Origin of the sequence: Pseudomonas sp. B40(2017) (assembly GCF_002112855.1) — a bacterium.
GTDB lineage: Bacteria > Pseudomonadota > Gammaproteobacteria > Pseudomonadales > Pseudomonadaceae > Aquipseudomonas > Aquipseudomonas pharyngis.
This window is the reverse complement of the sequence record NZ_NEIT01000006.1, coordinates 517189-632531: the sequence shown is the minus strand read 5'-3', so window position 1 is coordinate 632531 and position 115343 is coordinate 517189. Positions and strand designations below refer to the sequence as shown.

The window sequence follows — 115343 nt, the reverse complement described above, 5'->3', positions numbered from 1 at the left end:
CAGGTTGCGACCGAAGTCCGAAGGCGCCGACAGTTGCAGAATGCCGCTGACCTGGTCCTGCCCGCTGGCCAGCAGGCGGCGCCCCTCATCCAGGTTGCTCAACGCAGCGCGGGCGTATTCGAGAAACCCTTCACCTTCGGCCGTCAGCCGCAGACTGCGGGTGGAGCGTGCCAACAGGCGCGCGCCCAGTTGCTGCTCGATCCGCTTGAGCGCGGCACTGGCCACCGCGGCGGACATGTCCATCACCCGCGCCGCCGCCGACAGGCTGCCCAGATCCGCCGCCCGGACAAACAACTGCAAGTCATCGAAACGCAGCATCCTCAGCCTCGATTATCAAAAAAACATTGAAAGAGACTGCTCTTTTAGCCGGTTTTATCTCGGGCAGAAATAGCCAATCATGCCTTCCATCGAATTCATCCCGTCCCGGAGTCGAACATGTCCCAGCCTTTCACCGCTATTGCCACCCTGATCGCCCGACCTGGCCAGCAGGACGCTCTCGAACAGCACCTGCGCGCCCTGATCGAACCGACCCGCGCCGAAGCGGGTTGCGGTCAGTACGAACTGCATCAGGACTTGGCCAATCCACTGGCCTTCTACATGATCGAACAGTGGGCCAGCGACGAAGCCTTGCAAGCCCACGATGCCAGCGCGCATATCCAGCATTTCCGCAGCCAGGCCGAGGCGTTCCTCGAACACTTCGAACTCAAGCGCCTGCGCGTCATCGCCTGAAACCTTCCTATATTCACTTTCGGAGTTCTCCATGAAAGCTATCGCCTATTACGCCTCGCTCCCGATCAGCGACGAAAAATCCCTGCAAGACATCGAACTGCCAGAACCGGTAGCCGGCCCCCGCGACCTGCTGGTGGAAGTCAAAGCGATTTCAGTCAACCCGGTCGACACCAAGGTTCGCCAGAACGTCGCGCCGGAAGGCGGCGCCGCCAAGGTACTGGGCTGGGACGTGGCCGGTGTGGTCAAGGCCGTCGGAAGTGAAGTGACCCTGTTCAAGGCCGGCGACAAGGTGTTCTACGCCGGCTCCATTGCCCGGGCCGGTGGCAACAGCGAATTGCACGTTGTCGATGAGCGGATTGTCGGCCACATGCCGAAAACCCTCGGCTTCGCCGAAGCTGCCGCCTTGCCGCTGACCGCCATTACGGCGTGGGAATTGTTGTTCGAACGTCTGCAGATTCGCGAAGGCAACACTGACGAAGGCCAGAGCCTGCTGATCGTCGGCGCGGCCGGCGGCGTCGGTTCGATCCTCACCCAACTGGCCAGCCAGTTGACCGGACTCAAGGTGATCGGCACCGCCTCCCGCCCGGAGACTCGCGACTGGGTGACCGAGCTGGGCGCCGACGTGGTGATCGATCACAGCCAGCCGTTGAGCGAAGAACTGAAACGCGCCGGTGTGGCCCACGTGACCCACGTCGCCAGCCTGACCCAGACCGAACAGCACCTGGACCAACTGGTCGAGGCTCTGGCGCCGCAAGGCAAACTGGCGCTGATCGACGATCCGAAAGCGCTGGACGTAACCAAGCTCAAGCGCAAGAGCCTGTCGCTGCACTGGGAGTTCATGTACACCCGCTCGCTGTTCGAAACGCCGGACATGATCGAGCAGCACAAACTGCTCAATCGAGTGGCCGGGCTGATCGACAGCGGCACCTTGAAAACCACGGTCGGCGAGCACTTCGGCACGATCAACGCGAGCAACCTGCGCCGCGCCCATGAATTGCTGGAAAGCGGCAAGGCCAAGGGGAAAATTGTTTTAGAAGGTTTCTAAAACCCGCAAGGCCGCAGCCTTCTCCAGCCTCCGATGTGGCTGGCTCGGGGGCTGCGGTGTTTTTTTTGCCGTCAGTCAGATGCTCGACCCTTGTCACAATTGCGATCGTATTCAGGACTACAATCGAAACCTCTGCGATGCAATCTTTTACGTACGGGAGGTCAGCAATGAAGATCCTGATAAAAGAAGTGGCAAAGTCCCAATGGCAAGTTCGTCTTGACCAGCACGCCGTGACCTTCCGCAGTGAGGCCGAAGCGCTGGCCTTCACCCGCACCCTCGAAGCGCGTCTGCACGCGCCCCATCAGATTCCCGATCCCGGCCAGCAGCGCGCTGTCGGCTGAGGCTTTCGTTTCAGTTTTCAGCCTGCGCCTTTGCCACCGCCCGGGCATTCTGGATGCGCCGGGTGAGCATCGCTGCGCACACCACCAGCAAACCACACAGGCTGATGACCATGGCCATCGGCACGGCGGTGCCATCGTGCAGGATCCCCACCAGCGCCGAGGCCCCGGCAGCGACGCTGAACTGCAGGCTACCGAGCAACGCTGAAGCACTGCCGGCGCGACCGCCCTGCCCGTTCATCGCACACGCCGCCGCATTGGGGCTGATGCAGCCAAGGCTGGCCACGCAGATGAACAAGGGAATCAGCAATGGCCACAGGGACTCGGTGTGCAAGGCGCTGACCGCGAGCAGCGTCAGCCCGGCACCCAGGTAAACCCAGACCGCCCGTGACAGCAGAAAGGCCGGACCGCGCTTGGCCAGCAGGCGCGCATTGACCTGTGCGACCAGAATGAACCCGGCCGCATTGGTGCCGAACAGCCAACCGAAATGTTCGGCCGGCACGCCGTACAGTTTGATGAATATGAAAGGGGAGCCGGCGATGTAGGCAAACATCCCGGCGATGGCGATACCGCCGGTCAGGGCATGGCCCATGTAGACCGGATCCGCCAGTAGCCGACCGTACTGACGCAGGGCGCCGGACAACGGCTGGCGCGGAACATGCGCCGGCAGACTTTCCGGCAGGCCGAGGGCCACGGCCAGTCCGGCCAGGGCACTGAATCCGGTCAGCACCAGGAAAATCGACTGCCACCCCGTGGTGTTGACCAGCAGACCGCCGAGCATCGGCGCCAGAATCGGTGCCAGCCCCATCACCAGCATCAGTTGCGAGAACACTTTCGCCGAACCCACCGCGTCGCACTTGTCGCTGACCACCGCCCGGGCAATTACCATCCCCGCACAACCGCCCAGCGCCTGCACCAGCCGTGCCGCGATGAGCCACTCCAGATTCGGCGCATAGGCGCAGGCCACTGACGCCAGCGTGAACAGCGTCAGACCGATCAGCAACGGAATCCGCCGGCCGAAGCGATCCGCCAACGGCCCGTAAGCCAGTTGACCGATGGACAGGCCGAAGAAGTAAGCCGACAGCGTCAGCTGGACGTGTTTCTCGTCGGTGCCGAACGCCAGCGCCATAGTGGGAAACGCGGGTAGATAGAAGTCGATCGCCAACGGACCGAAAGCGGTCAGGGCACCGAGAATCAGAAGGGTACGGAAGTTCATCAGGCGTCCAGGTCGGGCGGGCAGTTGAGTTGAGTGCAGCCCGACAGTCTAGCTGCGCGAGGACGCCTTGAACATTCCGGTAGCTCGCTAACTATTAAAAAGATCAGGCGAGTTTGATGGCGTAGCCTTCTTCGCTGATCGCCTCGATCACCTGCTCGGCGCTCAGCGCACTTTCGACGCCGACTTCCTTCGCCGCCAGATCGACCCGCACGCTGGCGGCCGGATCCTTGCTCTGCACCGCCTGGGTGACGGCCTTGACACAGTGACCGCAGGACATGCCTTCAACAGTGAACACTTGCATGGAATGACTCCTTTGAGTGAGGTTGCCGGCAGTTTCAGGCTTGCCACGATGGCAAGGTCAAGTTCTGCAAAAAACTGCCGGGCTGGCAATCGGCGCCGCGCTCGGCCAAGCTGCACGCATCAATGACATGAATTCAGGAGATTCAGCCATGCGCTGGTCAGCTTTCAGCCTGTTTGGCTTACTCAGCCTCTTTGCCGCGATCCCTTCGGTGCAAGCCGCCGGGGAAGATTACGGGGTGCTGATCATTTCCCGCGAGCGCCTGGAAGTGGCGACCTCCTGCGAAATCGGCGTGTACATCCAGGATCAGCTGTCGGCGCGCCTGTTTCAGGAGCAAAGCACATCGTTCAACCTGCCGCCGGGCAATGTCTCGCTGCGCCTGAAGCTGCTGCCGGGGCAAATGCCGGGTTGCAACCCGGGCATGCTCGCGCCGGGCTCGCAGGAGATCAGACTGCATGCCGGCGACATCCTGAAATTCCGCATCGCGATGAACCAGGAAGGCATGTACCTCAAGCCGACCGGTCTCGGCTACTGAGCAGTCAAAAATGTGGGAGCGAGCCTGCTCGCGATGACGGTAATACAGGCAACCTCGATGTTGACTGTAATTACCCAATCGCGAGCAGGCTCGCTCCCACAATTTTTTGGCGCTTGACCTTGCCAGCATGGCAAGGTTGATCCTGTAGACATCCACTACAGGGAGTACGACCGATGTCCGATTCCATAACGTTCGATCTGCCCATCAGCGGCATGACCTGCGCCAGTTGCGCCGGCCGTGTCGAGCGGGCGTTGAGCAAAGTCAGCGGCGCCAGTGCCGTCAGCGTCAACCTCGCCACCGAAAAGGCCCGGGTGCAGGCCCCCGGCGACAGCCTGCCGGCGCTGATGGAAGCAGTCGAACGCGCCGGTTACAGCGTGCCGCAGCAGACCCTGGAATTGAACATCGACGGCATGACCTGCGCCTCCTGCGTCGGTCGTGTCGAGCGCGCTCTGAACAAGGTTGCGGGGGTGAAAAGCGTCAGCGTCAACCTCGCCAATGAACGCGCTCATCTCGAATTGCTCGGCGCGGTCGACCCGCAAACCCTGATCGCCGCCGTGAGCAAGGCCGGTTATTCGGCCAGCCTCTTCGAACTCGAAAATCCGCAATCCGACAATCGTCAACAGCGCCTGGACCATGAGCGCTGGGCACTGATCTGCGCCATCGCCCTCGCCTTGCCGCTGGTGCTGCCGATGCTGCTGCAACCGTTCGGCATTCACTGGATGCTGCCGGCCTGGGCGCAATTCGCCCTCGCGACCCCGGTGCAATTCATTTTCGGTGCGCGGTTTTATCTGGCGGCGTGGAAAGCCGTACGCGCCGGGGCCGGCAACATGGATTTGCTGGTGGCATTGGGCACGAGCGCCGGTTATGGCTTGAGTCTCTACGAATGGGCCACCGCCGACGGAGGCATGCCGCATCTGTATTTCGAAGCCTCTGCGGTAGTCATCGCTCTGGTGCTGCTCGGCAAATACCTGGAAAGCCGCGCCAAACGCCAGACCGCCAGCGCCATCCGCGCTCTGGAAGCTTTGCGGCCAGAGCGGGCAATTCAAGTCATCGATGGCCGTGAACAGGACGTCGCCATCAGCGCCCTGCGTCTTGGCGACCGAGTTCTGGTCAAGCCCGGTGAACGCTTCCCGGTAGACGGCGAAGTGCTGGAAGGCCAGAGCCATGCCGACGAAGCGCTGATCAGCGGCGAAAGCCTGCCGGTGCCTAAACAGCCGGGCGACAAGGTCACCGGCGGTGCGATCAATGGCGAAGGCCGCTTGCTGGTGAGCACCACGGCGCTCGGTGCGGAAAGCGTGCTGGCGCGGATCATCCGTCTGGTGGAGGACGCCCAGGCTGCGAAAGCACCGATCCAGAAACTGGTGGATAAGGTCAGTCAGGTGTTCGTACCGACCGTGTTGCTGCTGGCCCTGGCCACGCTGATCGGCTGGTGGCTGTATGGCGCGCCGTTGGAAACCGCGCTGATCAACGCCGTCGCGGTGCTGGTAATCGCCTGCCCCTGCGCCCTCGGCCTGGCGACACCGACCGCGATCATGGCCGGTACTGGAGTGGCCGCCCGTCACGGGATTCTGATCAAGGACGCCGAAGCACTGGAACGTGCCCATGAAGTCAGCGCCGTGGTGTTCGACAAGACCGGCACCCTGACCTCCGGCACGCCGCGCATCGCGCATTTCAGCGCGATCGACGGTGATGAAAACGCCCTGCTGACAGCGGCCGGCGCACTGCAACGCGGCAGCGAACATCCGCTGGCCAAAGCGGTGCTGGATGCCTGTGCCGAACGCCATCTGAGCGTGCCGGATGTCAGCGACAGCCAGTCCCTGACCGGGCGCGGCATCGCCGGCAGCCTCGACGGCCGGCGCCTGGCGCTGGGCAACCGGCGCTTGCTGGAAGAAAGCGGTCTGAATGCCGGAGACCTGAGCGAGTCCGCCAAGGCTTGGGAAACCGACGGTCGAACGCTGTCCTGGCTGATCGAGCAAAGCCCGGAACCTCGCGTACTCGGGCTGTTCGCCTTCGGCGACACCCTCAAGCCCGGCGCGCTGCACGCGGTGCAACAACTGGCGGCCCAGCACATCCACAGCCACCTGCTGACCGGCGACAACCGCGGCAGCGCCCGGGTGGTGGCCGAAGCGCTGGGCATCGAAAATGTCCACGCCGAAGTGCTGCCGGCGGAAAAAGCCGCCACTGTCGCCGAGCTGAAAAAAACCGGGGTCGTGGCCATGGTCGGTGACGGCATCAACGACGCACCGGCGCTGGCCGCGGCCGACATCGGCATCGCCATGGGCGGCGGCACCGACGTGGCCATGCACGCCGCCGGCATCACCCTGATGCGCGGCGATCCGCGGCTGGTGCCGGCCGCACTGGAAATCAGCCGCAAGACCTACGCGAAGATCCGCCAGAACCTGTTCTGGGCCTTCGTCTATAACCTGATCGGCATTCCGCTGGCGGCGTTCGGCTTTCTCAATCCGGTGTTGGCCGGTGCGGCGATGGCCCTGTCGAGCGTCAGCGTGGTGAGCAATGCGCTACTGTTGAAAACCTGGAAACCCGAGGATCTGGAGGACAACCGATGAACATCGGCCAAGCGGCCCGCCACAGTGGCCTGAGCGCGAAGATGATCCGTTATTACGAGTCGATCGGTCTGCTCAAGGCCGCCCATCGCACCGACAGCGGCTATCGCGTCTACGGCGACGATGACCTGCACACACTGGCATTCATCAAGCGCTCGCGGGATCTGGGTTTTTCGCTGGAGGAAGTCGGCAAGCTGCTGACCCTCTGGCAGGATCGCCAGCGCGCCAGCGCCGATGTGAAGGCCCTGGCCCGCCAACACATCGACGAGCTGAATCAGAAGATCCGCGAACTCGGCGAACTGCGCGACACTCTGCAGGATCTGGTCGAGCACTGCCACGGCGACCATCGCCCGGACTGTCCGATCCTCAAGGAACTGGCGTCGGGCTGCTGCGCGCAACCCGCGCGCGCCTGAGCAGCAGGATTTTCATCGACAGCACTGTGGCGAGGGGAATGCCGTGGAACAGCAGCACCACGGCACCCGGCGCCCACCACGCATAGAACGGCGCGGCGATCAGCATGCCGACGCCGAACCCGGTCATCTGCAAAAGCGTCAGGAAGCTGAAGATCGGCAGGCGCAAAGGCTCCGGTTCCCGTTGCAGACGTGACATCAGGCCGACTTCCGAGAAGCCGTCACCCAGCCCGGCCGGCAGCGAAAACAGCAACAGACCGACGACGCTGTGCTGCTGGAACATCAGGATGAAGCCGCAGGACATCAGCAGCACGCCACCGAAGTAGCGGCGCTCCAGATGAATGTTGTCGGTGCCGTTCAGGCGACTGGCGATCCGCGCGCCGAGCAGTTTGCCGACGGCCCACACTGCGAGCATCAGGCCCAGCGTGGTGCTGGCCGAGTCCGGCGTCAGCAGTTTGGAGATGATCGGAAAACCGACGTTGTGCGCAGCGCTGCCAAGGGTGTCGGCCATGGTCACCGCCAGCATCGCGGCCACCACCGGGGCACTGCGCAGGCCTTGCAACAATGCCGACCACTCACCCTGTTTAGCGCTGGATTCGGCCACCGGCTCCGGTGCACTGAACCGCAGCGGCGCAATCAATACCGCCGCCAACAGATAGGTCACCGCGTTCAGCGCAAACACCGTTTCAAAACCAAACCCCGCAACCAGCAACCCGGACACCAGACTGCCGCCAACCATCGCCATGGACGAGGCGGATGTGATCCAGGCATTGGTCTTGAGCAACTGCACCGGCTCGATCAAGCGCGGCAACTGACTGTTGAGGCCGATGGCGAACATCGAATTGCCAAAGCCCAGGCCGAACGCAATCAGCGGCAGCCACAACGTTTGCTGGCTGACCGGGACGATCAGCAACAATCCAAGCACGGCAGCGCGCAGCAGATCGAAAGTAATCAACGGCAGGCGGCCACTGCATCGACGATAAAACGCGGTGCCGATCAGGCTGGCAAAAATCCCGCCGCCCACGCGACTGGCGAGAAAGATCCCCACGCTCATCGCGCTGTTGCTCAGCAGGTAGACATAAGTGGCCAGCGCAACCATGTTGAGGAACGCGCCGAAATCGGAGATCAGCCGCGCCGTGATGATCAGCCGGGCATTGCGGGAAGTGCTGACCACAATCAATCCTTGAATGTGTAAAACCCGGCCGAAGCCGGGTTTTGTTTTTCAGATGCTCACTGCATCCACGGTGGCGGAGGCGGTTCGTCGGACTTGCCCTTGGGCTCGTCGTCCGCCGCACGGATGGCTTGCTTGCGCTCCTCATCCAGACGCGCCGCTTCGATCTCGCGCAGCACCCCGCCGACATCGGCCAGGTCCTCGGGATCGTCGAACTCGCCGGTCAGCACGCTGGCCGGGTGCAACGTACCCGCTTCGTACAGCGCCCACATTTCCTTGGCGTACTTGGTCTTCTTCAACTCCGGGGCGAAGCGGCCGAAGTACGACGCCATGTTGCCGACGTCACGCTCCAGCATGCTGAACGCATGGTTGTTGCCCGCCGCGTCCACCGCTTGCGGCAGGTCGATGATGACCGGCCCCGTCGGCGTCAGCAGCACGTTGAACTCCGAGAGGTCACCGTGCACCAGACCGGTACACAACATCAGCACGATCTGCGAAATCAGGAACGCGTGATATTCGCGGGCCTGATCCGGCTCCAGCACCACGTCGTTCAGACGCGGCGCGGCATCGCCGAATTCGTCGGCCACCAGTTCCATCAACAGCACGCCGTCGAGGAAGTCGTAGGGCTTGGGCACTCGCACACCCGCGCCAGCCAGACGGAACAGCGCCGCGACCTCGGCATTCTGCCAGGCGTCTTCGGTCTCTTTGCGACCGAATTTCGACCCCTTGGCCATCGCCCGGGCCTGTCGGCTGTTGCGAACCTTGCGGCCTTCCTGATACTCGGCCGCCTGGCGGAAACTGCGTTTGTTCGCCTCCTTGTAGACCTTTGCGCAACGTAACTGATTGCCGCAGCGCACCACATAAACAGCTGCTTCTTTGCCACTCATGAGTGGACGCAGCACTTCGTCGACCAGACCGTCCTCGATCAGGGGTTCAATGCGTTTTGGAGTCTTCATCAGCTTTTATTGTGGGTCCTTTATTACCAAACACGCGAATGTCATTCGTTATACGGCAATCCTCGCATCGCGGGGAGGGGTTGCCGACCTGTGAACCTGTGGATGCACACACTGTGCCGGACAAATCAGGTCAATTCGCCTCTTTATCGACCGCTTCGAATCATAGCCGAGGCCGGCGAATTTATAGGCGCCAGGACTTGAGGGCATTTGCGACAGAATCTGACATCCAACCGAACAGGTCTCGTAAGAATTTTCTCCCAAGACCTCAATTTCCCCCTTCATCAGCCGAATTCCTCTGAGACAGAGGAACTTGTCCGACAATCGTTCCAAAAAAATCTTCGATGTCGCACCCAGGGAAACGGGTGAGAAATAGGTTTTTCGGCTGCCAATAACCGCGAGTCATCTGCACTGCGTGGGCCTACAAGAAAATCTGGAGCGCGGATGAACATCAAACAGAAGTTGACCTGGGCGTTTGCAATCATCGCCTGCTTGCCCGTGGTGCTGGTCGCCACGCTGGTGGTACTGAACCTGCGCAGCGATGCCCGGGACGATTTTGTCGACAGCAGCGGGCGCGAGATCCGTCAGGTCAGCAATGCCATGCAGCTGTTTTTCGACGGCATCAGCCAGAACGTCGATTACCTGGCGGCGCAGCCGCTGGTGCGGAACGCCGATGGCAGCGTGCGCAGCCGCATGAGCGCCAACGCCTCCGATACCTCGGATGGCGAGATCGACAAGCAACTGTTTGCACTGTTCGAGGGGCTGGCCAAATCCCACCCGGCCTACTCCTACGTCTCCTATGGATTGAACAGCGGCGGCTATGCCTTCTGGCCGGGCGATCCGAAGATGGCCAACTACGACCCGCGCACCCGCCCCTGGTACAAGACGGCCATGGCCAACCCGGGCAAGACCCTGCGCACCGAGGCCTATTACTGGGCCGGCGACGACGCGGTTCTGGTCAGCACCGTGCGCGCGGTCGCCAACCAGTTGGGTGCCCAGGGTGGGGTGGTCAACATTGACGTGTCGCTCAAACAACTGACCGAGATCGTCAAACAGATCAAGCTCGGCGAAAGCGGTTATCTGATGCTGATGGAAAACACCGGCACGGTGCTGGTCGATCCGAAGCAACCGGAGCACAACTTCAAGCGACTCGACAGCCTCGGCGACGGCTACGCGCAACTGGCCAAGGCCGGCAAAGGCCTGGTTGACATCGAGCTCAACGGCGAGCGTTACATGGCCAATGTCTGGCCCTCGGAGCAACTGGGCTGGACCTTCATCGGCCTGATCAAACAGAACGAAGTGATGAGTTCCGCCACCCAACTGACTTGGCTGATCGCGATCATTGCGGCCGTGCTGGCGGTGTTTTTCGCGGTGGTCGGTGCCAGTTTCGCCAGCCTGATCGTGCGGCCGATCCGCAGCGTGGCCAGTGGTCTGGAAGGCATCGCCCAAGGCGAAGGCGACCTGACCAAGAGCCTCGATATCCGTGGCAGCGACGAAACCGCGCAACTGGCCAACTGGTTCAACCAGTTCCTCACCGCGATCCGCAGCCTGATTCAGCATATCGGTGGCGCGGCCGGAAAAATCCTCGCCACTTCGCAGAGCTCGACCCGGGTCTCCGGCGACATGGCCGAAGCCGCCGGACGCCAGCGCGAAGCGGTGGACATGGTCTCGACCGCGTTCCACGAAATGGTCGCCACCGCCAACGAAGTCGCCCGCTCGTGCAGCCAGGCGGCGGAGTCGGCCGACAGCGGCCAGCGCCAGGCCCGCGAAGGTCAGCAGCAGATCGATGCGGCGGTGCACAGCGTCGATCAACTGAGCCAGGAACTGGAGCAGTCGGCGCAGTCGATGCAGCAACTGGAGCGCGACAGCAACGACATCCAGTCGATCCTCGGCACCATCCGCTCCATCGCCGAACAGACCAACCTGCTGGCGCTCAACGCGGCCATCGAAGCGGCGCGGGCCGGTGAGCAGGGTCGTGGTTTTGCGGTGGTGGCCGATGAGGTTCGCGCACTGGCCAAACGCACGGCGGATTCGACGGCGGAAATCGACGGGCTGCTGGGCAACCTGGCCAAACGCACCAGCGCGGTGACTCAGCAGATGCGCGCCAGCCTCGATGTTTCGCAGCAATCGGTGGCACGCATCGGCGAAGCGCGAGAAAGCTTCGGTCAGATCCGTGAGTCGGTGGATGTGATTCGCGACATGAACACGCAGATCGCCACGGCCGCTGAAGAGCAGCATCAGGTGGCTGAGGACATCAATCGGCATATCAGCCAGATTCATGGTGATGCGCAGTTGGTGGCGGAGCTGGCGAATTCGGCGCGGCTGGATTCACAGAGTCTGGCGGGGCTGTCGAATGAGCTGGATGGGTTGGTGCGCAGGTTCCGGACTTGAGATTGGCGGGCAACCTGAAAAGCGCCCTCACCCCAGCCCTCTCCCGGGGGGAGAGGGAGCCGAATCGGGGATGCTTTAGAAATCCGCCGACATGAAAGAACGTTGTTGAATCCATAATCGACACCGATCTTTCAGGTCGATGTATAACGCCAGACACCTCGGTCAGTCCCCTCTCCCTCCGGGCGGTCCGACGTTTCGGGAGGGTTAGGGTGAGGGCAAGCTTTTGCTCTTCTAGCGCTCGATGATCGCCGTCACACCCTGCCCCCCCGCCGCACAAATCGAAATCAACCCCCGCCCCTGCCCCGCCGCATCCAGCAACTTCGCCAGGTTCGCCACAATCCTCCCGCCCGTCGCGGCAAACGGATGCCCCGCCGCCAGCGAGCTGCCCTTGACGTTCAAGCGGCTGCGATCAATCGAGCCCAGCGGCGCGTCCAGCCCGAGCCGGGTCTTGCAGTAGTCCGGATCCTCCCAGGCCTTCAACGTGCACAACACTTGCGCGGCGAAGGCCTCGTGAATTTCGTAGTAGTCGAAGTCCTGCAAGGTCAAACCATTGCGCGCCAGCAAGCGCGGCACTGCATAGACCGGTGCCATCAGCAGCCCTTCGGCACCGTTGACGAAATCCACCGCCGCCGCTTCGCCGTCCCGCAGGTACGCAAGGATCGGCAGACCACGTTCCCTCGCCCACTCTTCGCTGCCCAGCAACACCACCGACGCGCCATCGGTCAGCGGCGTCGAGTTGCCGGCAGTCAGCGTGCCTTTGGCGCTTTTCTCGAAGGCCGGTTTCAGGGTCGCGAGTTTTTCCAGGGTCAGGTCCGGGCGCAGGTTGTTGTCGCGGGTCAGGCCGAGGAATGGGGTCATCAGGTCGTTGTGCCAGCCTTCGCTGTAGGACGCCGCGAGTTTGTGGTGACTTTCGAAGGCCAGTTGATCCTGTTCCTCGCGGGGGATGTTCCAGGTCTGCGCCATCAGCTCGCAGTGCTCGCCCATCGACAGGCCGGTGCGCGGTTCGCCGTTGCGCGGGAAGTCGGGGATCAGGTGTTTCGGGCGCAATTGCAGAAAGGTCTTGAGCTTGTCGCCGGTGGACTTGGCGCGGTTGGCTTGCAGGAGGATCTTGCGCAGGCCTTCGCTGACGCTGATCGGCGCGTCCGACGTGGTGTCGACACCGCCGGCAATACCGCAATCGATCTGGCCGAGGGCGATCTTGTTCGCCACCAGCAGCGCCGCTTCCAGGCCGGTGCCGCAGGCCTGCTGGATGTCATAGGCCGGGGTGGCCGGCGACAGCCGCGAGCCGAGCACGCATTCGCGGGTCAGGTTCATATCCCGTGACAATTTCAGCACCGCCCCTGCGACCACTTCCCCGATGCGTTGGCCGTGCAGGTTGTAGCGTTCGATCAGGCCTTCGAGGGCAGCGGTGAGCATCACCTGATTGCTGGCGGTGGCGTAGGGCCCGTTGGAACGGGCGAACGGAATGCGGTTGCCACCAATGATCGCGACGCGGCGCAGCTGACTCATGAAATGCTCCTTGTGAAATATCCGGTCTGAAAATCGAGCGCTGAAAACCCGGTCGGGCCACAAAAGCGCCGAGGGCAAACTACTCTGCTGTTCTAGCGTAGGCCTTATTGCGTGGATCGAACGATTGATTGCGCTTCGCAGTCCACACTTTGAACCCCATCTTCTGGAGAGCGTTCCATGTCTGACCGCTATATCGACTTCGCCAACTCGCCCATCGGCCACCGTCTGGTCGGGGCCCTGGGCCTGCCGTCGCCGGTGCGGCTGGAACGCTGGCAGGCCGGGCGCCTGCGGCCAGTGGACGGTGCGCTGCTGATCGGCGGTGGTCCGCTGGCCGAGCAGGTCAGCGCCTTTGCCAACCGGTTGACCGATGCCATTTATCGCTACGGCGACCAGCCGGCGAGCGCCACCCAATGGATTCCCGGCCATGGCCCGAAACTCAAGGCCGTGGTGTTCGACGCCAGCGATTTGCAGCACACCGACCAGCTCAAGCAACTGCGCGAGTTCTTCCAGCCGTTGATGAAGAACCTCGACAGCAGCGCGCACCTGGTAATCCTCGGCCGCGCCCCGGAAACCCTGCGTGAACCGTTTGCCGCCAGCGCACAACGGGCGCTTGAAGGTTTCTCTCGCTCGCTGGCCAAGGAACTGCGCAGCGGCGGCACGCTGCAACTGATCTACGTCGGCGAAGGTGCCGAGAATCAGCTCGAAGGGCCGCTGCGGTTTTTCCTTTCGCCGAAAAGTGCATTCGTCTCCGGGCAGGTGATCCGGCTGACAGCCTGCGCCACCCAGGTCACCGACTGGACGCGCCCGTTGGCCGGACGCAAAGCACTGGTCACCGGTGCGGCGCGCGGCATCGGCGCCTCCATCGCCGAAACTTTGGCCCGTGACGGCGCCGAGGTGATCCTGCTCGACGTGCCGCCCGCGAAAACCGATCTGGAAGCCCTCGCCGCGCGCCTCGGCGGGCGCGCCATCACCCTCGACATCTGCGCCGAAGACGCCGCTACGCAACTGATCGAACAGCTGCCAGACGGCCTCGATATTCTGGTGCACAACGCCGGCATTACCCGCGACAAGACCTTGGCCAACATGACCCCGGAATTCTGGGACGCGGTGTTGGCGGTCAACCTCAACGCACCGCAAGTGCTGACCAAGGCCCTGCTCGACAGCGGCACTCTGCGCGATAACGCCCGGGTGATTCTGCTGGCCTCGATCAGCGGCATCGCCGGCAATCGCGGGCAGACCAACTACGCGGCAAGCAAGGCCGGGCTGATCGGACTGGCCCAGGCCTGGGCGCCGACCCTGCTGGAACGCGGTATCAGCATCAATGCCGTGGCGCCGGGATTCATCGAGACCCAGATGACTGCGCACATCCCGTTCGGCCTGCGCGAGGCCGGGCGGCGCATGAGTTCGCTGGGCCAGGGCGGCCTGCCGCAAGACGTCGCCGAAGCCGTGGCCTGGCTGGCACAACCGGGCACCGGCGCGTTCACCGGACAAGCGCTGCGGGTGTGCGGCCAAAGCGTTCTGGGGGCCTGAGCATGAGCATCGAATGGCAAACGCTGCACTACGAGCCGAGCCTGCCGGGGCTGTATGCCCGGGCGGCGACCCGACGCAAAATCACCGGCACCACCCTGCCCGCCAGCGGCTTGCGTTGCGCCGTCGAGGTCGATGGCAAACGTCTGGCGGCCTATCGCAAGGTCTGCGGTTTCACCGATGACGGTCTGCTGCCGCCGACCTATCCGCATAACCTGGCGTTCGCCCTGCAGATGCAATTGCTGACGGCCAAAGACTTTCCGTTCCCGCTGCTGGGGCTGATTCATCTGAGCAATCGCATCCGCGTGTTGCGGCCGATGGGCGGGATCAGTCGTGCGCAAGTCAGTGTCCGGGTGCATAACCTGCAACCCCATCCCAAAGGCGCGACCTTCGATCTGCTGACCACCCTCGACGATCAACTCGGCCCGTTGTGGGAAGCCGAAAGCCAAATGCTCTGTCGCGGCGTGAAGCTTGAAGGCGAACCGGTCGAACAGGCCTGGGAGCCGGCGCTGCCGCTGATGCAAGTGGCGCAATGGAAGGCGCCGGCGGACATCGGCCGGCAGTACGCGAAAGTCTCCGGCGACTACAACCCGATCCACCTGAGCGCCGCCAGTGCCAAGCTGTTCGGTTTCCCCACGGCCATCGCCCACGGGTTGTGGAACAAGGCCCGCACGCTGGCGGCGCTGGCAGATCATCTGCCCAAGGCCAACCTTGAGGTCACCGTGCATTTTCGCAAACCGGTGCGCCTGCCGAGCGAGGTGAGCCTGTTCGCCAGCGCTGCCGGTTCCAGCGGTGAGTTGCGCCTGATCGGCGCCGGTGATCTGGAGCACATGGTGGGCAACTGGCAGCCGGTAGCCTGACATCGAGGCCGGGAAAACCTGCTCAATTGTGTATATATCACTTAAGTTTTCCCGCGCCGCACAAACCTCCCTCGCCGAAACCCAGCCTTGATTTTCAAGGCTTTTTTTTGCGCGCCTATATCCTCGGTATTAGTCGTTAGGCGGCACTCGCATCCCCCTGCATAAAGGCGTTAATACCAACTTGAGAATGGCGTGGATCCGGCCTTGCGATTGATATGAGCACAACGGACGAAGGCACTGCCGGCAACAGAATCGGCGGGCCATCGAAAACAACAAACGTTGTGACAGGTGCAAGGAATAACGCTCATGAAAACTCAGATGAAAGCTCAGGCGGCATGGTGCAAATCGGCAACGGCACTGGCCCTCATTCTCTCCCTCGGTCTGGCCGGTTGCAGCAGTGGCGGCGGCGGTCATCACAGCAGTTCCGGCAGTTCTTCCCCCGACAGCTCGACTGCGGGTACTGGCGGCACCGGTGGCACGGGTGGAACCGGAGACACCGCGGGCACTGGCGGTACCGGTGGCACTGGCGGAACGGGAGGGACAACGGATCCGACCAATCCCACCAATCCGACGGACCCGACGAACCCGACCAATCCCACGACCCCTTCGCTGGTGACGACCACCCTGGTGCAGGACGTCGGCAATACCGTCAGCGGCGTCGGCGATGGCGTCGGCCAGATCGGCGACTCTCTCAGTGGCGTGCCGGTAGTCGGCGGCGTGGTGCAAAGCGCCGCCAAAACCGCCGGCAACGTTGTGACCACGCTGGGTGACGGCGTAGCCAACGGCATCGGCAAACTGGCGACCACCGACAATGGTCTGGGCGTCACCGCTTCGGCGGTCGGCGGCGTGGTGCAGGATGTGGGCAACGGCGTGTCCGACCTGAGCGGCAAACTGGCGACTGCCACGGGCAGCGTTCCTGTGGTTGGCGGTGTGGTGACCAAGGTCGCCCCAGTGCTCAACGGAGTCGGCGAAAAGGTCACCATGCTCGGCGACACCCTCAGCACCGCCACCACCACCGGCCCGCTCGGCTCGGTGACCAAAGAAGTCGGCAGCAAACTGGTGCCGGTGATTGCCATGGTCGAAAGCACCACGGACAAACTCGGTACGGCTACAGGACTGGGCGCGCCGTTGAACGGTTTGGTCCAGAAGGTCGGCAGCACGGTGGACGGCGTGGGTGACAAGGTCACTGTCGCCGGCAACGGCAACGCTCTGACCAACACCGTCGGCGGCGCCCTGAGCAATGTCGGCACTGCCGTCGGCAAGGCCGGTGGGCTGGTGGACAACGGCACCGGTTCGGGAACAGGCGTCGGTGGCGGTCTGGGCAGCAATGGCTTGCTGCAAACCGTCGGCGGCGCCGTGGTCAACGTCGGCGCCGGCTTGAGCAGCGGCAATGGCACTCTCGCCGCACCCGGGGGCGTGCTGGCGGCGGCCGGTAACACCGTGGCCTCGCTCAACACCGTGCTCGGCGGTTCGGGCTCGCCGATCACCAGCCCGACCACTCCCCTGGCAACCCTGGGCAACAACGTGGGTGCCGGACTTGCGCCAGTCACCACGGCGGTCACCAGCCTGACCCAGAACGTCGGCGCCGCCACCGGGCTCGGCACTCCGGTCGCCGGTCTCACCGGTCAGGTCGGCGGTGCCGTCGGCAATCTCGGCAACACGATTGCCAGCACCAACAGCAACCCTGTAGTGACGGCGGTCGGCAACACCGTCACCACGGTGGGCAATACGGTCACTGCGGTCGGCGGACTGGTCAACGGTGGCACCGCCACCGGGACTGGCGGCGGACTGGGTGGCGCCCTCGGCGGTCTTACCGGCGCCCTGGGCGGCAACAAACGCTGAATTGCACCTGGCCGATTCGACGGCCGAACCTACAGCGCCTACGCTTGGTTGAGGGCGGAAGATTCCCACGAGTCTTCCGCTTTTTTCTTAGGAGAAAACCCGCCCGGTGCTGGGGTTTGAACATGGAGTGTCCTATGCGCGTTATGGCATCCCTGCTGTTTCTCAGTCTCAGTTGCACAACCCTCGCCGACACTCTGCCCAGCTTTCTTAACAGCAACGAAACCATCCGCAACCTGCCGGTGCCGAACCTGCCCGCCGACGCCTACCGGCCGAACGCCGCGCCGCTGCAAGTGCCGGAGCCCGGCGCCACCGCCGCGCAGCCGTTGTTGATGGGCACGAAGATCAACCTCAGGACCGTGCAGATCGAAGGCGGCACGCTCTACCCGTTGAACGAACTGGCAGAAATCTACAAGCCCCTGATCGGTCGCGAGAGCAGCCTTGCCGACCTGATCGAAGCCACCCGCAACATCACCCGTCGCTACCAGCAGGACGGTTATCTGCTGTCCTACGCCTTCCTGCCACAACAGAACTTCGACGACGGCGTGGCGCGCGTCGTGCTGGTGGAAGGCTACGTGCGCGACGTGCAGATCGCGGGCGACGTCGGGCGGGTCAAAGCCCTGCTCGAACGACTGGCGGCCAAGCTTCAGGCTGAGCGCCCTCTCACACGCAAGACGTTCGAGCGCTACACCACACTGATGACCCGCATTCCCGGCGTGACGATCCAGGCCCAGGTGCCGCCACCCGGCACCACCGAAGGTGCAACCACGCTGGTGGCCCAGGCCAGCCGCAAACCGTTCACCAGCACCCTGAGCACCACCGAAGACAACCGCAACGGCACTCAGGCCCTGCTCGGTATCAGCAGCAATTCACAAACCTCGATGGGCGAACAACTGAGCCTCAGCGGCCTGTTTCCACCGGGGGATGATCACGAGCGTTACTACCGGCTGGACTACAACCAGTTCGTCAACGACGAAGGTGCGCAACTGAGCCTGTCGGCCTCACGCTACCGGGCCGATCCCGGCACCAACGTAGTGCTGAACAACGGTCTGGAACTCAAGCCGCATCGCGAAAACGACCGTTACTCGCTCGGCTTCAGCCTGCCGCTGATTGCCGCCTCGGATGAACTGCTGACCGCTGGATCGCGCCTGTACGCCGTCAACGACAAGACCCGCTACAACGTGATCGGCTACCCGCTGAGCGTCGAAGAACGCACCGACATACGCGCCCTCGCCTTCGAAAGCGACTGGCGCAAGGCCGATGCCCGGCAACTGCGCATTCTCAGCGGCGGCGTGTACCAGGGCTTCGACAGCCTGGGCGCGCACACCAACAACAGCGCCATCGACCTCGATTTTTTCCGGGTGCGTCTGTCGGGGGTGCAGAGCGACAAGTTCTTTGATAACTGGCAAGGCGTACTGTCAGCCGCGTTGTACTGGAGCGACGACACCCTGCCCGACAGCGAGCGCGCGGTGTTCGGCGGGCAGAATTTCGGCCGTGGTTATCCCGATGATCAGGCGTCCGGCGACAAGGGCTGGGGCGTGGCTTACGAAATCAACTACAGCTTCAACCGCGACGGCAATTGGGTGCGCATCCTGCAACCGTACTTCGTGCTCGATCGCTCGCGCAGCTGGTTCAATGAATTGCCGGTACAGGCCAACAACCTGTCATCGGCGGCGGTCGGCCTGAGATTCGGCGATGCGAAGTACTACAACATCGCCCTGGAAGCCGCCAAGGCGATGTCGGATGAAGCGCTGGATACGTTCAACCGCCGGCCGCGTTACAGCATCAGTTTCAGTTATCAGCTATAGACCGCCGTCGCAGGCAACGCCGGTTGCCTGCGACGAGCTAGTTATTCGTTTCGATCTTGCCCCCGGCATCCGGGTCGTAGAAATCGGGGATTTCATATTTGTACTTCTTCAACCAGCGCTGCATCGCCAGCTCACGCTCGGTGGCCGTGGCCGCCTGCGGATCGGGGGACGCGGCCTTGTTGCGGCTTTGCAGCAACAGCCAGCCTTCGGTTTCCTGCTGCTGGGCCGAGGCCGGGCCGGCGTCGATGGCCAGCGCGCCGAGCGGCAGACTCAACAGGCTCAGGCAACACAGGGTCTTGAACGTGTTCATGGCATCTCCTTGAGGCTCACTTGATCGCCGGTTGCGCATCAATCGCCACCGCGACCTGATTGCCAGCGACGGGTCTGGCTCTGACCGGCGACTTGAGTTTCTCCGCACGCGCCTGGGCATCGCTGAACTGCTCCGGGGTCAGGTGCGCGCGGCTGACCACTTCGGCGGCTTGCTGCCAGTTGTTCTGGTAGAGCAGCAGGGTCACCAGATTCAGCGTCGCCAACTGATTGTTCTGCTTCAGCTCGATGGCGGTCAGGAACTCGAAACGAGCGTCCTCGAGCCGCAGCTGATTGAGGTACACCACGCCCAGATCATTGCGGATGTTTTCATTGGTCGGCGCCAGACGCGCCGCCCGTTGCAGGTGGGCCTGCGCCTGGCCGTTGTCACCACGGGCGGCGTACAACTGGCCAAGGCCATGTTCGGCGTCGGCGTTCAGGCATGTGCCCAGCAGACTGCGATACAACGGCTCCGCTTCACTGCGACCCAGCAGGCGATAGACCTTGGCCTTGCGCAGCCGCACCTCGACGAGGTTGTCGGGCAGCCCCTGCAGATTGGCCAGGCTGGCGTGCAGCTTGCCGTCGTTGACCAGATCATCGGCGAGGTTCAGCGACAGCTCCTGTTCGGAGCTCAACTTGCTGCAGCTGGCCGGCGCCAGCATCGTCGTCCACGGTGCCTGACCGTCGGTTGCGCAACCGCCGAGCAGCAACAGGCTAGCCATGACCATCAGTGTTTTCATCAATCGCTCTCCATCGCCATTGTCATTGTCAGGACGCAAACGCCCGGGTGATTGCGGTAAAACCGGGGCCCGCCAAAACGATCAGCAAGGCCGGAAAAAGCAGCAGCATCATGACCACCGACATCTTTGCCGACATCTTCGAGATGTACTCCTGCAAGCGTGTCAGGCGTCGGTCATCCAGCAGTTGCTTGAGCGTCAGCAACGATTTCATCGCTCCGCCGCCCTGTTGAATCAGTTGTTGCAGGATCACGCAGGTGTCGGTGAACTCATCCACCGCCAGCATCGCGGCCGCCTTGTTCAACTCTTGTCCGAGTTCCAGGCCCGAGTCGACACGGGCCAGGATCAGACGCAGTTCGCCGGTCAGTTCCGGCAGCAGTTTTTGCCCCTCGCTGCTGAGTACACGCAGGGCCTGCTCGACGGCCATGCCGGACTCGAACAGGATTCGCAGCAGGGGAATAAACGTCGACACTTCCACCGCAATGATTTTCTGCCGACGGGCAGCGGCATACGCCAGCAGGCGTTTGGGCAGCAGATAGCCGACGCCGGTGGCGATCATCGGCACCAGCCAGCCGTTGGGTGCGAGGGGGAAAAACACCTCTTTCAGAAACACGCCCAGCCCCAGCGTCAGCAGCGGCGTGCCGATCTGGCAGGCGGCAAACAGCGAGCGCTCGCTGGCCCGGCGCCAACCGAGCCGGCTGAGCAGGGTCTGGGTTTCACTGTCGATGCTCACCGAGCGCTGACCGAAGCGACTGCTGCCCAGTGCCCGCAGCCAGTTGCCGAAACGGTTCTCGCGCACCAGATGCCCCTGCAGACGCTGGTTGACCTGACGCACCCGACGCCGCTCGGTCAGCAGGTGATTGCCGACCAGCAACAGCGCCCCGAGCAACAGCATGAGACTGGCCAGCATCAGCATGTCAGACACTCCTCAACATGCGCCACAGCGCCAGGCAACCGGAGACCTGCAACACCACCGCGACAATCAGCATGGTCCGACCGCCGGAATCGTTCCACATGCCGAGCATGTAGCCGGGATTGGTCAGCATGAAGTAACTGACCAGGATCACCGGCAGCGATCCGAGTACCCACGCGGTCATCCGCGTTTCGCCGGTCAGCGCACGCAGTTGCCGGGCACCCTGGTCACGTTCGCGAATCAGTTTGATCAGGTTCTCCAGCAACTCGCTGGCGTTGCCGCCGTAGCGATGGTTGACCTTCAGGCCCAGGGCGAACATGCGCAGTTCGTCCTGCTCGTAGAGCTCGGCGAAATCGCTGACCGCGTCCGGCAGATTCACCCCCAGCTGCACGTTGCGCTGCACCCGGCCCATCGCGGCTTTCAACGGGTCCTCACTGGTTTCGATGCCACCCATCACCGCGTCGCTCAGCGTCCGGCCAGACTTGAGGCTGCGCACGGTGTGGTCGAGCAACTGCGGTAACTGTTCGATCATCCGATTGAGCCGGCGCCGATACCGCCACGCGATGTACAGCCGCAAAATCAGCGGCGGCGCCAGTATCAGCAGCAACAGGCCAATCCAGTCGGCCAGCAGATAACCCAGCATCATGCCCACGACCCACAACGACAGCCAAAGCCCGAATCGCTCGCTCGGCCGGCCAAGGCCTGCCCGCAGGAACATCCGCTCCAGACCGGACCACGAGGATTTTTCTGCGACTGCTTGCGGTTGTCCGGCGGCGAGGCGAGAGAGCACCCGTTCGTTGGCAGTCTTGCGCACGCCCTGCAGGAACAGGCGAATCGACAACCCCAGCAGCAACAGGCAAAGGACAATCAGGATCACCGGTCCAATCATGACGAAGGCTCCATGCGTTCAGCCCAGACTCGACTCGCGCCGCAACTTGTCGCCGGCCGGATTGACCGCCTCGCGCAGGAAGCCGAACCCGGTGCGTCGATCCAGACGGAACAAGGTGTTGGTGACGTACACGTCTTCACGCACGCCGACCACTTCCACCACTTCACTGACACAACGGCGGCCGTCGGGCATGCGGGTCAATTGAATGATCACGTCGAGCGCCGCACAGATCATCTGCCGCAGGGTGCGTTCGGCCACCGTGCGGCCGGTCAGGCCGACCAGGGTTTCCAGGCGCAGCAACGCATCCTGGGCATTGTTGGCGTGGACCGTGCTCATCGAACCGTCGTGACCGGTGTTCATCGCTGTCAGCACGTCGAGCACTTCAACGCCACGGATCTCGCCGAGAATGATCCGGTCCGGACGCATCCGCAGAGCGTTGCGAATCAGGTCGCTGGCCTTGACCTCGCCATGGCCCTCGGCATTCGGCGGGCGGGTTTCCAGACGCACCACGTGAGGGTGGCCGAGTTGCAGTTCGGCAACGTCTTCGATGGTCACCAGCCGTTCGTGGGGGTTGATCAATTGGCTGAGAATGTTCAGCAGCGTGGTCTTGCCGGTGCCCGTGCCGCCGCTGATCAGGATGTTGCAGCGCTTGCCTACGGCCTCCTGGAAACACTCGAAAATCGGCTGGTCGATGGTCTGCATCGCAATCAGGTCGCTGCTCTTGAGCATATCCTTGCGGAATTTTCGAATCGACAGGCACGGGCCGTCGAGGGCGATTGGCGGGATGATCGCGTTGACGCGGCTGCCGTCGGGCAGGCGCGCATCGACCATCGGCGAAGACTCGTCCAGCCGCCGACCGAGCGGCGCGAGAATGCGCTGCATGACCCGTTCGACGTGGTGCGCATCGATAAAGCGCAGGTCACTCTGATGCAGTACCCCGTCACGCTCGACGAACACCCGATGCGGGCCGTTGACCAGGATTTCGGTGACGGCGCTGTCGCGCAGCAAGACTTCCAGCGGACCGAAGCCGGTCAGCTCATCGACGATTTCTTCCCCCAGCCGCTCCATCTCGTAACGGGAAATCGCCAGGTGCAGACGGGCGATGTATTCGGCGACCTTGTCGGTCACAAATTGCGCCAGCAACTGCCGCGAGCCTTCCAGCAGGTTTTTCCCGGACTCCTCGAGGGCATCGATGATGTAGCGATGCAGCACCAGCTTCAGGCCTTCGTGGTCGGTGTTGCCCGACTGGCACCGCGCCGGTGCACCGAAAAGTTTTTCCGGACTCATGAGGTGCCTCGCAACCGGTCGAACCAGGTGACCCTGGGTTTGGCCAGACCTTCGGAGCGCTTGGCCAGCCGTTCGCCGAGTACCCGCAGGCTCTGGGTGAGTTTTTCCCTGGGCGCCAGTTCAAACAGGCTGACGCCCTGGTTCTTGGCGTTCATGCGCAGCTCCGGACTCAAGGCCAGTACCGCGATCACTTCCAGGTTGAAGGTCTTGCCGAGGGTGTCCGCATCTGGCGCAACGTTGCTCAGATAGCGGTCGACCAGCAGCCGTCCGTGATCGAGCTTCATGCCTTTTTCCCGCCACAGATTGAATACCGCCAGATTGCGCCGGCAATCGAGCACGCTCTGGTCGGTGTACCAGATCAGCTTGTCGCAATGGCTGACAAAGGTCCGCAGGGCTTCGCTGTCAGGCTGGCCGGTGAGGTTCACGACGATGTGCTGGAAGTGCTGGCGCAAGGCGCTGAGCAGCATGAACAGCTCGGCGGCGCTGGTGCTTTCCAGTGGTTCGTCATTGTCGGCGTACGCCAGAATCCGCAGCCCCGCTTCGGCGCTGGTGAACGCGCTGTCGATCAACGTGGCGTCGAGCCTGCGCAGGTGGCGCAAGGCATCGCCGAAGTGAAACGAACTCTCCAGCCCCAGCAACGCCAGGCTGTCGCCACGGGGCAGCCCGAGGTCCAGCAGCAGCGTCTGCTGCCCGCTCTTTTGCACCACCAGTGCCATATGGTTGGCCAGCAGCGCGCCGTCGGAACTGCTCTGTACGCCGTACAACACCGTCAGGCCACCCAGTTGCGCATTGTGGGTCACCGGCGGCAGGCGTTTGCTCAAGCGCCGCACCAGCCCGGCCACTTCGCTGGAACGCGAACCATAGGCGACGAAATCCCGTGCCCCGGCGCGCATCGCATTGAGTACAAGCTGGTTGTCCATGCCGTCGCCAAGGGCAACGATCGCCAGCATCGGCTTGGCCTCCAGCGCGCCTTCGATCAGCGCGCTCTGGGCCACCACGTGTTCCCGGTCGAGGCCGACGAACACCAGGCTGGCGAAGGTGACGTCCACCAGCGCGAGCAATTCGTCGAGGCTGCCGCCACCGGCACTGACCACCTGGCCCAACGGCGCAAGCGCGCTTTGCAGCCACTCCAGATCGGTGTTGTTGCGGGTGATGGCGAGGAAGGTCTGACTCAGGCTCTGGCTCATTGGGACAACCCGCTGCGCTTATCGAAGTTACCGTTTTCCAGGAAAAACATGCGGTAGAAATTCGGGTCGTAGTTGCGCAGTTTTTCACCCGGCAACGACGGCAGTTGCGCCTCCGCCGAGAGCGGACGCACCAGGTGCGGGGTGACGATCATCAGCAGCTCTCGCTCTTCGCGCTTGATCTGCGAGCTCTTGAAAAAAGCCCCGAGCACCGGGATATCGCCCAGCCCGGGAAACTTGTCGACCTGGGAACTGTTGCTGGTACTGATCAAACCGCTGATGACAAAACTCTCACCATCGGCGAGGGAAATGCTGGTGTCGGTGCGGCGGATGGTCAGGGCCGGCACGGTGGTGCCGGCGATGTTCACCGCGTTGCTGAAATCCAGTTCGCTGACTTCCGGCGCCACTTTCAAGGCGATGCGATCGTGGCTGATGATGGTGGGCGTCAGGGTCAGGCGGATGCCGAATTCCTTGTATTCGATCGACACGTTATCGCTGCCGGAACTGGGCACCGGAACCGGAATCTGCCCGCCTGCGAGGAAACTCGCACTCTGCCCGTTGAGAGCCACCAGGCTTGGCCGCGCCAAGGTATAGGCGAAGCCGCTGCCCTCAAGAGCATTGATGATCGCCATGGTCTTGCCGCCGATCCACGAGAAGTTGAACAGCGAGTTGTCCACCGGCAATCGCGGTTGCGGGACACCGTCGATGGGCGGCAAGGTCCCGGGTGAGCCAAAGAGGAAATTGCCGCGGGTGCCGATCAGCGAAGCCGAGGCCTGTTTTAGCTTGGTGCGGCTGACTTCGACGAAGCGAATGTCGGTCTGCACCTGCGAGGGCAACAGCGCATCATCCGACGGCAGCGCACCGGTGTTGGTGAGGGCCGAGGTGGCGGCGCCCTTGACGAACACCATGCTCTGGCGGGGCTCGCTGGAGCAGCCGGTCCAGACCATCAGACTGGTAGCGCCCGGCGCCACGGCGGTAAGCAGGAACGACGAATTGCCATTGGCATGCACGTCGGCGATTTTCGGATCGCCGATGGCCAGGCGCGTGATCGCCACCGGTGATTGCATGTCCTGCTGCCAGCCTTCGTTGATTTCGATCACTGGCGGTAAGCGCCCGAGGGCCGCGCAGTTGCCGGTGGCCGCCTGCGCGGCATTGATTGACAGTCCCATCAGCAGCAAGGCCCGGAGCACGGGATTGAAGGTCGGCCAGGAACGACTCTGCATGCACTTGGATCCTTGCTCAGTCATGGGTTTTGTGGGTTGGTCTGATTGCCGCGAATCACTTCCACCGCGGGCCGTATCGCACCGCTGTGGTCGCTGCCGGGCGCGGTTTTCGGCGCGGTCCCCAGCGCCAACTGAGTGAACTGGAAGAGTTGGCTGTTGGCGGCCACCAGTTTGTCCGGCGCCTGACGTTCGCCGGCCCAATATCTGGCCAGGCGCTGTTCTTCGCTGCTGCGCACGGCCAGGCGCAACGTCCCGACCTGGGTGGCGAGCATCATTCGACTCAACAATTGCTCAGGCACCGCCAGCACCACGGTGCGCGCGGTGAGCCGGCGCTGGTCCTGTTTGATCTTGTCGTCGGCACTCATCGCAGGAGCGGACGGTTGACCGTCGTTGGTCAGGCCGTATTGTTCGCCGACGCCGAGCACACGCATGGCCGGCACCACAATCTGTGCCGACTGTTGCGGGTTGCTGGCGTCCTGGCGCAGGAACAACAGCACGTCGACGTAATCCCCGGGAATCAACTGCCCGGCCGCGCCGATCACTTCATCGACCGACACCGCGAGCGCGCGTTCGTCACTGTGGATCATGCGCGCCAGTGTGCCGCCGGCCTCGAAGCTTTCTTCGTTGAGCCAGGTGCCGGCGCTCAGGTGTCGCCACGGTGTGCGGCCCACGGCCTGTTCGAGAGTACCGAGACTGCCGGCGGGGGCGCTGAGCAGTTTTTCAACGGCCAGATCGGCGGCAGTGAGGGGGGTGAAGGGCGGGACGTCACGCACCAGGACCACGACCGGCTGGCGGGTCTGGTCTTCGGCGGCTGCGACGGTTTTTTCGACGGTGACCACCGCAGGCGCGGGAGCCTCGGCAACCGGAGCGGGCTGCCGGCTGAGCACCAGGCCCCAATATCCGACAACGATGGCCCCCAGTAAAAGCACCGTTGCAAGGCCCATGGTCACACGACTGTTCATGACGGCTCTCCCTTTCCTGCTGCACTACCAGCCCGCACTTCCTACCAAGGGACATCGCAATCAGGCAGCTATGAACATCCAACTATTTCGCTATTTCCACGCTAGCTGAAACAAGACAAAACGCCATTACTGACAGACAAATAACCCACGAAAGTATGGGTGTTGGCCCAATCAGCAGTCGAAATTCCGGGCGTGACGAAGCGACTAATCCTTTATGACTAATCCGTTCTTACAGTTGTTGGGTGGGGCTTTGTTGACAATGCTCAAATGGCACGGCGAACGCTTTGCCGCTGCTGTGACATCGGCGCCAGGTGCGCAAAGGAGTGGGCATATGTTTCGAATGATCGTTGATTATTTAATGGCCAGAGCTTTGCTGCTCTACAAACATGAGGACGGGGCTTCGGCAATTGAATACGCCATCGTCGTGGCCATGGTCGCCGTGGTGGTGGTCGTTTTTGTCACTCCGCTGGGTGATCGTATGCTGGCGATCTTCAACAACGTTCTGGTGTCACTGGGCGGCACGACGCAAACCCGGCCAACGCCATAATCCACAGTACGGTTGCGCCAGCACCTTGCTGATGTCGGGCTACACTCGATCTACCATTCAGCTTTCAGGTACTGCCCATGAACGTGTCTTCTTCCCCACGCCAACAGTTGCTTCTGGTTGACGACGAAGAGGACGCGTTGCTGGAGCTGGCGGAGTTGCTGGAAGGCGAAGGCTTCGTCTGTCATACCGCCACCTCGGTCAAACTCGCCCTGCATCACCTGACCCGCCATCCCGATATCGCTCTGGTAATCACCGATCTGCGCATGCCGGAGGAAAGCGGCATGTCGCTGATCAAGCGTCTGCGCGAACACACCTCGCGCCAGCATCTGCCGGTGATCGTGACGTCGGGGCATGCAGACATGGAGGATGTGAGCGACATGCTGCGGTTGCAGGTGCTGGACCTGTTCCGCAAGCCGATCTATCACGTGCGGCTGCTGGAAACCCTGGACAATCTGTTTCCCAAACCGAAAGTGAATGCCGGGTAAATGGGTTACCCGGCAGTCTGTCTCAGTGTGCGGTTACCCGCTGGCGCAAACCGGAATTGCCCGGCGATAACGCCAGCGCCAACTGCGTGCGGTTGTGCATGTGGGTCAGGCGCAACACCTGCGAAACGTAAAGTTTTACGGTGTTTTCGGTGATGCCCAGCTCACAGGCAATCTGATAGTTGGTCTGCCCCTTGCCCACCAGGCGCGCCACGTCCAGTTGCCGTGGCGACAGCTGATTGAAGATCGCCGGGATCTCCAGTTCACCGGCCTCACGGGTCGCCTCGTCACTGACGGGCGCCGGCGCGCGACGCACCTTGTCCAGATCCTGATAAAGATCATCGATGGACGACGACAGGTCCTGAAGTTTTTGATTCAGATGGCCCAGTTGCAGGGTTTTCTGCCGCTCCTGCAGCACCGCTTCCTGGCGTTGCAGGCCTTCGAGCAATTCATCCAGATTGACCGGTTTCTGGTAGTAGTCGGCAATCCCGGCGCGCAAGGCCTTGATCACGTCCTGCTTGTCAGCGCGGCCGGTGAGCATGATGGCTTCGAACGCCCGGTGTTTGCCGGCCAGCCGTTGCAGTTCCTGCACCAGTTGAATGCCGTCCATGTCCGGCATGTTCAGATCGCACAGCACCAGGCCGATCGCTGTGTCGTCCGAAAAACGCTCGATCGCCTCTTTGCTGGACTGGCACGGCACACAGCGGTAGCCGCTGCTCTCAAGAAATTCACAGAGTTCTTCGACGATCAGAGGCTGATCATCGACAACGATGACTTTTACCGCAGATGTAAGCTTGTTCACGTGCCACTCCATGCCCGGGCCAAAAACTGACCATTCCTGTACTGTCAGCCGCTGGCTGTATAACTCGTTACTTTGAAGGTAGACCCACTTTCCGACTATGTACATAAGACTAGTGGCGCTTGGCGACTAATGGATCCAAGGTAGTGCAAGCACAAATCCGATCAGCACGAACGGCGCAAATGGCAGCTTTTTTGACACGGATGGCGCCATATACCTAATTCGGTGCCTAAGCCCTTGACTCATATGCAGCCAGACTCTTGGCGCAAGCAGCATCCAAATCAGGCTCGCCGCACCGGCGCCGATAAAAATCCCGAGCAGCGAGACGCCGTCCGTCGCAAGACCAAGAGCTGTCATTAGTTTCACATCACCGGCGCCCATTCGGCCCATGAAATACCCGGGCAACGTGAATGCCAGGGCCACGACACAGGCCCAGCCTCCCTGCCCGGCTTCGGCGCCCATCCAGGTGGTACCGAAAGACAGCAGATAGACCAGCGCCAGCGCGCCAGCGCCCAGCGTCAGTGCGTTGGCAATCCTTCGCTGCCGGGCATCCTGGGCCGCGCACACGCTCAACCAGATCAGAAGGACAAGGCTTTGCATCCGGTAAAAACCGTCCGTTTTTGCTGAATGATTCTATGCTGATACTACGCAGTGACTGTCAGGGTAGACGCACGGATGAAAACCGGCTCTCGGAAGGCGCAAAAAGGCGCGGTGGCGATTGAATTCGCCCTGGTGTTCGTGATCTTTTTCGCGGTGTTTTATGGCCTCGTCAGCTACAGCTTGCCGTTCGTGCTGATGCAGACGTTCAACCAGGTCACCGCCGAAGCCATCCGCCGCGCCGTGGCGGTCGATCCCGCGGTTCCCAACTATGCAAGCGTGCTGGTCAGCACTGCGAATGCCGCGTTGACCCAGCAATTGTCGGTGCTGCCGTCGTCGCTGAACGTGGTGGTCGGCACGGACACGACAACGGTCTACGACCCGGCCCAGGGCACGCTCACCGTCAGCGTCAATTACCCGGTGAGCAAGCTCAATCGGGTCATCCCCTTTCTGGTGTTGCCGGGCGTCGGCGCTGTCCCCAGCCTGCCCGCCAACCTGACCGCCATTTCGAGCCTGAAATTTTGACTCCGGGTGACAACCTGCTCGGCCGCCTGCTCAAGCGCAGTATGGTCGCCAGCGATTTGCCGGACGTACTCGGGACCCCGCTGACGGGCCTGCACATCCACCTCGACAACGACGGCGGCGTGTTGCAAATGGCCGGCCCGCTGCGCCTGCTGCTGGCGCAACAGACGCCCCGCGACAAACCGTTGCTGTTACACGACTACCTGCTGGCGCACTGCACGCTGGCGATCGAGGGCCGCCCGCAAGACTGGCAAGGCCAACTGCTGGATCTGGATTTCCCCGGCCTTGGCGACCAGACCTTGCACCTGCGCGGCTGGGTCCAGCCGCTGAGCGATGGCTGGCTGCTGCAACTGATCGACATTGCCGACCTGTTGTCCGAACGCCAGCAAGCGCATCAGCGCGAGGCGTGCCACATGCTCGCCGAGCAGATCAGCAAACAGGTGCGCAGCTGCAGCCTGGGACGGTTGCCGATGCTCGTCAGCGAACAATTGCAGGTGATCGCCCAGCGCTGGCAGATCCCATGCCTGGCACTCGCCCTGCTCGATGAACAGGAACAGGGCTGGCAAATCCATCAGCAGTTCCACGCCCATGACGCGCCGGCGTTGTGGCATGACGGCCAGCGTCTGGGCACGCCACTCGACAGCCTCAATGGCACCGGCCCGCAAAGGCTGGGTGAACATTACGGCCAGTATGAACACTCGCGGGTCCAGGGCCTGTTCGGTAATGCCGAAGGCTTCGCCGTGCCCTACAGCGATGATCGAGGCGTGATGGCGTGGCTGCTCTGCGGTTTTTACGCGGTGGATAAGACCGCGCCACATCTGGCCGATCGCGACTGGCTGATGCTGGCGGGCGCCCTGGCCGGGCCCCTTCTCGGTCGCTTGCGCGAGCAGCAGCATCAACTGCAACTGGAACGGCTGGAGTCGTTGCAGACAATGCTTGGCACAGGCTGGTGGGAAATCAGCCATAGCGAGCAGATTCAACTGGCCCCGACGCTGGCCGCCATCCTGCAACAGGACAGCTCGACGCTGACGCTCGAGGCCTGGCTGAGCCTGATCCATCCCGCCGATCGCGAAGAAGTCCGCAGCCGCCTGCAAGCCCTGCAGATGCAAGGGGAAATCCTCGACCTGTGCGTGCGCCTGCATCCTCGGGATGCCGACCAGACGCAGGCGTGGTATCGCCTTCAGGGGCAGGTCACCGGCACCGGCGAGCACCGGCGGCTGGTGGGTTTCATGCTCGACATCAGCGACATCAAGAACCAGCAGCAACTGGCCGCTGCAGCCCATGCACGGCTGGACAACCTGATCGCCAGTTCGCCGGCGGTGATTTACGTCCAGCACTACGTCGAAGGCGCCTTGCTGCCGGCGTTTTTCAGCGCCAGCCTGCAACCGCTAATGGGCTGGAGCCTGGAGGACTGTGACGCCAGTGCGCTGGCAGAGCGGATTCATCCGGAAGACCGCGCCCTGTATTTCGAGCGAACCCGGCAACTGCTGCGCGAAGGTTCGGTGCGCGCCCGCTATCGCATGCGCGACAGTCGCGGCGATTACCACTGGCTGCTCGACGAAGCCCGGCTGTTGCGCAACGACCTCGGCCTCCCGGTGGAAGCTGTCGGCTTGTGGCTGGACGTCACCGAAGCAACGCTGGCCGCCGAGCAGGTCAGACAGAGTGAGGAACGCTACCGGATTCTGGTGGAGGACTCGCCGGCGATGATCTGCCGCTATCGCCCGGATCTGATCCTGACGTTCGGCAACCGGCCGCTGGCGACCTATCTGGAATGCGCCCCCGAAGCCCTGGCCGGGGTCGATCTGGGCAGCTGGATGTCCGACGTTCAGCGCGCGGCCTTCGTTGAGCGCCTGGCGCAGTTGACCCCGCAATCTCCCGTCAGCAGCGCCGAAATCAACCTGCAATTACCGGGGCGCGAACATGCGTGGTGGGTGTGGTCGGATCGCGGCGTGTTCGATGAACACGGAAAACTGATCGAAGTACAGGCGGTGGGCCGTGACAACACCGAAGTGCGCCGCTCTCAACAGCAGCTCACGCAAAGCGCAAAAATGGCCACCCTTGGCGAAATGGCCACCGGCCTGGCCCACGAAATCAATCAGCCGCTGAACGTCATGCGCATGGCCATCGTCAACGTACGGAAGCGCCTGAGCAACGGCGATGCGCAGATCGATTACCTGACCGACAAACTCAATCGCATCGACGCCCAGGTGCAGCGCGCCGCGAAAGTGGTGGACCACATGCGGGTATTCGGTCGCCGCTCCGAGATCGAGCAGCAGCTGTTCAACCCGGCCAGCGCCATCGAAGGCACGCTGTCGCTGCTGGCCGAAGGCATGCGCGGCAAAGGCGTGGACCTGCGTATCAGCGAAACGGCATTCGAGGTTCAAGTGCGCGGGTACGTCGATCAGCTTGAACAGGTGTTGATCAACCTGATGGTCAACGCCCGGGATGCGCTGCTGGGCAAACGCGAGTCCGACTCGACGTTCAAACCGTGGATTTCAATCTACGCGGAGCGCGACGAGCAACACGTGCGACTGTGGGTCGAAGACAACGGCGGCGGTATCGACCCGCGTCTGCTGGAGCGGATTTTCGAACCGTTCTTCACCACCAAACCGATAGGCGTCGGCACTGGTCTGGGGTTGTCGGTGAGTTACGGGATCATCGAGAACATGGGCGGCCACCTCAGTGTGCGCAACTCGGCGGACGGTGCACGGTTCTGCATCGAACTGCCGATCGCCGCCGACGACTAGATCACCAGATAGGCCTTGCCGGTCTGGCCGCAGGTCATGTTGGCGCCGACATCCACATCCATCAGATTGATGCCCAGCCCCTTGAGCAAATTGTTCAGCAGTGGGTCCAGCAACGGACTCACCAGATTGGTGATCACCGGTTGCAGGGTCGTCGTGACATCACTGATCAGGCTGGCAACGCCTGTGACAATCGCGCCCAGCGGGTTGCTGCCCTGGGGTTTGTAAACGATCAGATTGATCCCGGCGAGGGTGCTTGCCAGGCTGTTGACGATGTTGGTTGAGGGCGCGGCAGCAATCACGCTTGGCGGCAATTTCAGGTTGGGCGGTGTGGCGAACGGATTACCGCTGGAAAACACCAGGTTCTGGGTGTTCTGCGCCACGCTGGTGTTGACCATGATCGCAATGCCGCCAGCGCCGTATGGCACGTGAGTGCTCGGGTCACAGCTGCCGATCCCCAAAATCTTGTGGCAGGTCACCGTACCCAGATCCACCAGCGGCAAGGGTGTAACGGTGGGCTGGGCGGCAGAAGAGAAGGCGTTGGTCGGGTCGATCTTGCCCAGTTTGAGATCGGCAATCGAGGTGGTGGTTCGGGCCGTCAGGCTTTTGGTGCCGGCATTGCCGGTCGGACAACTGTAATCGGTGACATAACTGACGGCACCACCGGCGTCCAGGCTGATGTCGATCTGCGGCGAGGGCAACAGCTTCGGGTCCAGTTGCTCACAACCGGCACCGAGCAGGCAGCCGGCCGAATTCAATGTGGCGACCAGATTAAGGCTCAACAGTGCATTGAGGGTCGGTGTCAGCGTGCCAACCAGTCCGAGTACCGCGTTGGCCAACCCGGTCACCCCGGACAGCACCGGCAGATTCACCGAAAGCATCGTGCGTATCTGCGCGGTGCGCACATAGATCCGGTTCGGCCCGGTGGGATTGGCCCTGGCCAGCGCCGGATCGCCGATCGCGGAAAACTGCGGCGGCTCGATGACTTTGACCCGCACCGTGACATTCGCCAGCCCCAGCACGCTGATCGGCAGAGTCGCGGCCACCGCACTCTTGCTGTTGGCCAGTTGAATCACGCCCTGGACCAGTTGCAGCAACTGCAGATTGGCATCCAGCCCGGCGGCCGTGGTGCCGGTCTGCACTTGCAGGATGTCGCCGAGCTTGACCGGCGCGGCATTGATCGCCGCCACTTGCAGTTGGCCCAGCGCGGTAATCACTTCAGCGGTGGCGCCGTTGAGCTGGACCGCCGTAATCGCGGCCTGGATCAGTTGCGTCACCGTGGCCTGGGTATTGAGCAACTGGGTGTAATTGCCGGCGGCCACATTGAGGTTGATCGCCAGTTGATTCAGGTAGCCAAGCAGGTTGATGTCAGTGTTGAGCAGGCTTTCCCAGCCCAGGGCCGTCAGGTTGACGTTACCGCCAAGCAGCCCGGAAAACAGTGGATTGAGGATGTTCGATTGCGCGGTACTGATGCTGGCCAGGTTGCTGCGGATGTTCAATTGAGCGACGGTCGGCTTGGGTTTGGCCGCCACCGCCGAAGCGTATAGCACGGTGTTGAGACTGACGGGTGTGCCACTGAACAACGCCTGCACCCCGCCGGCAAAACTGGTGGTGACGGTACGGTTGGCCGCGACCTTGACCGCCTCTGATTGCGTGGCGTCCACCGTAAAAGTGCGCAGGCCGGTGGCGGCTGTCGCCAACTTTCCGCAATCGATCACAAGAACGTTGGTGGCATTGGCGACAAACCCGTTGCGTGCCGCGCTTTGCCCCGCGTAACTGGCCGCGGTGAGGCCCGGCAGGCAATTGCCGCCACGGCTGACGGCTTCGAGGGCGGCGGTGTCCACCAGGCGCTGCAGTTTGCGTTGTTCCATGTACAAGCGGCCGCTGTCCACGACCAGCAGCATCAGGACCAGCGCCAGGCTGAGGGTGGCGGCCGCCATCAGGCCGATGGCTCCCCGCTGCCGGGCTGGCCCGCCGCACTGCGAATGACGCGACATGGCGCACTCCTTTGCCGGCGCACGGCCGGGCGCAACCTCCATGGATGGGGTAAGAGTGTAGACACGCGCGGGCAACACTGCTGGCAACGCGCCATTTTCACCCGCCCATAAAAAACGGGAGCCATTTGGCTCCCGTACTTTTTTCAACAGACTCAACGCGGCGGATAGTTGGACAGGATCCGCGCCACGGTTTCGCGGATGGCATTGCTGCGATCCGCCGGGTTCGGCGTGCGGCTGAGTATTTGCTCGTCGCTGCCGCGCCACACCAGTTTGCCGTCCTTGCCGTCGAGCAGATCGACCTGAATGGTCGCCACCTTGTAGGTGATGTTGCGGGTTTCGTTGTACATCGGCGCGCCCCAGTAACCGTTCCACGGGCCACCCCAACCGCCGCCGTAGTTGGTGGTCACCTGTTGCTGACGGTCCTCGACGATCAGGTAGGTCTGCACAAACAGATCGCCTCGGGCGCCCGAGGCGGCCGGGCGCAAGCCACGCTGATCCAGTTGATCGGCAACGGCCTGACGGATGCGCTGCTCGGTCAGGTCGCTCTTGATCCGTGGATCATCGGGGCGGTATTGCAGGGCGGGGTCTTTCCAGCTCCAGCTGCGATACGCGGCGAAGTCGCGGCTGGCGTCAAAATCATGATTGACCTGGTTCGAGGCGCAGGCACTGAGCAGCGCGATAACGACCAGTAAAGCAAGACGGCGGAACATGGTTTTTCTCCGGTGGAAGACATGAACCTGAGGGCGCTTTCATTTGCAGAAGGCTAACCGGGAGGATACGCCGACATGGCCTTTTCGACAGCCTCCCGAATCGCATCGGTGCGATCACTTTGTTTACCCTGGGTAGCGGTTTCGGCGCTGGCGCTCCAGACCGGTTGACCGCTGCCGGCGTCGAACAGATCGACCCGCACCACCACGACCTGTTCCTGATAGGTACGCACGATCGGCACCGTGTTGTACATCCCGTAACCGCGGCCGTAACGGTCATAACCGCCGTAGCCGCCGCCGTAGTAACCGTAATCGTCCTGCACCTGACGCAGGCGGGTTTCCAGGCTCAGGTTGGCGCTGACCAGCAGATCGGCCGGGCGATTGTCATGCAGCGGGCGCAAGCCGCGCTGGTCCAGCGCACTGCTGACGGCTTCGGCCACTTGCGCCGAATCCGCCCAGGCCGTGCCCGGTGGGAGTTGACCGTTGAGCCATGCCCAGCTGCGATAGCGCCCGTAGTCACGAGGGGGCGCGGGATAAGCGCTGCGGTCGAAGGTAGTCGCCGCTTGCGGTGGGGCCGGCGGCAGCGGTCGTGACTGCGCCACGTAAGGGTTGCTGCCCTGGCAGGCGGCCAACCCCAGACAGATCAGCAGTAACCCTGAATGACCTTTCATATCTCGCTCCGATCAGATCGGCCGGCAGATCCAGTGCAAGTAGCGCCCAAGCCCGGCGAAGCTTGGGTGACGACGGTGGGCGAGCTCCATCTCGAGCAAATCAATCAACTCGGCGCGGGCCTGGAATTCCACCGGCATGTAATCGTGGAAAACCCGCACCCCGCTCTGGGTTTCGACCTGCCACAACCCCGCGAGTTGCGTCGCCAGTTCCCGTGGATCGAGCGGCTGCTGCGGGGTCAGGCTCTGCTTTTCGCCGGCCAGGTCGTTCTTGCGCATTTTCTTGAAATGGCCTTTGAGCAGGTTCCGGTAAATCAGCGCATCGCGGTTGTAGAACGCCAGCGACAGCCAGCCGCCGGGCTTGGTCAACTGATGCAGCACCGGCAGGATCGCGTGAGGTTCGGCCAGCCATTCCAGCACCGCATGGCACAGCACCAGATCGTAAGGCTCGGTGAGCTGGCCGAGCAGTTTCTGCCAGGGCGCCTGAATGAACGTCGCGCTTTGCCCGGCTTCGGCAAAGCGCTGGCGGGCGCCTTCGAGCATCGGTTCGGCCGGCTCGGTGAAGGTCACCTCGTGCCCGCGTTCAGCCAGCCACAACGACATGTGGCCCAGGCCGCCACCGATGTCCAGCACCCGCAACGGGCGGTCCGGCAAGGCTTCGGCGAGATCGGCCTGCAACACCGCTAGGCGAATCGCGCCTTTGGCGCCGCCGTAGATTTTTTCGGCGAAACGGGTCGCCAGTTGATCGAAATGACGGTCGCTCATCAGCTGAACCGCCGTTCGCTGTCGGCGAGTTTGCTGCGCACCACTTCATTCATGTCCAGCCCCAGTTCGCTGCACAGCAGCAACAAATAGAGCACGATGTCGCCGACTTCCTGCCCGGCGTGGGCGAGTTTGTCCGCCGGCAATTGGCGGGACTGGTCTTCGGTCAGCCACTGGAAGATTTCCACCAGTTCGGACATTTCCACGCTGGCGGCCATGGCCAGGTTTTTCGGGCTGTGAAATTGCCGCCAGTCATTACGGTCGCGAATGGCGTGCAGGCGTTCGGTCAGTTCAACAAGGTTCATCGGGCTCTCCTGAAGGCGTATAGCTTCGGGGGGATGCCGAGCGAAGGCAAGCGCCAGTCGACCGTTAAAACCCTCTATGCTTGCAGGGAACTCGACCGCACCCGCTGCGGCCCAAGGCTCAGCTCTTTCATCAGGAAACAGACATGCAGGTAGAAAGCTTTTTCGAATGGCTGGGCCAGGCGCTCGGCTCGATCATCCGCTTCATCGTCGACGGCCTCAGCGGCCTGTTCAATCTGCTGGGCAACGCCGGCGGCAACTTTGTCGACGGGCTGTCGAAGGCGCTGGGCATGGACACGTCGATCATCAGCATCATCGCGCTGATCGTCGGCCTGATGCTGCTGTGGTCGGCGATCCGCGCGTTCATGAATGCCTCGATCATTGCCGGGATCATCTGGTTGCTGCTGGGATTGTGGCTGCTGAGCTGGATCATTCACTGACACCTCCCGCTACAATGCCGCTCCCCAAGGAGCCCGCATGTCCAACCTGATCGCCGACTGGCGCGACCGCCCGACCCATCACCGGGTCTGGGCCCTCGCCGCCCCCATGATCCTCTCCAACATTTCCGTGCCGCTGGTGGCGCTGGTCGACAGCACCGTCATCGGTCACCTGCCCCACGCTCATCAACTGGGCGCGGTGGCGGTGGGCGCCAGCCTGTATACCTTTCTGGCCTGGGCCATGGGTTTTCTGCGCATGGGCACCACTGGCTTCGCCGCCCAGGCCGCCGGGCGCAGCGACGGCGCGGCCTTGCGGCAGATTCTGCTTCAGGGCCTGCTGCTGGCGATGGGGCTGGCGCTGCTGCTCGGGGCGCTGGGTGTACCACTGAGCGGGGTCGCACTGCACTTCATGCAACCGTCGGCGCAGCTGGATCAACTGACCCGTGACTTCTTCCACACCCGCCTGTTCGGGCTGCCGGCGGCGCTGGCCAGTTATGCGCTGGTCGGCTGGTTCCTCGGCACCCAGAATGCCCGGGCGCCGCTGGCGATTCTGCTGAGCACCAACCTGATCAACATCGTGCTCAACCTGTGGTTCGTCATCGGCCTGAACTGGGGCGTGGTCGGTTCGGCCCGCGCATCGGTAATCGCCGAATGGAGCGGCGCCCTGCTCGGCCTGTGGATGACTCGTAGAGCCTTGCGCGCCTATCCCGGACACATTGCCTGGGCGGCTCTGAAAATCTGGCAGAGCTGGCGTCCGCTGCTGGCGGTCAACCGCGACATTTTCATCCGCAGCCTGGCCCTGCAATCGGTGTTTTTCCTGATCACCGTGCAGGGCGCGCGACTGGGCGATGCCACGGTCGCGGCCAACGCGCTGCTGCTCAACGGTCTGCTGCTGACCGCCCACGCACTGGACGGACTGGCCCACGCCGTCGAAGCCCTGTGCGGCCACGCCATCGGCGCCCGTGATCGTCTGGCCCTGCGCCGTTCGCTGGTGGTTGCCGGCGGCTGGTCGTTGCTCGCGAGCCTGGGCTTCGCCGCGCTGTTTCTGCTGGCCGGCCACCTGTTCATCGAAATGCAGACCGACATCCAGAGCGTGCGGGAGACCGCGTTCATTTACCTGCCCTACCTGGCTGTCCTGCCGTTGATCGCGGTCTGGAGCTACTTGCTCGACGGCCTGTTCATCGGCGCCACCCGTGCCCGGGAAATGCGCAACGGCATGCTGGCCACCGTGATCCTGCTGCTGCCTGTCGCTTGGGCGCTGCAAGGTCTGGGCAATCACGGCCTGTGGATTTCGTTCCTGTTGTTCATGGTGCTGCGCAGCCTGACCCTCGGGGGACTGGCGTGGTGGCTGCGACGCACCGATGGCTGGTTCAACGGTGCCGCTCACTGAAGCTGTGCTTCACGATGGATCGCTCAGCCAGCGTCGACGCAACAGTTCGAGTCGTTCTCGCGGAGTCAAACCTTGCGGCAGCGGCATCAGCTCGGCACGCGGATTCAGCAAACGCAGCCACAACCAGTCGTCCAGCAGCGTCCGCTCGCTGAAGCCCAGTGCCAGACCTTGTTCCTGAAAGGCAGATATCAGCCGAAAGTTGTTTCCCGTCGCCTGACTCCAGCGCCAGACATGCTGATCCAGCAGGCAACGGTGCAAGCGTTCACGCTGTTGCCGGGTCAGGCTTTGCTCGATGCGCAGCGGCTCCACGGCCAGCCCCGGATTGCGCAGTTGCTGCCAGCCCTGACTGCCACCAGCCAGATCGGCCCAAGTCCCGCCGAACCAGCGCAGCCATCCGATCGGCCCGAGCCAGCAGCTCAGTTGCCGGGCATCGCAGGCATCGAAAAAGTAACTGGCGGTCTGCCGATTGTAGAAATTGAGCAGTGCCCGGTGATTCAGGCCGATGGACACGGTCAGCATCCGCTGCAAGTGTTCGCGCAGTGACTGCGCCGAGACCTCGCTGCCCAGCAGCAGCCCTTGCCAGGTCATGGGATCGGTATGACAGAGCGCCGATAGCGCCGGGCAGTCACGCAGGTCGATCAGCCATGGGCCTTGCTCACTGACCGGCTGAAACTCGGTACCGTCAAACAGCTGCAGGCAGTGCACACCGGAGAATCCCTGACGTAACGTCTTCACTGCCTGAGGCGCCTGTGCGATATCCAGCAACAACCATTGAGCGCGTTGTCCGGGGGCTGCGCCGCTCATCTTCCATCGCTCGTTTTGAGCCCGGCGACCAATCGACAGCTGCACAGTGACGCCGAGCAATGGCGATAACTGCCGCCCCCCGGTATCAGGCACAGCAACAACAGAGGCTCGGCCGCCTTCAACCATTGAGGCACGCCGGCGGTATCCAGGCGCTCGGGCAGCGTTGACGATGCGTCATCCTCGATGCCCTCGATGAGTGCCGGGACCTGCAAGACGCCACTGATCACCGGCTGCTCAGGGTCACCTTCGAGAAAGCTCACCACCACCTCTACCCCGTCCTTCAATGATGCCATCGGCGTATCGGCCAACGCCGGAGCCAGCGGCAACCAGCAGTGGCTGGGGCGGGCCCCTTCGCCCTGATAAAGCCAGTCGAACTGAACGGCCACCGGCCGCATGGCATCAGGTTGCGTCTCCTCGACCGACACCACCCAGGCACGCTGTGGGCTGCACATGCGAGCACTGCGGTATTCAACGGGTGATCGAGGCTCCGGCAACTGGTCAAGGGCAAAAATCCGGTTGCTGTAGGGCGGCTCGAGCGACTGATCGGCTCGATGCTCGATTCGACTCACCAGCCAGTCCGTATTGGCGTCTGCCAAGGGCTCGCCGGAAATCGTCAACCAGTGACCACTGCGCAGGGTTGGCGAATCGGAATGCCCCTGCGCCGTCAGTGTCCGCCGCGGCCCCTTTGCGTGCAGGCGGGCATGCTCGCCCAGTTGCCAGCGGCGCACTGGCGGCGACGGCGCTCCATCTTCGCTCTCGAATTGCAGGTTGCCGGCGCGTGGCAGCCGGGCCGGGTCATCACCGAACACCAGGCAATGCCCCTGGCTCCCTTGCTCGAAGTGATAGTGAATGCGTGCCTGTCCGCACAGCCTCTGTACCAGTTGCAGATCCGACTCGCCGTACTGGGTGCAGAATGTCCGGGGCGGATAAGCGCCTTGCAGATCGAACCGACGCCAGTTGCCACTGATGCCGTGCTCCTTGAGCACCTGATCCAGAATCTGCGGCACCGAGCGGTCGCTGAAGATGCGCTGGCTGAAGCGCAGTCCCAGACAGCTCAACCGCGGCCCCAGCCGCGCCCGGCACAACCGGGCGCTGCGCCCCTGTTCATGCTGGACAAGGCTATGCAACTGCCCGTGAATACCATTGCCGCAAGGCCCGAAACACAGGCGCGCCGAACGATACATCAGCCCGGCAAGGTCCAGGTGCGGATCATCGACCAGCAAGTCGATCTCGAACGCGAAAGGCTCGCTGATGGCTTCGCAACCCGTAAATGCCAGGACTTCAAGCGAGTCGGACAGGCCCGCTACATCGAGACGAAACGACGGCTCGTCGGCTGGATCGAACATGGGGGGATTCTCTACAGGGGGGCGGGCGGGGATTCTCGCCGAGACCCATGGCCGAGTAGAGGGCCGAACTACAAATTCGGAAATGACCTACGCGAAAAGCAGACAACGTCACTTTGCTGGCCTGGAAACAGGCCATTTCGCGAAGAGAAAAAGAAGCGTCTCACCCGGTCATCTGAAACGTCCGCGGTGGGCGGAACAATTTCAGACAACCAGATAAAAGCGGAACCTGGCCTCAGGAGGACAGGTAGGAGGAGCGGGTCAGACCCAGGCGCAGGGCATCGAGGAACTGGGTGCGTTCGCTGGCGCTGATGCGGGCACTGGCGCACTTGTCGCGATAGTGAGTCATCAGTTCTTCCGGCGACAGGTGCACATAGCGCAGCATGTCTTCGATGGTGTCGTGGGTTTCAATGCCGGCGTGGTACACGCTGCCGTCGGCGTTCTGGTAAATGTTCACCGAGTCGGTGTCACCGAACAGGTTGTGCATGTCGCCAAGAATTTCCTGATAGGCGCCGACCAGGAACACGCCCAGCAGATAGTCTTCACCTTCGTTCAGCGCATGCACCGGCAGGCTGGTCTCGATGCTCTGCTCGTCGACGTACTGGTTGATCTTGCCGTCGGAGTCGCAGGTCAGATCCTGCAGCACCGCGCGACGCAGCGGCTCTTCGTCGAGACGGTGCAACGGGATGATCGGCAGCACCTGATCGATCGCCCAGGTGTCCGGCAGGCTCTGGAATACCGAGAAGTTGCAGATGTACTTGTCGGCCAGCTTGTCGTTGAGTTCGTCCAGCACCTGACGGTGCGAACGCTGACGTGCCTTCAGCGAGTTGTGCAGACGACGGCATACGGCGAAGTAGCACTGCTCGGCCAGGGCCTTCTCGGCCAGGGTCAGTTTGCCGTCGGCGTACTGGGCGGCCACGTCGCTCATGTAGTGGGTGGCGCGCCAGTAGGTTTCGGTGACCATTTCGATGTCGGTCGGGCCCAGCAGGTCAACCAGCCACTGCACGGTTTCCGGCAGCGCTTCCTTGTTCTCGATCAACGGGATTTCGTCGTTGTGTTTCTCGACGTCGGTAACCTGCACCACCAGCATCGCGTGGTGCGCGGTCAGCGAGCGGCCGCTTTCGGAGAAGATGTGCGGATGCGGCAGCGCCTGCGCATCGCAGAACTCCTTGAGCATGCCGACCACGACACCGGCGTAGTCATCCATGTCGTAGTTGATCGAACTGGCGTTGCGCGAGTGCGTACCGTCGTAGTCCACACCCAGGCCACCACCGACGTCGATGTGATCGACCGGCAGACCGAGGTTGCGCAGCTCGCCGTAGTAACGGATCGCTTCCTTGAAACCGTGCTGGTAGTCGGCCAGGTTGGCGATCTGCGAACCCATGTGGAAGTGCAGCAGACGGATGCCCTGATCCAGGCCCGCCGCGCGGAAACGCTCGACCACCGACAGCAGTTGCGCCGCCGACAGACCGAACTTGGATTTCTCGCCACCGGTGTCCGCCCACTTCGACGACGCCAGGGAGGACAGACGCACGCGCAGACCGACCTGCGGCTTGACCTTGAGCGAGGCGGCCTCTTCGATCACCAGACCGACTTCGGATTCTTTCTCGATCACAATGAATACATTGTGGCCGAGCTTCTGGCCCATCAGCGCCAGACGGATGAACTCGCGGTCCTTGTAACCGTTGCAGACGATGGTGCCGCCCTTCGGCGCCAGCGCCAGCACGGCCAGCAGCTCGGGCTTGGAGCCGGCTTCCAGACCGATCGAAACGTTCTGGGTGGCGATGATGTTCTCGATCACCGCTTCCTGCTGGTTGACCTTGATCGGGTACAGCGCGGTGTATTTGCTCTGGTATTCCAGACGCTCGATGTTCGCATCGAAAGCGCCGGTCAGCTGACGGACGCGGTCTTGCAGGATGTCGGGAAAACGCACCAGCAGCGGCAGGGACAAGCCACTCTTGCGCAGCTGGTCGACTTGTTCGAACAGATCGATAGGCGAGCTGCTCGGGCCGTTCGGACGAACTTCGACGCGACCGGCGTCATTGATCGCGAAATACCCGGCCCCCCAATGGCGAATCCCGTAAACACTGCGGCTGTCCGCAACTGTCCATTGGCTGCCATCGTCTTTGCGTGTGCGTCGTACGGACATCGAAGTCCCCTATAAAGAAGTCATAGTGCGTCGCCTGATCGCAGGCCGGCGCAGTCTAAAGAATGAAAATGACGGTTCGTCAGCGGGGCGGTAGACCGCGCTGACAGCGTTGAGTTTAGAAACCGGTCATGAACAGGCTCTGTGAAAACCATGGAAACGACGTCAGGCCCAGGGACTCTGGAGCTGAATCAAGCCGCCGGTGGGTTTCACAGAGGCTGCTAGCCGCCGGACTTCTTCGCTTTGAAGCCGTGCTTGACCAACTCGGCCAGGAGCAGCTCGACATGGTCGCCCTGGATCTCGATGATCCCGTCTTTCAACGCACCGCCGGTGCCGCAACGTTTCTTCAACGTTGTCGCCAGCTCCTTGAGTGCGTCTTCGGCCAGAGGCACGCCGGTGATGGTGGTCACCGTCTTGCCGCCACGCCCCTTGCTCTCGCGGCGCACACGGGCAATGCCGTCGCCGGCCGGGATCACGGTTTGCTTGCAGATACAGGCGTCCACCGGCTTGCTGCATTCCGGGCAATGACGACCTGCGTCGGTGGAAAATACCAGGCCGCCCAGGGCGGCGAAGGATGCGGCTTTTTTGGCCACCGGCAATCCTCTCGGGAGGACAAAGACTGATCGCAGCCTTGGGCAAGGCTATCGACCGCGAAGCCCCACTCAGGCAGGGGCAGCGCTACTGCACCGGTTCTTCAATAAAAGCAGGCCGGTGCAGCTTGAAAAGGTCGCGCAGTGTAACGGCAAAAACGCCGATTGCTAAGTGCCAATCGGCGCCAATTTATGTGTTCTTTGCGACGTTGCTTTGCTGAGCCTTCAGATAACGTTTCAAGGCTGCCAGAGAGTCCGGGCAATAAGGCTTTTGCTCGATTTCCCGCATGACCTGTTCGATCGGAATGAAGCGCGCTTCGAGCACCTCCTCCGGCTGCAGGATCAACGGCCCGTCCCACACCGCCGAAAACGCCGAACACCACAGGCGATTGCCGGTGTCTTCGAAGTAGAAATGGTCGTGGGCCGTCAGTTCGACACCACTCACCCCCAGCTCTTCCTCCAGCTCACGGGCCGCCGAATCGGCGTAGGTCTCGTTCGCCTGCACCATGCCGCCCGCCGCCACGTCCCAGTAACCGGGATAGATGGCTTTGCTCAACGTGCGCCGATGCACGCAGAGTTCACCGGCGGAGTTGAACAGCATGATGTAGGTGCCACGGCCGATCAGTCCGCGTTCTCGCAGGTCCGAACGCACCAGGGCGCCGAGCAGGTTGTCCTGCTCGTCCACCCAGGCGATCTGTTCGGCATCCGAGGCGGCGCGGTGAGCCGCCTCTCTGGCGCTCTCGTCCATGACTCAGCCCTGATTGAGCAGTTGACGCAAATCGATCACGGCCGCGTTGGCCCGGGAAATGTAGTTGGCCATGACCAGCGAGTGGTTGGCCAGCACACCGAAGCCGCTGCCATTGAGGATCATCGGGCTCCAGACCGGCTCCTGAGACGCCTCCAGCTCACGAATGATCTGACGCACGCTGACAGTCGCGTTCTTCTTCGCCAGCACGTCGGCGAAATCGACCTCGATCGCGCGCAGCAGGTGCGAAAGCGCCCAGGCCTGGCCACGGGCTTCGTAGAACACGTTGTCGATCTGCATCCACGGAGTCTCAACGACTTCCTCGTCGACCTGAGGCACTTCACCCACCGCCGGCACTTCGGTTTTCAGCGCGGTGTTGAGTTTGACCCGGCCAACACTGGCCGACAGGCGTTGCGACAGCGACCCGAGACGAGTGCCGACATCACCCAGCCAGTTGTTCAGGTTGTCGGCACGGGCGTAGAACAGCGCGTTTTTCTGGGTCGGGTCGGACAGGCGCGCCTGATAACGGCTCAGGGAATTGATGCCTTCCTGATATTCCGACTCGCTGGATGGCAGGACCCAGCTCTTGTTGTCGAAGTTGAAGCGCGGCTCGGCCTTGGCCAGGTCGGCGTCTTCAGCCGATTGCGACTGCGAACGGGCGAAATCCTTGCGCAGGGCGCGGGTCAGGTCGCGGACCTGCACCAGTACGCCGTATTCCCAGCTCGGCATGTTGTCCATCCACAGGCCCGGCGGGAAACGGTCGTTGGAAATATAGCCGCCCGGCTTGTCGAGCAACGTGCCGGCAACGGTTTTCAGGGTTTCGACGGTGGTGTAGCCGACCACCATCTGCTTGCCCTCTTTCTCGGCGGCAACCTGAGCGTTCTGCGCCACGGGAAACAGCGCCGGCTCCTGGCTCCAGTACCAGCCAAGGGCAATAGTCACCAACAGGTAAATGGCGACCAGCGTGGCCAGCGCCCGGCTGAACAACAGCCCGCCGACATAGCTGCGGGCGGCCGACTTGGGCTCGGCGGCACGTTCAGGCGCGCTGCCCGCGCGGTTCTTCCAGTCCAGCATGGCGATATCCTTTCAATCTTGGGTTCAACGGTTCGACCACAACCATACAACAACGTGCCTCGACCGGGCACCCGCGATCAGGGTAGCGGAGAAAAACAAGTGAAGGTCGGCAGTGAACGAAAGGATAGACGCAGCCTTCAGACGTTGAAAATTCGCATTGAAATCTGCCGGACATCATCTGGCATGAACAGATGCGCGATGCCCTGCGCGTCGGTTCGGCGCTGGGTGGGGACCCCATCGACCGTGGCAATGTAGGCCTGCTGTGGCAATGGTTCGCCGGTCATGCTGTCGACCAGACGATAGATTCGGGGAGTTCTGGTGGGTTGGGGCGGTGGATTGTTCATCAGGTCGAGTACCGCTTGATCGAACGCTGACTGGGCAGTGGGCCATTCGCCGTAATCGGCGTCAGCCCTGAGCAGCAGCCAGTCGCCGTGTTCAATCTGCTCCAGCACTTCACTGTCCAGATCGAGCATCAGGCCTGCCCGCAACTGATCGAGACCTTCGAGGGGTTGCCGCTCCAGCAACACCTTGCAAACCCGCTCCAGCGCCTGGTCCACGGGGTAGACATGCTGGCGTTCGCTTTCGGTCAGGTGCGAATGATGAACCAGCCTCATCACTGGCCCTCGCTCTGCCACTCATCGGAGCCCATCGTCCGGCTGATCTCATGCCGCCAGTAGATGCGACGGTAACTGAAGTGGACTTTTTCCCGTTGTGTCAGGTGCGCTGTGACTGGGTCCTGGCAGTCGGGCATAAAGACCTCGGCGCTGACGATCTGCGCGTCCTCCAGTTCAATCGTATAGAAGTGCTCCTGAGTACCGTGGGCCGATGTTCGATAGAACTCCAGACAACACTTGCTCAGCCGTTCACCGGAACACAGGGCGACCTGGATCAGCGGCGACGCTTTGTCGATGGTTTTGGTGATGACCAGCGGTTTGTGCATTCGCCGCCCGGCACCCGCGCCGTTGGGCAGGAGAATGCCGTGGCTGAAGGCCTGAACCATGATCTTGTCCTCACGCCCGTTCTGGTAGCTGTTGCCCACCGACGGTTCGGTGAAGGCACCGGCGCTGATCAGGCCCTGGCGACTGCCGTGGATGGTCATGAAGGCTGGGGTTGGCATGGAATTTCTCCTTCTTTGGGTTGGGGTGGGGGAAAGGGGTGGGGTTCTTCGTAGAGGGTTTCCGTTTCCTCGAAAGGTATCCAGGGCTTGGTGAGCTCGAGAGTAATGAGATATCGCTCCTGGTCGGGATGTCTTGAGTCGCGAAACCGTGCAAGAACCAGCATCGCCTGGTATTTATCGCTGGCCTGCCAATAAGAAATTCCGGGAATCACGCTGTTCCTGAGATAGATCCGCCACTCGGGCGTATCCGCCATCGTGGGATCACTTCGCGTCCCCATTGGCCTCCAGCCTTTCGCGCACCATTGAGCTTGCAGATCGAGAACGACCTTCATGACATCGTCAATCAGCAGAGGCTCGATTTGAGGAGACATGCGGATATCACCGACCACGTCACCCTCGAAGGTCACCGTAAAAAAACGCGCCATCGGCGTTTCGAACCCATACTGCGAATCGACAAATCGCAGGCGCGCATCCGTCTTCGGAATGCCACCCCAGACACGACTGCCGACGCGCCCCCACGAAAGGAATGGGGCGGTCGAGTGCTCTTGCATGTATTCATATGTGCCCCCTATCGCCAGCGCCATCACGGGCTCGTCCCACAATGGCTGCATCAACTGACGTGCGGCGGTCCACATCAAAACAACACTAAGCGCCAGCCACGCCCAAAAGCGCCATTTGGATAGACAGTTTCGCCAGGACATCAAGTCTCCCCCATGGCGGCAATCTCGCCGATGGATTGCGCCAACGCGTTTCGGTTGCTGTCGTTGAGCATCTGGTCAAAACGCGATGCTGCCCGTAGCACGAACTCCATTCGCTGATCGATATCCGACAGATCCGCCATCGGATTGCTGCCGAACCCGATGGTGCGGCCATCTTCGACACGCTGACATTGACTGGTGAGGGTCAACTCGATGGCCTGCGCCACACCGGAAGGAAAGCCGGTCGCGTAGGAAAAATGATTCCCACGCAACAACGTCACCAAATGACGATTTTCGTAGATGCTCGGTTGGAGAATGTTTCGCTGCTCGTGCCAGGCCAGATGCTTCACACTTTCGGCAATATTCCCCGTTTCTATCGCTTCAAATCCCCTCAAGATTTCTTGAAACGCCCAACCGAAAGGAATGGTTTTCTCCCCTATAGGCCAAAGCACCGGAAACTTTGCGTGTCCATGAATCGTTTTCCGGGTCTTCAGACACTTCTTCAACTCCGCCAACCCTCGCACCGCATAAAACTGATGCAGCGGATAAACATCCAGAAACAGCGTGGTATTGCCCATCGCCATCATGTCGTACACATGCCGGAACTGTTGCTGCACCAATGACAGCTCTTCACCCGAAGTACGCAAATCCAGCGAAGGCACAGGGTTGCGCGCCCTCGCCTCTTGGTAATCCCCCCAGTCCTCGGCCTGTCGGGGCATTTTGTCCGGAGTGAGCAGCCCGGACTCACGGCGCCCGTCGCGCACCCGCTGCCGTGCCTCATGCTCCTGGCGGATCAGCTCGATACTGTCCGCCGCATGCAGCAATCCACAACCGACCTGCTTGGACGCGAACGCCGCCAGCCCGGCCCACTGGAACCGCGAGTCATGCAGCCACAGTCGGGCATACGCGGCGTTGATCGCCCGGTTGCGCTGCACCGGATCGGCGATCAGCACGCCGTCAGGGGCGACGATGTTCTCCGCCTCCCGCTGATAGGCACGCCAAAGGCACTGGCATGTCAAAACCGGCACCTCGGTCACCCTCACCCGTTCGCCATACAACATCTCTTCATTGCACTCACAGTCGGCAACGGGCGTGATGTTGTGATTCAGGCGCAGGGTATCGCTGGGGTATTTGTTGAAACACTGGGTCATGTCCGGGCAAACATCCGGTAGGGGTTTCCCTGACCCTACCAGCGCAAAACACTTGCGAAACCGACCTTGGGAAAAATCAGAAAGCCCTGACAGACGATGACTATCCAGTGCGGGAGAAGCGTCCTCAAAAGCCCTGGGAAACATCCTTCAACGCCCGGTTCACGGGCACTTGATCGACGAGCAAGCCCCGGATAAAACCGACCAGTCAGAAACTGAATGGTGACGCACAGCAGATTATTGACGTACGACACTCATGTAAGGGAAAAGAGGTGCTAGCATAGAGCCACCAGTCGATCTCAGCATGCAGCCTAACTAGTAGTCAGGATATGACCGAGCCAGAAGACCCCAGCCGTGAGCGCCTCAAGCACCACTTTGCCCAGCGGGTAATTCATCAGGCACGTCAGATTCTTGAGATATGGCAGCGCCTGCAACGCAGTGAGTGGTCCACTGCCGACCTCGCCGAACTGAGCGAGGCCAATCTGCGCCTGCTGCGTTTTGCCGAGCGCTTCGAACAGCCCGAGCACACGCAGCTGGCCCGTCACATCAGCCAGTCGCTGGAAGCGGTGGACGCCAATCGCGGACGCCTGAGCAGCGGCCTGATCACCGATCTCAACCGTTTGATGCAGCGTCTGTCGCGCACCGGGCTGCGCCATGGCGATCAGCTTGATCAGACCTTCCTGCCACCCCTGCGCAAACCGATCTACGTGATGCTGCAGGATCACGACCGCGCCGAGCGGCTGGCCAAGCAGCTGGAGTTTTTCGGTCTGAGCGCTCAGGCGCTGGACAGCGTGTCGGCGTTTCGCTCCTCGATGGTCGAGCGCCTGCCGGCCGCGATCGTCATGGACGTGGATTTCAGCGGTGCCGGCGTCGGTCTGAAGCTCGCCGCAGAAGCCCAGCAAGGTCTGGAAGAACCGCTGCCGCTGCTGTTCTTCAGCCTGCACGAAACCGACACCCCGACCCGCCTCGCGGCGGTGCGCGCCGGTGGCCAGGAATTTCTCACCGGTACCCTCGAAGCCTCGAGCCTGCTGGAGAAGATCGAAGTCCTGACCTGCGTCGCCCAGTACGAACCCTATAAAGTGCTGATCATCGACGACTCCCGCGCCCAGGCCCTGCACACCGAACGCCTGCTCAACAGCGCCGGGATCGTCACCCGCACCCTGATCGAACCGATCCAGGCCATGGCCGAGCTGGCGGACTTCCAGCCGGACCTGATCATTCTCGACATGTACATGCCGGCCTGCACCGGCACCGAGCTGGCCAAGGTCATTCGTCATAACGATCGCTACGTCAGCGTGCCGATCATTTACCTGTCGGCCGAAGACGATCTGGACAAGCAGCTCGACGCCATGAGCGAAGGCGGCGACGACTTCCTGACCAAGCCGATCAAGCCGCGCCACCTGATCACCACCGTACGCAACCGCGCCGCCCGCGCGCGCAACCTGAAAGCACGGATGGTTCGCGACAGCCTCACCGGCCTGTACAACCACACGCACATTCTGCAATTGCTCGAAGACTGTTCGTTCCGCGCCCGCCGCGAGAACAAGCCGTTGAGCTTTGCCATGCTCGACATCGACCACTTCAAACGGGTCAACGACAGCCACGGCCACCCCATGGGCGACCGGGTGATCAAGAGCCTGGCGCTGTTCCTCAAGCAGCGTCTGCGCAAGACCGACTTCATCGGCCGTTACGGCGGCGAAGAGTTCGCCATCGTCATGCCCGACACCGATATAGAAGCCGCGCACAAAGTGCTCGACGAAATCCGCCAGCGCTTTGCCGAGATTCACTATCCGGCCCAGCCGCAGGATCTGTGGTGCACCTTCAGCGCCGGCGTGGTGGAGATGCGCGACGACTCCGACAGCCTGATGATGGCCAGCCAGGCCGACGAGGCGCTGTACCGCGCCAAGGGCGAAGGGCGCAATCGGGTGCAGACCGCCCGGGACTCAAAGCAAAGTGCCACTTTTTCATCGGAATCGCCCCAATCGGTCATAACCCTGTAACAGAACCGCAATAAATTCAGGCGCTTACCATTCTGCCGTTGGTAGCCGTCATGCGCCTGAAGTTGCTCACCAATCTCAATACCCTGTTGCTGGTCGCCGTCTGCTTGGCGCTCGGCGCCACGTTGTGGTGGTCGCAGAAAGCCCTGGAACGCCCGTATCTGTTGATGGAGCGTTACCTGGGCCTGTCGCAGCAATTTCAGAATGACGTGGCACGCAACGTCGAGGATTACCTCGCCAGCGGCGACGCCCTGCGCCTGAGCAGCGCCAGTCAGGCCATCGATCAATTGCAGAAAGAACTCGGCGAGCTGCCGCCAGCGCTGGCCGACACCTTGCGCCCGAGCCTCAGCGGCCTCGACGAATTCAGCAAGACCGACCTGCTGGCCGCCGGCAAACTGGCCGGCGATCCACAAGCACTGTTGTTGCAGGCCGAGCGCGAATTGAGCGCCAGCCTCGATCAGCTCAGCACCTACGCCGGCGGCAATGCGACCTACCTGACGCCCCTGCTGATTGCCTCTCAACATCTGGGCAAACTGTCGCTGGCCCGGGACAAACTGGTCAGCAGCGGACGCAGTGAACTGGCCGCCGATGTCGAGCGCGAAGTCAGCAACATCCGCGCCCAGGCCCAAACGATCGATGCCCTGCCCTTGCTCGGTGTGGTCGCCAGCAGTGAGTCCGGCAGCGACGACTTCGCCGCGCTGATGGGCATCGAAAGCACCGAAAAAGCCGCCGCCGAAGACGCCGGCGTCGGTCTCAAACGCGAACTCAACAGTTTGCTCGGCCGTTACCCGGCGGAGCTCGCACGCACCCGCGAGCAGATCCAGAAACGCACCGACCTGAGCACCGCAACCCACCAGAAAATTGCCGCCGTGCAGCAAGCCATCGCCGGCCTCGAACCGGTGGTACGCGCCCAGCACGGGCAAATCCAGGGTGAAGTGCGGCTGATGCAAGGCGTGATGATCGGTCTGATTCTGCTGATCGCACTGCTGATCGATACCCTGCAGCGGCGCCTGGCCCGCACCTTGACCAACCTCGCGCCGGCGCTGTCAACCTGGGCCGAAGGCGACTTCAGCCGCGACATTCATCTGGGCAAGACCAACCGCGAACTGCACGACATCGAAGCCTCGCTCAATCGATTGCGCGCCTACCTGGTGGATCTGGTCGGGACCATTCGCGGCAATGCCGAACAGGTGGCGGGCAGCAGCCGCACCCTCGCCGAACTGAGCAATGACTTGCACAGCGGTGCCGAACATCAGGCCGGCGATACAGCGCTGATCCGTGATTCCCTCGGCGAACTGGAAGCGACCATTCAGCAAGTGGCCGGCGATGCGCGCCAGGCCGCCGACGCCAGTCGCCATGCCGGGCTGGCGGTCGAACACGGGCAACAGGTGATCGGCCAGAGCCTCACCGGCCTGCACGCGCTGGTCGGTGAAGTGCAAGGCAATGCGCAGATGATCGAACACCTGGCCGAAGAGTCGGCGACCATCGGCGGCGTACTGACGGTGATCCGCTCGATTGCCGACCAGACCAACCTGCTGGCGCTCAACGCGGCGATCGAAGCCGCCCGCGCCGGGGAAATGGGCCGTGGGTTTGCCGTGGTGGCCGAGGAAGTGCGCTCGCTGGCGCAACGCACCGCCGGCGCCACCGCCGAGATTCAGACCCTGATCGCCGGCCTGCAAACTGCAGCGAGACAATCGGTCGAGGGCATGCGCGCCCAGGTAGAACACGCCGAAGCCACCGCCAATCAGGCGCAATCGGCGGACGGGGCGCTGGACAGGATTGTCGGCGCGATCCAGACCATCTCCGACACGGCAATCCGCATTGCCGAGATCACCGCGCAACAGAGCGGCGCGGTCAGCGAGATTCGCGATCACAGCGAACGGATTCACCAGTTGGGCGGGGACAATCTGCTGCGCATCGGTCAGAGCCGCGAGCAAGGCGAGAACTTGCTGTTGCTGGGCGGTCAGCTGCACACCGCAGTGCAAGCCTTTCGCGTCTGACAGATGGCTATCGCGAGCAGGCTCGCTCCCACATTGAATGCATACCCACCTGTGGGAGCGAGCCTGCTCGCGATGGGGCCAGACGAGTCAACGCAAGAGCCTGCCAATCGGCACTCTGTCCGCTATCATTCCCGCACCTTTGATTCGCGAGATTGTCATGCGCCGTCTGCTCTGCCTGCTGTTTTTCGTCTTCGCCCTGCCGGCCGGCGCCGCCGGTCTGTTCGACAGCAAACCCAGCGCCACGCTGGGCTCGGTCAACAACAGCGCCGATTTCCTGCCGGTGCGCGAAGCCTTTCAACTGAGTCTGGTCGAGAGCACGCCGCAATCGGTCAAACTGCGCTTCGTCGCCACCGAAGGCTATTACCTCTACCGCCACCGTTTCCAATTTCGCGCCGAGCCGGCGGAGGTAAAACTTGGCGCCGCACAACTGCCGCAAGGCGAACAGAAACACGACGAGTATTTCGGTGACGTCGAGGTCTACCACGGCATTCTCGATGTGGAGCTGCCACGCAATGATGCTCGAGCGTTCACGCTGGCCGTCACCTATCAGGGCTGTGCCGACAAAGGCTTGTGCTATCCACCGGAAACCGAGCGCCTGAGCATCGCGGGCAACGCAGTGCCAAGTGACGCGTCCACTCCGGTGACCGGTTGGGACTGGCGAGATCTGGCGCTGTTCTTCCTGGCAGGTCTGGGCCTGACCTTCACGCCGTGTGTATTGCCGATGCTGCCGATCCTGTCCGGTGTGGTGTTGCGCGGGCAGGTCGGCGGTTTGCGTGGCTTCAATCTGTCTTTGGCTTATGTGCTGCCGATGGCCGCGTGCTTTGCGCTGCTCGGGGCCTTGATGGGGCTCTTCGGCGCGCAACTGAATCTGCAGGCACGGCTACAATCGGCGTGGGTGCTGGTGCCGTTCGCGATGTTCTTTGCGGTGTTCGCGCTGGCGATGTTCGGCGTATTCGAGCTGAAACTGCCGCACTTCATCAGCAGCCGCCTCGACCGGATCGCCGGGCGCACAGAAGGCGGCTCGCTGTGGGGCGCGGCGGTGTTGGGCGTGGTGTCGAGTTTGCTGGTATCGCCGTGCGTTTCCGCACCGCTGGCCGGCGCACTGCTTTATATAAGCGCCAGCGGCGACGCGCTGGGTGGCGGCCTGAAGCTGTTCATGCTCGGCCTGGGCATGGGCGCGCCGCTGTTGCTGGTGGCTACCGGTGGCGCGGCGTGGCTGCCGAAAAGCGGGCCGTGGATGATGTACGTGAAGAACGGCATCGGCGTGTTGCTGCTCGGGCTGGCCATCGGTTTGCTCAGCCGGGTATTGCCGGGACAGATCACCTTGTTGCTGATCGGCCTGCTGGCCGGCGGCGTCGGCCTGTTCCTCGGCGCTTTGGAATTCGTCTACAAACCGCCGCGCAAACGCCTCGGCCAGTTGCTGGGCCTGTTCCTGCTGTTTTATGCGCTGGCCTGCTGGTACGGCGCGTTCAGCGGGCAGACCGACCCGCTGAATCCAATAGCCCCGGCACGACTTGCCGACAGCGGCTCCACCGCGCAAAACAGCGGTTCGTGGCAGACCGTCAGCACCCCGGCGGAACTGGATCGGGTGCTGCTCGAAGCGAAAACCGCCGACACCCCGCTGCTGCTCGACTGGTACGCCGACTGGTGCATCAGCTGCAAAGTCATCGAACACGAAGTGCTCAATGACGCCACAGTCGTCGATCGGCTCAAGGGCTATCGGCTGATCCGGTTCGACATCACCGCCAGCAACGCCGAACAGCGCACCCTGCTCGACCGCTACAGCCTGTTTGGCCCACCGGCGCTGATGTTCTTCGGCAAAGACGGAGTGGAACGTCGCGATGTGCGGGTGATCGGCGAGATCAACGCCCGCGACTTCGCCGAACGTGTCGCTAAAGCGAATGACCGGATTTAATCAGTCAGTCACATATTTTGCGCAAACATCGGTCATCGTGCTGGCTATTGCAGAGAACTGGACAGTCACAAAGTCTTTGCGGCATAGTCGCCGGGTTCTGACGAAGGCTCACCCATAACAAGGAACACGCAGATGGCAACGCTACTGGTGCTGCACGGCCCCAACCTGAACCTGCTCGGCACCCGGGAACCCGGGACCTACGGGTCGACCACCCTGGCGCAGATCAATCAGGATCTGGAACGCCGCGCCCGTGAAGCCGGCCATCATCTGCTGTATCTGCAAAGCAACGCCGAGTACGAATTGATCGACCGCATCCACGCCGCACGCGGTGAGGGCGTGGACTTCATTCTGATCAACCCGGCGGCATTTACACACACAAGTGTCGCATTACGTGACGCGCTGCTGGGAGTGAGCATCCCATTCATCGAAGTGCATTTGTCCAACGTGCACAAACGCGAACCTTTCCGCCATCACTCCTACTTCTCCGACGTAGCGGTAGGAGTGATCTGCGGCCTTGGCGCCAGCGGTTATCGACTGGCCCTGGAGGCTGCACTAGAGCAGCTTGAACACCAAGCTATACGCCCCTGACCGACCCTTGGGAGTTGATGATTCATGGATATCCGTAAAGTTAAGAAACTGATCGAATTGCTGGAAGAGTCCGGCATCGACGAGCTCGAGATCAAGGAAGGCGAAGAGTCCGTACGCATCAGCCGTCACAGCAAGACCCCGGCGCAGCAGTACTACGCTCCGGCTCCGATGCAGGCTCCGGCCGCTGCACCTGCCGCCGCTGCCGCTCCGGTTGCCGCTGCCGCAGCTCCAGCTGCCGCTGCTGCTCCAGCGCTGAACGGCACCGTTGCCCGTTCGCCGATGGTCGGCACCTTCTATCGCAAATCTTCGCCAACCTCGCCGTCCTTCGTTGAAGTCGGCCAGACCGTGAAGAAAGGCGACACCCTGTGCATCGTCGAAGCCATGAAGATGATGAACCACATCGAAGCTGAAACCAGCGGTGTGATCGAGTCCATCCTCGTCGAAGACGGCCAGCCGGTTGAGTACGACCAACCGCTGTTCACCATCGTTTGAACTGCGGAGAGCCTTTGATGACTGCGAAGTTGGAAAAAGTTCTGATCGCTAACCGCGGTGAGATCGCCCTGCGGATTCTGCGTGCCTGCAAAGAGATGGGCATCAAGACCGTCGCCGTTTACTCCAAGGCCGACAAAGAGCTGATGCACCTGGGTCTGGCAGACGAATCCGTCTGCATCGGCCCGGCTTCTGCCGCTCAGTCCTACCTGCACATCCCGGCCATCATCGCTGCCGCTGAAGTGACTGGCGCTACCGCCATTCACCCAGGCTACGGTTTCCTCGCGGAAAACGCCGACTTCGCCGAGCAGGTCGAGAACTCCGGCTTCGCCTTCATCGGTCCGAAAGCCGAAACCATTCGCCTGATGGGCGACAAGGTATCGGCCAAGCACGCGATGATCGAAGCGGGCGTGCCAACCGTTCCAGGTTCCGACGGCCCGCTGCCGGAAGACGAGGAAACGGCGCTGCGCATCGGTCGTGAAGTCGGCTACCCGGTGATCATCAAGGCCGCCGGCGGCGGTGGTGGTCGCGGCATGCGCGTGGTGCACAAGGAAGAAGACCTGATCGCCTCGGCGAAACTGACCCGCTCCGAAGCAGGCGCGGCGTTCGGCAACCCTATGGTCTATCTGGAAAAATTCCTGACCAACCCGCGTCACGTCGAAGTGCAGGTTCTGTCCGACGGCCAGGGCAACGCCATCCATCTGGGCGACCGCGATTGCTCGCTGCAACGCCGTCACCAGAAGGTTCTCGAGGAAGCGCCGGCACCGGGCATCGACGAGAACGCGCGCAAGGAAGTCCTGGCTCGCTGCGTCAAGGCGTGCATCGACATCGGCTACCGTGGCGCCGGCACCTTCGAGTTCCTGTACGAGAACGGTCGTTTCTACTTCATCGAAATGAACACCCGTGTTCAGGTGGAGCACCCGGTTTCGGAAATGGTCACCGGTATCGACATCGTCAAGGAGATGCTCAGCATCGCCGCTGGCAACAAGCTGTCGTATACCCAGGATGATGTGGTGATCCGCGGTCATTCGCTGGAATGCCGGATCAACGCCGAAGACCCGAAAACCTTCATGCCGAGCCCGGGTACGGTCAAGCATTTCCACGCACCAGGCGGCAACGGCGTTCGCGTCGATTCGCACCTGTACAGCGGTTATGCCGTTCCGCCGAACTACGACTCGCTGATCGGCAAGCTGATCACTTACGGCGCGACCCGCGACGAAGCCATGGCCCGCATGCGCAATGCCCTGGACGAAATCGTGGTTGACGGGATCAAGACCAACATCCCGCTGCACCGTGATCTGACCCGCGACGAAGGCTTCTGCAAAGGGGGCGTGAACATTCACTACCTCGAGCACAAGCTGGCTGGCGAGAAGCACTAAGCTTCAGCCCGCACCAGACAAGGCCGCCTTCGGGCGGCTTTGTTGTTTCCGAAGGTTTCATCTGCTCACACATTCCCCGCTCCCACAAAACCGTCGCGCTCGCGTAAACTTGCGCGCTTCTCGCAGGCCGCTAGGCTGCAATCAATCTTTTTCACAGGTGCCCGCCATGCCTTGGCTGCAAGTAAGACTCGCCATCAGCCCGGAACAAGCCGAAACCTACGAAGACGCTTTCCTAGAAGTGGGCGCCGTTTCGGTGACCTTCATGGACGCCGAAGACCAGCCGATCTTCGAGCCGGAACTCAACACCACCCCGCTGTGGGCACACACCCACCTGCTGGCCCTGTTCGAGGGCGGCACTGAAGCCGCCCCGGTACTGGCCCATCTGGAACTGCTGACCGGCAGCCCGCTGCCCGAGCACCACAGCGAAGTAATCGAAGACCAGGACTGGGAACGCAGCTGGATGGATGGTTTCCAGCCGATGCGTTTCGGTCAGCGTCTGTGGATCGTGCCGAGCTGGCACGCCGCCCCGGAGCCGGACGCGGTCAACCTGCTGCTGGACCCGGGCCTGGCGTTCGGCACCGGTACCCACCCGACCACCGCCCTGTGCCTGGAATGGCTGGACGGCCAGGACCTGAAAGACTGCAACGTGCTGGACTTCGGCTGCGGCTCGGGGATTCTGGCGATTGCCGCCCTGCTGCTGGGCGCGAAAGAAGCCGTGGGCACCGACATCGACGTGCAGGCACTCGAAGCCTCCCGCGACAACGCCGGGCGTAACAACATCGCGGACGACCTGTTCCCGCTGTACCTGCCGAAAGACCTGCCGCAGGTCAAAGCCGACGTACTGGTGGCCAACATTCTGGCCGGCCCGCTGGTTTCCCTGGCGCCGCAACTGTCCGGTCTGGTCAAGTCCGGCGGGCGTCTGGCACTGTCCGGGATCCTCGCCGAACAAGGCGACGAAGTCGCTGCCGCCTACGCGCAGGACTTCGATCTCGACCCGATCGCCAATCGCGATGGCTGGGTGCGCATCACCGGCCGTCGGCGCTAGAATGACTGCCTGCTCAATCCGGACCGCCGCATGACCGACAGCTTCGTCACCCAGTGCCCGCATTGCCAAACCAGTTTCCGCGTCAGCCACGCTCAGTTAAGCGTGGCCCGCGGGGTGGTTCGTTGCGGCTCCTGCCTGCAAGTGTTCAATGCCGCCAAGCAATTGCTGGAGCAACACGCAGGCAAGGAAGCGGTCACGCCGGTGGCGCCGTTAATCAGCGAGCCGCCGCCGATCAGCGAGCCTGCGCCTGTCGAACCACCAGCCATCGTCGAAACGACCGAGCCACGCGCCATCAGCCAAAAGCAATGGAGCGCCGCCGAGCTGGATCTGGACAGCCTGGATCTGGACGAAGAGCTGGCCCGCCTCGAGCAACGGGAAATCCAGCCGACCACCGAATTCGGCCGCCCACGCGAAGACGCCCTGAGCGCTCGTCGCGACAGCCATGAACCGGAAGATACGGCTTGGCCGGACAGCCTGTTCAGCGAACCGGCAGATGAGCGCGCTCCCGAAGTCGAAGATGAACCCGACGTCGTCGAGCCTGAACCCGTCCGATCGGAGCGCACCGAACCTTCGCTGTCGCTGGAGCCGGTGGATCTCGACGACGAACCGCCGATCCCGCAACTGCGCCTGCACGATCCGATCGACCCGAATGCCCGTCGTGAACGCCTGTCGGCCAGCGATGACGTCGACGACGAACTGCCACTGATCGAGCCTGCGCGCAAAAAACGCGAACGTGTCGAATCCAGTGCTCGCGCCGAAGCGTTGCAGGATCTGACCGATGATCCGCTGCAACTGGACTGGCAGAAACGCCGCTCGCCCTGGGGCCGTCGCCTGCTCGGGCTGTTGCTGATCGTGCTGGCCGCCGCCGGCCTGGGCGGACAATACGTCGCCTATCACTTCGACGAGCTGGCGCGCCAGGATCAATACCGGCCATGGTTCCAGCAACTGTGCCCGCAAATCGGCTGCACGGTGCCGTCCAAAGTGGATATCGCCAAGATCAAGAGCAGCAACCTGGTGGTGCGCAGCCACCCGGAATTCAGCGGTGCGCTGGTGGTGGACGCGATCATTTATAACCGCGCGCCGTTCTCGCAGCCGTTTCCGCTGCTGGAGCTGCGCTTCGCCGACCTCAACGGCCACCTGATCGCCAGTCGTCGCTTCAAACCCGGCGAATACCTCAACGGCGACCTCGAAGGCATGGCGGAAATGCCGCCGCAGACGCCGATCCACATCGCTCTGGACATCCTCGATCCAGGCCCGAAAGCGGTGAACTACAGCCTGAGTTTCCACTCACCCGAGTGAAGCGCTTCACCGCTCCCGGATTGACGGCAATTTTCTGACTGCACACCGCGCGACCAAACCGGCGGTAATAACAGAATAACTGTTCAGATTTTGTTCAATTCAGCCTTTATCCAGTCATCGAGAGCGGGTATCATGCCAACCCTTTTTCGAACTCTCATGATCCGGCCCCACTTCAGGGAAGTCCTATGTCGGCGGTACGCATCGGCCCATATACATTGCAGAACGGTTTGATCCTCGCCCCGATGGCGGGTGTCACCGACCAGCCCTTTCGTCAGCTGTGCAAGCGTCTGGGCGCAGGGCTTGTAGTCTCGGAAATGGTCACCAGTGACATGAGCCTGTGGAACACCCGCAAGTCGCGCATGCGCATGATCCACGAAGGCGATCCCGAGCCACGCTCGGTGCAGATCGCCGGTGGCGATGCGCAGATGCTGGCGGATGCGGCCCGGGCCAACGTCGAGCTGGGCGCACAGATTATTGATATCAACATGGGTTGCCCGGCGAAGAAGGTCTGCAACAAGGCCGCCGGCTCCGCGTTGTTGAAGGATGAAGCACTGGTTACCGAGATCCTGCATGCCGTCGTGGCGGCGGTTGATGTGCCGGTGACCCTGAAGATCCGCACCGGATGGGATCGCGACAACAAGAACGGCCTGACCGTGGCGAAGATCGCCGAACAGGCCGGGATCACGGCGCTGGCGGTGCATGGCCGCACCCGCGCCGACCTGTACACCGGCGAAGCCGAGTACGACACCATTGCCGCGATCAAGCAGGCAGTGTCGATTCCGGTCTTTGCCAACGGCGACATCGTATCGCCGGAAAAGGCCCGCTACGTGCTCGACGCGACCGGTGCCGATGGCCTGTTGATCGGCCGGGCTGCCCAGGGGCGGCCATGGATTTTTCGCGAGATCGAACACTTTCTGCGTACCGGCGAAAAACTGCCGGCGCCGGAGCTGATCGAGGTGGAACGCATTCTGCTTGAGCATCTGGCCGCCCTCCACGCCTTCTATGGGGACGTGATGGGTGTGCGAATTGCCCGCAAGCATGTGGGCTGGTATCTCGCAACCTTGCCGGGCGCCAGGGAGTTTCGCGCCCACTTCAATCGTTTGGATGGTACGGAAACACAATGCGCCAACGTTCGGGAGTTCTTCGCCGAACGTTACAAGAGCCTGACAGGGGACGGAGAAGGGGTGGCCGCATGACGATGATGACCGAGACTTTAGTGAGTGGAACAACACCCGTGAGCGACAACGTGAATTTGAAACAGCACCTCAATACCCCGAGCGAAGAAGGCCAGACCCTTCGCGGGAGTGTCGAGAAAGCGCTGCACAATTATTTCGCCCACCTTGAGGGCGCGTCCGTCACGGATGTGTACAACCTGGTGCTCTCCGAAGTCGAGGCTCCCCTGCTCGAAAGCGTGATGAACTACGTCAAGGGCAACCAGACCAAGGCCAGCGAGCTGCTCGGACTGAACCGCGGCACGCTGCGCAAGAAACTCAAGCAGTACGATCTGCTGTAAGCATTCAATCAAACCAGAAAGGCGCCCGCGTAAAACCGGTCGCCTTTTTTGCTGACTTCCCTTGCTTTTGATGGAAATTGAGATGACCGACCAGACTACCCGCCTGCCGATCCGCCGCGCCTTGATCAGTGTTTCCGACAAGACCGGGATCCTCGAATTCGCCAGGGAGCTGGAAGCCCTGGGCGTGGAAATCCTTTCCACCGGCGGGACCTTCAAACTGCTGCAGGACAACGGCGTGGCCGCAGTGGAAGTCGCGGATTACACCGGTTTCGCAGAGATGATGGACGGTCGGGTGAAAACCCTGCACCCGAAAATCCACGGCGGGATCCTCGGTCGTCGCGGTATCGACGACGCCATCATGAACGAGCACGGCATCAAGCCGATCGATCTGGTAGCCGTGAACCTGTACCCGTTCGAAGCCACCATCAGCAAGCCAGGCTGCGACCTGCCGACCGCCATCGAAAACATCGACATCGGCGGCCCGACCATGGTCCGTTCGGCGGCGAAAAACCACAAAGACGTGGCCATCGTGGTGAATGCCAGCGATTACGCCAACGTCCTGAAAAACCTCAAGGCCGGTGGCCTGACCTATGCTCAGCGTTTCGACCTGATGCTCAAGGCGTTCGAACACACCGCCGCCTACGACGGCATGATCGCTAACTACATGGGCACCGTGAACCAGGCTGCCGAAACCCTGAGCACCGAAGGTCGCAGCGAATTCCCGCGCACCTTCAACAGCCAGTTCATCAAGGCCCAGGAAATGCGCTACGGCGAGAACCCGCACCAGAGCGCGGCGTTCTACGTTGAAGCCAAGCCTGCCGAAGTCGGCATCGCCACCGCCACCCAGCTGCAAGGCAAAGAGCTGTCGTACAACAACGTGGCCGACACCGACGCCGCGCTGGAATGCGTGAAGAGCTTCGTCAAACCGGCCTGCGTGATCGTCAAGCACGCCAACCCGTGCGGCGTGGCCGTGAGCCCGGACGCCGAAGGCGGCATCCGTCAGGCCTACGAACTGGCCTACGCCACTGACACCGAATCCGCGTTCGGCGGCATCATCGCCTTCAACCGTGAACTGGATGCCGAGACCGCCAAGGCGATCGTCGAGCGTCAGTTCGTTGAAGTGATCATCGCCCCAAGCGTCAGCGAAGAAGCCCGTGCCATCGTCGCTGCCAAGGCTAACGTTCGCCTGTTGGCCTGCGGCGAGTGGTCGGCCGATCGCGTTCCGGCCTGGGACTACAAGCGCGTCAACGGCGGGCTGCTGGTACAGAGCCGCGACATCGGCATGATCGGCGCCGACGACCTGAAAGTGGTGACCAAGCGCGCCCCGACCGAACAGGAAGTCCACGACCTGATCTTCGCCTGGAAAGTGGCCAAGTTCGTCAAATCCAACGCCATCGTCTACGCCAAGAACCGCCAGACCATCGGTGTCGGCGCCGGCCAGATGAGCCGCGTGAACTCGGCGCGTATCGCCGCGATCAAGGCTGAGCACGCCGGTCTGCAAGTGGCTGGTTCGGTAATGGCGTCGGACGCGTTCTTCCCGTTCCGCGACGGTCTGGACAACGCGGCCAAGGTTGGTATCACGGCAGTGATCCAGCCGGGTGGCTCGATGCGTGATGCTGAAGTGATTGCTGCTGCTGATGAGGCCGGCATCGCGATGGTGTTCACCGGCATGCGTCATTTCCGTCACTGATACACAGATTCAAATGTGGGAGCGAGCCTGCTCGCGAATGCAATCTGCCAGCGACGTTGACGTTGACTGACACACCGCTTTCGCGAGCAGGCTCGCTCCCACATAAAGCGCTCCAGCAGCGCCTGACAGAATTTTGAGGTTTTTGAAATGAATGTTTTGATCATTGGCAGCGGTGGCCGCGAACACGCCCTGGCCTGGAAAGTGGCTCAGGATCCGCGCGTGCAGAAGGTTTTCGTCGCACCGGGCAACGCCGGCACCGCGATTGAGGCCAAGTGCGAAAACGTCGCCATCGACGTGCTGGCCCTCGAGCAGCTCGCTGACTTCGCCGAGGAAAACGTTTCCCTGACCATCGTCGGCCCGGAAGTACCGCTGGTGGCTGGCGTCGTCGACCTGTTCCGCTCCCGTGGCCTGGACTGCTTCGGTCCGACCGCCGGCGCCGCGCAGCTGGAAGGCTCGAAAGCCTTCACCAAGGATTTCCTGGCACGCCACAAGATCCCGACCGCCGACTACCAGAACTTCACCGAGATCGAGCCGGCCCTGGCTTATCTGCGTGAAAAAGGCGCACCGATCGTGATCAAGGCTGACGGTCTGGCCGCCGGTAAAGGCGTGATCGTCGCCATGACCCTGGCCGAAGCCGAAGACGCCGTGCGCGACATGCTCGCCGGCAATTCCTTTGGCGACGCCGGTTCGCGCGTTGTCATCGAAGAATTCCTCGACGGCGAAGAAGCCAGCTTCATCGTCATGGTCGACGGCAAGAACGTTCTGCCGATGGCCACCAGCCAGGACCACAAACGCGTCGGCGACGGCGACAGCGGCCCGAACACCGGCGGCATGGGTGCTTACTCCCCTGCACCGGTGGTCACCGCCGACGTGCACCAGCGCGTGATGGACCAAGTGATCTGGCCGACCGTGCGCGGCATGGCCGACGAAGGCAACGTCTACACCGGTTTCCTGTACGCCGGTCTGATGATCGACAAGGCCGGTAATCCGAAGGTCATCGAGTTCAACTGCCGCTTCGGCGACCCGGAAACCCAACCGGTGATGCTGCGTCTGCAGTCGAGCCTGGTGCTGCTGGTCGAAGCAGCACTGGCCCAGGCGCTGGACAAGGTTGAAGCGCAGTGGGATCCACGTCCGAGCGTCGGCATCGTGCTGGCCGCCGGCGGTTACCCGGGCGACTACGCCAAGGGCGCGCCGATCAACGGTCTGGACGCAGCCGCCGCACTGGAAGGCAAGGTCTTCCACGCCGGTACTGCGCTCAAGGACGGCAACGTCGTGACGGCCGGCGGTCGGGTGCTGTGCGCCACCGCCATGGGCGCCAGCGTCGGCGCCGCCCAGGAGCAGGCCTACAAACTGGCCAAGGCCATCGACTGGGAAGGCTGCTTCTACCGCACCGACATTGGCTACCGCGCCATTTCCCGTGAACGCGGTGAGTCTCAGTAATAAGCTACGCTGTGTTTCCGGCAGGGGCTCATCGCCCTTGCCGGACTGTTCCGACGCTGCGCATCGTTATATTCTGGCATCAACCTACGAAGGGATTTCGCCGTGCGCTGGCTCAGGATTGCCATAGGCTTCACCGTCACGCTGTTGACCTTGCTCTGCATGCTCCCGGCCCAGGCCGCGCAAGGCAGTGGCTGGTCGGTATTGCTTGACGATCAGGGCAACCTGCAGCTGAGCGACATCCGCTCCGCCCGCTACACCAATCAATTCAGCCCTATCGAGCTTGACCGCCTCACCGCGGCCGAACCCGATGGCGCCCTGTGGCTGCGCTTCAGGCTGGCGCCCGGCACGCACGAACAAGTGCTGCGGATCTTCGCCCCCGACCTGTCGCACCTCAATCTGTATGTCCTCGACGGCGATCGCCTGATCGAACAACGCGACACCGGTACCGCTCAGCCCCAGGTTGAGCGACCGCTGCCGAGCAGCGACTTCATGCTGCCGCTGCCGCAAAGCGACAAACCCCTCGACGTCTACCTGCGACTGGTCTCCGATCACCAGTTGCGCCCGTATATCACCCTGCAATCGGCAGTGATGGCCGCGGCCAATCACAACCAGACGCTGATCTACGGCCTGCTGTTCGGCTGTCTGGCGATGCTGATCCTGCACAACCTGATCCGCTACGCCTACACCCGCTCGCGCAGCAGTCTGTGGCTCGCGGTGTGTGAAGGCCTGTTGAGCCTGAGCCTGTTGCTGTTGCTCAACCTCGCCGGTCCATGGCTGCCGAACTGGCATGCGATCCAGACTCCCGGCGCCTATCTGGCCCTGCTGCTGACCGCACCGGCGGGCCTGATGTTCGCCTACCGTTTCTTCGCGCCGCTCGGCCCGCATCCGCTGAACAAGCTGCTGATCGGCGACATCCTGTTCATCGTGATCTGCAGCCTGCTGCTGTTGTTCGTCAACACCCTGCCGCTGAACATCATCACCTACGCGCTCGTAGCCCTGGCTGGGCTGAGCATGCTGCTGGTGGGTTTCTATCACTGGCAGAAAGGCTACCGCCCTGCCCGCTTGTTCGTTGCCGCGATGGTGGTGTTCAACATCGGCACACTGATCATTCTCCCGGCCTTGCTGGGGCTGACCCTGGTGGCGCCGCAAGGCCTGATCATGACCCTGATGGGTTTCATCTGCATCAGTGGCCTGCTGATGAGCATCGCCCTCGGCGAACGTCAGCGCAGCATTACCGAAAGCCGTTTCAGCATCAGCCGCGACCTCGCCGCGAGCAACGCCGAGATCAACGCCAAGGCCGAGTTCCTGGCCAAGATCAGCCACGAAATCCGCACGCCGATGAACGGCGTACTGGGCATGACCGAACTGCTGCTCGGCACGCCGCTGTCGGTCAAGCAACGCGACTACGTGCAAACCATCCACAGCGCCGGCAACGAATTGCTGACCCTGATCAACGAGATCCTCGACATCTCGCGGCTCGAGTCCGGGCAGATCGAACTCGACGACGTGCAGTTCGACCTCAACGCGCTGATCGACGATTGCCTGAGCATCTACCGCGCCAAGGCCGAACAGCAGAACGTCGAGCTGATCAGTTTCATCCAGCCGCAAGTGCCACGGGTCATCAGTGGTGATCCGACGCGCCTGCGCCAGACACTGCTGAGCCTGCTGGAAAACGCCCTGAAGAAAACCGAGGAAGGCGAAGTACTGGTGGTGGTCGCCCTCGACGAACGCAGCGCCGGGCCACGCTTGCGCATTGCCGTGCAGGACAGCGGCCAGCCGATGGATCAGGAAGAGCGCGACGCGCTGATGCACGCCGAGTTGCACAGCAAGCACTTCCTGTCGGCCAACCGTCTGGGTGGCAACCTCGGGCTGGTGATCGCCCGCCAATTGATCCGTTTGATGCAGGGCGAGTTCGGCATCAAGAGCGGCGCCAGCCAGGGCAGTACGCTGTGGCTGACCCTGCCGTTGGATCCCGATCGCCTGGAGCACCCGACCTCGGACCTCGACAGCCCGCTGCAAGGCGCACGCGTATTGGTGGTCGACGACAACGACACCTGCCGCAAGGTGCTGGTGCAACAATGCAGCGCCTGGGGCCTGAACGTCAGCGCCGTGCCGTCGGGCAAGGAAGCGCTGGCCCTGCTGCGTACCAAGGCGCACCTGCGCGACTATTTCGACGTGGTTCTGCTGGACCAGAACATGCCCGGCATGACCGGCATGCAACTGGCGGCCAAGATCAAGGAAGACCCGAGCCTGAACCACGACATCCTGCTGATCATGCTTACCGGCATCAGCAATGCGCCAAGCAAGATCATCGCGCGCAATTCGGGGATCAAGCGCATCCTGGCCAAACCGGTGGCCGGCTATACCCTCAAGACCACGCTCGCCGACGAACTGAACCAGCGCAACCGTGGCCAGGTGGTGTTTCAGCCGCAGCCGGCCAGCCCCGCTGCGCCGGTCAAGGTGCCGAGCGACTTCCGCATTCTGGTGGCCGAAGACAACACGATTTCCACCAAGGTCATCCGCGGCATGCTCGGCAAACTCAATCTGCAACCGGACACCGCCAGCAATGGCGAAGAAGCCTTGCAGGCAATGAAAGCCCAGCGTTACGACCTGGTGTTGATGGACTGCGAAATGCCGATCCTCGACGGGTTCTCGGCGACTCAGCAATTGCGCGCATGGGAAGTCAGCAACCAGCGCATTCGCACGCCGATCGTTGCGCTGACAGCGCACATCCTCGCTGAACACAAGGAGCGCGCGCGGCAGGCCGGGATGGACGGGCACATGGCCAAACCGGTGGAGTTGTCGCAACTGCGTGAGCTGATCGAACACTGGGTGGCGCAGCGTGACCAACAGAATCGCACCGCCTCAACGTTCTGAGCGGCGTTGCCGATCAAGCGTCTCGCCGCTATTCAACAGCCATCGCCAAAACGTGAGCCGCTTGCCTGTCCCTGACTTTCAAGGCGATGGCATCACGTACAGGCCCGTAGAGTGTTTCCGACAAACTGGCTTTGGCGTAGCGCAAGCAGACCGCTCCCTGTATGTCCCGTGCTTCGAAACGCTGGGCCAGCGGGTTGAGTTCGATAGACCCATGAGCCTGGAACTCAACATAGACGCTCGAAATGCGCATTGGCGTCGAGGCGATGATCGCTAGCAATCGAACGGGTCCGGCAGGGGCATGAGCCTCATCGGGTAGGGACATGGTCCTTTGCACATGAGCTCGCAGCAGCGCCATGACGGGTTCGGCTCCCGATAACTGAGCCAAACGCTGCAAGGTCGCCACCGCCACACTGGCGTTTTGCGAACCACCTTTGGCAATAGCGCCACTGATCCATTCGCTGACGGATTCGACATCCCCCTCATTGACGGACCAGTCTTGTCGGGCGCGCGCGTAGCGCAGCCAGTAGTCATCCATCAATTGGATGTAGGCGTCATACCAGTCGGTACCTTGCGACTTTTCGACTTTCTTGCTCGCGGCCAACTGCGCCAACAACACTGAGTTGACCAGATCGCTGTAACTATCCGCATCGTCCGCTGCCGGTAGCAACATCACGCAAGCGCCAACGATCAAAACCGAATAATCAAGTTTCATATCGTCCCCCGTAAAAAAGGCGACCTGTTACGGCCGCCTTTTCACTCATCAAATGTCGATCTCGTCAATCTTGTCCTTGTGCGGAATCAACTTGTTCTTGATCAACTCACGCACGCCATCCGCCACGAATGTATTTTTGGCAAATACCGTTTCACCGCGATACAACTTCACATTACGAATATCAAGATCCACAAACATGACTTTGGTCGAGGTGTTCCGACGCAGGAAGCGCACTGCGCCGACCGCCATGATCGCTTCACCGTCGACTTCCACGCAGGCGGCGCTGGAAACACCACCGACGCCATGCTCGAGCAGATTGCGTTCGTAAACGGTCAGTGCTGCGGTATCACGCTTTTGCAGGGCGGCAATGGCATCGCCCGCTACTTTCAGCATCAATGCGCTGGTTGGGCCAGGCAAGGCAACACCCGCGACGACCGAAGACAGAATCTCCAGAACCAGTTTGTCCATGCGAACACTGGTACCACCCACTTGCAGATCGCTGTAGTAACGGCTGACAGGGGTCCAGCCTGCCATGGTCATGATGTCCCGGAAGTACAGGTACCATTCCTTGCCCTGAGATTCTTCAGGGTATTTTTTGTTTGCTGCACGCGTTGCGAATAAAAAAGCATTCTGCGCATCGGACTTGTTATCGCCAGTGAGGTTACTGGAGAAACCCAGCACGCCCTCACCGACGATGCTACCGCGCGACGGCGCTTCAACATCATCACCGGAAATCTGCAAGCCACGTGGCTTGATAATCAGCGGATCACCGATATCACACTCACCCAGCATTTCAAGACAGGTGTTTACATAACTTTCACGAACAGCTTGATTATACATTTGACACATCCATTAGTTAGAATCACAAGCTCCTCATGAACTTGCCAAATAACAATAACCAAGTATCAAACAAACAACAAAGCAAAACATGTAACTTGATATCTGAACTTTCCACTCACTTAGCAACTTTCACACAAGTTAAATCAAACCTGATTAAAACCACGCTTCCAGACACAAACAACTAAACCACTGATAGACTCCACGTCGTCCACTCCACAGCGGCGAGTCGAAACCATGCTCCATGTGTTGTTCAGCGTTTACCTGAAGATGCTTGTGCTCTACAGCCCGTTCTTCGTGCTGTCCTGCTTTATCAGCCTGACCCGTGGTTATTCGCGCAAGGAGCAACGACGCCTGGCCTGGAAAGTGGCGATCGCCACGCTGGTCTCCAGCGTTCTTCTGTATTTGTTCGGGCGAGTGATTTTCGATGTGTTCGGCATTACCGTAGATGCTTTCCGGATCGGCGCCGGCAGCGTGCTGTTCATCTCGGCACTGGGCATGGCGCAAGGCAAGTCGGTGGTGCAGACGGACAATGTGCAGCAGGACGTGACGATCGTGCCGCTGACCATTCCCCTGACTGTCGGCCCGGGCACTATTGGTGCGTTGCTGGTCATGGGCGTCAGTCAGCCCCACTGGGACGACAAACTCACCGCCATCATGAGCATCGCCCTGGCCAGCTTTACCGTGGGTATCGTGCTTTATCTGTCGAATCGCATCGAACGGATCCTCGGCGATCAAGGCTTGCAGATCGTCAGTCGCCTGATGGGATTGTTCGTGTGCGCGCTGGCCGCACAGATCATCTTCACCGGGGTGAAGGGCTATCTGGTGCCATAGACCGGAATGCAAAAGACCGCCAATACTTCCATCGGCGGTCTTCTTTGGTCACTGACAACTATCTTTCAAGCACAACTGAATCGTTAACTCAGATCGTTGATTCAGTCATGAGGTTGCTCTTCGCCTCCTCTATCAAGCTTTTGAGTGTCACGCTGCCTGTCCCGCCCTTGCGCCCCAACATCCCTCGGGCGAGCGTCGATACCTGGCAAGGTCGCAACCCCTTGACCTCGAGTATGACGTCGCCGTGCAACGCCGGATCGTTCGCGCAGGCATCACGGAACAACACGCAGAGTCCGGAATCAGGATCGATCAGCACCAGGTGATCCCCGACAACGCCGACCTCCACCGCTTGCGATGTGTCCAGCGACCAGATCAGGCGACTCATCACCGCGGGCGGGCCGGCCAGCGGGAACCGTGCATCAATGACCAGCCGATCCAGCCTGCGCGTCAGAGCCTGCGACAGATGGCACTTCATGGAGCCGTGGCCCATCCGCACCACCAGTGTGCGCACACCATCAGGAATCAGCGGCAACAGGTTCGGCACATCCACTTGCCCTTCGATCACCAGCACCTCGGCGTTGCGCTGGACGTAATCCAGCGGCCCGATCTGCCGCTTGCTCGGATAACCCCGAATCAGTCGCTGCCCTGAATCGTTCAGAAGGACATCCGTGTGTCGCCGCACGCCCAGCAACTCGTAATCCCCGGGTAGATCCTGCGCTGCGATCCGGATCAATCGCGCACTGTCGACGAAGTACCAGCACGCGCTGGCGTCGCGGGTGGCGATGGAAATGAACGGGCGATGCGCCTGGTTCACCAGCATGGCCTTGAGGTCACGAATCAGGTGCTCGTCATGAGCGACCACCCAATCGAGCGCCACACCAGCCAGCACAGGTTGCGCCTGAGCGTGCAACTGCAACACCTGGCCATCGAGGGTCGTGCCCAGCAGCCCCGTACCGTCGATCCTGACGTCGGCGAAGCTCCACGGTGCCCATTGCCGTTCCGGCGGGGGCAACACCTCAGCGTGTAATAGCTGCGCAGCGGTTCCGAACGCCTGATCCAGTCGCTGCGGATCGATCAACGCCTGACGCCAGACTTGCCCTGCCGCCGGTTCGAACAACCACGCCGCCTGTCTGTCGGGGGTCAGTCCCAGAAGACGTACATCGCCCTGCCGCGCCCCACTCAGCACCAGATGGTTATCCACGTACCAGGCATGCAAACGCGCGTCGCCGGTGGCATTGACAACGCCGACAATCGTGAACCGTTCAACGGAGTACCGCTTGGCCAGCCCTTCCAGCGCCAGCCACCATTGGGTGCGGCTCTTGAGCCATTGTTCGCTCACGCCGGCGAAGCGCACCTCACCGGTGCTGTCGATTTCAAACGAAAGCCCCTCTGCGGTACTCGCCAGATAGCCGCTTTCCTGTGCCGCAATCTGCTTCAGTCCAGCAGGCTGCACCCAACGATGAGCCCATTGCATCTTGCCCTTGAGCACCGTGCACTGCGTCCGGCACAGGGTCTGCGCGTTACGGTCATAGATGACAAATACATCGCTGTCATCAGCCACCGTCAGCAGCATCAGGTCGTTCAGATTCTGGATCGAATCGGCCCAGCCCCGGGCGCGATGACGACGCGGCACCGGGCGAATGATCAGGTCGTCGCGGGTGCGGATCCAGGCCATGTCACGGAGGTTTTTTTCGATCATCCAGCAGATCGACACATAGGGCGCGAACTGCCAGTGGACCGTCGCGTAGGACTTGTCATGACTCGACTTGAGCACGATCTGCTCGCCGAGCACAGACGTCCAATCGGTCAACGGGGCCGTCTCATCGAGGAGCGCCTCGAATGCCGGTTCAAGACCGCGCGTGACTGAACTCAACCATAACTGCCCATCGTGAATAAGGTAATTGAAGCGCTCCACACGGCCGTCTGCTTGCAGATACTCCTGCACCACATGAACCACACCCTGCCCGTCGGCCTCCACACTGCGAATCGAGCTGGTGCCACGCGGCTTGAACAACAGACGATAGCGATGGCTGAGCAATCCCGTGTTCGCCTCGACCTGCCAGATTTCGAAACCCTCGGCCGATTGAAAAAACGCCGACTCGCCCACCACGACCGACAACTGCGCATCGTCGGCCGACACGTCATCATTGCGCACGTAAAGAACCCGGTCCTCACGGGCGTCGTACCAACCGGTGGTGTAACGCGGTGCATCGGCTGGTTCGAATGGAATCAGATAATCGTGGATCGGCGTGTAGGGCAGCACCAGCCGATGGGCCCGGGCCAGTTCCTGCAGATGATTCTGCAATACCTGTCCGTGCTGTTCCTGAGGGGGGTGGTCCAGCAATAACGTGAGTATGCGGCCTTCGACTTTGAACAGGTTGCCGCCTTCGAGTAGCACATACAGATCAGGTGGAACACCGGCACTGACCTTGAACCGGCAATCCTTGACGCTGAACCGGCCGTCCTCGCCGAACACGATGTCGGTTTCACGAGCCCAGGGCGCCGCGATAATCCAGCGATCCTTCTGCGCACCGATCGTCTGCAACTCAACGTCGACACCGGGATTGAGCACCAGCGTGCAAGTCCCGCCGCCCCCCTGCAGCCGATAGGAAACCTTGCCCCGCCACAGGGACGGGATCACCGGCACGACCAACTTGCGCTCGCGGGCATCAAGCTTGACGGTGATGTCGGTGGGTCGGTAATCGGGATAAATCCGATAGACGACGTATTCGCTGGGAAAGGAATAGAACGAAAACAGGAACAGCCATTGGCCGTCCGGTTTTTTCTTTTCCAGGCGACGTGCAATGTCAAAACCCTTGTCGTGAAACACCGAGACAAACGGCAGGGTCTTGTACTCGTAGCGATAACAGTTCAGCGGTGTACAGGGTAAAACGATGGGTTGATCGGCATGCGGAGCGAAACTCATCTCGTCGGGATAGCCCAGCTCGGCACTGAGGTTGATGGCGCGTGAGTAATCGGCTTCGAATTCCGGCACTCCGAAATGATCACGCAGCGGATACAGCCGGGTACTGTCCAGCTGCATCCTGCCGTTGCCCAGATCCAGCTGCCTGATAATCAGCGACGGTCGCGGCAGCCAGGCACCTTGCGTGCCGTCGTACCGGTAGCCGGCACCGCGATGAGCCTGCTCGATTTCATCGAAGAACAGACCGACGGCTTTTGCCTCCTCGGCAATGATGGCGTAGGCATGTGCCAACGCGGTCACCCCGATCGCCAGCCCGCCCAGAATCACCCCGGCGCCACCGAGCACCGCAGCGGCCGTACCCGCCCCCAGGGCCGCCGCAGCAAGCCCTGTACCGGTCAGGGCCAGGCTCGCCGCGTCAAAGCCCAACTGAGTACCGTATGTCGCGACCTCCACATCGTTCTTTGCGTTCGCCAACTGATAGATATCGAACCCGACATTGGCCAGCCCCAGTACCGCGCCAACGCCTTCATTGGCCACATGCCCCGCCACATTGCCCAAAGTTCTGGCGGTCAGTGGCGCCAGCGCTTCGGCCACCACTTGCCCAGTGGTCCGGGCCATGATCCTTTCATCACGCAATGCCGTTTGCAGGACCCCGACCAGCCCCGCCACGTCCACCAGATTGCCATGCACCAGCTGCGCATAGTTGACGTAGGCATGCCATTGCACGGCGGTGGTCAATGTGCGGCCTTCACCTTCGCGGTCGCGCAAGGCATTCATCAACGCCTGAACGGCGAACCCGGCGTTGAGGGTGTGAACAGCGGAAGCTTCCGTCGGATCGACTGGCGCGCCGGCCCGGGTACGTTTTTGGGCCAGCGTCGAAAACAGCTCGGCCAGATAATTTTTGATCCGCAGCAGACGGCTGTCGCGGCTGATGACCGTTGCCATCACCTCGCCGCTCTTCGGATCGAGCATGCTCACCCGATAAGTGCCCTCGAGGGTGACCTCCAGCGACTCGAATAACGGCACCAGTGGCGACACTGACTCATGCCCCTCCTGCAACCGCGAAGTCACGTCTGCGACCTGTTCGGCCCACCAGTGGCTGTCGGACTGCAGCAATGTGCTGGCCAGGTGTGGATTTTCAACCAGCGATTGTCCGTGTGCGCTGAAAAGCCGCTGGCGAACCCTGCGCAGCGGCATGCTCGGCAACGCATCCTCCCTTAAAAGGTGTGCCACCTTGGCACCGCTCGACAGATCCAGATCGGCTACCCGTTCCCCCTGGAGATCGATCAGATCGAACTGCGGACGGTCAGGCTCACCATAGGCGGCGTAATGTCTGGTCATGCCTCTCTGGAAAAATCTCGTCAGTACCGCTCTGAATGTGGCAGCAGTCTCGAACTCGAAGAGGCCGAAGTTGGGATCATAAAAGTGGTAGATGACTTCCGTGCCGTTGACGGTACGAGCAACCAGCATCGAATGATTGTCAGAGTTGAGCATCAAGGTTCGAGTACCGACAGACTCCTCGAGGGTCGCCGTAACCTGGTCCAGATCCAGCCGCCCCAGCGGAGTCCCGACATCGACATACTTCACGCCACGCATCTCCTCAAGTGCCCCCAGAAAGGCGATTGTGTCAGCGTGTTCCGGCTCGAGTACCGCAAGGTAAAAACGCTCGTGCAATCGCTGGGTGGCAGCCTTGCCCTCAGTGATGGCTGCACTCATCGCCAGCGCAAGAGGAAAACAGCGCCCGGCAGTCATGTCGCCCATTCCGTGCATCAGCAGGTCCTGTGGCGCCAGTTTCACGGCACCGCCCTCGAGCTGATTGAGCACCTGCTCCAGGCGATCCTGCACTTGCTCACGATGCTCCTGGAGGGCCACCTTCTTGATCTGCGCGACCTGCTGCCCCCACTCATACAGCGTCGTCGCCCCGGCCAGGGCGGCTTTCTTCAGACTCAGCGCATTCGGCAAGTCCATCGGCAGTTCGTGCTGGACACTGTTCAACCCGGCAACGAATGCGGTGTCCCTGCGCTGAAACAGATGCTGCTCGATCGCCCCGAACCGTCCCGAAGTCCCGCGCTCCCTGACACTGTTGATCAGGTTTTCCATCACACTGTTCTGCGCCAGCAAACTCTGTTCATCCAGCGATTCAACGCCGAGCAAGGCCCCGAGTGTCAGGCGCTGCAACGGACTGAGGTGAGCCCGTTGCAAGGAGCCCGCCCCCAGACGCACCAGCACTTCGTCCAGCGCAAGGCTCCGGGTCTGTTCATTGGCCAGAGAAGCCGGTGGTCGCAGCCGCGTGTCCTGATTGCGGATCGCCTGACGGTCGTCGAAATCCAGTGGCAGCCGGTCGACGAACACTACCGGGCCGTCATGGCCGTTCATCATCGCCTGGGTAAACGGTTTACCCAGACGCTCGGCCAGGCGTTGCAGCAGCCCGGTCAGCAGAACATGGCGCCCTTCAATGAGCGGCCAGCCGAGCTCGAACTCGACGGTGGAATGATTGAGCAGTTCGTCGAGGTCGCCGGCGTAACGGGTGGTGTATCGGCCGTCGCGAAAACGCTGCTGTTCGTTCCTGACCCACTGTTGTTCATCGGCTCCGTTTTCTTTCCAGGAATGATCCAGCTCTTCCTCGCTTGAACGACTGACCGTGCCCTTCGGTTCAATGCCGACTTCAGCCCGAGAGGCTTCGCCAGCACGCGGGGTGAAATGCGCCTGCTCGTAATCTCCCATGCCAAGACGCATGGCAGCCGGTCCGGTGAGATAGATCGTGCCCTCACGTTCAAGGCGAATGCCGTCGCTGTAGTAACTGGCAGCGGCGTCCGCCAGATATCTCATCGCGATTTCATCCTCGTCCGACAGCCCCTCCAGGGCACCGAGGCGATCCTCAAGCTCCGCGATCGCCAGGGCTTGCATGGAGTCATCGTCGTGAGGGGCTACACCTCTTTCAGCCGCCGTCCGGAACACTGCGTTGACCACTTGATAGTTAAAACCCAGCCGCTGCATGACGGCCTCCAGCATTGGCGAGCCCGGGTGCGCCATCAGCCAGGCATTGCTCAACGAATTGCCCTCACGCACAGCACGCAACATGTAGGGGCGTGCAAGGAGATCGGAAGGGGGCTGGAAAACCTGATTCAGCGCAGGGCGGCTTCCGGCGAACGCTTCCAGCGCCTGGCGATGCTCTGCGGGAATACTGTCGGCATAATCCGTGTACCCGCCGCGCACCGCCTGGCGCCCCGGCATCCAGTGCGGATTGTGGTCCAGCAGTAATTGTAAAATCCCCCGCTGGCCATCGCTTCCGACCGTACTGATGTCCACGCCGCCCAGTACCTTCACCAACGGCGGGAGATTATCGACATCCGCGTACAGCCCCCCTTCGGGGAGCAATGCCTCCAGCCGCACGACATCGGATCCGGCGGCAAGATTGCCGCGCAAGCGCATCTCCTGATCGTAGATCGCTTGTAGCCGCATGGGTTGCGCAGCCCCAGCGAGATCACGCAACTGCAAGTCGCCACCGACCAACGCATGCACGCTCTGCAAATTGCGCTCTTTCAACGATTTGAGTCTTTCTGACTGCTGTCCGTACGCCCGACTCAACAACTGCGTCCGAGCCTCATCAGCCGACACCCCGTTTGCAACAGCCTGATTGATGTGCGCGAACATCTCCTGTTTCAGTACGATGGCCCGCGCCTCATACATTGATCCAAGTTGCGCTTCAGTGGAGCTATCCATACCGCCGTTCTGCAGGCTGTGCAGTTTCGCTGCCTCGCTGATCAGCCGATTGGTTTCATGCGCCAACATGGCATCACTGTCATACCAGAGGTTGATCTTGTAACCCTCTCCAGCCAGCACTTGTTTCCAGAGATTGATGTAGTCGCGCTGGATCTCGCCAAGCCCGCCACCGAGCCAGACGAAGTGCAGGATTTTCGGCACGGCCGTAGCCGGAAGTTTCATCAACCCGACACTGGAGTGCAGGCGCGACTCGACAACTTCGAGCCTGTCAAAGATCTGCGCAAGATCCGGCGCTGTCCCGCCGTCCGGTGTCGATACCGGTGCCTTGTCTAAACTACGGCGCACTCGCCCCTTGTTCAATTCTCCCAGTGCCTGCTTGAGTAGCGCCAGCGGTTGCAACAGTCGAGGCGAGTCGAGCAGATCGATACACGCAGAATAGTAACGAAGCGCCGCGTCATATTGCGCGCTGTCCTTGTAAGGCTGCAGAGCCTGCTCAAATTCGGAAAATTTGAACAACGTCGCAAACTTCAGATGACCGACATCGGCAACATCATTATTAATTTCCCGCATACGTGAACTCCCGAAATAACAAATTACACGAGCCGATTGAAAATCACGCGCACAAATACCCCATTACAAAAAAATCGCTCTTGCAACAAGTTGATATCAATGCACAAACAACAGATCGACACGCACTTTCCGGAAGCGAAACTAGTATAAAAAAACCAACTCAACAAACAACAAGCCATTCAAACAATTTCAACGGAAACTTCCCGCCACATCAAAACTTCCAAACAAGTGTCACAGATATATAAATTGCCGTGCGATACGAAAGACAAGGCCGCGAACAACCCATTCGCGGCCTTGTCTTGTCAATCGATACCCGAGGGGGCACACAGCATGGAAAGGAGCATCAGCCGCCAGGCTTTTCGCCATACCAGCGGGGGGTGTACACCCAGTCGCCTCCCGTCGCACGGGGGAAGGTGCAGGTGGTGGATGAACCGATCAGCACCATGGTGCGCATGTCCACCTGATCCGCGGTCAATGCGCCCAGCGTAGTGGTACGCAGGGTCTGCCCCGGTCTGCCGATATCGCGACCGAGCACCACCGGCGTCTGCGGCGTGCGATGTTGGGCAACGATTTCCAGGGCTCGCCCCAACTGCCACGGACGGGCGCGGGAGATCGGGTTGTAAAACGCCAATGCCAGATCGGCCTCGGCGGCCAGGTCCAGGCGCTTCTCAATGATCGACCATGGCTTGAGGTTGTCCGACAGCGACATCACGCAAAAGTCGTGTCCCAGCGGTGCACCGGCCTGAGCGGCGGTAGCGAGTGAGGCGGACACACCCGGCAGGATTTCCAGATCGACGCTGTGCCACGCCGGATCCGTCGATTCGTGCAACGCTTCGAGCACCGCCGCCGCCATGGCGAACACCCCCGGATCGCCGGACGAAACCACAATCACCGATCGGCCCTGCGCGGCCAGTCGGAAAGCGTGGCGGGCACGCTGCATTTCTTCGCGGTTGTCGGTGCAATGCTGCACCTGATCGTCGCGGAAGGGACCGGCCATGCGCACGTAGGTTTCATAACCCAATACGTCGGTGGCACGGGCCAGCTCGGCTTTTACCGCCGGCACCATCAGCTCTGCCGCGCCCGGGCCGAGGCCGATGACGGCCAGACGTCCGCGCGGACGACCGATCTGCGAAACATCCAGTGGCTGTTCTGCCACTGCGATGGCAAGGTCGCGGGATGTTTTGATGATTCGAGCGTCGGGGACAGCATCGCGAGCCAGCTCACCAATGTCACTCGCCGGCGCGACAAAGCGCAGCGGCACTCCCAGCTCGAGCGCTGCTTCACGCAACGCCGGGCTGGCCATCTGAACGTCCGCCGCCACCAGGCAGGCCAGCGATTGAAACGCCAAACCAGCCTGGTGCAACGCATCACGGATGGTGCCCGGCAGGTCGACCACATCAGCACCCACCGCTACCGCCACACTGCGTGGATAAATCAGCAACTCACTGGCGCTCGCCGTTCGAGCATCGCTGCCCACACGAATCGAGCGCTGCGCCTGTGGATCTTCCGGCAGTTGCGCCTGCGCAAGCCACGGCGCGGCACCGTCGATGCGCACGCTGTGGCCGGCGAGCAGGTCGGAGACAAAGCGCTTGCCCTGCTCCAGATCGCCCAAGGCATAACCGCCGGGCGGGTTGAGCAGGCAAGTGCCGAAACGCAACTCGCCGCTGGTGGTGATCGCCGCTGCCACTTCAAGTGCAGCCGCAATCTCGCGAGCCATGACGTTCACCCCACCGAGGCCACCGAGCAGCGGCACCACGGCGCTGCCGTCTTCCGCCACGGCGAGCACCGGCGGTTCGGCGCCTTTCTCCAGTAACAGCGGCGCCAGCGTGCGGATGACAATGCCGGCCGCGCACAAGGCAATGATCGGCGTGTCCTGTTGATACAGCTCGCGCAGGGTCGCGCCGAAGTCGCTGTAAGTCAGGTCGGCGCCATCGACGCGCCCTTTCAGTCCATGAATCTGCGCAGTTGGATAGACCTGCTGCAGGCGACGGGCCGTGGCCAACGCGCCCTGGCCGAGAATGACGATGGCCGGTGTGGAATGAGTCATCAGCCTTGCCACCGTTCGCCGGGCACAATGATCAGCGAGAAGTACGGCGACGACATCGGTTCGACCTCATCCAGCGGCACGATCTTCTGGTTGGCCATGGTCGCGCGCTCGACATACAGCGCACGCTCGGCCAGGCCCAGTTCCGCCAACACATCGCGCACTTTCGGGAAATTGCGCCCCAGCTTCATGATCACCGCCGCGTCGGCATCGGCCAGACGACGTTTGAGCTCTTCGTGAGGCAGCACACCGGACAGCACCGACAGGCTCTGATTGCGATACACCAGCGGCGCGCCCAGCACCGACGCGCCGCCGAGCATCGAGCAGACGCCCGGCACCACTTCGGCTTCATAACGGTTGGCCAGGCGGTCATGCAGGTACATGTAGGAACCGTAGAAGAACGGGTCACCTTCGCAGATCACCGCTACATCGCGGCCGGCATCCAGATGCACGGCCACTTCCTCGGCGGCGTCATCGTAGAAATCGCTGATCACCTGTTCGTAGGACAGTGGCGCCGGCAGTACTTCGGTGGTCACCGGGTACACCAGCGGCAGCAGATTCTGCGCGTCCTGCAGGTGCGCTTCGATGATGCCGAACGCGTTACCCTTTTTGCCCTTGGCCACGAAGTACGCCACCACCGGCGACTCGCGCAACAGGCGCAGGGCCTTGACGGTAATCAGTTCCGGATCACCGGGGCCGACGCCCAGGCCAATCAAACGTCCTTGAACCTGCATCATTCGATCTCCGTGGCGAGGGCATTGACCGCCGCGGCGGCCATGGCGCTGCCGCCGAGGCGGCCCTGCATGATCACGAACGGCACCCCACGGCTGTTGGCGGCCAGCTCGGCCTTGGATTCGGCAGCGCCGACGAAGCCCACCGGAAAGCCGAGGATCAGCGCCGGCTTCGGGGCGCCGGCGTCGAGCATTTCCAGCAGATAGAACAGCGCGGTCGGCGCGTTGCCGATCACCACCACGCTGCCCTCCAGATGCGGACGCCACAGTTCCAGCGCCGCTGCCGAGCGGGTGTTGCCCAGCTCGCGCGCCAGCTCCGGAACGCTGTCGTCGCGCAGGGTGCAGATCACTTCGTTGTTGGCCGGCAGGCGCGCACGGGTCACGCCCTCGGAAACCATCCGCGCATCGCACAGGATCGGCGCGCCAGCGGCCAGCGCATCGCGCCCGGCCTTGCCGGCGCCTGCGGAGAATTGCAGCCCGTCGATCGCCTCGACCATGCCGCAGGCATGGATCACCCGCACCGCGAGTTTTTCCAGGTCGGCCGGGATGCGCGCGAGGTTGGCCTCGCGGCGAATGATCGCGAAGGAGTTGCGATAGATCTCCTGACCGTCGCGGATGTAATCAAGCATCAAGGGGGCTCCGTGAGCGGGCGACGAGCAGGGTCGCGGCCGCTTCGATAGTAAGGTTTTGAGCGTGCAGCGCGCCGAAACCGGGCACCGCTGCATCGCGAATATAGAGGTCGTAATGACCGGGGCTGACGGCCAGCAACGTTGCCGGAGCGCGGTGGGCGGCGGCGCAGGAACGCGGGCAGCCGGACAGGTGCACATCCACGGCATGTGGCAACAGCGTCGCCAAAAGGCGGGCATCGTGTTTGGTGTCGGCCAGGCCTTTGCCGCAACCGTTGGAGCCGGTGCAGGCGATCAGGTGCGCCAAAGGACTTTCGGCATAGGTCAGCAGGTTCAGCTTGCCCAATTCGTCGAGCACTTGAACCGCAGCGGTTTCCCGCACATTGGGCAGCAACAGACTCTGCCAAGGGGTGAAACGCAGGGTGCCGTCGCCGAAAGTTCTGGCCAGTTGCGCGGCGCCACGCAGCATGTCCGGATCGAGGCGGCCAAACGCCGGTGCGGCACCGACATACACCTGACCGGCCGATGGCTGAGGATGGATGCCGATGTGCAAGCCTTCCGGCGTCGATTCACGCCGCCAGTCGCCGACGCTTTGCAGACGGATCCGCCGCCCGAGTGTTGCCAGGAACATCGGCGCCGGACATTCATCCAGCAGATGACGCATTCGCGTCTGCTCCGGTCGAGCCAGATCGAGGAACACCTCCAGCACCGCCACCACCAGCGCATGTCCGTGCGCAAGCGCCACGGCGGCCAGCGGTCGCTCAGTCGGGCAACCCGCCAGGCCGAATGCCAACAGCGTTTCCCCGCGCTCTTCGTAAACCGACAACCACAGATCATGGGGATGTTCGAGCATCGCCAGCGCTTCACCGCCATCCAGTTGCACGGCGAACTTGGCGCTCAGCTCGTGGAAACGCGGATGGCTTTGCAGGGTATCGAGAATCTGCCCGGCGAGCGTGCGGGTATCCAGGCGCATCTGCGGGTCGATCCCTGCAGCAGGGCTTAGCATCAGGTTGCGCACATCATCACCGGCGGCGGTTCGCGGCCCGAGGCCGGCGGCCAGCAGGCTGTCGATCAGCGCGGTGCCGTGCTCGCCGATCCCGCGAATCTGCAGGTTGGCGCGGTTGGTTGCCTCGATCACGCCACTGGCGAAACGCTCGGCGGCATGCGCCACCACCTCAGCCTGATCGGCGCTGATCGAACCACCATTGAGTTTGATCCGGCAGATACCGCCATCCAGCGCCTGGACGATACGCAGCAACCCCGGACAAGCCGAGGGGCGTAGAGCTGTTGACATCGAGCGTTCGTTCAAGGGATGACCGGCTGGCTGGCAGCACCGTGAGGGCGAAAGGTCGCCATTATGCCTGCTTTGCCCGAGCGCATGAAAATGCCTGCCGGTCGGATTCTGCGTTGCCGGGCTATTCCCGTGGAAGAAAATCGCCTAAGAGGGAGGCGGTCACAGCGGGTAATCCTCGAAATTGAATTTGATCCCCTCCAGCGCCTTTATCACACTGGCTCGACGAGCGTCCAAGACCCGGCGACTGATCACCACCTTCCGAGCCAGAACATCCAGCTGAGTCATTACTTGCGAAACGTTCCAGAAAAAATACCCGGTGTTCAGGCTCGACTTGATGAACCGGGTATTTGTCACGATCAATTCCATATCACCATTGGCGTTGTAATTGATCGGCATGATTTTGAAATCGAACGCCTTGCCACTAAGGCCTTTGATCTTTTTCAACAGTGCAACGTCGCCTTCGAGCGCCACCAGCCCTCGATCAACGCCAGCCACCTGTTCAGCACTCAGCAGCGGCGATGCCAGTCGTGACCAGACCTCGCGCACGCTGCCCCTGAACTGCGTTTGAACGTGCTCGATCGGTTGATAATTACGGCTCCAGCCATGCGACCACAGTACATCGGTAAAATAATCGGTCCATCGTCCAGGCTGGGTCGCACTGTTATAAGTCATATCCGCCTGGCGCTGTGCCAGGTAAGTACAGTTCAACGCGAACTGATAGTCCTCGTTTGTTTGTCCCCGACTGCCGGTCAGCAATATATCGCCGACAAGTGTCGCATTATGTTTTATGTCATCCATGTTTACATCACATCCCTATAACAGGACGCCAGCAAGGCGTTCAACCACTAGTTAATTAAATAATCGTTCAGAAAATGATCCAGTGCGTTTTATGGGTAACGTTCAACTTGATCAAAAACCAAAATAACAAAGACGCTCGATCCACCAATCGGTTTTCAGCCACATAACATGTCTACGCTGCCTTCGCCTGCAACAAGGCAGCAACGCCAGACAACAGAAGCCGCGCTATCATGCGCCGATTGAACGGCGCACGAGATTGAGGAACGGCATGACACCCTGGCTGACGGTAGTGGGAATCGGTGAAGACGGCTTCAAGGGCCTGGGCAAGAATGCCCGCCGCGCCGTGCTGGGCGCCTCGCGGATCATCGGCGGCCAGCGTCAACTGGACCTGTTGCCGGCGTGCATCGGTGGCGAGCGCCAGTTGTGGCCGAGCCCGTTCTCCCTGGCCCCGGTTCTTGAACGCCGTGGCGAAGCGGTCTGCGTGCTGGCCAGTGGTGATCCGATGTACTACGGCGTTGGCGCAAGTCTGGCGCGGCTGGTGCCAGGAGTCGAGATGCTGGTTCTGCCAGCGCCATCCTCATGCTCGCTGGCGGCCGCCCGACTGGGCTGGCCGTTGCAGGACGTCAATGTGCTGTCGCTGGTGGCCCGCCCGCTGGCGGCCCTCAACGCACAACTGTTCAGCGGCGTGCGCCTGTTGCTGCTGAGCAATGACGGCCAGAGCCCGGCCGCGGTTGCGCAATTGCTGCGCGAGCGCGGATTCGGCGCCAGTCGCCTGAGTGTTCTGGAACATCTGGGCGGCGACGCTGAACGCCGGATCGACGGCACAGCCAACGACTGGAACGATCCGCTCATTGCCGACCTCAACGTGATCGCCATCGAATGCCTGGGTGATCCAGATACACCACGCCTGTCGCGTCTCGCCGGTCTGCCGGACTCGGCCTTCGAGCACGACGGCCAACTGACCAAGCGCGACGTGCGCGCCATCACCCTCGCCCGCCTCGCCCCGACACCGGGCGAATTGCTCTGGGACGTCGGCGCCGGCAGCGGTTCGATCGGCATCGAGTGGATGCGCGCTCACCCGAGCTGCCGCGCCCTGGCCATCGAGGCCGACGAGGGTCGCCAGCAACTGATCGAACACAACCGTGATGCCTTGGGCGTTCCTGGCCTGCAACTGATTCGCGGCAGTGCTCCTCAGGCCCTCGCCGGTCTTGAGCGTCCGGACGCCATTTTCATCGGCGGCGGCGTGACCCGCGAAGGCGTGATCGACACCTGCTGGGAACACCTCAAACCCGGCGGCCGACTGGTGGCCAACGCCGTGACGCTGCAAAGCGAAATGACCTTGATGGAGTGGCGCGAACGCCACGGTGGCGAGTTGACCCGCATCCACATTGCCCAGGCACAGCCGCTGGGCGAGTTCGACACCTGGCGCCAGGCCTTGCCGATCACCCTGCTCGATCTGGTCAAACCCCTTGATGCGTGACGAAACCGCCGAACAACCCGCGCCCCTGCGCAGCGGCCTGACCACCGGCAGCTGCGCCACGGCCACCAGCCTCGCCGCTGCCCATCTGCTGCTCGGTGGCTCATCTGCCGACGCCGTGCAGATCGTGTTGCCCAAGGGCAAGCAGGTGCAGATGCGTCTGGAGTTCTGCCGGCTGACCGAAGACGGCGCCGAAGCCGGAACGATCAAGGATGCCGGCGATGATCCGGACGTGACTCACGGCGCCCTGCTTTATTCGCGGGTGCGGCTGATGGCCGAGCCGGGGATTCGCTTCGTGGCCGGCAAGGGCGTCGGCACTGTGACCCGGCCAGGGTTGGTGCTGGGCGTCGGCGAACCGGCGATCAACCCGGTGCCGCGCAAGATGATCAGCGATCACCTGACCCTGCTCGCCGAAGAAACCGGCTATCGCGGCGGCTTCGAGGTGACGGTCAATGTCGAGGGCGGCGAAGCCCTGGCGCTGAAAACCATGAACCCGCGTCTGGGGATTCTCGGCGGCTTGTCGATCCTCGGCACCAGCGGCATCGTCCGACCGTTTTCCTGCGCGGCGTACATTGCCTCGATCCATCAAGGCATCGACGTGGCGAAAACCAACGGCTACCTGCACATCGCCGCCTGCACCGGCAACGCCAGCGAAGACACCATGCGCCGGGTCTACAACCTGCCGGAAATCGCCCTGATCGAAATGGGCGACTTCGTCGGCGCCGTGCTCAAGCACCTGCGCAAAGTACCTGTGGATAAACTCAGCCTGTGCGGCGGCTTCGGCAAGATCAGCAAACTGGCGGCCGGGCACATGGACCTGCACTCGCGTCATTCGAGTATCGACCTGCCGCAACTGGCGGAATGGGCAGCGGCGATTGGTGCTGACGATGTGTTGCAGCAAGCCATTCGCGGGGCGAACACCAGTCAGCAGGCGTTGGCGATGGCCCGTGCGGCGGGCGTTGCCCTCGGTGATGAAGTTTGCCGCCATGCGCTGGAATTCGCCCGCAGCGTGGTGCCGGCTCAGGTGCAGGTCGAGGTGTTTGCGATTGATCGTCAGGGTGGCATTGTTGGCCATGCGGGTGCCTTTGAATGAAGCGAATCTTGTTGCTCGGCGGCGTGACGGAAGCGTTGGCGATCGCACGCACGTTGGGACCGGAGCACATCTACAGCCTGGCCGGTGTCGGCCGGGTGCCGACCGATCTGACGTGTCAGGTGCGCGTCGGCGGCTACGGTGGCGCCGAAGGTCTGGCGCAGTTCATTCGCGACGAACGCATCACACTTTTGTTCGACGCGACCCACCCCTACGCCGCACAAATCAGCCGGAACGCCGCCACCGCCGCGCAACTCACCGGCATCCCCTGCTGGGCCCTGCGCCGCCCCGCGTGGCAACCGCAACCGGGCGATGACTGGCGCGAAGTCGCCGACTGGGCCGAACTGATCACCGCCCTCGAACCCTTCCGCCGCCCCCTGTTCACCCTTGGCCGCGAACCGCTGCAACACCTCGATGAAATCCCCGCGCACCAGTTCTGGACCCTGCGCGCCCTCGACATTTATCCCGGCAACGAACGCTGCGAAGTCATCGGCGCCCGTGGGCCGTTTCTGCTGGAAGATGAGCGGGCGCTGTTCGAACGCCGGCAGATCGACGTGCTGATCAGCAAGAACAGCGGCAGCACCGCAACCGAGCCGAAGCTGGACGTGGCGCGGGCGCTTGGGGTGCCGGTGATGGTGTTGAAGCGGCCGGAGTTGGCGGGGGTTGATCGGGAGTTTTGGACGCTTCAAGAAACACTTGTTGAATTGGAGACAATCAACTCCTGAGGCAAGATCCACGGCTTGCATGATAAGTAACCTATTTGTTACCTTCAGGGCCGACTGTGATCACACTCGAAGAATATCTACAAGAAAACGATTCAAGCCCGTTTGGCCGTTGGATCTCCACTTTGAGCGTGCCGGCCGCAGCGAGGGTTTCGAAAGCCTTGGCACGGTTGGAAGCGGGCAACACCTCCAACATCAAATGGTTCGATGGTCTCGGCGAATACAAAATAAACTGGGGTCCTGGCTATAGAATTTATCTGATACAAGAGGGAAAACGACTGATCATCTTGTTCGGTGGAGGAGATAAATCCACACAGAGACAGGACATCAAACAGGTGAAAGCACTGATAGCCGAATTTCGAATTCGAAAAAAAGCTGAACAGAACCAGAGGTAATTTGATGGCGCTCACTCGAAGCTACAAAATTTCAATTTCAGAGCGTGCACAACGTGATCCCGAATTTGCCCAGGCATTACTGGACGAAGCCGCAACGCTTTTTCTGAATGGCGAGCCAGAAGTTGCCAGGATAATTTTGCGCGACCTCGTCAATGCAACTGTCGGATTCGAAGAGCTTGCAAGGGAAACTGAAAAGCCCAGCAAAAGCCTGCATCGAATGTTGTCCGCCAAAGGCAACCCGAGCATGGACAATCTGGCGAAAATTTTTTCGGTAATCCGAGCTACGCTGGGAGTAGACATGGAGGTTCACGCGGTACCAGTGAACTGAGCGATTGGTTGATGAGATCGCTGCGACACCAAACCGCACGACGCTTTTTTACTTATCGGCCCTGATCAGGCTAAATAGCCGCGCCTGATCGCCCACCCTACGGATCTGTCCCATGAACCGACACCGGCTCGCATTTGCCTGGATCGCCTGCTTTGCAGTGCTGTTCAACATGCTCGCCATGCCGTTGACGGGAGCGATGGCGCAGGCGGCGCAGACGCCGGCTGAGCAGTTGCTGTGGAGCAGTTTCTGCACCGGCAGCGGGACGAAGATGGTGGCGATCGACATCGGCAGCCTCGATCAGAAAGCACCGCAAAGCGGTGACAATCATTCGACCATGCAGCATTGCTGGTGCTGTTCCGGATCGGCGCCGGTGGTGGCGTTGCCGGGGCATTCGCCGCAGCTGTATTTCGCTCAGTACGAAAGTAATCGCAGTGTGGCGCCCGCCTTGCTGCAAACCCCGACACCGCGCCAGCAATGGCCGAGCCTCAATCCCCGCGCCTCTCCTCTGGTCTGATTTGTTCCCGCATTTGACCTGCGTTTCAAATCGTTCTGGAGAACTGCCATGTTGAACAAATTCATCGTCATCGCTGCGCTGTTGCTGCCTGCGTGCTTCGCCCATGCCCACGAATACAAGGCCGGCGAGCTGGAAATCGCCCACCCGTGGTCGCAGGAACTGCCGCCGAACGCGCCGACCGTTGCCGCGTATTTCATCATTCACAACGCCGGCAAGACCGCTGACCGCCTGCTCAGCGTCGACTCGCCGATTGCCCCGACAGCGGAACTGCACGAGCACGTGATGCAGGGCGATCTGATGAAGATGCAACAGGTGCCGAACGTGGCCATCCCGGCCGGTGAAAACGTGACATTCGCGCCGATGGCCTATCACGTGATGCTGATGAATCCAACCGACCGCAGTCTGCTGACCGACGGCAAACGCTTTCCCCTGACGATGCACTTTGAAAAGGCCGGTGACGTGACCGTCGAAGTCGCCGTGCAGAAGAAGCCGCCGCAAGCCACGCAAGCCCACGCGCACGCCCAGTAACCGTTCCGGCAGACTCCGCCCATGCGCCCCCTGAGCGCCAGGCCCTCCCTGCAACGCCGTCAGACTGAACACCTGACCCGCGGCAGCTGGATCGCCCTGTTCGCCATGTTGATGATCTTCATCGGCCCGCTGATTTCCCAGTCGATGCCGATGGATCAGCACGCCTCGACCTCCATGCCGATGAGCATGGACATGTCGATGGACATGCCGGGCATGGATCACTCCGCGCATGCAGCAAAACCCTCGGCCGAACACTGCCCGCCGCAATCCTCGCACCACGTACTGTGGGAAAAATGCGGTTATTGCAGCCTGCTGTTCAACTGCCCGGCGCTGACCGGCGGTGGCAGCTTCGCCACCTTCAGCATTCCACTGGTCAACACCTTCACCCCACCCTCCCCGCGTCTGGGCCATGCCCGGCGGACCTTCTTCCCCGGCGCCCGCACCCGCGCCCCGCCCGTCGCAGCGTAAACACCCACCTCTGATTGCACACGGTTGAGAAGACAGCTTCAGGCTGCCGGCCGTGTTGTTTACGACTGTTTGATGGAAATTGTCATGTCCAGGTTTTCTGCTGTCCCACGCCCGGGTTCTGCCCCGGTGTCCTTTGCTCTGAACGAATCCCGCGTTCGTTTCAGACACGCGACCGCCGTCCTTTGCGGCGTCCTGCTGTCCCCGCTGGTCCACGCCGACGAACATGCCGGCCACGCTGACGAACTGAGCCCGACGGTGATCACTGCCATCGCCCCGAGCTCGCCGCTGACCATCGTCACCAACCCGAAAGACCCGCGCCAACCGGTGCCGGCCAGCGACGGCGGCGACTACCTGAAGACCATTCCCGGCTTCGCCCTGGTGCGCAACGGCGGCACCAACGGTGATCCGGTATTGCGCGGCATGTTCGGTTCGCGCCTGAACATCCTCACCAACGGCAGCATGATTCTCGGCGCCTGCCCCGGCCGAATGGACGCGCCGACCTCGTACATTTCGCCCGAGACCTACGACAAACTCACCGTGATCAAAGGCCCGCAAACCGTGCTTTATGGACCGGGCGCCTCGGCCGGCACGATCCTGTTCGACCGCGAACCGGAAAGCTTCGGCGAACTGGGCACCCGCGTGAACGCCAGCGTGCTGGCCGGCTCCCACGGGCGCTTCGACAAAGTCATCGATGCGGCGGCCGGCGGTTCGTTGGGCTACGTGCGGGTGATCGGCAACACCGCGCATTCCGACGATTACCGCGACGGCAACAACGACATCGTTGCCTCGCGCTATGACAAGTGGAACGGCGACGTGGCGCTGGGCTGGACACCGGATGCCGACACCCTGATCGAACTCACCGCCGGCAAGGGCGACGGCCAAGCGCGCTACGCCGGACGAGGCATGGACGGCTCGCAATTCCTGCGCGAAAGCCTCGGTCTGCGCCTCGAGAAATCCAACCTCACCGAGGTGCTGGAGAAGCTCGAAGCGCAGGTCTACTACAACTACGCCGACCACGTGATGGACAACTACACCCTGCGCACGCCGTCCGGCACCGGGATGATGGCGGGACCGATGGCGTCCAACGTCGACCGCCGTACCCTCGGCGCGCGCATCAAGGCCACCTGGCGCTGGGCCGATATTCAGCTGATCACCGGCCTCGATGCGCAGACCAACGAACACCGGCAGCGCAGCGGCATGGGCATCGATACCTACAAGGATCAGCCGTTCACCAAGGACGCCGACTTCCATAACTACGGGGTGTTCAGCGAAATGACCTGGTACGCCGCCGACCGCGACCGGCTGATTACCGGCGCCCGGGTCGACCGCGCCTCGGCCAAGGATTATCGGCAGAGCACCGGCTCGGGAATGATGTCCCGGCCGAACCCGACCGCTGGCGATACCCGCGCCGACACCCTGCCGAGCGGTTTCATCCGTTACGAGCATGACCTGGCCGACAGCCCGACCACGCTCTACGCGGGCCTCGGCCACGCGCAACGTTTTCCGGATTACTGGGAGCTGTTTTCGCCCAAGTCCGGCCCGGCCGGTTCGCTCAATGCGTTCGATTCGATCAAGCCGGAAAAGACCACTCAGCTCGACTTCGGCGTGAACTACAAGAGCGCCGAGCTCGAAGCCTGGGCCTCCGGTTACATCGGCCAGGTGCGCGATTACATCCTGTTCGATTACACCCCGACGATGATGGGCATGAGCACCTCCCGCGCCGAGAACATCGACGCGCGGATCATGGGCGGTGAACTCGGTGCCGCTTACAAACTCACCGACAACTGGAAAGCCGATGCGACCCTGGCCTACGCCTGGGGCAAGAACAGCAGCGACGGCAAGGCCCTGCCGCAGATGCCGCCGCTGGATGCACGTTTCGGCCTGACCTATACCGAAGACAACTGGAGTGCCGGCGCACTGTGGAGGGTGGTCGCCGCGCAAAACCGTATCGACCAGAACAAGGGCAACGTGGTCGGCAAGGATTACGACAAGAGTTCAGGCTTCGGCGTGTTCTCGCTCAACGGTGCCTACCGGATCAACAAACACTGGAAGGTCAGTACCGGCGTCGACAACCTGTTCGGCAAGGCCTACGCCGAACACCTGAACCTGGCGGGCAACGCCGGGTTCGGCTACCCGGCCAACGACCCGCAAGCGATCAATGAACCGGGGCGCACGCTCTGGACCAAGGTGGATATGAGTTTCTAACAGCATCGCCAGCAGGCTGGCTCCCACAAGGATCGAGTTGAACCTGTGGGAGCAAGCCCTGCTAGCGATAGGTTGCGCAGCAACCGCAACAGACAACGAGAAGATCCAAGCCAAGCGGAGCACACGTGATGAAACAGCCCAAACCGAATTTCTACAACCTGGCCTGGCGTTGGCATTTTTATGCCGGATTGTTCGTCGCGCCATTCATGGTGATGCTGGCCCTGACCGGCATCATTTACCTGTTCAAGCCGCAGCTCGATTCGCTGATGTACAGCAGCCTGCTGAACGTCCCCGCCGGGCATCACACCGTGCCGGCCGATGACTTGCTGCAAAAGGTCAAAAGCGCTTATCCACAGGGCCAGGTCACCCAGTACCTACCGCCGGTGAATGCCGAGCGCAGCGCGCAGTTTGTCGTGGCCAATGCCGGCCATGAGCTGAACGTGTTCGTCGATCCGTACCACGGCGACATCCTCGGCGAGCAGGATGCCAGGCAGAACCTGCAAGCCATCGCCCGGGCGATTCACGGCGAACTGATGATCGGCACCGTCGGTGACCGACTGATCGAAATGGCCGCCGGCTGGGGCGTGGTGCTGGTGGTGTCCGGGGTTTTCCTGTGGTGGCCGCGAGGTCAGGCCGCGGGGATTCTGTGGCCACGCCTGAGCAGTCGCGGCCGCGTGCTGTGGCGTGACCTGCATGCCGTGACCGGATTCTGGGGCGCGGCATTGCTGCTGGTGATGCTGCTCAGCGGCATGACCTGGACCGGCTTCTGGGGCAAGCAATACGCCCAGGTGTGGAACGTATTCCCGGCGGCGATGTGGGACAACGTGCCGACCTCCGACGTCGAGGCCGGCAGCCTCAACAACGCCGCGCGCCAGACCGTACCCTGGGCGATGGAAAACACCCCGATGCCGATGTCCGGCGACCACGCCGAACACATGGCCCACGGCGGCATGCAACACGGCCCCGCTGCACCGACCATCCGCCTGCAGGATGTGCAGAACATCGCCGTTGAGCGCAAGGTCGAGCCGGGCTACAGCATCACAATGCCGACCACCGCCACCGGCGTGTTCACCATCGCCGTGTTCGCCGACGACCCGCGCAACGACGCCACCCTGCACGTCGATCAGTACACCGGCAAGGTGTTGGCCGACGTGCGCTTCGAGCAATACGGCGCTGTTGCCCGGGCTACCGAGATCGGCGTGATGCTCCACGAAGGCAAGATGTTCGGCACCTTCAATCAGATCGTCGTGTTGCTGATCTGCCTGATGATTCTGCTCAGCGCAGTCAGCGGTGTGGTGATCTGGTGGAAGCGCCGCCCGCAAGGAAAATTCGGCGTGCCGCCGCTGCGCCACGATCTGCCGAAATGGAAAACCGGGGTGGCGATCATGCTGGTGCTGGCGGTGGTGTTTCCGCTGGTAGGGGCTTCGCTGGTAGTGGTGTGGTTGCTGGATCGGCTGCTGTTGCCGCGTCTGGGCCGGCAAACTGAATCTGCCTCAACTTCATCGTGAATCACGCGAGATGCGCGATCCAGACAGATCTTTAAACTGCCGGGGCTTAAACTCCGGCATTTTTTAGTGTTACTGTATAACGCAAATTTGCTGCTCTGCCCGCAGCCATGCATTGTCATGAGCCTGCGGGCTTTTCTTTTGAAGAAGTGATTCACCGTCCCGATGAACAAGTACCTCTTGTCCAGCCTCTGTCTGTTCGCCTTGAACAACAGCGCCCACGCCGACAACGCCGCGCTGACGCTGCCCACCGGCACCATCACCGCCCTGGCCAATGACGACCCGACCGTCAGCCTGACCACGCCGACCAGCGCCGGCTCGCGCCTGAACCTCAGCGCGATGGAAACCCCGGCCAGCGTCGAAAGCCTGAGCGGCGAACAAGTCCGCGCTCGTGGTGATCGCAGCGTGCAGGACGCGGTGTCGCGCAGCACCGGCATCAGTCGCACCGGCACGCCGGGCGACGGCGGCACCTCGTTGCAGGCCCGGGGTTTTACCGGGCAGAGTTCGGTGATGCAGTTGTATGACGGCAACCGCATGTACACCGGCATGGGCACCGTGACGTTTCCGGTCGACACCTGGTCGGTGGAACGCGTCGATGTCCTGCGCGGCCCGGCCTCGGTGCTGTACGGCGAAGGCGCGACCGGCGCGGTGGTCAACGTGATCCCGAAGAAGCCGTTCGAAGACGAAATCGAAAACCATGTGCGCGTCGGCTACGGCTCGTTCGACCGCCAGCAGCAGGCGTTCGACAGCGGCGGCTCGCTGACCGACACCCTGAGCTATCGCCTCAACCTCAACCGCCTGCGCGGCAACGGCTGGGTCGATCGCGGCGACTCGTCCAGCGACTTCATCAGCGCCGCCCTGCGCTGGCAGGCGACCGATGACCTGACCTTCACCCTCGCCCACGATTACGGCGATCAGCGCCCGCAAAACTACTTCGGCACGCCACTGATCAACGGCCAATTGAAAGACAGCCTGCGCAACAAGAACTACAACGTGCGCGACGACAAGCAGCACTACAACGATCAATGGACGCGCCTGACCACCGATTGGCAGATCAACGAGGCGGTCAGCGCCAGCAACGAGCTGTACTACCTGAAAGCCCAGCGCCGTTGGCAGAACGCCGAAAACTACAACTTCGACGCTGACAGTCAGCAGCTCGGCCGCAGCGGCTACTTCGGCATCGGCCACAAACAGGAACAGGTCGGCGACCGCCATACCTTCACCTTCAAGCACTCGCTGTTCGGCCTCGACAGCCAGACCGTGACCGGCGTTGATTACAACCGCATCCGCTTCCAGCTCGACAGCAACTCGCCGTTCAACGACGTATTGTCGAACGGCCAGCCGCTGGATCGCTATCACCCGCAAACCGGTTATTTCGAGAGCGCCGATCCGTATCGCGATCAGTTCGACAGCACCACCAGACAGATGTCGGTGTTCGCCGAAAACCGCACGCAACTGAGTGAGCGCTGGTCGCTGGTGACCGGTGTGCGCCGCGACTATGTGCATGTGGATCGCAACAACCTGGTCGACGGCAGCCAGAGCGACAAGACCCTGACCGGCAACAACTGGAAGGCCGGCCTGGTGTTCGCGTTGACGCAAGACACCTCGTTCTACGGTCAGGTCGCCACCAGCACCGATGGCATCGGCGGTCTGATTTCCCTGAGCCCGAGCCAGCAGCAATATGACCTGTCGACCGCGCGGCAGACCGAGATCGGCATGAAGCAACTGTTCTGGGATCAGCGCGGCGAGTTCACGCTGGCGGCGTATCGCATCGTGAAGAAGAAGCTGCTGACCGACGATCCGGGCAATCCGACGCTCAAGCAGCAGGTCGGCCAGCAATCGTCCAACGGCCTGGAAGCCAGCCTTGATCTGCAACTGCCACACGCCTGGCAGCTGCAAGCCAACGCTGCAATCGTGAAGGCCAAGTACGACGATTTTGAAGAAGTGGTCGGCGGCGTGCCGGTGTCGCGCAACGGCAATCGCCCGGTGGACGTGCCACGCCGCACTGGCAATCTGTGGCTGAGCAAGGCGCTGGCCGATGACCTGAAAGCCGGCGCCGGCGTGCGTTATGTCGATGCGCGCTACGCCGACATGGCCAACCGCAACGAGCTGCCGAGCTACACCGTGGTCGATGCGACGCTGTCGTGGAAAGCCCTGCGCAACACCACGCTTGGGTTGCAGGTGAACAATCTGTTTGACCGGACGTACGCACAAAGCCAATACAATGAGGGCCAGCAGTGGATTCTGGGTGAACCTCGTTCGTTCTTTGTCACGGCTGACTACACCTTTTGACTCACTGGCCCCGCCCTCACCCTAACCCTCTCCCGGAGGGAGAGGGGACTGACCGAGGTGTTTGGGCAAGTTACACCGACCTGAAATACCGAGTCGAACTCAGGACTTGAAGAGCACGAAGATCGGCTCCCATTTCCCCTATGGACGGGGCTGACCGAGGTGTTTGGGCAAGTTACACCGACCTGAAATACCGAGTCGAACTCAGGATTTGAAGAGCACGAAGATCGGCTCCCATTTCCCCTTTGGACGGGGCTGACCGAGGTGTTTGGGCAAGTTACACCGACCTGAAATACCGAGTCGAACTCAGGATTTGAAGAGCGCGAAGATCGGCTCCCTTTCCCCCTCGCCCCCTTGGGGGAGAGGGTTGGGGTGAGGGGGATGGATCTAACAGACAGACATAACCTTAGAAATCACACTGAACCTCACATGACCTCACTGTCCCTCACTGATCTCGCCTGGTCCCCCTTGGGCCACGGCCACTGTCATCACCAGTTCCAGCTGCGTGACGCCTCGTTGCAAGTGGCCGCCGGGGAGTTCGTCGGGTTGATCGGGCCCAATGGCAGCGGCAAGACCAGCCTGTTGCGCTGCGCCTATCGCTTCAGTCAGCCGGAACACGGTGAGGTCAGACTCGATCATCACAACGTGTGGAAGCAATCCTCACGCTGGTGCGCGCAACGCATCGCCGTGGTGCTGCAGGAATTCCCCGACGCCTTCGGCCTGACCGTCGAAGAAGTGGTCGCCATGGGCCGCACGCCTCACAAAGGCCTGTTCGACGGCGACACGCTGGAAGACCGTCAGCTCGCCACCCAGGCCCTCAAATCCGTGGGCCTCGACGGCTTCGAAGACCACGCGTTCGCCACATTGTCCGGTGGTGAAAAACAGCGGGTGATCCTCGCCCGCGCCCTGACCCAGCAACCGCAACTGCTGATCCTCGACGAGCCGACCAACCACCTCGACCCGCGTTATCAACTTGAACTGCTGCAACTGGTCAAGCGTTTGCAGATCGGCACCCTGGCGAGCATCCACGACCTGAACCTCGCCGCCGCGTTCTGCGACCGTTTGTATGTGATCAACCACGGCCGGATCGTCGCCAGCGGCACGCCGCAAGAAGTGCTCACCGTAGAACTGCTGCGCGACGTATTCGGCGTCGAAGCATTGATCGATTCCCACCCCCTCCACGGCTACCCGCGAATCACCTGGATAACCCGACCATGACTGTGCGTTCCCTGCTTTGTCTCGCCCTGCTGCTGGGCACCACCCAAGCCTTTGCCGAGGCCACGAAGTACCCGCTGACGATCCACAGCTGCAACCGTGAAGTGACCTTCAAGGAAGCGCCGAAGCATGCGGTCAGCCACGACATCAACATGACCCAGATGATGCTCGCCCTCGGCCTCAAATCGAAGATGGCCGGCTACAGCGGCGTCAGTGGCTGGAAATCGGTAACGCCTGAAATGCAGAGCCTGCTCGACGGCCTGCCGGAACTGGCGGCCAAGTACCCGTCGGTGGAAACCCTGCTCAACGCCAACGTCGATTTCTTCTTCGCCGGCTGGGATTACGGCATGCGCGTCGGTGGCGATCTCACGCCGCAGACCCTGCAACCGCTGGGCATCCATGTGTATGAACTGACCGAGTCCTGCGCCTTCGTGATGAAGCGTCCGGCCGCCATGCTGGACGACACCTATAACGACCTGCGCAACCTCGGAAAGATTTTCGACGTGCAGGATCGCGCCAACGCGCTGATCGCCGACATGCAAAGTCAGGTCGCCGAAGTCCGCAAAGCCCTGCCCGCCGAAAAGCCCCGTGTTTTCCTGTACGACAGCGGCGAAGACCGCGCCATGACCTCCGGCCGCCTCGGCATGCCGCAGGCGCTGATCGACGCCGCCGGCGGGCACAACGTTCTCGATGACGTCGAAGCGAGCTGGACCCGGGTCAACTGGGAAACCGTGGTCGAGCGTAATCCACAGGTGATCGTCATCGTCGACTACAGCGAAATCACCGCCGAGCAGAAGATTGAATTCCTGCTGAAGAACAAGGGCCTGCAATCGGTGGACGCGATCAAGAACCAGCGCTTCATCGTCATCCCCTACGTGCAGGCCACGCCGGGGATCGACAACGTGCTGGCGGTGGAAACCCTGGCCAAAGGTTTCCACGGCGAATGATCGATCGTCGCTATGCGCTGCTGCTGATCGCCCTCGGTGCCGTGCTGCTGGTGTCGTGCGTGGTGTCGCTGGGCTTCGGCCCGGCGCGGGTGCCGGTGGACGTGGTGTGGCGGATTCTGCTGCACAAACTGTTCGGTCTCGGTGTGGCGGACTGGAGCGCCGGCCAGGAACACATCGTCTGGCTGATTCGTGTGCCGCGCATGCTGCTCGGTGCATTGGTCGGTGCCGGGCTGGCGCTGATCGGCGCGGTGCTGCAAGCGGTGACGCGCAATCCGCTGGCCGATCCACACCTGCTTGGCGTCACCTCCGGTGCCACGCTCGGTGCGGTGATCGTGGTGCTGCACATCGGCGAAATCGTCGGCCTGCTGACCTTGCCGATCGCCGCGTTCATCGGCGCGTTGCTGAGCATGTTTCTGGTGCTGGGCATCGCCAACCGCCAGGGTCGGCTGGACAGTGATCGTCTGCTGCTGTGTGGCGTGGCCGTGTCGTTCGTGATGATGGCGATCGCCAATCTGCTGTTGTTCATGGGCGATCACCGCGCCAGTTCGGCGGTGATGTTCTGGATGCTCGGTGGCCTCGGTCTGGCGCGCTGGGAGTTGTTGGCGGTGCCGGCGCTCAGTGTGTTGCTCGGCTTGCTTCTGCTGATCGGCATGGCCCGCCCGCTGAACGCCTTGATGGCCGGCGAACAGACCGCCGTCACCCTCGGCCTGAATGCCCGGGCGGTGCGCCTGCGGGTGTTCGTGATCGCTTCGCTGATGACCGGAGTGCTGGTGTCGATCAGTGGCTCCATCGGTTTTGTCGGGCTGATGGTGCCGCACATTGCCCGGCGCCTGATCGGTGCCGAGCATCGGCGTCTGCTGCCGGTGTGCGTGTTGCTCGGCAGCGTTTTCCTCGTCTGGGTGGACGTCGCCGCCCGCACACTGATCGCCCCCGAAGACTTGCCCATCGGCGTTGCCACCGCTGCCCTCGGCGGCCTGTTCTTCATCGGCCTGATGCGCCGTCGCTGAACCCTGGGGGCGCGCCCCAATTTGGCGCGCCCCACTGCACCTTTGCATGCAACGCGTCCCCTCATGGTGCGCCGTCTCCGCGTGCGACCGCTCTAAACCGACATTTCCCTGCCCAAACCCGACCGGGCACAGCCCTTGCAAAACAACCTTCAGTCGTTCGCATCTGCCAACCATAAAAAACTTTAACGTTCATGGAGATCGCACAATGAAGCGTCGCAGTTTGATCAAGGCTTTCACACTCACGGCATCCATTGCCGCGATGGGCATGACCTGGACCGTACAGGCCGCCGAGACCATCAAGGTCGGGATTCTGCATTCGTTGTCCGGCACCATGGCGATCTCCGAAACGTCGCTCAAGGACATGGCGTTGATGACCATCGACGAGATCAACGCCAAGGGCGGGGTGAACGGCAAGATGCTTGAACCGGTGGTGGTCGACCCGGCGTCGAACTGGCCACTGTTCGCGGAAAAGGGCCGCCAGTTGCTGACCCAGGACAAGGTCGCGGTGGTGTTCGGCTGCTGGACCTCGGTGTCGCGCAAATCGGTGCTGCCGGTGTTCGAAGAACTCAACGGCCTGCTGTTCTACCCGGTGCAATACGAAGGTGAAGAGATGTCGCCGAACGTGTTCTACACCGGCGCCGCGCCGAACCAGCAAGCGATCCCGGCGGTTGAATACCTGATGAGCGAAGAAGGCGGCAGTGCCAAGCGCTACTTCCTGCTTGGCACCGATTACGTGTATCCGCGCACCACCAACAAGATCCTGCGCTCGTTCCTGCACTCCAAAGGCGTAGCGGATAAAGACATCGAAGAGGTCTACACCCCGTTCGGTCATAGCGACTATCAAACCATCGTCGCCAACATCAAAAAATTCTCGGCCGGCGGCAAGACCGCTGTGATCTCCACCGTCAACGGCGACTCCAACGTGCCGTTCTACAAAGAGCTGGCCAACCAGGGCCTGAAAGCCACCGACGTACCGGTGGTGGCGTTCTCGGTGGGCGAAGAAGAACTGCGCGGCATCGACACCAAGCCGCTGGTGGGCAACCTCGCGGCATGGAACTACTTCGAGTCGGTGGAGAACCCGGTGAACAAGAAGTTCGTCGATGACTGGAAAGCCTACGCGAAGAAACACAACCTGCCGGGCGCCGACAAGGCTGTGACCAACGACCCGATGGAAGCCACGTACGTCGGCATCCACATGTGGGCGCAGGCGGCGGAGAAAGCCAAATCCACCGACGTCGACAAGGTCCGCGAAGCCCTCGGCGGCCAGACCTTCGCCGCGCCGTCCGGCTACACCCTGACCATGGACAAGACCAATCACCACCTGCACAAACCTGTGATGATCGGCGAGATCCAGAGCGACGGTCAGTTCAACGTCGTGTGGCAGACCGAAGGGCCGATCCGTGCGCAGCCGTGGAGCCCGTTCATTCCGGGTAATGACAAGAAGCCGGAGTATGCGGTGAAGAGCAACTGAGGCGGATTCAGACCTTGAGGCGGACTTGAGACCTTCCCCCTCACCCCAGCCCTCTCTCTCAGGGAGAGGGGGGAAAGGGAGCAGATCTCCATCGTTTTCAAAGCCTGAGTTCGACTCTGTTTTTTCAGGTCGATGCTTGATGAACAGACAACTCGGTCAGTCCCCTCTCCCTCCGGGAGAGGGCTAGGGTGAGGGCTGGATTTCGCAGTCGGACACCGCTCCATCGGCCACCGCAACACAGGAAGCACCACCCATGCCCACTGCCTTTTACCGCGTCATCCTGGCCCTCTTGCTCCTGCTGCCCATGATGACCCACGCCAGCGACGCCGAAGACTTCGTCGCCGCCAACCCGACGCAACAGGCCAAACTGCTGGAAGCCTGGGCCGCGCAGCCCGATCCGGCGCGTGTCGAACTGATCAACGCCCTGCAACAAGGCGAACTGACCGTCGACGGCCAACCCAAGACCCTGCGCCTGAACAACCGCCTGCGGGGTCTGATCGACACCGCGCTGGCCAGCCACCAATTGCTCGCCGCCGACGCCAAAACCCGTCTGACCGCCGCGCAGCAATTGCAGAAAAGCGCCAAACCGGCGCAGCTGAAATTCCTCGACCAGCAACTGGCTGGCGAACAAGACGAAAGCGTCCACGCCGCCCTGAGCCTGGCGCTGGCCAATCTGCAACTGGTCGACACCGACCCGGCGGTGCGCCTCGCGGCCGTGCGTCTGCTCGGTGAAACCGGCGACCCGCTGGCCCGTACCCGCCTCGAAGGTTTGCTCGAACCCGGCGTCGAAACCGATGCCAACGTGCGCACCGCCGCCGAAACCAGCCTCGCCCAGGTCAAGCGCAAACTGCTGGTTGGCGAACTGCTCGGCCAGGCCTTCAGCGGTATGTCCCTCGGTTCGATTCTGCTGCTTGCCGCGCTCGGCCTGGCGATCACCTTCGGCCTGCTCGGTGTGATCAACATGGCCCACGGCGAGATGCTGATGCTCGGCGCCTACTCGACCTACGTCGTGCAGTTGATGTTCCAGCGCTACGCGCCGCAGGCCATCGAGTTCTATCCGCTGATCGCGCTGCCGGTGGCGTTCTTCGTCACCGCTGCCATCGGCATGGCCCTGGAGCGCACGGTGATCCGTCACCTCTACGGTCGACCACTGGAAACCCTGCTCGCCACCTGGGGCATCAGCCTGATGCTGATTCAACTGGTGCGTCTGGTGTTCGGTGCGCAGAACGTTGAAGTGGCGAACCCGGCATGGCTGTCCGGCGGGATTCAGGTGTTGCCGAATCTGGTGCTGCCGTACAACCGCATCGTGATCATCGCCTTTGCGCTGTTCGTGGTGGTGCTGACCTGGCTGCTGCTGAACAAGACCCGCCTGGGTCTGAACGTGCGCGCCGTCACCCAGAACCGCAACATGGCCGCCTGTTGCGGCGTGCCCACCGGGCGCGTCGACATGCTCGCTTTCGGCCTCGGCTCGGGCATCGCCGGGCTCGGTGGCGTGGCCCTGAGCCAGATCGGCAACGTCGGCCCGGACCTCGGCCAGAGCTACATCATCGACTCGTTCCTGGTGGTGGTGCTCGGCGGCGTCGGGCAATTGGCCGGCAGCGTGTTCGCCGCGTTCGGCCTGGGCATCGCCAACAAGATTCTCGAACCGCAGATCGGTGCGGTGCTCGGCAAGATCCTGATCCTCGCGCTGATCATTCTGTTCATCCAGAAACGTCCGCAAGGCCTCTTCGCACTGAAAGGACGGGTGATCGACTGATGAACCAGCCTCTACTAGTCACGGCCACACAAAAGGCCGGCCCGAAAGTCACCCTCGCCATCGGCGCGGTGGTGCTCGCCTTGCTGATCGCCCTGCCGCTGCTGTCGCTGTTGCCGGCGGACAGCTCGCTGCATGTTTCGGCCTACACCCTGACGCTGGTGGGCAAGATTCTCTGCTACGCCATCGTCGCCCTGGCACTGGATCTGGTCTGGGGTTACGCCGGTCTCCTGTCGCTGGGCCACGGTCTGTTCTTCGCCCTCGGCGGTTATGCGATGGGCATGTACCTGATGCGTCAGGCTGCCGGTGATGGCTTGCCGGCGTTCATGACCTTCCTGTCGTGGACCGAGTTGCCGTGGTACTGGAGCGGCACCGGCAGCTTCCTCTGGGCGATGTGCCTGGTGGTGTTGGCACCGGGGTTGCTGGCGCTGGTGTTCGGTTTTTTCGCCTTCCGCTCAAGGATCAAGGGCGTGTATTTCTCGATCATGACCCAGGCCCTGACCTTCGCCGGGATGCTGCTGTTTTTCCGCAACGAGACCGGCTTCGGCGGCAACAACGGCTTCACCAATTTCCGCACGATCCTCGGTTTCGGTATCACCGAACCGGGCACTCGCGCGGTGCTGTTTCTGGCGACGGTGCTGTTGTTGGTGGCGAGCCTGTTCATCGGCTGGCGGCTGGCGCGCAGCAAGTTCGGCCGGGTGCTGACCGCGTTGCGTGACGCGGAAAATCGCCTGATGTTCTGCGGCTACGACCCGCGCGGCTTCAAGCTGTTCGTCTGGGTGTTGAGTGCGGTGTTGTGTGGTCTGGCGGGTGCGTTGTACGTGCCGCAAGTGGGGATCATCAACCCCAGCGAAATGTCGCCGACCAACTCGATCGAAGCCGCTGTGTGGGTGGCCCTTGGCGGGCGCGGCACCTTGATCGGCCCGCTGCTCGGCGCCGGCGTGGTCAACGGCATGAAAAGCTGGTTCACCGTGGCCTTCCCCGAATACTGGCTGTTCTTCCTCGGCGCGCTGTTCATCGTCGTGACGTTGTACCTGCCCAAGGGCGTGATCGGTCTGCTGAAGAAACGAGGTGAATCATGAGAGTCACGGCGAGCGCTGAATTCATGCTGGAACCGGCCTTTTTCCCGGTGGAACCGAACAAGGACGAAGGCACCAGCCGCGACTCGATCGGCCTCGGGCAACGCGTCGGTCCGGGCCTCGATACCCGTCACGGCACGATCCTGACGCTGGAAGACATCAGCGTCAGCTTCGACGGCTTCCGCGCGCTGAACAATCTGAACCTGTACATCGGCGTCGGCGAACTGCGCTGCATCATCGGCCCCAACGGCGCGGGCAAGACCACGCTGATGGACGTGATCACCGGCAAGACCCGCCCGAGTCATGGCAAGGCGTGGTTCGGCGAAACCCTCGACCTGACGCAGATGAGCGAAGTGCAGATCGCCCAGGCGGGGATCGGTCGCAAGTTCCAGAAACCGACGGTGTTCGAAGCCCTGAGCGTGTTCGAGAACCTGGAGCTGGCGCAGAAAACCGACAAGTCGGTGTGGGCCAGCCTGCGGGCGAAGTTGAGCGGCGAACAGAAAGACCGGATCAGCGAAGTACTCGACACCATTCGCCTGACCACTTCGGTCAATCGCCCGGCGGGGCTGCTGTCCCACGGACAGAAACAGTTTCTGGAAATCGGCATGTTGCTTATGCAGGACCCGCAACTGCTGCTGCTCGATGAACCGGTGGCCGGCATGACCGACGCCGAAACCGAGTTCACCGCCGAGCTGTTCAAGTCGCTGGCAGGCAAGCATTCGCTGATGGTGGTGGAACACGACATGGGTTTCGTCGGCTCGATTGCCGACCACGTCACCGTGTTGCATCAGGGCAGCGTGCTGGCCGAGGGGTCGCTGGAACAGGTGCAGGACAACGAGCGCGTGATCGAAGTCTATCTCGGCCGCTGAAACTGCAAGCCCGCTCCCACAGGGGGATTTGAGGAGAACTTGAACATGCTGCAAGTCGACAAGCTGCACCAGTACTACGGCGGTAGCCACATCCTGCGCGGCCTGAGTTTTGACGTGAAGGTCGGCGAAGTGACCTGCCTGCTCGGGCGTAACGGTGTGGGCAAGACCACGCTGCTCAAATGCCTGATGGGCCTGCTGCCGGCCAAGGAAGGCACGGTGAACTGGGAAGGCCAACCGATCACCACGTTCAAGCCGCATCAACGGGTGCACGCGGGGATCGCCTACGTGCCGCAGGGCCGGGAGATCTTCGGCCGACTGACCGTGGAAGAGAACCTGCTGATGGGGCTGTCGCGTTTTCCCGGCAGCGAAGCCAAAGAGGTTCCGGCGTTCATCTACGAGCTGTTCCCGGTGCTGCTGCAAATGAAACAGCGGCGCGGCGGCGATCTGTCCGGCGGTCAGCAACAGCAGCTTGCGATTGGCCGCGCACTGGCCAGCCGTCCGCGTCTGCTGATCCTCGACGAGCCCACCGAAGGCATCCAGCCGTCGGTGATCAAGGAAATCGGCGCGGTGATCAAAAAACTCGCCGCCCGTGGCGACATGGCGATTCTGCTGGTGGAGCAGTTCTACGATTTCGCCGCCGAACTGGCCGATCAGTACCTGGTGATGTCCCGGGGCGAGATCGTGCAGCAGGGCCGTGGCGAAAATATGGAAGCCGAAGGCGTACGCGGGCTGGTGACTATTTGAGGTTACGGTCTAATCTGTAGCGTCCTAACGATAATCAGAAAACATGAACTTACCTGTTGCGACTGCCCTGTTTACCCCAAGCTGGCACGCCGAGCTGGAGCTGGCCTACGCCCGCTTCGGCGATTGCACGCGGCCGACCCGCCGCCGGCACCTCGGCCCGTTGCGGGTGCAAAAACATCTGTACGCCGAAGGGCCCGAGGTCTGCCAGCACATCATCGTCCACCCGCCGGGCGGCATTGCCGGCGGTGACCGGCTCGACATCAGCGCCCGCGTCGAACAAGACGCCTGGGCACAGATCACCAGCCCCGGCGCGGCCAAGTGGTATCGCGCGGCGGGGCCCGCTTATCAGTCGCTGAACCTGCATGTCGCTGATGGCGCGACACTGGAATGGCTGCCCCAGGAAACCATCGTCTACAGCGCCGCCCAGGCGGAACTCACGACCTCGATCGACCTTGAAGGCGATGCGCGACTGTTTTACTGGGACGTGGTGGCGATGGGTCGTCCGGCCAGTGGCGAGCGCTTTGACCTCGGGCATTTTCAGGCGCATCTGGATATTCGCCGTGATGGCCGGCTGCTGTGGCATGAGCGCCAGCGCATCGTCGGCAACGATGGTTTGCTTGATTCGCCGATCGGGCTGGATGGCAATCCGGTGTTTGCAACCTTGCTGGTGACCGGTGAGATCGATGCTGAATTGCTGGAACGCTGCCGCTCGCTGGGCCACGACGTGCGCGGGGATTTGACGCAATTGCCCGGTCTTTTGGTCGCCCGTTGCCTGGCCAGCGAAGCGTTGCTGGCGCGGGCCTGGCTGATCGATCTCTGGCGATTGCTCAGACCTGCGCTGCTCGGCCGTGAAGCTCAGCCGCCGAGAATCTGGAGTACTTGAGGGCCAGCCCCTCACCCCCCGCCCTCTCCCCGGAGGGGAGAGGGAGCCTGAACGAGGTGACCGCTTGAAATGTTTCAGACACAAGAATTCAACTGACTGAACTGGCCATTGAAAACAACCGAGATCAGTCCCCTCTCCCTCCGGGAGAGGGCTAGGGTGAGGGCTGGGTCTGACTGACACCCCACTCACCACAAGAACCACACAAATCTGCCCAAATGGATTTCAAACGATGGACCTGACCCCACGCGAAAAAGACAAGCTGCTGATCTTCACCGCCGGCCTCGTGGCCGAGCGGCGACTGGCCCGTGGCGTGAAGCTCAACTACCCGGAAGCCATGGCCTACATCTCGGCGGCGCTGCTCGAAGGCGCCCGTGACGGCCAGACCGTGGCCGAGCTGATGCACTACGGCACCACCCTGCTGACCCGCGATCAGGTGATGGAAGGCATCCCGGAAATGATCCCGGAGATCCAGGTCGAAGCGACGTTTCCCGACGGCACCAAACTGGTCACCGTCCATCAACCGATCGTCTGAGGCCGCGCCATGACTTACACCATCCGCGATGCCCTGCACGCCGACCTGCCGGCGATCCGCGACATCTACAACGACGCCGTGCTCAACACCACGGCGATCTGGAATGAATCCGCCGTCGACCTCGGCAACCGTCAGGCGTGGTTCAGCGCGCGCCAGGCCCAGGGTTATCCGATCCTGGTGATCGTCGACGCCGACAACACCACCCTCGGCTACGCTTCGTTCGGTGACTGGCGACCGTTCGACGGTTTCCGCCACACCGTCGAGCACTCGGTCTACGTGCGCAGCGACCAGCGCGGCAACGGTCTCGGCCCGCAATTGATGACCGCGCTGATCGAACGCGCGAAAACCTGCGACAAACACGTCATGGTCGCCGCCATCGAAAGCGGCAACGCCGCATCGATCCGCCTGCACGAGCGCGCCGGTTTCATCACCACCGGGCAGATGCCGCAAGTCGGCACCAAGTTCGGCCGCTGGCTCGACCTGACCTTCATGCAACTTACCCTCAATCCTGGCGCGGAGCCGCCGCCCGCCCACAAGGAGTGACACCGATGAACCCCGCCCAACTGCGACGCGTCAATGCTGAAAGTTTTGCGCACTATCGTCAGGGCCTGATCGACCTGCTGCTCGACGCCGTGGGTTATGGCGCCAGCGTCGGCTTCATGGCCGACCTTGATGCCACGCAGGCCCGCGCCTATTTCGACGACGTGCAGGACAACCTGAACAAGGGCAACGTGTTGCTGTGGGTGGTGGTCAAGGACGAACAGGTGCAGGCCAGCGTCCAGTTGAGCCTGTGCCAGAAGGCCAACGGCCTGAACCGCGCCGAGGTGCAGAAACTGCTGGTGCGCGAACACGCCCGGCGGCGCGGCCTCGGCCAGCAGTTGATGCAAGCGCTGGAACAGACCGCGCGTCAGTACAAGCGCGGCATGCTTTACCTCGATACCGAGGCCGGCTCCCCCGCCGAAGATTTCTACAAGGCCCTGGGCTACACCCGCGCCGGGGAAATTCCCGATTACGCCTGCGACCCGAACGGCACCTATCGCCCGACGGCCCTCTATTACAAAGTCCTGCAAGGAGCGAACTGATGATTCCCGGCGAGTACAAAATCCAGCCCGGCGACATCGAACTCAACGTCGGTCGCCGCACCGTCAGCCTGAAAGTGGCGAACAGCGGCGACCGGCCGATCCAGGTCGGTTCGCACTACCATTTTTTCGAGACCAACGACGCCCTGACTTTCGACCGCGCCGCCAGCCGTGGCATGCGCCTGAACATTCCGGCGGGCACCGCCGTGCGCTTCGAGCCGGGGCAGAGCCGCGAGGTGGAACTGGTGGACTATGCCGGGCACCGGCGGGTGTTCGGGTTTGCCGGGCGGGTCATGGGTGACCTCTGAATTTTGCGGCGCCTCCATCGCGAGCAGGCTCGCTCCCACATTAAACCGAGTTCCTCCAGCTGGAATCCGATCCTCTGTGGGAGCGAGCCTGCTCGCGAAAGTGAGCGCAGCGAACGATCTCAAAACCAATTGAATTCCAAGGCGAACACATGAAGATCTCGCGTCAAGCCTACGCCGACATGTTCGGCCCCACCGTCGGCGACAAGGTGCGCCTGGCCGACACCGAGCTGTGGATCGAAGTCGAACAGGACTTCACCACCTACGGCGAAGAAGTGAAATTCGGCGGCGGCAAAGTGATCCGCGACGGCCAGGGCCAGAGCCAGTTGCTGGCGGCCGAAGTGGTCGACACCGTCATCACCAACGCGCTGATCATCGACCACTGGGGCATCGTCAAGGCCGACGTCGGCCTCAAGGATGGGCGCATCGCCGCGATCGGCAAGGCCGGCAACCCGGACGTGCAGCCCGGCGTGACCATCGCCATCGGCGCCAGCAGCGAAGTGATCGCCGGCGAAGGCATGATCCTCACCGCCGGCGGCATCGACACCCACATCCACTTCATCTGCCCGCAGCAAATCGAAGAAGCGCTGATGAGCGGCGTCACCACCATGATCGGCGGCGGCACCGGCCCGGCCACCGGCACCAACGCCACCACCTGCACCTCTGGGCCGTGGCACCTGGCGCGGATGCTCCAGGCGGCGGACGCGTTCCCGATGAACATCGGCCTCACCGGCAAGGGCAACGCCAGCCTGCCGGAACCGCTGATCGAACAGGTCAAGGCCGGCGCCATCGGCCTCAAGCTGCACGAAGACTGGGGCACCACCCCGGCGAGCATCGACAACTGCCTGAGCGTCGCCGACCAGTACGACGTGCAGGTGGCGATCCACACCGACACGCTCAACGAGTCCGGTTTCGTCGAAACCACCCTCGGCGCGTTCAAGGGCCGGACCATCCACACCTATCACACCGAAGGGGCCGGCGGCGGCCATGCACCGGACATCATCAAGGCCTGCGGTTTCGCCAACGTGCTGCCGAGCTCGACCAACCCGACCCGGCCGTTCACCCGCAACACCATCGACGAACACCTCGACATGCTGATGGTCTGCCACCACCTCGACCCGAGCATTGCCGAGGACGTGGCGTTCGCCGAAAGCCGCATCCGCCGCGAAACGATTGCCGCCGAAGACATCCTGCATGACCTCGGCGCGTTCTCGATGATCAGCTCCGACAGCCAGGCCATGGGCCGCGTCGGCGAAGTCATCACGCGCACCTGGCAGACCGCCGACAAGATGAAAAAGCAGCGCGGCCCGCTCGCGCAGGACGGCGAAGGCAACGACAACTTCCGCGCCAAACGCTACATCGCCAAGTACACGATCAACCCGGCGATCACCCATGGCATCAGCCATGAAGTGGGTTCGGTGGAAGTCGGCAAATGGGCCGATCTGGTGCTCTGGCGCCCGGCGTTCTTTGGCGTGAAGCCAACGCTGATCCTCAAGGGCGGCGCCATCGCCGCGAGCCTGATGGGTGACGCCAACGCCTCGATCCCGACCCCGCAACCGGTGCACTACCGCCCGATGTTCGCCAGCTACGGTGGCTCGCTGCACGCCACCAGCCTTACCTTCATCAGCCAGGCGGCGCAGGCGTCGGGACTGCCCGAAGCGTTGGGCCTGAAGAAGAAAATCGCCGTGGTCAAAGGTTGCCGCGAGGTGCAGAAAACCGACCTGATCCACAACGACTATCTGCCGAACATCGACGTCGACCCGCAGACCTATCAGGTCAAGGCCGACGGCGTGCTGCTCTGGTGTGAACCGGCCGAAACCCTGCCGATGGCGCAGCGTTACTTCCTGTTCTGACAGCCGACGCACGCAAAAAAGGCCCCGAGCACCTGCCTGACGCAGGGTCTCGGGGCCTTTTTCGTGGTGCTGGAAAACCACCGGGCAAAGGGTCGTGTATTTCTCGCCAAAGGGACTAATATTCGATTCGCTGTCGCCTTTTTTCAGGAACTGCCCATGCGTCTTTCCGAGTTCATCCTGGCCAATATCGACGCTATCGTCGATGAATGGGAACAGTTTGCCGCTACCATCACCCCGGCCGCCGACTATCTGGACTCCGCCGGTCTGCGCGATCACGCCAGCGCCATCCTGCGGGCCGCCGCCCGCGACATGAGCAAACCGCAAAGCCGCGACGAACAGGTCGCCAAGGCCAAGGGCGAAGGCCCGGAAAAGACCCCGAGTCTGGATGAAGCCGGCGCCAGCCATGGAGAGCTTCGCCATACCGTCGGCTTTGACCTGGTGCAGATGACCTCGGAATTCCGCCACCTGCGCGCCTGTGTGATACGGCGCTGGGTCGACAGTCTGGAATCGCCGGACATGGCGTACTTCCAGGACATGATCCGCTTCAACGAAGCCATCGACGAAGCCCTGGCCGAATCGACGGCGGCTTACGCCGAGCAGATGGAGCATTCCCGGGACATCTTTCTGGCCATCCTCGGCCATGACCTGCGCGCGCCCCTGCAAGCGGTGAGCATGTCCACCGAGTTGCTGATGCGCAAAACCACGCTGCAAGGCGATGCTCTGACTTGCGCGCTGAACATCAAAACAGGCGCGCGACACATGGGGGCCATGGTCAGCGACCTCTTGGAGCTGGTACGCAGCCGCCTGGGCAGAAGCCTGCCGATCGAACCCGCGCCGATGGACCTGGCCGACGCGGCGCGAGCGGCCCTCGCCGAGGCCTGCGCCGGCAATCCACAATGCGACCCGACCCTGAAAGCCGAGGGCGATACCCGTGGCGTCTGGGATGCCGGACGGATCGATCAACTGCTGCAGAATCTGATCGGTAATGCCTTGCAGCATGGCTCGAACCGGCAGGAGATCCTGGTGACGCTGCGGGGCGACGCTGCAAGCGTGCACCTGAGCGTGCACAACCACGGCGTGCCGATCCCTGAGGAAGCCATCGGCACCCTTTTCGATCCATTGGTGCGCAGTGCCGACGAAGAACTCGGACAGCCGTCGACCAGCCTCGGTCTGGGCCTGTTCATCGTCAAGGAAGTGGTGACCGCCCACGGCGGGACGATCGAAGTCAGTTCAAGCGCAGCCGACGGTACGCTGTTCAGCGTGACGCTGCCCAGACGGGTATGAAACGCTACTCGACCACCAGCCGCGCCAGACGCTGACGGAGCATGCGGTTCTCGGATCGCAACTCCTGCACTTCTTCCAGCAGGTCCAGCGCCAGCGCGACACCTTCCCATTCCAGCTCCAGGTCGCGCCGCAGCTTGGCGGCGCGTTTGGCCAGGGCCAGTTCGTAATCGGTGAAGCGCCATTCCCTGGGCTGCGCGCCCTGAGGTTCGAGGATGCCGTGTTCGACGATTTCGATCACGTAGACGTCCGACAGGTCGGCCGCCTCACAGAATTCTGCCATGTCCAGTTGAACGATCAGGGGGCTGCTCATGTTGGGCTACTCCGTCGTCAGTATCAGAAGTTCTCGCGCGGATTGAAGGCGGCCTTCTTCGCCAGTTCCTGCCACAGCGCCTTGACGTCATCGCCGTTGGCTTTGGGCATCACGGCCTTGAGCTGGACGAACAGATAACCGCGCTCGCCCGCCTTGTTCTGCAGACCGTGGCCCTTGGCACGCATGCGCTGGCCGTTCTGGCTGCCGGCCGGAACCTTGAGGTTGATCTTGCCGGTCAGGGTCGGCACGGCCACTTCGGCGCCCAGCGCCAGCTCCCACGGTGCCAACGGCAAGGTGATGATTAGGTTTTCGCCTTCAACGTCGAATTTCGGGTGCGGCGCGAAACGGATGGTCAGGTACAGATCGCCATTGGCGCCGCCACCGATGCCCGGTGCGCCCTGGCCCTTGAGGCGGATACGCTCGCCGTCGGCCACGCCGGCCGGGATCTTCACGTTCAGGCTCTTGCTGGTGTTGCTGACGTGCTGGCCCGAGCCGTTGTATTGCGGGACCTGGAAGCTGATCTTTTTCGATTCGTTCGAAAGCGTCTCTTCCAGAAAGATCGGCAGTTCCAGTTCCACGTCTTGCCCTCGCCGTCCGGCGCTGCGGGATTGCCGGCCAGCGCCGCCACCGAAACCGGGGCCGCGATTGCCGAAGATCGAACTGAAGAAGTCCGAGAAGTCACCGGTGTCGCCACCGCCGCCACCAAAGCCGCCACGGCTCTGCCAGCCCGGCGGGCCCTGAAACGGCTGACCGTGCTGGCCATAACGACGCAGTTCGTCGTATTCGGCGCGCTTGTCGGCGCTTTTCAGCGCTTCATAGGCTTCCGAGGCGTCCTTGAACTTGGCCTCGGCGTCCTTTTCCTTGCTGACATCGGGGTGGTATTTGCGCGCCAGCTTGCGATAGGCAGCCTTGATCGCCTTGTCGTCAGCCGTCGGCTCCACGCCGAGTATCTTGTAATAGTCTTTGAAGTCCATCGAAGGAATCACCATCCGTTATCGATTTCGCGCCGATGCCAGCATGCGCCGATTCGCACGTGCCGGGTTGACCGATCTCAAGTGTGTGACCGGGTGGCGCAGCAGAAGTTTATCGGCAGTGGACGGCGGTTCTTGCGACCGCCGGTATGTCTGCCGGCCCATGCCAGCAAGTTTGGGGCAAAGCGCCGAGTTTCAAGCAAGCTTAGTCGTGAAATAGCAGATGACCGGCCTTCGAATCTGTCGCGCACTGACATACACTGCGCGGCCGTTTTTTGACCGGAACCGAAAGACCATGAAAGACGCCTCTCCAGCCCGTGCCTGCGGCATCGACTTCGGCACGTCCAACTCCACCGTCGGCTGGCTGCGCCCCGGCATGGAAACGATGATCGCGCTGGAAGACGACAAGATCACCCTGCCGTCGGTGGTCTTTTTCAACATCGAAGAGCGCCGTCCGGTTTACGGCCGTCTGGCGCTGCACGAATACCTGGAAGGCTACGAAGGCCGGCTGATGCGCTCGCTCAAGAGCCTGCTGGGTTCCAAGCTGATCAAGCACGACACCAGCGTCCTCGGCACCGCGATGCCGTTCAAGGACTTGCTCGGGCTGTTCATCGGCCAGCTCAAGAGCCGCGCTGAAGCGACCGCCGGTCGTGAGTTCGAGCAAGTGGTGCTGGGCCGTCCGGTGTTCTTCGTCGACGACGATCCGCTGGCCGACCAGGAAGCCGAGGACACCTTGGTGGAAGTGGCACGCAAGCTCGGCTTCAAGGACGTGTCGTTCCAGTACGAGCCGATTGCCGCGGCCTTCGACTACGAGTCGACCATCGAAAAGGAAGAGCTGGTCCTGATCGTCGACATCGGCGGTGGTACCTCGGACTTCTCGCTGGTGCGGCTGTCGCCCGAGCGTCGTGGTGTGGATAACCGCCACGACGACATTCTCGCCACCGGTGGCGTGCACATCGGCGGGACCGATTTCGACAAACAGCTGAGCCTGCAAGGCCTGATGCCGCTGTTCGGCTACGGCAGCCGCATGAAAAGCGGCGCGTTCATGCCGACCAGCCACCACATGAACCTGGCGACCTGGCACACCATCAACTCGGTGTACTCGCAGAAATCGACCCTGGCCCTGGGCAGCATGCGCTACGACATTGAGGACACCGGCGGCATCGACCGTCTGTTCAAGCTGATCGAACAGCGCGCCGGGCACTGGCTGGCGATGGAAGTGGAAGAAACCAAAATCCACCTGACCCACAACGACAGCCGTCATGTGCCGCTGGATCGCATCGAGTCGGGCCTGAGCGTGGAACTGACCCGGGCATTGTTCGAGTCGGCCATCGAGTCGCAGCTCGAGCGCGTGCGCGCCAGCGTCACCCGGTTGCTGGCCGACGCCAATGTGGCGGTGGGTCAGGTCGATACGGTGTTCTTCACCGGCGGTTCCAGCGGCATCCCGGCACTGCGCAACAGCGTCTCGGCGATGCTGCCGAACGCGCGGCATGTGGAAGGGAACATCTTTGGCAGCATTGGTAGCGGTCTGGCGATTGAAGCCATGAAACGTTACGGCTCGGTGAACTGATCCAAAAGCGGCGGTGCGCCCTTCGCGAGCAAGCCCGCTCCCACAGGTTCAGTGTGATCCTGTGGGAGCGGGCTTGCTCGCGAAAGGGCCAGTTCAGACGCTGGAAGTCTGGATCAAACCATCCCGCCCAGCTTCAACTCACTCTTCAGATACGCATAATAAATCGGCCCCGCCACCACCCCCGGCAGGCCGAACGCGGCCTCGAACACCAGCATTGCCAGCAGCAACTCCCAGGACTTGGCACTGATCTGCCCGCCGACGATGCGCGCGTTGAGAAAGTATTCGAGCTTGTGGATAAAGATCAGGTAGCCCAGCGCCGCAATCGCCACCCAGATCGACAGCGACAGGCCGACGATGGTGATCAGCGTGTTCGACATCAGGTTGCCGATCACCGGCAGCAGGCCGAGCAGGAAGGTCAGCACGATCAGGGTCTTGGTCAGCGGCAGCTTGATCCCGAACAGCGGCAGGATCACCGCGAGGAAGATCCCGGTGAAGAAGGTGTTGAGCAGGGAAATCTTGATCTGTGCGAACACGATGTTGCGAAACGCCTGAACCAGCAGGTGCAGACGGTCGAACAGGGCGGCCGCCAGCGGCTTGCGCTTGGTGACGTCCGGCACCCGCTGCAGGGCGATGATCGCGCCCAGCACCATGCCGATCAGCAGCGTCACGAACATGTGCGCCGCGTCCTTGCCCACTAGTTGCAGCTCCGACAAATGCTTGCTCGCCCATTCACCGATGGCCACCCGGAACTCGGCGGCACTGGCCGGCAGGTAGCTATCGATAAACGGCGGCAGTTGCCCGCGGGCGCGGTCAACCACACCCATGAATTTGTCGAGGGAAGCGCCAGGGTTTTCCGCTTCATGCAACAGGAAACTGATGGCCCCGGCAAATATCAGCGCCAGCACACTCACCACCAGCGTGCCGAGCAGCGCCACCGCCAGCCAGCGCGCACGCCGGCCTTCGATCAACCGTTGCAGTTGCGGGGTGAGCATGTTGACCAGTTCGAACACCAGCAACCCGGCCAGCAGGCTGGGCAGCAAACGCAATGGCAACACCAGCAACAGACCGCCGAAAATGATGATGCAACTGACCCAGAACACAACATGACGCTCAGAAAACGTTGGCATACAGCCTCAAAACGAACGGCGTAAAAGGATTGGCAGTCTGCCAGCGATCCTTGGGGAGCACTAGGGATATGCGGTGTTTGGGGTTTGGTGTCTGACTTGCGGCCCAGCCCTCACCCTAGCCCTCCCGAAACGTCGGACCGCCCGGAGAGGGAACTGATTGCGGGATGCTCGGGTGATCTGGCGACCTGAAAGCTCTGTATCGAATCCATAATCGACCGGATGTTTCAGGTCGAAGAATGTCTGGAAACAACGCGGTCAGTCCCCTCTCCCTCTGGGAGAGGGTTAGGGTGAGGGCCTGGATCCCAAGCCGGACACATCTGCCAGTCACCACTCAAACCCGCTTTATTTTTTCTTCAGACAATCACTCATGAACGTCTTGCGCGCATCCCCCGTCAGCGCCTTGGTGGCCGCATCGGCATTGCAGGTTTTCATTTTCTGTTGCTGCGGGGTCAGGGCCTTGGCGTCGTTGGCCGCCGGGGCTGCCTTGAGGCAGGTGCTCATGAAGGCTTTGCGCTCGTCGCCCTTGAGGCTCTTGGCCGTGGCGTCGGCGTTGCAGGTGGTCATCTTGTTCTGTTGCGCCGTGGCGGCGAAACCCTGGGAGCACAGCAGCAGACCGATCATCAACAAAGGGACACGCAACATCTTCATGGAGTTTTCTCCTTGGCGCCGCCTCGATGGAGGCGGCCTCTGCTGGAGTGTAGTCAAAGCTTGTTACACCTTCCTAGCCTCAAGATGGCTGCGCCGATACTGCTCCGGGGTACATCCGGCCTGCCGGGCAAACATGGCGATGAAGGCCGAACCGCTGCTGTAGCCGAGATCGAAGGCGATTTCCTGCACACTGCGCGCCGACTCCAGCGCCTCGATGGCCGCAAGATAGCGCAGCCGCTGACGCCACTCGCCAAAACTCATTCCCAGCTCCCGCACGAACTGCCGGGCCAGGGTGCGCTCGCTGACATGCACCTGCGCCGCCCAGTGCGCCAGCGGCTGGTTGTTGCCGGGCTCGGCCTGCAGGGTTTCAAGGATGGTCAGCAATCCGGGGCTGCTGGCGTAGGGCAGATAGCATTGATGAACCGGCGCCTGGCGCAATTGATCCACCAACACCTGGGCCAGGCGCTGGTCGGCTTCGAACGCGGGAATCTTCACATCGCGGGCGGCGAAGTCCTTGAGGATCGCCTTGAGAATGTCGCTGATCGCAAGAGTGCAGGCCTGCGCCGGCAAATCGGAACACACATCCGGCGCCAGGCACACCGCCCGATAATTGACCGGCTGATGGCTGTAGAAACTGTGCTCGACCTGCGGCGGCACCCACACCGCGTACTGCGGTGGCGACATGAAACGGCTGCCGTCGACATCCATATGCAGTACGCCGTGGGCTGCGTACTCCAGCGTGCCCCACGGATGGCGGTGCGGCGCGGCGTATTCGTGGGCGTTGAAGTCGGCATAGCGGAAATACACTGCCGACGGCAGTTCGCTGAAATCCAGCAGATCGATGTGTTTACTGTTCATGCTGTCCGGAATCAGGGGCGGGTTGTCCGGTTCGCAGTATAGGCCTGCATCCAGACAGGGGATAATCGCCGTTCATCAACGTACTGGTTTCTCCTCCCATGCAATACGCGTTTCCACTGCTGGCGATTTTCATCTGGGCCGGCAACACCGTGATCAACAAGCTGGCCGTGGGCGCGATCTTCCCCGCCGAGATCGGCTTCTACCGCTGGCTGCTCGCCGGCCTGCTGTTTACCCCGTTCATGCTCAAGAAGGTGATCGCGCACTGGCCGCAGATTCGCCCGAACCTGGGCAAGATCTTCATCCTCGGCGTGCTCGGCATGGCGGTCTATCAGAGCCTGGCCTACTTCGCCGCGACCCTGACCAGCGCCACCAACATGGGCATCATCCTGTCCCTGATGCCGCTGATGTCGCTGGCCATGGCGATCATCAGCCTCGGCCAGCGTCTGACCGCCGGTGCGCTGGTCGGCGCGGTGCTGTCGTTCGCCGGTGTGCTGGTGGTGGTGTCGTCCGGCAGCCTCGGCGCGTTGCTGCAACACGGGGTGAACCTGGGTGACGCGATGATGCTGGTCGCCACCCTCGCCTACGCGATCTACAGCACCCTGCTGAAAAAGTGGCAGCTGCGCCTGCCGCCGCTGGTGTTGCTGTATTTGCAGGTGCTGGTGGCGGTGGTGGTGCTGTTTCCGCTGTACGCCGTGTCGCCGAAAACCGGCCTGACCCTGCAGAACATTCCGCTGGTGCTGTATGCGTGCCTGCTGGCCTCGATGCTCGCGCCACTGGCGTGGATGCAGGCCGTGCAGCGTCTGGGCCCGAGTCGGACCACGCTGTTCTTCAACCTGCTGCCGTTGATCACCGCGCTGATTGCAGCGGTGGTGCTGAAGGAACAACTGGCGATGTATCACCTGGTCGGTGGCTTGCTGACGCTGGGCGGGGTGATTCTTTCCGAGCGCTGGACCACCGTCCTCGGTCGCTCCCGCACTCCAAGCGCCGCCTAGACTCCTGCGGCTTTCAACCGCGCCGCATGCTCGACAAACAGCCGCACCGGATCCGCGCCTTTGCCGACCAGGCCCAGCGACTGGTTGACGATGTCGAAGTGATCCATCGGGTAGTCATCGCCGATGACCGTGCCCAGGTGCGAGCTGTAGCGTCCGACCATGCCGTCGCACTGCCCCGGCTCGCGCACGAAGGTTTTGGCGAACAACCGGCAACTGCGGTTGGTGCCGTCGAACAGGTTGCCACCACGATCGGTCTTGCCCGGCTGCAAGGTGCCGGACCACGAGTAGTAGCGCACGCCGTTGACCTCTTCCGGCCCGTGCCCACCCCAGGTTTGCGGCAAGCCCTGTGGATAACGCTGGTTGAACAGCGCCACGCCTTCGGTGGTCAGCGAGTTGTGCGAGGCGTGGATATCCACCGGTAGTTTCGGCCCGTGATAGCCGGTTTCCAGCAGCGCCATCAGCCAGCCGACAAAGCGTAACAGCGCCTCAAGAATGCGCCCCTTGGCGCTGTCCGCCGGATAGTGTTTCGCCAGGTAGTCGGCCAGTTCCGAACCGTGATTGGGCCCGGCCACCGACGTCACCGAGGCCACCAGGTCCGGACGCTTGGCCGCCGCATAACGCGCCGTCAGCGACCCCTGGCTATGGCCGAAGAGATTGACCTTGGCCGCACCGGTCTCGCGCAGGATTT

The 115343-nt window shown here is 62.1% G+C and carries 103 protein-coding genes and 2 pseudogenes (2 of these 105 only partly in view); 60 read left to right on the top strand and 45 right to left on the bottom strand.

Going from position 1 to position 115343, the window contains the following annotated elements; genetic code table 11:
- Positions 1–318, bottom strand: the 5' end (the start) of a protein-coding gene (locus CAF76_RS19900; protein ID WP_064593275.1) for a LysR family transcriptional regulator. 612 nt of this gene lie to the left of the window's left edge; 318 of the gene's 930 nt are visible here — the first part of the coding sequence; its start codon is at positions 316–318; its stop codon lies off the left edge, out of view.
- A gap of 117 nt (positions 319–435) precedes the next feature.
- Here CAF76_RS19900 and CAF76_RS19895 point away from each other — a divergent pair, with 117 nt between their 5' ends.
- From CAF76_RS19895 to CAF76_RS28755, 3 genes are all read left to right on the top strand, one after another.
- Positions 436–729 carry a putative quinol monooxygenase gene (locus CAF76_RS19895; RefSeq protein WP_011332308.1) on the top strand — a complete coding sequence of 98 codons (294 nt, stop codon included), beginning with the start codon at positions 436–438 and terminating at the stop codon, positions 727–729.
- Between the two features lie 31 nt (positions 730–760).
- Positions 761–1774 carry a zinc-binding alcohol dehydrogenase family protein gene (locus CAF76_RS19890; RefSeq protein ID WP_064593274.1) on the top strand — a complete coding sequence of 338 codons (1014 nt, stop codon included), beginning with the start codon at positions 761–763 and terminating at the stop codon, positions 1772–1774.
- 167 nt (positions 1775–1941) lie between these two features.
- Positions 1942–2115 (top strand): hypothetical protein, encoded by a 174-nt coding sequence (locus CAF76_RS28755; RefSeq protein WP_166742328.1) that lies wholly within the window; start codon positions 1942–1944, stop codon positions 2113–2115.
- 10 nt (positions 2116–2125) lie between these two features.
- Here the strand turns inward: CAF76_RS28755 and CAF76_RS19885 are convergent, their stop codons facing one another.
- Both CAF76_RS19885 and CAF76_RS19880 read right to left on the bottom strand, forming a co-directional pair.
- Positions 2126–3328: a multidrug effflux MFS transporter gene (locus CAF76_RS19885; protein ID WP_085648143.1), complete on the bottom strand. Its 1203-nt coding sequence runs from the start codon at positions 3326–3328 to the stop codon at positions 2126–2128.
- 103 nt (positions 3329–3431) lie between these two features.
- A complete protein-coding gene (locus CAF76_RS19880) occupies positions 3432–3629 on the bottom strand; it encodes a heavy-metal-associated domain-containing protein (RefSeq protein ID WP_007958490.1) in 198 nt (65 codons plus the stop codon).
- Positions 3630–3777: 148 nt separating this feature from the next.
- Here CAF76_RS19880 and CAF76_RS19875 point away from each other — a divergent pair, with 148 nt between their 5' ends.
- The 3 genes from CAF76_RS19875 (at position 3778) to cueR (ending at position 7138) form a co-directional block, all read left to right on the top strand.
- On the top strand, positions 3778–4161 hold the full coding sequence (locus CAF76_RS19875) for a hypothetical protein (RefSeq protein ID WP_064593272.1): 384 nt from the start codon (positions 3778–3780) through the stop codon (positions 4159–4161).
- A 173-nt stretch (positions 4162–4334) separates the two neighbouring features.
- A complete protein-coding gene (locus CAF76_RS19870) occupies positions 4335–6728 on the top strand; it encodes a heavy metal translocating P-type ATPase (protein WP_085648142.1) in 2394 nt (797 codons plus the stop codon).
- Positions 6725–7138: a Cu(I)-responsive transcriptional regulator gene (gene cueR / locus CAF76_RS19865; RefSeq protein ID WP_007958485.1), complete on the top strand. Its 414-nt coding sequence runs from the start codon at positions 6725–6727 to the stop codon at positions 7136–7138. The genes CAF76_RS19870 and cueR overlap by 4 nt, the downstream gene beginning before the upstream one ends.
- Here cueR and CAF76_RS19860 read toward each other — a convergent pair.
- Together CAF76_RS19860 and CAF76_RS19855 are read right to left on the bottom strand one after the other, a co-directional pair.
- A complete protein-coding gene (locus tag CAF76_RS19860) occupies positions 7092–8309 on the bottom strand; it encodes an MFS transporter (RefSeq protein ID WP_085648141.1) in 1218 nt (405 codons plus the stop codon). The genes cueR and CAF76_RS19860 overlap by 47 nt on opposite strands.
- A gap of 56 nt (positions 8310–8365) precedes the next feature.
- Positions 8366–9262, bottom strand: a complete 897-nt coding sequence (locus CAF76_RS19855; protein ID WP_007958482.1) for a PA4780 family RIO1-like protein kinase — start codon at positions 9260–9262, stop codon at positions 8366–8368.
- Positions 9263–9703: 441 nt separating this feature from the next.
- On the opposite strand from CAF76_RS19855, the pseudogene CAF76_RS29120 reads away from it, so the two are divergent.
- Positions 9704–10792 (top strand): annotated as a pseudogene (locus tag CAF76_RS29120) (cache domain-containing protein); the annotation flags it as partial.
- A gap of 90 nt (positions 10793–10882) precedes the next feature.
- Positions 10883–11650, top strand: coding sequence for a methyl-accepting chemotaxis protein (locus CAF76_RS29115; protein WP_371850984.1), 768 nt, complete (start codon positions 10883–10885; stop codon positions 11648–11650).
- A 231-nt stretch (positions 11651–11881) separates the two neighbouring features.
- Here CAF76_RS29115 and CAF76_RS19845 read toward each other — a convergent pair whose 3' ends face one another.
- The gene (locus tag CAF76_RS19845) at positions 11882–13159 is read right to left on the bottom strand and encodes an acetyl-CoA C-acetyltransferase (RefSeq protein ID WP_085648139.1); all 1278 of its coding nucleotides are present in this window, start codon (positions 13157–13159) and stop codon (positions 11882–11884) included.
- A 177-nt stretch (positions 13160–13336) separates the two neighbouring features.
- Here CAF76_RS19845 and CAF76_RS19840 point away from each other — a divergent pair, with 177 nt between their 5' ends.
- From CAF76_RS19840 to CAF76_RS19825, 4 genes are all read left to right on the top strand, one after another.
- Positions 13337–14689 (top strand): 3-oxoacyl-ACP reductase, encoded by a 1353-nt coding sequence (locus CAF76_RS19840; RefSeq protein ID WP_085648138.1) that lies wholly within the window; start codon positions 13337–13339, stop codon positions 14687–14689.
- Between the two features lie 2 nt (positions 14690–14691).
- On the top strand, positions 14692–15546 hold the full coding sequence (locus CAF76_RS19835; protein ID WP_085648137.1) for a MaoC/PaaZ C-terminal domain-containing protein: 855 nt from the start codon (positions 14692–14694) through the stop codon (positions 15544–15546).
- A 306-nt stretch (positions 15547–15852) separates the two neighbouring features.
- Entirely contained in the window at positions 15853–17388 is a 1536-nt protein-coding gene (locus CAF76_RS19830) for a collagen-like triple helix repeat-containing protein (RefSeq protein ID WP_178076186.1), read from the top strand.
- A gap of 134 nt (positions 17389–17522) precedes the next feature.
- A complete protein-coding gene (locus tag CAF76_RS19825; RefSeq protein WP_085648136.1) occupies positions 17523–19193 on the top strand; it encodes a ShlB/FhaC/HecB family hemolysin secretion/activation protein in 1671 nt (556 codons plus the stop codon).
- 37 nt (positions 19194–19230) lie between these two features.
- Here CAF76_RS19825 and CAF76_RS19820 read toward each other — a convergent pair whose 3' ends face one another.
- Genes CAF76_RS19820 through cpaB form a run of 8 tightly spaced genes read right to left on the bottom strand, consistent with a single transcriptional unit; the run spans position 19231 to position 26694 of the window.
- Entirely contained in the window at positions 19231–19503 is a 273-nt protein-coding gene (locus CAF76_RS19820; RefSeq protein WP_039772498.1) for a DUF3613 domain-containing protein, read from the bottom strand.
- Positions 19504–19519: 16 nt separating this feature from the next.
- Positions 19520–20239 (bottom strand): tetratricopeptide repeat protein, encoded by a 720-nt coding sequence (locus CAF76_RS19815; RefSeq protein WP_085648135.1) that lies wholly within the window; start codon positions 20237–20239, stop codon positions 19520–19522.
- 28 nt (positions 20240–20267) lie between these two features.
- Complete coding sequence (locus tag CAF76_RS19810) at positions 20268–21152, bottom strand: type II secretion system F family protein (protein ID WP_039772493.1); 885 nt, start codon at positions 21150–21152, stop codon at positions 20268–20270.
- Between the two features lies 1 nt (position 21153).
- Positions 21154–22038: a type II secretion system F family protein gene (locus CAF76_RS19805; protein ID WP_085648134.1), complete on the bottom strand. Its 885-nt coding sequence runs from the start codon at positions 22036–22038 to the stop codon at positions 21154–21156.
- 18 nt (positions 22039–22056) lie between these two features.
- Positions 22057–23325 carry a CpaF family protein gene (locus CAF76_RS19800; RefSeq protein WP_085648133.1) on the bottom strand — a complete coding sequence of 423 codons (1269 nt, stop codon included), beginning with the start codon at positions 23323–23325 and terminating at the stop codon, positions 22057–22059.
- Complete coding sequence (locus CAF76_RS19795; RefSeq protein WP_085648132.1) at positions 23322–24512, bottom strand: pilus assembly protein; 1191 nt, start codon at positions 24510–24512, stop codon at positions 23322–23324. Before CAF76_RS19795 ends, CAF76_RS19800 begins: the two co-directional genes overlap by 4 nt.
- Positions 24509–25732, bottom strand: coding sequence for a type II and III secretion system protein family protein (locus CAF76_RS19790; RefSeq protein WP_085648131.1), 1224 nt, complete (start codon positions 25730–25732; stop codon positions 24509–24511). The genes CAF76_RS19795 and CAF76_RS19790 overlap by 4 nt, the downstream gene beginning before the upstream one ends.
- Before the next feature lie 20 nt (positions 25733–25752).
- Positions 25753–26694, bottom strand: a complete 942-nt coding sequence (cpaB, locus tag CAF76_RS19785; RefSeq protein ID WP_085648130.1) for a Flp pilus assembly protein CpaB — start codon at positions 26692–26694, stop codon at positions 25753–25755.
- Positions 26695–27034: 340 nt separating this feature from the next.
- Between cpaB and CAF76_RS19780 the strand changes: the two genes are divergently transcribed.
- Together CAF76_RS19780 and CAF76_RS19775 are read left to right on the top strand one after the other, a co-directional pair.
- Entirely contained in the window at positions 27035–27241 is a 207-nt protein-coding gene (locus tag CAF76_RS19780; protein WP_039772511.1) for a Flp family type IVb pilin, read from the top strand.
- A gap of 77 nt (positions 27242–27318) precedes the next feature.
- Positions 27319–27726 carry a response regulator gene (locus CAF76_RS19775; protein WP_007958451.1) on the top strand — a complete coding sequence of 136 codons (408 nt, stop codon included), beginning with the start codon at positions 27319–27321 and terminating at the stop codon, positions 27724–27726.
- A gap of 22 nt (positions 27727–27748) precedes the next feature.
- On the opposite strand, the gene CAF76_RS19770 is transcribed toward CAF76_RS19775, so the two are convergent.
- Entirely contained in the window at positions 27749–28525 is a 777-nt protein-coding gene (locus tag CAF76_RS19770) for a response regulator transcription factor (RefSeq protein ID WP_085648157.1), read from the bottom strand.
- A 126-nt stretch (positions 28526–28651) separates the two neighbouring features.
- Positions 28652–29122, bottom strand: a complete 471-nt coding sequence (locus CAF76_RS19765; RefSeq protein WP_085648129.1) for a prepilin peptidase — start codon at positions 29120–29122, stop codon at positions 28652–28654.
- A gap of 75 nt (positions 29123–29197) precedes the next feature.
- Between CAF76_RS19765 and CAF76_RS19760 the strand changes: the two genes are divergently transcribed.
- Positions 29198–29644, top strand: coding sequence for a TadE/TadG family type IV pilus assembly protein (locus tag CAF76_RS19760; RefSeq protein WP_064593254.1), 447 nt, complete (start codon positions 29198–29200; stop codon positions 29642–29644).
- Entirely contained in the window at positions 29641–32388 is a 2748-nt protein-coding gene (locus CAF76_RS19755; protein ID WP_085648128.1) for a PAS domain-containing sensor histidine kinase, read from the top strand. Before CAF76_RS19760 ends, CAF76_RS19755 begins: the two co-directional genes overlap by 4 nt.
- Here the strand turns inward: CAF76_RS19755 and CAF76_RS19750 are convergent.
- The 5 genes from CAF76_RS19750 to CAF76_RS19730 form a co-directional block, all read right to left on the bottom strand.
- Positions 32385–34382: a pilus assembly protein TadG-related protein gene (locus CAF76_RS19750; protein ID WP_085648127.1), complete on the bottom strand. Its 1998-nt coding sequence runs from the start codon at positions 34380–34382 to the stop codon at positions 32385–32387. The two genes, CAF76_RS19755 and CAF76_RS19750, sit on opposite strands and share 4 nt — an antisense overlap.
- 152 nt (positions 34383–34534) lie before the next feature.
- Entirely contained in the window at positions 34535–35092 is a 558-nt protein-coding gene (locus CAF76_RS19745) for a DUF4136 domain-containing protein (protein WP_064593251.1), read from the bottom strand.
- A gap of 53 nt (positions 35093–35145) precedes the next feature.
- The gene (locus CAF76_RS19740) at positions 35146–35760 is read right to left on the bottom strand and encodes a DUF4136 domain-containing protein (RefSeq protein WP_085648126.1); all 615 of its coding nucleotides are present in this window, start codon (positions 35758–35760) and stop codon (positions 35146–35148) included.
- 12 nt (positions 35761–35772) lie between these two features.
- Positions 35773–36522 carry a methyltransferase gene (locus CAF76_RS19735; RefSeq protein ID WP_085648125.1) on the bottom strand — a complete coding sequence of 250 codons (750 nt, stop codon included), beginning with the start codon at positions 36520–36522 and terminating at the stop codon, positions 35773–35775.
- Positions 36522–36824, bottom strand: coding sequence for a MazG-like family protein (locus CAF76_RS19730; RefSeq protein WP_007951009.1), 303 nt, complete (start codon positions 36822–36824; stop codon positions 36522–36524). The genes CAF76_RS19735 and CAF76_RS19730 overlap by 1 nt, the downstream gene beginning before the upstream one ends.
- Positions 36825–36967: 143 nt before the next feature.
- Here CAF76_RS19730 and CAF76_RS19725 point away from each other — a divergent pair, with 143 nt between their 5' ends.
- Together CAF76_RS19725 and CAF76_RS19720 are read left to right on the top strand one after the other, a co-directional pair.
- Positions 36968–37261 carry a hypothetical protein gene (locus CAF76_RS19725; RefSeq protein WP_007951010.1) on the top strand — a complete coding sequence of 98 codons (294 nt, stop codon included), beginning with the start codon at positions 36968–36970 and terminating at the stop codon, positions 37259–37261.
- 37 nt (positions 37262–37298) lie between these two features.
- Positions 37299–38648 carry an MATE family efflux transporter gene (locus tag CAF76_RS19720; RefSeq protein ID WP_085648124.1) on the top strand — a complete coding sequence of 450 codons (1350 nt, stop codon included), beginning with the start codon at positions 37299–37301 and terminating at the stop codon, positions 38646–38648.
- A 9-nt stretch (positions 38649–38657) separates the two neighbouring features.
- On the opposite strand, the gene CAF76_RS19715 is transcribed toward CAF76_RS19720, so the two are convergent.
- The 10 genes from CAF76_RS19715 to CAF76_RS19670 form a co-directional block, all read right to left on the bottom strand.
- Positions 38658–39452: a DUF4123 domain-containing protein gene (locus tag CAF76_RS19715; RefSeq protein ID WP_085648123.1), complete on the bottom strand. Its 795-nt coding sequence runs from the start codon at positions 39450–39452 to the stop codon at positions 38658–38660.
- A complete protein-coding gene (locus CAF76_RS19710; RefSeq protein WP_085648122.1) occupies positions 39449–40798 on the bottom strand; it encodes a type VI secretion system Vgr family protein in 1350 nt (449 codons plus the stop codon). Before CAF76_RS19710 ends, CAF76_RS19715 begins: the two co-directional genes overlap by 4 nt.
- Before the next feature lie 232 nt (positions 40799–41030).
- The gene (speA, locus tag CAF76_RS19705; RefSeq protein ID WP_039772053.1) at positions 41031–42944 is read right to left on the bottom strand and encodes an arginine decarboxylase; all 1914 of its coding nucleotides are present in this window, start codon (positions 42942–42944) and stop codon (positions 41031–41033) included.
- A gap of 218 nt (positions 42945–43162) precedes the next feature.
- Positions 43163–43534 (bottom strand): translation initiation factor Sui1, encoded by a 372-nt coding sequence (locus CAF76_RS19700; protein ID WP_007951016.1) that lies wholly within the window; start codon positions 43532–43534, stop codon positions 43163–43165.
- A gap of 187 nt (positions 43535–43721) precedes the next feature.
- Positions 43722–44279: an NUDIX hydrolase gene (locus CAF76_RS19695; RefSeq protein WP_085648121.1), complete on the bottom strand. Its 558-nt coding sequence runs from the start codon at positions 44277–44279 to the stop codon at positions 43722–43724.
- Positions 44280–44282: 3 nt separating this feature from the next.
- A complete protein-coding gene (locus CAF76_RS19690) occupies positions 44283–45350 on the bottom strand; it encodes a DUF2333 family protein (RefSeq protein WP_064593244.1) in 1068 nt (355 codons plus the stop codon).
- A 137-nt stretch (positions 45351–45487) separates the two neighbouring features.
- Positions 45488–45964 carry a hypothetical protein gene (locus CAF76_RS19685; protein ID WP_085648120.1) on the bottom strand — a complete coding sequence of 159 codons (477 nt, stop codon included), beginning with the start codon at positions 45962–45964 and terminating at the stop codon, positions 45488–45490.
- Positions 45964–46467 (bottom strand): Hcp family type VI secretion system effector, encoded by a 504-nt coding sequence (locus tag CAF76_RS19680; protein WP_085648119.1) that lies wholly within the window; start codon positions 46465–46467, stop codon positions 45964–45966. The genes CAF76_RS19685 and CAF76_RS19680 overlap by 1 nt, the downstream gene beginning before the upstream one ends.
- A complete protein-coding gene (locus CAF76_RS19675; RefSeq protein WP_085648118.1) occupies positions 46446–47168 on the bottom strand; it encodes a hypothetical protein in 723 nt (240 codons plus the stop codon). Before CAF76_RS19675 ends, CAF76_RS19680 begins: the two co-directional genes overlap by 22 nt.
- On the bottom strand, positions 47168–48316 hold the full coding sequence (locus tag CAF76_RS19670; RefSeq protein ID WP_085648117.1) for a DUF2515 family protein: 1149 nt from the start codon (positions 48314–48316) through the stop codon (positions 47168–47170). The genes CAF76_RS19675 and CAF76_RS19670 overlap by 1 nt, the downstream gene beginning before the upstream one ends.
- Positions 48317–48642: 326 nt before the next feature.
- Between CAF76_RS19670 and gcbA the strand changes: the two genes are divergently transcribed.
- From gcbA to CAF76_RS19605, 13 genes and pseudogenes are all read left to right on the top strand, one after another.
- On the top strand, positions 48643–50313 hold the full coding sequence (gene gcbA / locus CAF76_RS19665) for a diguanylate cyclase GcbA (RefSeq protein ID WP_039772046.1): 1671 nt from the start codon (positions 48643–48645) through the stop codon (positions 50311–50313).
- A 1490-nt stretch (positions 50314–51803) separates the two neighbouring features.
- A pseudogene (locus tag CAF76_RS29110) lies at positions 51804–52310 on the top strand (methyl-accepting chemotaxis protein); the annotation flags it as partial.
- A 157-nt stretch (positions 52311–52467) separates the two neighbouring features.
- Positions 52468–54225 carry a protein-disulfide reductase DsbD gene (locus tag CAF76_RS19655; protein WP_085648115.1) on the top strand — a complete coding sequence of 586 codons (1758 nt, stop codon included), beginning with the start codon at positions 52468–52470 and terminating at the stop codon, positions 54223–54225.
- 132 nt (positions 54226–54357) lie between these two features.
- A complete protein-coding gene (gene aroQ, locus CAF76_RS19650) occupies positions 54358–54813 on the top strand; it encodes a type II 3-dehydroquinate dehydratase (protein ID WP_064593231.1) in 456 nt (151 codons plus the stop codon).
- Positions 54814–54837: 24 nt separating this feature from the next.
- Complete coding sequence (gene accB, locus CAF76_RS19645; protein WP_007951023.1) at positions 54838–55305, top strand: acetyl-CoA carboxylase biotin carboxyl carrier protein; 468 nt, start codon at positions 54838–54840, stop codon at positions 55303–55305.
- A gap of 17 nt (positions 55306–55322) precedes the next feature.
- Entirely contained in the window at positions 55323–56681 is a 1359-nt protein-coding gene (accC, locus tag CAF76_RS19640) for an acetyl-CoA carboxylase biotin carboxylase subunit (RefSeq protein ID WP_064593229.1), read from the top strand.
- 166 nt (positions 56682–56847) lie between these two features.
- On the top strand, positions 56848–57726 hold the full coding sequence (gene prmA / locus CAF76_RS19635; RefSeq protein WP_085648114.1) for a 50S ribosomal protein L11 methyltransferase: 879 nt from the start codon (positions 56848–56850) through the stop codon (positions 57724–57726).
- 30 nt (positions 57727–57756) lie between these two features.
- Positions 57757–59025 (top strand): DUF3426 domain-containing protein, encoded by a 1269-nt coding sequence (locus CAF76_RS19630; RefSeq protein ID WP_085648113.1) that lies wholly within the window; start codon positions 57757–57759, stop codon positions 59023–59025.
- 185 nt (positions 59026–59210) lie between these two features.
- Complete coding sequence (dusB, locus tag CAF76_RS19625; protein ID WP_007951027.1) at positions 59211–60221, top strand: tRNA dihydrouridine synthase DusB; 1011 nt, start codon at positions 59211–59213, stop codon at positions 60219–60221.
- Positions 60218–60538: a DNA-binding transcriptional regulator Fis gene (fis, locus tag CAF76_RS19620; RefSeq protein WP_002555375.1), complete on the top strand. Its 321-nt coding sequence runs from the start codon at positions 60218–60220 to the stop codon at positions 60536–60538. Before dusB ends, fis begins: the two co-directional genes overlap by 4 nt.
- 82 nt (positions 60539–60620) lie before the next feature.
- Positions 60621–62228: a bifunctional phosphoribosylaminoimidazolecarboxamide formyltransferase/IMP cyclohydrolase gene (gene purH, locus CAF76_RS19615; RefSeq protein ID WP_085648112.1), complete on the top strand. Its 1608-nt coding sequence runs from the start codon at positions 60621–60623 to the stop codon at positions 62226–62228.
- A 147-nt stretch (positions 62229–62375) separates the two neighbouring features.
- Positions 62376–63668, top strand: a complete 1293-nt coding sequence (purD, locus tag CAF76_RS19610) for a phosphoribosylamine--glycine ligase (RefSeq protein WP_085648111.1) — start codon at positions 62376–62378, stop codon at positions 63666–63668.
- 102 nt (positions 63669–63770) lie between these two features.
- Positions 63771–66545: a hybrid sensor histidine kinase/response regulator gene (locus CAF76_RS19605; protein WP_064593225.1), complete on the top strand. Its 2775-nt coding sequence runs from the start codon at positions 63771–63773 to the stop codon at positions 66543–66545.
- Positions 66546–66573: 28 nt separating this feature from the next.
- Here the strand turns inward: CAF76_RS19605 and CAF76_RS19600 are convergent, their stop codons facing one another.
- Together CAF76_RS19600 and CAF76_RS19595 are read right to left on the bottom strand one after the other, a co-directional pair.
- A complete protein-coding gene (locus tag CAF76_RS19600) occupies positions 66574–67257 on the bottom strand; it encodes a hypothetical protein (RefSeq protein WP_085648110.1) in 684 nt (227 codons plus the stop codon).
- 48 nt (positions 67258–67305) lie between these two features.
- A complete protein-coding gene (locus CAF76_RS19595) occupies positions 67306–68097 on the bottom strand; it encodes a hypothetical protein (protein WP_085648109.1) in 792 nt (263 codons plus the stop codon).
- 234 nt (positions 68098–68331) lie between these two features.
- Here CAF76_RS19595 and CAF76_RS19590 point away from each other — a divergent pair, with 234 nt between their 5' ends.
- A complete protein-coding gene (locus CAF76_RS19590; protein WP_085611013.1) occupies positions 68332–68928 on the top strand; it encodes a MarC family protein in 597 nt (198 codons plus the stop codon).
- A gap of 88 nt (positions 68929–69016) precedes the next feature.
- Here the strand turns inward: CAF76_RS19590 and CAF76_RS19585 are convergent, their stop codons facing one another.
- The 6 genes from CAF76_RS19585 to CAF76_RS19560 all read right to left on the bottom strand — a co-directional run bounded on the left by CAF76_RS19585 (position 69017) and on the right by CAF76_RS19560 (position 81637).
- The gene (locus CAF76_RS19585) at positions 69017–76144 is read right to left on the bottom strand and encodes a TcdA/TcdB pore-forming domain-containing protein (RefSeq protein WP_085648108.1); all 7128 of its coding nucleotides are present in this window, start codon (positions 76142–76144) and stop codon (positions 69017–69019) included.
- A gap of 343 nt (positions 76145–76487) precedes the next feature.
- Positions 76488–78191, bottom strand: coding sequence for a precorrin-3B C(17)-methyltransferase (cobJ, locus tag CAF76_RS19580; RefSeq protein ID WP_085648107.1), 1704 nt, complete (start codon positions 78189–78191; stop codon positions 76488–76490).
- Positions 78191–78925: a precorrin-2 C(20)-methyltransferase gene (locus CAF76_RS19575; RefSeq protein WP_371857894.1), complete on the bottom strand. Its 735-nt coding sequence runs from the start codon at positions 78923–78925 to the stop codon at positions 78191–78193. The genes cobJ and CAF76_RS19575 overlap by 1 nt, the downstream gene beginning before the upstream one ends.
- Positions 78922–79548 (bottom strand): precorrin-8X methylmutase, encoded by a 627-nt coding sequence (locus CAF76_RS19570; protein ID WP_064593212.1) that lies wholly within the window; start codon positions 79546–79548, stop codon positions 78922–78924. Before CAF76_RS19570 ends, CAF76_RS19575 begins: the two co-directional genes overlap by 4 nt.
- Positions 79541–80839 (bottom strand): precorrin-3B synthase, encoded by a 1299-nt coding sequence (cobG, locus tag CAF76_RS19565; protein WP_085648106.1) that lies wholly within the window; start codon positions 80837–80839, stop codon positions 79541–79543. Before cobG ends, CAF76_RS19570 begins: the two co-directional genes overlap by 8 nt.
- A 159-nt stretch (positions 80840–80998) precedes the next feature.
- On the bottom strand, positions 80999–81637 hold the full coding sequence (locus CAF76_RS19560; RefSeq protein WP_085648105.1) for a hypothetical protein: 639 nt from the start codon (positions 81635–81637) through the stop codon (positions 80999–81001).
- A 268-nt stretch (positions 81638–81905) separates the two neighbouring features.
- Here CAF76_RS19560 and cbiE point away from each other — a divergent pair, with 268 nt between their 5' ends.
- The 26 genes from cbiE (at position 81906) to CAF76_RS19430 (ending at position 108179) form a co-directional block, all read left to right on the top strand.
- Positions 81906–83117, top strand: a complete 1212-nt coding sequence (cbiE, locus tag CAF76_RS19555) for a precorrin-6y C5,15-methyltransferase (decarboxylating) subunit CbiE (RefSeq protein ID WP_085648104.1) — start codon at positions 81906–81908, stop codon at positions 83115–83117.
- Positions 83110–84207 carry a cobalt-precorrin-5B (C(1))-methyltransferase gene (locus CAF76_RS19550; RefSeq protein WP_085648103.1) on the top strand — a complete coding sequence of 366 codons (1098 nt, stop codon included), beginning with the start codon at positions 83110–83112 and terminating at the stop codon, positions 84205–84207. Before cbiE ends, CAF76_RS19550 begins: the two co-directional genes overlap by 8 nt.
- Positions 84204–84929 carry a cobalt-precorrin-6A reductase gene (locus CAF76_RS19545; protein ID WP_085648102.1) on the top strand — a complete coding sequence of 242 codons (726 nt, stop codon included), beginning with the start codon at positions 84204–84206 and terminating at the stop codon, positions 84927–84929. Before CAF76_RS19550 ends, CAF76_RS19545 begins: the two co-directional genes overlap by 4 nt.
- A gap of 56 nt (positions 84930–84985) precedes the next feature.
- Positions 84986–85321 (top strand): type II toxin-antitoxin system RelE/ParE family toxin, encoded by a 336-nt coding sequence (locus CAF76_RS19540; RefSeq protein WP_085648101.1) that lies wholly within the window; start codon positions 84986–84988, stop codon positions 85319–85321.
- A 4-nt stretch (positions 85322–85325) separates the two neighbouring features.
- Positions 85326–85649, top strand: coding sequence for a DNA-binding protein (locus CAF76_RS19535; RefSeq protein ID WP_007951041.1), 324 nt, complete (start codon positions 85326–85328; stop codon positions 85647–85649).
- A gap of 112 nt (positions 85650–85761) precedes the next feature.
- Positions 85762–86163, top strand: coding sequence for a DUF2946 domain-containing protein (locus tag CAF76_RS19530; protein WP_039772017.1), 402 nt, complete (start codon positions 85762–85764; stop codon positions 86161–86163).
- A gap of 48 nt (positions 86164–86211) precedes the next feature.
- Positions 86212–86691, top strand: a complete 480-nt coding sequence (locus tag CAF76_RS19525; protein ID WP_085648100.1) for a copper chaperone PCu(A)C — start codon at positions 86212–86214, stop codon at positions 86689–86691.
- 21 nt (positions 86692–86712) lie between these two features.
- Positions 86713–87159, top strand: coding sequence for a DUF2946 domain-containing protein (locus CAF76_RS19520; RefSeq protein ID WP_085648099.1), 447 nt, complete (start codon positions 86713–86715; stop codon positions 87157–87159).
- An 84-nt stretch (positions 87160–87243) separates the two neighbouring features.
- Positions 87244–89364: a TonB-dependent copper receptor gene (locus CAF76_RS19515; protein ID WP_085648098.1), complete on the top strand. Its 2121-nt coding sequence runs from the start codon at positions 87244–87246 to the stop codon at positions 89362–89364.
- Positions 89365–89492: 128 nt separating this feature from the next.
- Positions 89493–90872, top strand: a complete 1380-nt coding sequence (locus tag CAF76_RS19510) for a PepSY domain-containing protein (RefSeq protein WP_085648097.1) — start codon at positions 89493–89495, stop codon at positions 90870–90872.
- A 162-nt stretch (positions 90873–91034) separates the two neighbouring features.
- Positions 91035–93161, top strand: coding sequence for a TonB-dependent siderophore receptor (locus CAF76_RS19505; protein ID WP_085648096.1), 2127 nt, complete (start codon positions 91035–91037; stop codon positions 93159–93161).
- A 426-nt stretch (positions 93162–93587) separates the two neighbouring features.
- On the top strand, positions 93588–94376 hold the full coding sequence (locus tag CAF76_RS19500; protein ID WP_085648095.1) for an ABC transporter ATP-binding protein: 789 nt from the start codon (positions 93588–93590) through the stop codon (positions 94374–94376).
- Positions 94373–95320, top strand: a complete 948-nt coding sequence (locus tag CAF76_RS19495) for an ABC transporter substrate-binding protein (protein ID WP_085648094.1) — start codon at positions 94373–94375, stop codon at positions 95318–95320. Before CAF76_RS19500 ends, CAF76_RS19495 begins: the two co-directional genes overlap by 4 nt.
- Positions 95317–96327 carry an iron ABC transporter permease gene (locus tag CAF76_RS19490; protein WP_085648093.1) on the top strand — a complete coding sequence of 337 codons (1011 nt, stop codon included), beginning with the start codon at positions 95317–95319 and terminating at the stop codon, positions 96325–96327. The genes CAF76_RS19495 and CAF76_RS19490 overlap by 4 nt, the downstream gene beginning before the upstream one ends.
- A gap of 205 nt (positions 96328–96532) precedes the next feature.
- Positions 96533–97798, top strand: coding sequence for an urea ABC transporter substrate-binding protein (gene urtA / locus CAF76_RS19485; RefSeq protein WP_011332239.1), 1266 nt, complete (start codon positions 96533–96535; stop codon positions 97796–97798).
- Positions 97799–98051: 253 nt separating this feature from the next.
- Complete coding sequence (gene urtB, locus CAF76_RS19480) at positions 98052–99554, top strand: urea ABC transporter permease subunit UrtB (protein WP_085648092.1); 1503 nt, start codon at positions 98052–98054, stop codon at positions 99552–99554.
- A complete protein-coding gene (gene urtC / locus CAF76_RS19475) occupies positions 99554–100633 on the top strand; it encodes an urea ABC transporter permease subunit UrtC (RefSeq protein WP_039766758.1) in 1080 nt (359 codons plus the stop codon). The genes urtB and urtC overlap by 1 nt, the downstream gene beginning before the upstream one ends.
- A complete protein-coding gene (gene urtD / locus CAF76_RS19470; protein WP_007950599.1) occupies positions 100630–101499 on the top strand; it encodes an urea ABC transporter ATP-binding protein UrtD in 870 nt (289 codons plus the stop codon). The genes urtC and urtD overlap by 4 nt, the downstream gene beginning before the upstream one ends.
- A gap of 45 nt (positions 101500–101544) precedes the next feature.
- Positions 101545–102243, top strand: coding sequence for an urea ABC transporter ATP-binding subunit UrtE (gene urtE / locus CAF76_RS19465; RefSeq protein WP_085648091.1), 699 nt, complete (start codon positions 101545–101547; stop codon positions 102241–102243).
- Positions 102244–102286: 43 nt separating this feature from the next.
- Entirely contained in the window at positions 102287–103126 is an 840-nt protein-coding gene (locus tag CAF76_RS19460) for an urease accessory protein UreD (protein ID WP_085648090.1), read from the top strand.
- Between the two features lie 229 nt (positions 103127–103355).
- Entirely contained in the window at positions 103356–103658 is a 303-nt protein-coding gene (ureA, locus tag CAF76_RS19455) for an urease subunit gamma (RefSeq protein ID WP_039766748.1), read from the top strand.
- A 9-nt stretch (positions 103659–103667) separates the two neighbouring features.
- Positions 103668–104201 (top strand): GNAT family N-acetyltransferase, encoded by a 534-nt coding sequence (locus CAF76_RS19450; RefSeq protein ID WP_007950603.1) that lies wholly within the window; start codon positions 103668–103670, stop codon positions 104199–104201.
- A 5-nt stretch (positions 104202–104206) separates the two neighbouring features.
- Positions 104207–104740 (top strand): GNAT family N-acetyltransferase, encoded by a 534-nt coding sequence (locus CAF76_RS19445; protein ID WP_039766745.1) that lies wholly within the window; start codon positions 104207–104209, stop codon positions 104738–104740.
- Positions 104740–105045, top strand: coding sequence for an urease subunit beta (locus tag CAF76_RS19440; protein ID WP_007950605.1), 306 nt, complete (start codon positions 104740–104742; stop codon positions 105043–105045). The genes CAF76_RS19445 and CAF76_RS19440 overlap by 1 nt, the downstream gene beginning before the upstream one ends.
- A 149-nt stretch (positions 105046–105194) precedes the next feature.
- Positions 105195–106895: an urease subunit alpha gene (gene ureC / locus CAF76_RS19435; RefSeq protein ID WP_064593165.1), complete on the top strand. Its 1701-nt coding sequence runs from the start codon at positions 105195–105197 to the stop codon at positions 106893–106895.
- A 156-nt stretch (positions 106896–107051) separates the two neighbouring features.
- Positions 107052–108179 carry a sensor histidine kinase gene (locus tag CAF76_RS19430; protein WP_085648089.1) on the top strand — a complete coding sequence of 376 codons (1128 nt, stop codon included), beginning with the start codon at positions 107052–107054 and terminating at the stop codon, positions 108177–108179.
- Positions 108180–108183: 4 nt separating this feature from the next.
- Here CAF76_RS19430 and CAF76_RS19425 read toward each other — a convergent pair whose 3' ends face one another.
- Complete coding sequence (locus CAF76_RS19425; RefSeq protein ID WP_039766735.1) at positions 108184–108489, bottom strand: chaperone modulator CbpM; 306 nt, start codon at positions 108487–108489, stop codon at positions 108184–108186.
- 23 nt (positions 108490–108512) lie between these two features.
- Complete coding sequence (locus tag CAF76_RS19420; RefSeq protein ID WP_064600657.1) at positions 108513–109463, bottom strand: DnaJ C-terminal domain-containing protein; 951 nt, start codon at positions 109461–109463, stop codon at positions 108513–108515.
- A gap of 292 nt (positions 109464–109755) precedes the next feature.
- Between CAF76_RS19420 and CAF76_RS19415 the strand changes: the two genes are divergently transcribed.
- Positions 109756–111030 (top strand): Hsp70 family protein, encoded by a 1275-nt coding sequence (locus CAF76_RS19415; RefSeq protein WP_064593161.1) that lies wholly within the window; start codon positions 109756–109758, stop codon positions 111028–111030.
- A 113-nt stretch (positions 111031–111143) separates the two neighbouring features.
- Here the strand turns inward: CAF76_RS19415 and CAF76_RS19410 are convergent, their stop codons facing one another.
- The 3 genes from CAF76_RS19410 to CAF76_RS19400 form a co-directional block, all read right to left on the bottom strand.
- Positions 111144–112157: an AI-2E family transporter gene (locus CAF76_RS19410; protein ID WP_064593159.1), complete on the bottom strand. Its 1014-nt coding sequence runs from the start codon at positions 112155–112157 to the stop codon at positions 111144–111146.
- A gap of 342 nt (positions 112158–112499) precedes the next feature.
- Positions 112500–112805, bottom strand: coding sequence for a PsiF family protein (locus CAF76_RS19405; RefSeq protein ID WP_011332224.1), 306 nt, complete (start codon positions 112803–112805; stop codon positions 112500–112502).
- Positions 112806–112868: 63 nt separating this feature from the next.
- A complete protein-coding gene (locus CAF76_RS19400; protein ID WP_039766731.1) occupies positions 112869–113663 on the bottom strand; it encodes a helix-turn-helix transcriptional regulator in 795 nt (264 codons plus the stop codon).
- A gap of 98 nt (positions 113664–113761) precedes the next feature.
- Here CAF76_RS19400 and CAF76_RS19395 point away from each other — a divergent pair, with 98 nt between their 5' ends.
- Positions 113762–114655 (top strand): DMT family transporter, encoded by an 894-nt coding sequence (locus CAF76_RS19395; protein WP_074689659.1) that lies wholly within the window; start codon positions 113762–113764, stop codon positions 114653–114655.
- Here the strand turns inward: CAF76_RS19395 and CAF76_RS19390 are convergent.
- Positions 114652–115343 carry the 3' portion of a triacylglycerol lipase gene (locus CAF76_RS19390; RefSeq protein ID WP_064593152.1) on the bottom strand. Its footprint extends 199 nt past the window's final position, so 692 of the gene's 891 nt are visible here — the last part of the coding sequence; its start codon lies off the right edge, out of view; its stop codon occupies positions 114652–114654. The two genes, CAF76_RS19395 and CAF76_RS19390, sit on opposite strands and share 4 nt — an antisense overlap.

What these genes read in the sequence shown, in the direction of transcription:
- CAF76_RS19710 (WP_085648122.1), bottom strand. Translation starts at nt 40,798, where the DNA reads ATGTTCGATCCAGCCGACGAGCCGTCGTTTCGTCTCGATGTAGCGGGC.
- CAF76_RS19825 (WP_085648136.1), top strand. Translation starts at nt 17,523, where the DNA reads ATGCGCGTTATGGCATCCCTGCTGTTTCTCAGTCTCAGTTGCACAACC.
- CAF76_RS19460 (WP_085648090.1), top strand. Translation starts at nt 102,287, where the DNA reads ATGAACTTACCTGTTGCGACTGCCCTGTTTACCCCAAGCTGGCACGCC.
- accB (WP_007951023.1), top strand. Translation starts at nt 54,838, where the DNA reads ATGGATATCCGTAAAGTTAAGAAACTGATCGAATTGCTGGAAGAGTCC.
- CAF76_RS19575 (WP_371857894.1), bottom strand. Translation starts at nt 78,925, where the DNA reads ATGATGCAGGTTCAAGGACGTTTGATTGGCCTGGGCGTCGGCCCCGGT.
- accC (WP_064593229.1), top strand. Translation starts at nt 55,323, where the DNA reads ATGACTGCGAAGTTGGAAAAAGTTCTGATCGCTAACCGCGGTGAGATC.
- CAF76_RS19885 (WP_085648143.1), bottom strand. Translation starts at nt 3,328, where the DNA reads ATGAACTTCCGTACCCTTCTGATTCTCGGTGCCCTGACCGCTTTCGGT.
- CAF76_RS19400 (WP_039766731.1), bottom strand. Translation starts at nt 113,663, where the DNA reads ATGAACAGTAAACACATCGATCTGCTGGATTTCAGCGAACTGCCGTCG.
- CAF76_RS19765 (WP_085648129.1), bottom strand. Translation starts at nt 29,122, where the DNA reads ATGCAAAGCCTTGTCCTTCTGATCTGGTTGAGCGTGTGCGCGGCCCAG.
- cbiE (WP_085648104.1), top strand. Translation starts at nt 81,906, where the DNA reads ATGACACCCTGGCTGACGGTAGTGGGAATCGGTGAAGACGGCTTCAAG.
- CAF76_RS19890 (WP_064593274.1), top strand. Translation starts at nt 761, where the DNA reads ATGAAAGCTATCGCCTATTACGCCTCGCTCCCGATCAGCGACGAAAAA.
- aroQ (WP_064593231.1), top strand. Translation starts at nt 54,358, where the DNA reads ATGGCAACGCTACTGGTGCTGCACGGCCCCAACCTGAACCTGCTCGGC.
- purH (WP_085648112.1), top strand. Translation starts at nt 60,621, where the DNA reads ATGACCGACCAGACTACCCGCCTGCCGATCCGCCGCGCCTTGATCAGT.
- CAF76_RS19440 (WP_007950605.1), top strand. Translation starts at nt 104,740, where the DNA reads ATGATTCCCGGCGAGTACAAAATCCAGCCCGGCGACATCGAACTCAAC.
- CAF76_RS28755 (WP_166742328.1), top strand. Translation starts at nt 1,942, where the DNA reads ATGAAGATCCTGATAAAAGAAGTGGCAAAGTCCCAATGGCAAGTTCGT.
- cobJ (WP_085648107.1), bottom strand. Translation starts at nt 78,191, where the DNA reads ATGACTCATTCCACACCGGCCATCGTCATTCTCGGCCAGGGCGCGTTG.
- CAF76_RS19410 (WP_064593159.1), bottom strand. Translation starts at nt 112,157, where the DNA reads ATGCCAACGTTTTCTGAGCGTCATGTTGTGTTCTGGGTCAGTTGCATC.
- CAF76_RS19855 (WP_007958482.1), bottom strand. Translation starts at nt 9,262, where the DNA reads ATGAAGACTCCAAAACGCATTGAACCCCTGATCGAGGACGGTCTGGTC.
- urtA (WP_011332239.1), top strand. Translation starts at nt 96,533, where the DNA reads ATGAAGCGTCGCAGTTTGATCAAGGCTTTCACACTCACGGCATCCATT.
- CAF76_RS19775 (WP_007958451.1), top strand. Translation starts at nt 27,319, where the DNA reads ATGAACGTGTCTTCTTCCCCACGCCAACAGTTGCTTCTGGTTGACGAC.
- CAF76_RS19395 (WP_074689659.1), top strand. Translation starts at nt 113,762, where the DNA reads ATGCAATACGCGTTTCCACTGCTGGCGATTTTCATCTGGGCCGGCAAC.
- CAF76_RS19510 (WP_085648097.1), top strand. Translation starts at nt 89,493, where the DNA reads ATGAAACAGCCCAAACCGAATTTCTACAACCTGGCCTGGCGTTGGCAT.
- CAF76_RS19680 (WP_085648119.1), bottom strand. Translation starts at nt 46,467, where the DNA reads ATGCCAACCCCAGCCTTCATGACCATCCACGGCAGTCGCCAGGGCCTG.
- CAF76_RS19820 (WP_039772498.1), bottom strand. Translation starts at nt 19,503, where the DNA reads ATGAACACGTTCAAGACCCTGTGTTGCCTGAGCCTGTTGAGTCTGCCG.
- CAF76_RS19815 (WP_085648135.1), bottom strand. Translation starts at nt 20,239, where the DNA reads ATGAAAACACTGATGGTCATGGCTAGCCTGTTGCTGCTCGGCGGTTGC.
- CAF76_RS19835 (WP_085648137.1), top strand. Translation starts at nt 14,692, where the DNA reads ATGAGCATCGAATGGCAAACGCTGCACTACGAGCCGAGCCTGCCGGGG.
- CAF76_RS19585 (WP_085648108.1), bottom strand. Translation starts at nt 76,144, where the DNA reads ATGCGGGAAATTAATAATGATGTTGCCGATGTCGGTCATCTGAAGTTT.
- CAF76_RS19810 (WP_039772493.1), bottom strand. Translation starts at nt 21,152, where the DNA reads ATGCTGATGCTGGCCAGTCTCATGCTGTTGCTCGGGGCGCTGTTGCTG.
- CAF76_RS19430 (WP_085648089.1), top strand. Translation starts at nt 107,052, where the DNA reads ATGCGTCTTTCCGAGTTCATCCTGGCCAATATCGACGCTATCGTCGAT.
- CAF76_RS19790 (WP_085648131.1), bottom strand. Translation starts at nt 25,732, where the DNA reads ATGCAGAGTCGTTCCTGGCCGACCTTCAATCCCGTGCTCCGGGCCTTG.
- ureA (WP_039766748.1), top strand. Translation starts at nt 103,356, where the DNA reads ATGGACCTGACCCCACGCGAAAAAGACAAGCTGCTGATCTTCACCGCC.
- gcbA (WP_039772046.1), top strand. Translation starts at nt 48,643, where the DNA reads ATGACCGAGCCAGAAGACCCCAGCCGTGAGCGCCTCAAGCACCACTTT.
- dusB (WP_007951027.1), top strand. Translation starts at nt 59,211, where the DNA reads ATGTCGGCGGTACGCATCGGCCCATATACATTGCAGAACGGTTTGATC.
- cpaB (WP_085648130.1), bottom strand. Translation starts at nt 26,694, where the DNA reads ATGAACAGTCGTGTGACCATGGGCCTTGCAACGGTGCTTTTACTGGGG.
- cueR (WP_007958485.1), top strand. Translation starts at nt 6,725, where the DNA reads ATGAACATCGGCCAAGCGGCCCGCCACAGTGGCCTGAGCGCGAAGATG.
- CAF76_RS19670 (WP_085648117.1), bottom strand. Translation starts at nt 48,316, where the DNA reads ATGACCCAGTGTTTCAACAAATACCCCAGCGATACCCTGCGCCTGAAT.
- CAF76_RS19420 (WP_064600657.1), bottom strand. Translation starts at nt 109,463, where the DNA reads ATGGACTTCAAAGACTATTACAAGATACTCGGCGTGGAGCCGACGGCT.
- CAF76_RS29115 (WP_371850984.1), top strand. Translation starts at nt 10,883, where the DNA reads ATGGCCGAAGCCGCCGGACGCCAGCGCGAAGCGGTGGACATGGTCTCG.
- CAF76_RS19490 (WP_085648093.1), top strand. Translation starts at nt 95,317, where the DNA reads ATGATCGATCGTCGCTATGCGCTGCTGCTGATCGCCCTCGGTGCCGTG.
- CAF76_RS19415 (WP_064593161.1), top strand. Translation starts at nt 109,756, where the DNA reads ATGAAAGACGCCTCTCCAGCCCGTGCCTGCGGCATCGACTTCGGCACG.
- CAF76_RS19405 (WP_011332224.1), bottom strand. Translation starts at nt 112,805, where the DNA reads ATGAAGATGTTGCGTGTCCCTTTGTTGATGATCGGTCTGCTGCTGTGC.
- CAF76_RS19880 (WP_007958490.1), bottom strand. Translation starts at nt 3,629, where the DNA reads ATGCAAGTGTTCACTGTTGAAGGCATGTCCTGCGGTCACTGTGTCAAG.
- CAF76_RS19600 (WP_085648110.1), bottom strand. Translation starts at nt 67,257, where the DNA reads ATGAAACTTGATTATTCGGTTTTGATCGTTGGCGCTTGCGTGATGTTG.
- urtB (WP_085648092.1), top strand. Translation starts at nt 98,052, where the DNA reads ATGCCCACTGCCTTTTACCGCGTCATCCTGGCCCTCTTGCTCCTGCTG.
- CAF76_RS19675 (WP_085648118.1), bottom strand. Translation starts at nt 47,168, where the DNA reads ATGTCCTGGCGAAACTGTCTATCCAAATGGCGCTTTTGGGCGTGGCTG.
- CAF76_RS19830 (WP_178076186.1), top strand. Translation starts at nt 15,853, where the DNA reads ATGAAAACTCAGATGAAAGCTCAGGCGGCATGGTGCAAATCGGCAACG.
- cobG (WP_085648106.1), bottom strand. Translation starts at nt 80,839, where the DNA reads ATGTCAACAGCTCTACGCCCCTCGGCTTGTCCGGGGTTGCTGCGTATC.
- CAF76_RS19685 (WP_085648120.1), bottom strand. Translation starts at nt 45,964, where the DNA reads ATGAGGCTGGTTCATCATTCGCACCTGACCGAAAGCGAACGCCAGCAT.
- CAF76_RS19500 (WP_085648095.1), top strand. Translation starts at nt 93,588, where the DNA reads ATGACCTCACTGTCCCTCACTGATCTCGCCTGGTCCCCCTTGGGCCAC.
- CAF76_RS19715 (WP_085648123.1), bottom strand. Translation starts at nt 39,452, where the DNA reads ATGAGCGGCGCAGCCCCCGGACAACGCGCTCAATGGTTGTTGCTGGAT.
- CAF76_RS19655 (WP_085648115.1), top strand. Translation starts at nt 52,468, where the DNA reads ATGCGCCGTCTGCTCTGCCTGCTGTTTTTCGTCTTCGCCCTGCCGGCC.
- CAF76_RS19505 (WP_085648096.1), top strand. Translation starts at nt 91,035, where the DNA reads ATGAACAAGTACCTCTTGTCCAGCCTCTGTCTGTTCGCCTTGAACAAC.
- CAF76_RS19690 (WP_064593244.1), bottom strand. Translation starts at nt 45,350, where the DNA reads ATGCTGGACTGGAAGAACCGCGCGGGCAGCGCGCCTGAACGTGCCGCC.
- CAF76_RS19695 (WP_085648121.1), bottom strand. Translation starts at nt 44,279, where the DNA reads ATGGACGAGAGCGCCAGAGAGGCGGCTCACCGCGCCGCCTCGGATGCC.
- CAF76_RS19840 (WP_085648138.1), top strand. Translation starts at nt 13,337, where the DNA reads ATGTCTGACCGCTATATCGACTTCGCCAACTCGCCCATCGGCCACCGT.
- CAF76_RS19870 (WP_085648142.1), top strand. Translation starts at nt 4,335, where the DNA reads ATGTCCGATTCCATAACGTTCGATCTGCCCATCAGCGGCATGACCTGC.
- CAF76_RS19875 (WP_064593272.1), top strand. Translation starts at nt 3,778, where the DNA reads ATGCGCTGGTCAGCTTTCAGCCTGTTTGGCTTACTCAGCCTCTTTGCC.
- CAF76_RS19545 (WP_085648102.1), top strand. Translation starts at nt 84,204, where the DNA reads ATGAAGCGAATCTTGTTGCTCGGCGGCGTGACGGAAGCGTTGGCGATC.
- CAF76_RS19760 (WP_064593254.1), top strand. Translation starts at nt 29,198, where the DNA reads ATGAAAACCGGCTCTCGGAAGGCGCAAAAAGGCGCGGTGGCGATTGAA.
- prmA (WP_085648114.1), top strand. Translation starts at nt 56,848, where the DNA reads ATGCCTTGGCTGCAAGTAAGACTCGCCATCAGCCCGGAACAAGCCGAA.
- CAF76_RS19805 (WP_085648134.1), bottom strand. Translation starts at nt 22,038, where the DNA reads ATGATTGGACCGGTGATCCTGATTGTCCTTTGCCTGTTGCTGCTGGGG.
- speA (WP_039772053.1), bottom strand. Translation starts at nt 42,944, where the DNA reads ATGTCCGTACGACGCACACGCAAAGACGATGGCAGCCAATGGACAGTT.
- ureC (WP_064593165.1), top strand. Translation starts at nt 105,195, where the DNA reads ATGAAGATCTCGCGTCAAGCCTACGCCGACATGTTCGGCCCCACCGTC.
- CAF76_RS19515 (WP_085648098.1), top strand. Translation starts at nt 87,244, where the DNA reads ATGTCCAGGTTTTCTGCTGTCCCACGCCCGGGTTCTGCCCCGGTGTCC.
- CAF76_RS19730 (WP_007951009.1), bottom strand. Translation starts at nt 36,824, where the DNA reads ATGAACCTTGTTGAACTGACCGAACGCCTGCACGCCATTCGCGACCGT.
- fis (WP_002555375.1), top strand. Translation starts at nt 60,218, where the DNA reads ATGACGATGATGACCGAGACTTTAGTGAGTGGAACAACACCCGTGAGC.
- CAF76_RS19895 (WP_011332308.1), top strand. Translation starts at nt 436, where the DNA reads ATGTCCCAGCCTTTCACCGCTATTGCCACCCTGATCGCCCGACCTGGC.
- CAF76_RS19595 (WP_085648109.1), bottom strand. Translation starts at nt 68,097, where the DNA reads ATGTATAATCAAGCTGTTCGTGAAAGTTATGTAAACACCTGTCTTGAA.
- CAF76_RS19570 (WP_064593212.1), bottom strand. Translation starts at nt 79,548, where the DNA reads ATGCTTGATTACATCCGCGACGGTCAGGAGATCTATCGCAACTCCTTC.
- urtD (WP_007950599.1), top strand. Translation starts at nt 100,630, where the DNA reads ATGAGAGTCACGGCGAGCGCTGAATTCATGCTGGAACCGGCCTTTTTC.
- CAF76_RS19450 (WP_007950603.1), top strand. Translation starts at nt 103,668, where the DNA reads ATGACTTACACCATCCGCGATGCCCTGCACGCCGACCTGCCGGCGATC.
- CAF76_RS19530 (WP_039772017.1), top strand. Translation starts at nt 85,762, where the DNA reads ATGAACCGACACCGGCTCGCATTTGCCTGGATCGCCTGCTTTGCAGTG.
- CAF76_RS19800 (WP_085648133.1), bottom strand. Translation starts at nt 23,325, where the DNA reads ATGAGTCCGGAAAAACTTTTCGGTGCACCGGCGCGGTGCCAGTCGGGC.
- CAF76_RS19590 (WP_085611013.1), top strand. Translation starts at nt 68,332, where the DNA reads ATGCTCCATGTGTTGTTCAGCGTTTACCTGAAGATGCTTGTGCTCTAC.
- CAF76_RS19750 (WP_085648127.1), bottom strand. Translation starts at nt 34,382, where the DNA reads ATGTCGCGTCATTCGCAGTGCGGCGGGCCAGCCCGGCAGCGGGGAGCC.
- CAF76_RS19630 (WP_085648113.1), top strand. Translation starts at nt 57,757, where the DNA reads ATGACCGACAGCTTCGTCACCCAGTGCCCGCATTGCCAAACCAGTTTC.
- CAF76_RS19425 (WP_039766735.1), bottom strand. Translation starts at nt 108,489, where the DNA reads ATGAGCAGCCCCCTGATCGTTCAACTGGACATGGCAGAATTCTGTGAG.
- CAF76_RS19740 (WP_085648126.1), bottom strand. Translation starts at nt 35,760, where the DNA reads ATGAAAGGTCATTCAGGGTTACTGCTGATCTGTCTGGGGTTGGCCGCC.
- CAF76_RS19720 (WP_085648124.1), top strand. Translation starts at nt 37,299, where the DNA reads ATGTCCAACCTGATCGCCGACTGGCGCGACCGCCCGACCCATCACCGG.
- urtC (WP_039766758.1), top strand. Translation starts at nt 99,554, where the DNA reads ATGAACCAGCCTCTACTAGTCACGGCCACACAAAAGGCCGGCCCGAAA.
- CAF76_RS19745 (WP_064593251.1), bottom strand. Translation starts at nt 35,092, where the DNA reads ATGTTCCGCCGTCTTGCTTTACTGGTCGTTATCGCGCTGCTCAGTGCC.
- purD (WP_085648111.1), top strand. Translation starts at nt 62,376, where the DNA reads ATGAATGTTTTGATCATTGGCAGCGGTGGCCGCGAACACGCCCTGGCC.
- CAF76_RS19445 (WP_039766745.1), top strand. Translation starts at nt 104,207, where the DNA reads ATGAACCCCGCCCAACTGCGACGCGTCAATGCTGAAAGTTTTGCGCAC.
- CAF76_RS19725 (WP_007951010.1), top strand. Translation starts at nt 36,968, where the DNA reads ATGCAGGTAGAAAGCTTTTTCGAATGGCTGGGCCAGGCGCTCGGCTCG.
- CAF76_RS19845 (WP_085648139.1), bottom strand. Translation starts at nt 13,159, where the DNA reads ATGAGTCAGCTGCGCCGCGTCGCGATCATTGGTGGCAACCGCATTCCG.
- CAF76_RS19780 (WP_039772511.1), top strand. Translation starts at nt 27,035, where the DNA reads ATGATCGTTGATTATTTAATGGCCAGAGCTTTGCTGCTCTACAAACAT.
- CAF76_RS19525 (WP_085648100.1), top strand. Translation starts at nt 86,212, where the DNA reads ATGTTGAACAAATTCATCGTCATCGCTGCGCTGTTGCTGCCTGCGTGC.
- CAF76_RS19560 (WP_085648105.1), bottom strand. Translation starts at nt 81,637, where the DNA reads ATGGATGACATAAAACATAATGCGACACTTGTCGGCGATATATTGCTG.
- CAF76_RS19550 (WP_085648103.1), top strand. Translation starts at nt 83,110, where the DNA reads ATGCGTGACGAAACCGCCGAACAACCCGCGCCCCTGCGCAGCGGCCTG.
- urtE (WP_085648091.1), top strand. Translation starts at nt 101,545, where the DNA reads ATGCTGCAAGTCGACAAGCTGCACCAGTACTACGGCGGTAGCCACATC.
- CAF76_RS19735 (WP_085648125.1), bottom strand. Translation starts at nt 36,522, where the DNA reads ATGAGCGACCGTCATTTCGATCAACTGGCGACCCGTTTCGCCGAAAAA.
- CAF76_RS19535 (WP_007951041.1), top strand. Translation starts at nt 85,326, where the DNA reads ATGGCGCTCACTCGAAGCTACAAAATTTCAATTTCAGAGCGTGCACAA.
- CAF76_RS19520 (WP_085648099.1), top strand. Translation starts at nt 86,713, where the DNA reads ATGCGCCCCCTGAGCGCCAGGCCCTCCCTGCAACGCCGTCAGACTGAA.
- CAF76_RS19495 (WP_085648094.1), top strand. Translation starts at nt 94,373, where the DNA reads ATGACTGTGCGTTCCCTGCTTTGTCTCGCCCTGCTGCTGGGCACCACC.
- CAF76_RS19795 (WP_085648132.1), bottom strand. Translation starts at nt 24,512, where the DNA reads ATGAGCCAGAGCCTGAGTCAGACCTTCCTCGCCATCACCCGCAACAAC.